Below are 115,343 nucleotides of genomic sequence, written 5' to 3'. Positions count from 1 at the left end.
GTGGCAGGATGTGCACTGACTTTGCTTGGTCCCATCGGACCATCGATTGGAACCTATTACATCGTAGATGCATTCATGGTTGTTGTTCTAGGCGGGGTAGGGAAACTGATTGGTACCGTGACGGGGGCACTTGGAATAGGAGTCTTCAATACCTTATTTGAGACGTACACAAGCGCATCCATCGGTAAAGTGCTCGTATTTGCATGCATCGTTGCTTTCCTTCAATGGAAACCGAGAGGACTCGTGGCACTGCGTTCACGGAGTTTAGACTAGGGGGGGCTAAGGATGCCGTTTATAAATAGATTGGGAACCCGGGGGCAGCGAATTGCCTGGGGGGTAGTGCTGATTTTGATGAGTCTGGCACCGCTCGTATCTACGGAATTTCGGTTAAGTTTACTTGCAAAATTTCTTGCTTTAGCGATTCTTGCCATTGGCCTGGATCTGATCTGGGGTTATGGGGGAGTGCTGAGTCTAGGACATGGAGTGTTTTTTGGGCTTGGCGCTTACGCCATGGCGATGTATCTAAAATTACAAGCTAGCGGGTCGGCACTGCCTGATTTCATGGTATGGAATAGTGTGACGGAACTTCCGTGGTTTTGGGCAATCTTTCGATCTTTCCCTGCTGCGTTTTTACTTGGAATCTTATTGCCGGGGTTGCTTGCTTTTTTGCTTGGACTGTTCACCTTTCGAAACCGGATTACCGGTGTATATTTCACTATATTAACGCAGGCGCTAGTCATGATCATGGTAACGCTGTTTGTAGGGAAACAGGAATGGACAGGAGGAACCAATGGGTTAACCGGATACCATCACATTTTTGGGATGGAGCTTCATCGGCCATCAACGACCATTATCCTTTATTATGTAACGCTTCTGATTCTAGTCTTGTCTTATGTGCTCTGCAAAAGAGTTGTGCGCAGCAGGTTTGGTCAAGTGCTCGAAGCTGCCAGAGATGGCGAGAACAGAGTTCGATTTCTCGGATATGATCCTGCGTGGTACAAAACAATGGCGTTTACCTTGTCTGGTGCGCTTGCCGGACTTGCGGGGATGCTGTTTGTCCTTCAGGTTGGTATTATCTCTCCTTCGATGATGGGGATTGTCCCCTCCATTGAAATGGTGTTATGGGTTGCGCTTGGGGGCCGGGGAACCCTGGTTGGAGCTATGATCGGGGCTGTAGTGCTGAACGCTGCAAAAACAGGAATTAGCGAAGCGTATCCAGAGGGATGGCTTTTTGTTATGGGGGGTCTATTTGTAGCTATCGTATTGTTCATGCCTAAAGGTCTTGTTGGTGTATATCACAGTATAACTGGTATGTGGGTCCGAAAAGGAGGTGTGCCAGATGGTAAGTCCGTTCGTAAACGTAAGCATAAGCAAGCAACATCCTAATGAGAAAATCGTGCTCGCGGTTCAAGATATTACGGTTTCTTTCTCTGGATTTGTAGCGGTGCGTAATATGAATTTATCCTTAAAACAGCGAGAACTTCATTTCTTAATCGGTCCAAATGGAGCAGGGAAAACAACGATGCTTGATGTGATCTGCGGAAAAACCAAACCTGTATCAGGTCAGGTTCTGCTTCCAGATGGAACAGATCTTATTTCTAAGAAAGAACATCAGGTTGCAAGACTTGGTATTGGCCGTAAGTTTCAAGCGCCTTCTGTATTTGGCGGGCTGACTGTACGTGAGAATTTAGAGATTGCACAGAATCCTAACAAAAATGTGTTTTCCGCACTGCGTAAACGGCGAGGGGATTGTCTGACGAATGAAATGAAAGAAGTGGTAGAACAGATTAGCCTAGGACATCGTTTGAATCTTATGGCGGGTTCTTTGTCCCATGGAGAAAAGCAGTGGCTTGAGATTGGAATGCTTTTACTTCAAAACCCTGAAGTGTTGTTGCTGGATGAGCCTGTTGCAGGAATGACAGATGAAGAGACAAACAAGACGGGGGTGCTGTTAACTGAGATTGCGAAAGAGCGATCGGTAGTTGTGGTAGAGCATGATATGGAATTTGTTAGACAGTATGCGCAGAAAGTCACTGTGATGCATGAAGGAACACTGCTTACCGAAGGGACGATGCAGGAGGTTCAGCAGAATCCAGTAGTTGCTGAAGTGTATTTGGGCAAAAGGAGGAAGGAAGATGTTGCTGCTGAAGGGGGTTGAGTCAGGGTACGGGGAGAGTATGGTGCTTCGTCAGGTGCATCTTGATATTAGACCTGGCCAGGTTGTTTGTTTAATGGGCCGAAATGGGGTAGGGAAATCAACATTGCTGCGAACACTAATGGGTATATTAAAGGTTCGTAGTGGTAGTATTCATTGGGATGGAAAAGAAGTGACAAAGTGGGATTCGGCCAAACGTGCTCGGGTTGGAATTGGCTATGTCCCTCAGGGAAGAGATGTCTTTCCGCAGATGAGTGTCAGAGAAAATCTGCTGCTTGGACTTGAAACGGCTCCTAAGGGAGCAAAAGTGATTCCAATAGATGTGCTCGAAATGTTCCCTGTGCTGAAGACGATGATGAATAGACAGGGCGGCGATCTGAGTGGGGGTCAACAGCAGCAACTTGCCTTCGCCAGAGCGCTTGCTGCAAAGCCGCGATTATTATTGCTTGATGAACCGACAGAAGGGATTCAGCCATCCATTGTAGATGACATTCGCGATGTTATTATTCAGATTAAGAATCAGGGGGACACAGCCATTTTGCTTGTGGAACAAAGCGAAGAATTCGTTCGCGGTGTGGCAGATTATATCTATGTAATGGATAAAGGCGCTATTGCCATGCAGGGGAAACCGGAAGAACTTGAACTTGCGAGCTTCGAACATTATCTGACGGTTTAACGAAGAGTCGCCTAAGTAAGTGCTGAATCCATGCTTCTCTAAGCAGCTCTCCTATGTTCGGATGAACAAAGGAGAGCTGTTTATTCAGGCTTCGTCTAGAAAATGAGAATACTGAGGGTACACTCTTCTTATGCAATCAGGACAAATATCGTGTGTAAACTCGGCGTGTGTATTTCTTTCTACAAAACTCTCAACAGGATTCCATTCATCCTCTTCGTCTCGAATTCGTTTACATACAGCGCATATGGGCAACATGCCCCGAAGAGTTTTGATCTGGGAAGAAGCGTGGTTAAGATGGGTTTTCAGTGTTTTAAAGGGCGTGATGTCAACATAAGAAATGGCGAGACCGACAAAATCGGGCTGAAGAGAAGTTTTGTAGGGGGAAGCTTCTAACTGAAACCATGTATACCCTTGATCTGTAAGCGTGCTTATTTCGCAGGCGTAACTAGGTGTATGTCGTTCTAATACTTTCTGCAGATGAAGAATAATGAGCTGTATATTGTGTAAGCAGGTTCCTGGAATTTCATTAAGGATCCTGTAATAATTCATCTTTAAATAGCTCTCTGCAGGATAGGGGAGCAGCCCAGAAATTTTGGTGAGCCATGTTTGATTGTATGAAGAAATGAGTCCTTCTTCATTAATTATTACAGTCGCAGAACGAAATTGATTGTAGGAATCTTCGAGTGTAAGCGGGTTTGCTTCAGACAATGGCCGTCTCTCCCTATTAAATATTTCGTTCTTGAAAAAAGAATAAAGAAGGAGCTGTCCTCTTTGTATTAGTATAAAAGTATAGCTATATTATATACGTTGTTACGTCATCTAACAATGATGAATAACTTACATACGTCTTTCTTTTCCGACAATGTCGTCGATTAATGATGAAAAACACGCCGGAATAGATTATCGGCGTGTTTTAGGGAAGGGAGGGGCTGTTTAATACGAGGAGAGTCTTGATGGGGCTCTGGATGCCTTAGTTCCTTCTTCAGGAAAAGGAAAGTTAGGAAGAAAAGGTTGTATGGTGAAACGAGAGGGGTGAAATACAGAGGTGTCAGACAAATCTAATTTGTTCCATTCTTGATCTAAATGTTCTCCTAATGTTTTGTGTAATTGTTCAAGTTCATTTGGTTTTATAAAAAGGAGTTGTCTTGCGTGAAGGAAGCACACATTCTTGGCAGCGTGAAGATAGCTGGATACGGCGTTTATGAGGGGAACGCCAATTTCGTAATTAATCCAAGCATGTACGACAGGTAAAGAGATGACAGCGCCGTATTGTTCAGCGGCTTTTTCAAGTGGAGAAAAGTCCATCCATGGATGTAATGCTTTGGATAACTTGATAAGTCGTTTTCCCGTTGTTCTTGATGCATTCGGTTGTTCTGCAGGGGAGTGCTGACCATGTAGCGTCTTATCGATAAGAGCAATTCTTTGGTAGTCTTGATTAGCAGCAGCGGTGTATGTTCCTTTGATGGCCATACCTTCGATTCTGATGAGATTAGGGTAAAGTTCATGGCGCATGAATGTCTCTAGATCCTGCGAAGTACGGATCATTCCTGTCTCAATCTTTGATTTGAGTCCAAAGGAGTGTGAAAACCCTCCTACCTGAAGTGAGGAATCAAGCAATTTTACGTAATCGAGCAGCTTATTTCCTCGGTTCATTCCGTTCGCCTCCCTGTGGATTATGGTGATGATGGAATTTGATAAAAAGGAGAGATTGATTATTATGTTATATATGCGTTATGTTTTTGAGAATTCCGTTGTATTTGATACCTATTTTGACATATAAAAACCAATAAAGTCAATAAAAACATCTTTTTTATTATTATATGTTATGTAAATTAACGTAAATTTAACGTAAAGGGAGTGTTTAATTCCTTGTTTTATGTTTTTGTTATGTAAAAAAAGAAAATTAAAAATTTTTTTGGTTTTTGTCTTTACATGATATAGGTTTATGTGTATAATATATTTTGTTGGCACGAAAACGTTGCTGAACAAGATGCGCGGTCGTGGTGGAATGGCAGACACGCTATCTTGAGGGGGTAGTGGGTGTATACCCGTGGAGGTTCGAGTCCTCTCGACCGCATCAGACAAAAGAGACCTTGAAGTTATAACTTCAAGGTCTCTTTTTTTTGCTTATATCCCTTGGCGTGATAAGAGCTTTGCGATATCAGCTTCAATTTTGTCCGGGGTCGTCTGTGGACTGTATCTTTTTACAATGTGGCCTTCTTGATCCACAAGAAATTTAGTGAAGTTCCATTTGATTGCTTTCGATCCTAGAATGCCAGGTGCCTTGGTCGTTAGATATTTGAAGAGGGGATGAGCATCTTCTCCGTTTACATTTACTTTCTCAAACATAGGGAAACTGACGCCGTAATTCATCTGGCAAAATTCAGCGATATCATCACTTGTCCCTGGTTCTTGATTCGCGAATTGATTACTTGGAAAACCGAGTATTTCGAAAGACTGTTGATTAAATTTATCATAAAGTTCTTGCAGCCCTTTGAACTGCGGTGATAATCCGCATTTGCTGGCGGTATTCACAATGAGCATCACTTTATCTTTATAAGCTGACATATGAAGTTCTTGTCCTTTTAGGGTATTAACATGGTAATCATAAATGGACATTGATTAACCCACCGCCTCATCTTTTTCTTCTTATTATAAGAGATTAGATAAGCTGTTTACAATATTTTCTACAATTAAATTTTAAACAATTAATAAAGGGAGTTAACGAATGTAAGACAAAGCATTGCCTTGTCTTCTTAAGATTTAAACAAAATGTGTGTAATGCTGAGCTACATAGAGATTAGAGGATATGAGAGCCTTATTGTTTTGTTTTTTGATCGAATTCAGAGGGATATGATTTAATATTGACTGAATTGAGCTCTAGAATACCTTTACACCGCTCTGCTTCGGGTGTATGATTCATATCGTAAATCTTGAGTACAAAGAAAGACGAGTTACATTTTATAAAACAATAGAAATTCTCATTACTATGCTTGCTGAATTTTCGTCTTGATCTATTCAAACGAAAAACGGGGGAACCAATGATAGCAGGGCTGCTTGGATCGGTGCAAAAGCTGGTTCTAGGAACTTTGCTGGGGTGAATCTTTATTCGTCGAATGACAGTTTCATTCGGGTGTATAAGGAAGGGCGACTCTCATCGTCCGAATCCGACAGCTAACCTCGTAAGCTAATAACTTGAGAGAGGAATGATGAATCTTGTGATCGTTTATCGACCGCAGGGGCGCTAACCCTCTGTGGTTTTTTATTGTTTTCTACGCTGAATTTTTAGATTCATCTATTTATTTTTGGGTGGATCTTTGACAAAAACGGGGGAACCAAACGGGAATGAACATTCGGAAGATTGTTTATTCCAAGGGGTGAATTTCCGGGTCGTCAGGCCGGGAATAGGGCAACTCTCTCTTGTCCGAATCCGGCAGCTAACCTCGTAAGCGTATATTGGGAGAGGCAGCAGAACCGTGAGCACCTGAGAGGATAATCGGGAATTTTCGTGATTCCTTATCTTCCTATTTGGGTGGGAGAGCGCCGGCATGCCTTCATGATGTAAATGGTGTTCTTTTTTTGTTGTCTTTTCAATCATAGGGAGGCTTACACAATGAATAATGAAATCATTCTGGTTACTGCACCTAATGAAGCAGCTCGAAATTTTATTCGATTACTTATGTACAAAAAGTTGTCCTTTGCGGTTCTCACGAATAGCGAACAGGAAGAAAAAAAGGTTAGAAAGCTTGGAGTGCAGCATGTTATCCGTATGGATACTGCGTTTGCTCATAAATGGGCATTGCCCGATGCCACAGTAGGACGGGTATTCTTGTTTGAGAACAGCATGAATTTAACCTGTCGCTTTCTGCAAATATGCAGACCATGGACACAAAAACCAATAACGATCATCACTCAACAGAATCATCCTCGCGGTGTATACCGGGGGATGGGGGCGAATCATATCGTTTTCACCATCAAGGGTGAAGTCGGGTTCTTGTTGAACGAAGAACGAGCTGCTGTTAATTAGAATGTTTTTCGCCCTGAAATGATAAATAATAGAATTTGTTTTACATCTATTGATGTAGCAGGGCAGGTATCCTTGCTATGATTGCGGAACAAATCTTGCATTGCTATAATGGTCAAATAAGATACACGTAGTGTGAGACTCATGATCATCATGGGTCTTTTTTATATGGAAGATCATTGTAACTTGAAAGGTTGAGACAAGAGATGGGAATGTGGTCTGACGTAAAGTGGCTTTTTTTTGATGTAGGGGACACACTTGTCGATGAATGGATACCGGTGGAGCATATTATGAATCAGTTTGTTGAGCGTGCTGCAGATCGAGGTTATTCCATTACGATTCAGGATGTGAGGGAGAAGTTTATTGAAAGCTACTCTAATTTTATTGACTCTCCCATGCAGTATGCGATCTCCCAGTTGATTGAGAAGGAAGAGGACCGGGCATATATTCGGCCTAGGCTGAAATTCCGTAAAGAACTGGAGACTCCTTACCCAGAAGCTAAAAAAATACTTGCTCAGCTTGGAGAACATTACCGGATTGGGATTATTGCGAACCAGAGTCCCGGTACGGCTGAACGGCTTCATCAATATGGTTTTAGTTCTTATGTTGATGTTATCGCTTGTTCTGCAGAGCAAGGACTAGCTAAACCGGACGTTAGACTGTATGAATATGCTTTGCAAAAAGCAGGATGTGCTCCTTCGGAAGCAATTATGATTGGGGATCGGATTGACAATGATATTGTTCCTGCTAAATTACTCGGGATGAAAACCATCCGTATTTTACAAGGGTATGGAAGATATCAACCCTCTAAAGGCGCAGATGATGTGCCGGATTGTACGATATCCGGTTTAGATGAATTAATAGGACTGCTCCTATAACGCTGAATTGGGAAAAAGGATCAGAAAAATAATTTACCTAGCAGAACGGACCCCGAATAGTAGACATTGTAAAAAGGCGAATCCTATCTCGGGGTTTCACCTATCAAAAAATTTCATTTACGAGGTTTTCATCTTACTACCGCTTATTCATAAATATTGTCTTTTGCTAAATTACGAAGTTTATTAATGTTTTTGATATGTATGGTACCATCAATTCTTTCAATAATTTGTTGATCACATAATTTCTGAATCACTCGGTTTAAATGTCTGTAACTTGTACCAATAGTATCCGCTATTTCAATTAGGCTTGAATTCTTCATTTCCTCTCGAAATAAATTCCCTTTGCTATCCGTAGAAATAGATAATAAATAGCTGGCAAACCTCACTTCTACAGGATAAAGAACAAGGAATGTAGTGAAATTGGTCTTTGTCCTAAACTTTTGTGCAATAGACTTGAGTAATAGTAGCAGAAAGCTTGGATTATCTCCGATTATATCTTTCAGATTTTTGTACGAAATACGTAAAGCGATACATTCTGTGCTGGCCTCCACTGAATTCATGGCTGCCTCTTCATTCGCAAATTCGATATCCCCCAGCATTGCAGGATTTTTTTGAAATCGTATGATTAATCTTTTGTCTTCGGCAGTTATTGTGTATACTTTCACTTTCCCCTCTACTAGAAAAAACATCTCCTTCAGAGGCTCGCCTGCGGAGATCATATTTTCTCCTTTTGCAAAACTGCATAATTGTATCTTGTTTAGATCTTCTATAGAAAAGAATTCATGCAGGTTAATTTTTTGCAGATATGAATAAATTAATGGTTGATTATCAGTTATACGCATCTTTCTTCTTCCTCTAATTTTATTTTGTGTTGTTTATTATTCTGCCCTGAACTTCAAAGTTAAAAACTGCGAGACAATAATATAATAGAAATTTTTATGTGTAGGACATATGTCCTTGAGTTCAATAGGGAAAGTAAGTAGTATACATACGGCGAGAAGAAATGGCAGGTTTTTTCTTAGACTTCTCCCATGAAATTTAACAGAAAGAGGGATAGTTTTGTTTGGGGTTTTACTTGGTATCGTTGCAATTGTTCTATTATTAGGTGTTTCTTACTTGCTTTCTAACGACAAAAGAAACATCAACTTTAGAGCTATTATTATTATGCTGGGGATTCAATTTATTCTCACTTGGCTACTTCTCAAAACAACGATGGGTCTGAAGGTAGTCGATACCATTTCAACGGGTTTCAATAAATTATTAGAGTATGGGATGGAAGGTGTTGACTTCGTTGTGGGTGGCTGGATCCCAGAGGGACAATCGCCTTTCTTTGTTAGTGTCTTGCTTATCCTCGTCTTCACTTCAGCGTTCCTATCATTATTAACGCATTTAAAAATCCTTCCGTATATTATTAAATTTGTTGGCGGATTATTATCAAAGGTGACAGGATTGCCTCAAATCGAGAGTTTTAATGCGATTAACTCTATATTTTTTGGACAAGCAGATGCAATTCTTGCGATTAAAGCTCATATAAAAAGTTTAAATAAAAATCGCTTGTTTATCATTTCTACTTCTGCAATGGCGAGTGTTTCAGCCGCTCTTATTGCTTCTTATATGACCATGCTTCCATCAAAGTTTGTTTTGATTGCAGTCGTATTAAATGTATTCAGTGCGTTGATTGTAGCTTCTATAGTAGCACCTGTGAAGGTTTCAAAAGAGGAAGAAGAAATTGATATAAATGAAATGATTCATACAAAAAATGTCTTCGAAGCTATTGGAAGCGGAGCTATGGACGGTGGAAAGGTAGCTCTAATTGTAAGTGTCATGTTGATCGCTTACTTAGGGATACTTGCACTTGTCAATGGAATCTTTGATAGTATATTTGGAATGGATTTAACGACTATGGTTGGATATGTTTTTGCACCAATCGCTTACCTAATGGGTATTCCGGGTAATGAGATGATTACGGCTGGTTCCGTAATGGGGACAAAGTTAATTGCTAATGAATTCGCTGCGATTATGCAGTTCCAACCATTGATGGCAGATCTTTCAGAAAAAACAGTATCTATTCTTTCAACGTTCCTCATTTCCTTTGCTTCGATTGGTTCTATTGGTATTGTAGGCGGTGCTGTACAAGCTATTGATGGTGCAAAGGGGAAAGAAGTGGGTGCCTTTGGATTGAAAATGTTACTTGTGGCAACAATGGCTTCCATTCTATCCGCTACAGTCGTTGGATTGTTTTTATAATTCGCTGGATTGTTCTTTCTTCTGAAAAAAGAAAGTCGTGGAATTTTGTTGAACTGAGCCCCGAAGGGTAGACTTAGAAAGAGTCGACTCATTCGGGGTCTTTTTTATGGGGGTTAGTTCGTAACTTCGTAACTAAGTTGCAGACTTCATTTATATTAGAAAAGGGTTAATGCGAGCAGACATATATTTAAGATGACAATGATTCCTGCAATGGTCCAAGATAAGATGCTCAGCCATTTTTTGTTGACGAATTCGCCCATCATTTTTTTACTGCTTGTAAACATGACAAGCGGAATGACAGCAAAGGGAAGTTGCAACGATAAAATGACTTGACTCAGAATCAGCAGATCGGTGGTACCTTTCTCACCTGCAATCGCCGTAACAATGACAGCAGGGATAATGGCAATCAGCCGGGTCGCAAGTCGTCTTAGCCATGCAGGCAATCTGATATTTAGGAAACCTTCCATTACAATCTGACCGGACAGTGTACCGGTAAGTGTTGAGTTTTGTCCTGAAGCGAGCAGTGCAATTCCGAATAAAATACTGGCCGCCGTCGTTCCAAGAAGCGGGGTAAGCAGATGGTACGCATCTGTTATATCTGCTACATCAAACATGCCTGCTTGGTGAAACGCTGCTGCAGAGACCACGAGGATTGCGCCATTGATAAACATGGCAATTGTTAGGGCGATCGTTGAGTCAATCGTCGTATATTGGATCGCTTCTTTTTTGGCTTTGACCGTATTTTCAATCTTGCGTGACTTCACGATAGAAGAATGGAGATATAGATTGTGCGGCATAACGGTTGCGCCAAGAATACCAATGGCTATATAGAGCATTTCAGGATTACGCAGTACTTCGGTATCGGGAACGAGACCTTGCATGATACCGAAACGGCTGGGATGCGCCATAAACAAATCAATTCCAAAACAAATCGCAATGGTACCCATTAAGACGATGACGATACTTTCTAAAGTCCGAACTCCTCTATTTTGAAGGAGCAGAATTAGAAGAACATCGACTGCTGTAATCATAACCCCATACAGAATGGGGATACCAAACAACAAATTTAGTGCAATGGCTGAACCTATGACTTCTGCGAGATCTGTAGCGGCAATGGCTAGTTCTGCGAGAACCCAGAGTACAGCAACAACGGCGGGGTTGAAACGTTCACGGCATGCCTCGGCAAGGTCTTTACCTGTAACAAGTCCTAGCTTGCCTGAGAGCGTCTGAAGTACAACGGCCATGAGATTAGACAGGACGATGACAAACAGCAGGCGATACCCGAACTGAGATCCACCGGCGATATCTGTTGCCCAGTTCCCTGGGTCCATATAACCAACCGCAACAAGGAAGCCGGGACCGGTAAAAGCGAGCAGCTTACGAAACCAGGATGCGTCTGCCGGCACCGTAAGAGAACCTGTATAACCTCCACCTTGAGATTCTCCTCCCGATAAAGAATACATTGAATTTTGTTTTTGTTTTTTAGAAAAACTCATAAGATGTCACCTGTTTCTATGGAAAATGAAAATTGTGAATGAAAGTCTGTTTTTTCAGAAAATATGTCTTGTGTTTACAAAATATATTGTACTACCACAAATTTATTTGTCTAGTGCAACATTTGTGCGTGAGTGAAATAAATAAAAAACGCGGGATGTGTTCATTTATACATATAAACTAAAATCAATTTCATAACTCATTAAAACGATAAATTTGTAACGGTACATAGATAAATAGAAGAGTTTTGACCTATATTCGTCATGATTAAAGCGAAGAATGGTATTCAGGTAAATTTCATCCTAATTGTGGATACAATTCAGACCACATGACATCCATAATACCTTGAATATTATTTTCCTCGCTATTGATTGCAATCACGGCTTCTTTATCAGGTATGATGACAAGCAGCTGACCGAATGCCCCATCTGCACGGTATGCCCCGTGAGTACACATCCAGAACTGACAGCCGTATCCGACTCCCCAGTCTCCTTCAGCAGGAGTATTTATATGTTTCCTTGTAGCATAGTTGATCCAAGACTCAGGGATTAATTGTTCACCATTCCATATTCCCTTGTTCAATAACAGCTGACCGAACCGTGCCAATTCTTCATTGCTGATTCTAAGTCCAGTACAACCAAGTGTAACGCCAAGCGGTGAACTGTCCCACTTCGCGTCATATATCCCGAGTGGAGTAAATAGCCGGGGAACCAAATAATCCCGAACCGTTTCACCCACTGCGGCTTGCACAAGAGCAGATATCATAAAAGTATCTCCGCTGCTGTATGTAAATTGTTCTCCCGGTGCACGGTCCAAAGGTAAAGAGAGATAGTGCTTTGCCCAGTCTTTTTCTAGGAGGGTATTGCGCTCATTAGCCCATAATGGAGGGTTATCATGTCCTGTTGACATCGTCAGCAGTTCATATAATGTAATTTCTCCAGGGGAAGGGATATTGGGGTACATAGAGTTATGAGTCGTAGAGTAAGAGAAGAATTCACTGAGTTTTGTTTGGAGTGACAGTTTTCCTTCTTCTAGTGCAAGACCCGCCGCCATACAGGTAAAAGATTTACTGACCGAATGCTGCAAACGGCGTTCATCTTTTGTTAAATCCCAGACCCCAGCAGGCTTTCCGCCTTGTAGAATTCGTACAGAGCAGACATGCAACTTGTTTTTTTTCGCTGGTTGGACAAATCCCGTTAGATCAATCGTCATGACAACCTTCCTTTCCTGACTATTTAGGTCAAGGGAGTATCAGTAACTTATTTCATGAGACGGAACATTTCAGGTTACAGGGTTCCTGCTGTGAAAATATGGTATTACAGCTGTATTCATAAGTCAATATTAGGATATTAAACCAAAAATAATAATAAAAAGTACTTAATTTTATTCAAGTTGTTTTATTTTCTGTGAGAAGTTTAAAAAATAAATATGCACGAACATCACATCCTAACATAACAAGGTAGGAAATAAGATGTTTATAACACTAAATACTAAATTTACTAGGATAAGGAGCGATTAAGATGGAAGCATTGTATACAGCAAGCGCAACCGTACGCGGAGGAAGAGACGGATCTTTTGAAACATCAGATGGTGTACTTCGCCACGACTTATCAACTCCAAAAGAATTGGGCGGTGCAGGTGGTAACGCTACAAACCCAGAACAACTTTTTGCAGCAGGTTATGGTGCATGTTACGAAAGCGCACTGAGCAATATTGCTCGTAAAGAAGGCGTAAAAATAAGTGATGTAGAAATCACAAGTAATGTCATGATCGGGAAGGATCCGAAAGATGACGGGTTCCAACTTGCCGTTCGTCTCGATGTGAAGATCCCAGGTGTAGACCGTGCGCAGGCAGAAGATTTGGCTAAGAAAGCACACGATTTCTGTCCTTATTCCAAAGCTACACGTGGTAACATCCCGGTTGAACTTAACGTCCTTTAAGTGAATTAATAAAAATCATGTTTTAATAGACAATCTCTCGCGAGATATAAAAGAGACCTTGGTGGGCACACCAAGGTCTTCTCTTTTGTAACTGACTTTACGATTCATTCGAATATTGTTTCCATACAGGGGTATATTGATTTGACATCAGGGTTAAAATTCTTTAATATGACTAAGTACTAATATGTACGTGGCATGAATAAATTTGAAATCACAGGTGATTACATGTCTTATAGACCCCAGATTGTTGATTTAACAACTGCTAGCCGCAATGAAGAAGCGGGACTTTACGAATTTACAATGAAGCTTAAAGATGGAACGCTTTGTCGTGCATTTTATTCCAACAAGCCGGAATGGCACATGACTAGCATCAGCCGTCTTCAAAAGACTCCATGCCCGATTTGTCGTAAGGATTTCATCTGTAAATGCATGGAAAAATTTGCGGGTGATATTCATGAGCAAATCATGAATGACCAATTGATCGAACAAGCTATCAAGTAGGGATAGTTTGTTATGATGAGCGTCCGTGAGATCACGGCGCTTTTTTTCTATATTCATATAGTCTAAGCAGTGGTTGAACTAAGCTAAGGGGTGAAATCATGAAGAATGAATCTCACTTTGATATGAAACCATATATGAATCTTAATATCGTGCTTATTGACGGGGTTTGTCACTTATGTCAAGGACTCACGAAATGGATTATTAAGCGGGATGGCAAGGGAAATTTTCATTTTGCTTCACTTCAATCGGAGATCGGCCAGAAGTTGCTTAAACATGGTGGAATACCTCTTCATTCTATGGATACGTTTGTATTTATTGAACAAGGAGAGTATTACACTCGCTCTACCGGCGCACTGCATATTGCGAAAAAGCTGGGGTTCCCTTATCATCTTGCTTCTGTCTTCTTGATAATTCCGGCTGCAGTTCGGGACCGGGTATATAATGTGGTTGCCCGTAATCGTTACCGCTGGTTTGGCAAAGATGAAGATGATGCTTGTATGTTACCAACTCCCGAGATCCGCAAACGATTTTTATAAATAGGGTTTTATAAATAGGATAATAAATAAAATAAGGCAGCCAGTAGCAGGATATTACCTCCATCTGTTAGTGAGATCTAACAAGTGAAGGCAGTTCACTGCGTGGCTGCCTTATTTTAATTTTTAGGAGCTCTATAACCAGCAGCTACCGCTTCTGCTTCTGTACAAAACCAAGCCTCTGGTTGGGTTGATTTGTAATTAGGAGATGCAGTGGTGTGGTAAATTTTCTCTCCCTTAGCATTGATATTCCCTTTAATGGTACAAGTATTGTTAGGCGGAGTAGAAGAAGTACTAATTCCATTAGAAGATGCAGTTCCGCTAGTAGTGCTGTGTGAAGTAGTACTGCCGTCTTCCTGATATTCAGCAGGATGAAAACCATCCTCTTGTGCATAGTTTTCATATTTCCATATACCTAGTGCTTGCTTTTTGCTTTTGTTCTGAATGGCTTCAAACTCATCCACATAACGAACGTTCGGCGGATAGATATAAGCAACTCTTGCATAACCTTTCTTAAGCAGCGATTCCTGAAGCATTACTCCATCCACATAGACGTAAGCGAGCAGACGAGAGTATTTATCACGATTGGGACCGATATCAAATTCAAGTTCGATTTTCTTGGCCTTTTCTAGCATATGCTTTGTATATTGCTTTGCTTCCTGACCAAGTGGTTGTACACCGAGCTTTGGGTGGGATGTTTCTGGTGTGTCTACGAGCAGCAGGCGCACAGATTGGCTCTTGCCTTCGTACATCACTTTCAAGGTATCTCCGTCCACAGCACGATCGAGGGTAACAGGAACTCTTGGATATTTATATTCCGTGGAAGATTGATCTGATGTATTATCTGTACTTGATGTACCCGTAGAAATACCTGTATTCGATGTACTGCCTGTATTCGTATCAGTGATATAATCTCTTAACTGAATCTCACCGCAGCCCGCTGTAAGAACAGCAATACTCAGGACTAGTGGAATCATCCACCGTCTCAAAAAATACATGAAAAACACTCCATTCTAAGATGTATAGTATGTATGCGTGGATCTCCCTAAGTGTACTATATTCATAAAATAAAGGGAACGGACGTTTGCTAAACTTACATTAAATGCAATGCGTTTATAAAAGAGACCATGGAAATAAAAATTTGTTCTTGATAATTATGGAAAATCATGCTAATCTATCGTTAACTTAATCAGCACGTGACGGAAGCACCGTCCATATTGCAGGAAATCTTGCGATAATGGGCGGTGCTTTTTTTGCTGTGGAAGGGGAAAGGTATGATGATTAATGAATAGAGTGCTGCTTGCAAGCAGCAGTTTGGAATATGTTGAGGCGCTGCTAGATTTTATTCAAGGAAGTTCGTATTCAGCCGTATTTCAGGTGACTGCTTTTTCACAGCCGGAGGCCATGTCAAGGTACATAGAGGAATTAACTCCAACCTCTACTCCAGACTTAATAGTAGCGGAAGAGCCGTTTATTGAAAAATGGAAGTCCAGTCCTTTTGCAGATAAAGTACCTGTTCTTCTATTTACAGAGCAGCTTGTGTCTGAAGAAGATCAAACGAGAATTAGGAAGTATCAGCCTTTGCCCGCCATCTTAGCAAAATGGGAAGAAGTGCTGCTCAGTTCGAGCAGGCGAGAAAGAGGTAGATTCACTGGTGCACAAACATGGGTGATTGGGGTCACTTCGGCATCTGGGGGCTGCGGAAAGACAACGGTTGCTCTCAATCTAGCTAAACAGCTCGGACGGTTGGGTTATTCGGTATTTTATCTGAATCTAGAAACCATGGATAGTACAGGGCCATTTTTACATACATCAACATCATCAATAGAGAGGCAAACCGAATCAGGCGGCGATTTGTTTAGTCAATTATTGTACCAGCTGAGAGCGAATAAAGTACCAAATAACAGTTTTCATGGAGAGAAGTATGACAGGATTGATCTTAATCCTTATACGATACGGAATGAACGTATTCAAGCAGATTGTTTTATTCCGGCAAACAATCGCAAAGAACTGCTTCAGATGAATAAATCGGATACGAGTGAATTGATCCGTCTCATTACGGAGTCAGGTCAATATCATTTTGTTATTGCAGACCATGATTCAGTGTGGGACTTGCGCTCGGAAGCAGTGATGGAGGAATCTCAGCTCCTAGTATGGCTGTTGTCTGATGATATTCATACGATGAATAAATGCAAGGAATGGATGAAGTTTCATAGGCAGCTTGATCCAGAACAGCATGAGAATAGGATGAGAAAAGCTTGGTACGTAATTAATCGTTATATGGGAAATATGGTAAACGAGCTTCCGGACGAAGGGATGATTGCAGAACATTATCTGCCTTATATCCCTTCCTGGAAACAGATGCGGGAACCTGATTTACTGCTGAGCTCACCGATATATCAGAAAGAAATGAATAAGCTGTGTGAAACGATTGGCGATCTGTACAGGGAGAATACAGCATGAATGAAGCGTGGTTCAAGGAATTAAGAAAGACGGTGCGTTCAGGTCTTGATGTGACTTCATCTGCAGGGGATTCGGAACTCATGGAGCATATCGAGCGCAGGGTACTTTATCATAGAGATCTGGTACATCTGACTTCTGGAGAAAAGCAGACCCTAATTAGACGATTATATGATTCCTTTCGAGGACTTGATGTTCTTCAGCCGCTTGTAGATAACCCGAATATTACGGAGATTATGATTAATAGTCATCACGAGATTTTTATTGAAGAACATGGTGAAGTGAAGCAGCTGCCCATCGCATTTGAATCTGCAGACCGGCTCGAAGATATTATTCAGTCGATTGTCTCCGGGGTAAACCGCATTGTTAATGAGTCTTCTCCGATCGTGGATGCGAGGCTGAAAGATGGGTCACGGGTGAATATTGTTTTACCGCCGATTGCTCTAAAGGGTCCAACAATGACCATCCGTAAGTTCCCGGAGAAACCAATGAGCATGGAAGATCTAGTTCGTATCGGTGCTCTGACCAAAGAGGCTGCACAGCTGTTGCAAAAGCTCGTAAAGAGTAAATACAACATCTTTATCAGCGGTGGAACTGGATCAGGGAAAACCACGTTCCTCAATGCCTTGTCTCAGAATGTGCCTAGCAGTGAGCGGATCATTACAATCGAGGATTCAGCAGAGCTGCAGATTGTTACGGTACCGAATCTTGTATCACTCGAGACGCGCAATGCCAATACGGAAGGCAGAGGGGAAATATCAATCCGTGATCTCATTCGATCTTCTCTTCGGATGCGGCCTAATCGAATTATTGTAGGCGAGGTACGGGGGAGTGAGGCGCTGGACATGCTGCAGGCGATGAACACAGGGCATGATGGAAGTCTCTCAACGGGACACGCGAACAGCATTGTGGATATGGTCAGTCGTTTAGAAACGATGGTACTGAGCGGGGCAGATTTGCCTATCGTTGTCGTTAGACAGCAAATCAGTTCAGCTATCGATATTTTTGTTCATCTATCAAGACTCAGAGATCGTTCACGGCGGGTTACTGAGATCAGTGAAGTGGTCGGAATGGAAAATGGGGAGGTGAGGCTGAATCGTCTATATCAGTTTCAGGAACGCGGGGAAGCAGAAGGGCGCATTGTAGGTGAACTTGTTTCGAACTCCTCTTCGCTTGTACATGTGGACAAGTTGCGGGCTGCCGGCATCCATTATCCATTTAATGAAGATAGATAAGAGGAGGATGAAAGTGGATTTGAGCAGGAGGTTTGTTCAGAACAAGAACCACATACCGGCAGAGTCTAGCGGTAAACTATCTGACTATTCAGTACATTATTTAAGTCCTCGGCAAAAAATAGTATGCATGATTGTCAGCGCCATTCTGTTTTTTATGATCGGCTACTTATTTTATCATCACATAATTATGAGCAGCATATTAGCCTTAGCAGCATTTTTTATCCCTAAATACTATAATCAATACCTGCTTGAGAAGAGACGATCGGCTCTCAGTCTTCACTTTAAGCAAGCACTATATTCTCTATCTTCCTCTCTTGCTGCTGGAAAGTCCGTAGAAAATGCATTTAGGGAAGCTGTTCTTGATCTTCGAATGCTTGATCCGCAGGCAGATCACGATCTGATCCGAGAGTTTACAATTATCTGTACAAGAATGGAATATGGTCAGCCGATTGAGGAAGCTTTATTAGATTTTGCAAATCGTGCTCATATGGAGGACATTACGAACTTCGCCGATGTGTTTGTTACTTGTAAACGTACAGGCGGTGATCTGGTTGAAGTCGTAAGAAGAACTTCTTCGGTTATAGGAGAAAAACTAGATATTCAGCAAGAAATTGCAGTAACTATCTCACAGAAAAAGTTTGAGTCTAAGGCAATGTTTGCTTCTCCTTTTGTATTTTTGTTCGTGCTTAGTGTCACGTCTCCTGATTTCCTGACACCTTTATACAGCCCAGCCGGATATCTCATTTCAAGTGTATCTATTATCGTATTGTTTGCTTGTTTCTTATGGGTGAATCGTATTATGAATATTCGGGTGTAAGGGGCGAGGAGTAATGATGATCATTAGTAATATGATGGCTGCTTTGCTTGCCTTGTGGTGGATTCTTGCCAATCGAACAGCTAAAACAAGGTATCAAAAGCTGAATCAGGTAGAGATGACCGGACTGCGATTTCGTAAACTGCATGCTCCATTTATTGGCCTGATTGAACGAATGGACTTCGTAAGAAAGTTTCCAATGTTTGTTTATCGTGTGCAGCATTCGATTCAGAGAGCTTATGGTCCTAAATATGGTCATGAGAAAATGATGTTGTTTCTTGCAGAGATGTTTGTATGTAGCTGGCTTGCGCTAATGGGTGGGGCTGTGATGACGCTTTGGTTACATGGGCTGATGGGAATTGCAATCGGATGCATGCTCGCTATTATCATTCCCTTTGCACAGCTGAAGGATCTTCATGAGAAGGTGAAGCTGCGTGAACAGGATATTTTAATGGAACTGCCAGAGTTTCTTAACAAAGTTGTTTTGCTTGTTGGTGCAGGGGAGACCGTCCAGAAGGCAATTATACATTGTACGGAGCGTAAACAGAGTTCTGACCATCCTTTGTACATAGAACTCAGACAAATGATTGCAGAATGGAACAGTGGATTTTCATTTCAACAAGCCTTTGAGCAGTTTAGTAAACGATGCGGCGTTCAGGAAGTATCTATATTTACAACGACCGTGCTGCTTAACTTTCGGCGGGGAGGCAATGATTTTGTACTTTCTCTGAGGGAGCTGTCACGAGTATTGTGGGAGAAGAGAAAATCACTGAGTCGCACCAAAGGGGAGCAGGCTTCATCTAAGCTGGTGTTTCCAATGGTAGTTATTTTTTTAGTTATTGTAATTATGGTAGGTGCACCTTCGTTTATGACGATGAATTTATAGGGGGAAATAGTAATGCTGACAACAGTTAAAAATAAGATGGTTGGTTTTTGGAAGGAAGAGGATGGTCTCGGTACGCTGGAGATGATTTTGATTATTGGGGTCATTATTGTAATTGGTCTTATTTTCAAAAATCAGATCACTTCAATCGTCAATAAATTGCTGAAACAGGTTGGTTCAAAAAGTGAAGAATTTTTCGAATAAACTCTTCAGGTTCAGAAACCATTTGAGAGACGACAATGGGAGCTTCACGCTTGAAGCTTCTCTCGTGTTTCCTGTCATTTTGTTTACGCTATGTTTATTAATGTTCTTTTGCGTGTTGCTGTACCAGAAATCGATGTTAACACAGTACGCATCTGCATCTTCGGAGCGCTCAGCTTATAACTGGGAGAACAGCCATAAGGAACCGAAGACAGGTGCATTTCCAGAGGACGAATACGACAGGTTGTACTGGAGATTAGCTGATGATTATATGCTTGGTTCGCTTTTTGGTACGTTTGGAGCAGAATCTGCTTCCTCTATATCTGTTCCAAGTGAGAGATTAGAGGGTAATCTTACATCACAGAAAATGAGTCAGACAGCTGCATCGCTCCCATCAATGTACAGCGGGACGATGGAGTATGAGAATAAATTCATGAATCGGCAGATAACAACGAAAATAGATCAATTAGTATCTTTACCCATGGTGGGTTTTTTACTTCATCGAGATCGTAAAATTCACCATTCAGGGAAAGCAACGGTGGTTGAGCCCGATGAGTTCATCCGCAATATAGAGTTGATTCGATATTATGGAGCGCGATTCTCGGGGATGGGAACACCCGGTGATCCATCAGAAATCGCACAAATTCTCGGAAAGCTAACGGGGAAATAACTGTAGGATGCGGGGGAGAAACGGATTGTTTAAGAAAGGGGAATCAGAGTCTGGGACAGTAACTATTTTTCTGGCCATGGTGCTTGCGGTCATCTTTATGTTTGTTGCTGTATTTATAGATTATGCAAGAATTGGAGCTATGAAAGTTCAGACAGAGAGGTTATCTCATGCTGCTGTTCGTTCTGTAATGTCCTCCTACATGCCTGAGCTCCAGCAGAGATATGGACTATTTGCTCACAGCGGTGAACAAGGAGATTTCATTATGTCTAAAGTGCTAAATGATAGTACAAAGCCCATTCCTCATCGGGATGGACTCGCCATTATTCCGATGCAACTAGATAGTTCAGGTCTTGTATTTGAACGTGAACTAGGCAGGTATGATCACTTTAATCAACAAATTCAGGAAGAGATGAAGTATAAAGCGCCGATTGATTTTTTATATGATGCGGTAACTAGATTTAAACCTCTCTCAGAGGATCTAAAGCAAGCAGCTCACAGTGTAGACGTTCTGCGGAAGTTACAAAAACTATATGACAAGCGTGAAAAATCACTTGAGCAGGCTATCAAAAAGAGAAGGGAAGCTGCGAAAACGGCGGAGATGGTTGCGAAGCTGGTTATGGACCCTCCAAGCAGCTACTTCAGTGATAGCCCGCTGGGTGGAAACATTCGCTCATTAGCAGATGGAGCCTCTCGTTACTCTGATTATTACACTAAATATACGGAAGATGAAGCAAGGGAGCCTCGCCTTAGAATTCATGGTACGGAGCTAAGCGAGTATCGTATGGACCTAACAGGAGTATTGTTTCGCCTCGGACAAGCAAGAACAGGAGCAGCAAGCACACACCAGCAGAAGATTGAAGAGGCGAATGATCTGATTGAAGAAGCAAAACAACTGAATGAGCAAATGAAACAGGTCATTAAAGATGGTGAGGCGAGAGCTGCTAATCAGGCATATGACAAAGTGGGTCAAGCAAACACACCAAGTAAGGGAGTATCCTCATCTGGAAATGTAAATGGGGCCGAATTACGTAAGAAGACAGAAGAACTAGTACGAAAAGATACGGAGTTTGCCGCTTTTATAAACAGCCAGAATCAACAATTAACAGATTATACATATGCACAGCAAAAAGTAATGGCTGCTGAAAGTTCGCTTCGTAACCTATCAGACGGTGATTCCTATCATAAAAGAAATGAAGTTCTTTCCGCGAATAAGGATATTCAGGTATATATGGACCGCTACGTAAAATCTAGCAGCAGTAACATGATAGATCAGTCCGCACAGCAGATTGATGATTATAGGGCAGCTGATAAAGAAAGAGCAAAAGTGGACAAGCAGTCACAGCAAAAACTAAATGAAGCACAAAATAAAATCAAGTTATTAGTGGCTGCGGCGGGTCTCGAAGAAAGTACAAAACAGTTTAATGAACTAAAAACTTATTTTAATGAGAGTATTTCCTTTAATAAGACGAGTAGTGAAGAATCAGTTAGCACACAAATGTCTGATGACCCTTATGATGCGGGGGGAGATGCGATGGAAAATATGGATCAGATGTTTGGCGGTATGTCTGGGTTTATTGATGTTCTGAGTGATGAACTGTTTCAAAATGAATACGCAATGCAATATTTTTCGTCTGTTGATCTTTCAATGTTATCAGGCAGCAAGACAAACACGAGTACGCTTGAACCGGAATCATTTTTTCTACCGGAAAGTCAGGAACTCGAGTATATCATTTATGGGTTTCATAATCCTTATGGGAATATTACTGCAGCCTATGGCGAAGTGTTTACCATAAGGCTTGCGATTAGGACGATGGAGGGACTTGTGGAGAGCAGTAAGCTTGGTAATCCGCTGCTTATCCTTTCAAAAGCGATCTTGTATGGACTTGAACATGCACTTGCTGATATGAGCTCTCTTGCGGATGACGGAAAAGTAGAATTATCTAAATATGCCAAGCAGATATCGGTAACCTACCGCGATCATTTACGCTTTTTCTTGCTTGCACATAGTAATAACGAGAAAAAGATGTCACGAATGATGGCATTGATCCGTTTGAACACGGATATAGATCTGTTGAAGTCGTATACCTATGCCTCAGGACAGACAGGCATGAGGATGAAATTATGGTTTTTACCTGGAATAACCAAAATGTTAGGGACGATATCAGGAAGTGCTAATCGTGTAGAGAATGGTAGTGTTTATATCACGGTTCAGTCGGATTACTCCTACTAGATTATCCAGTTCATATTAATAGGGGCTAATAAAACTATGAAAATTCACAAGAAACGAAATAGAAGAAGTAGAAAGATAGGTGGCAGTCTGAGGTCAGACAAGGGGAGTATAGTACTCGACGCTTCTCTAGTCATGCCGATCTTTCTCTTTTTTATCGTCTTTCTTATTTACTTTGTCCAAATGACGTTATTTGTAACGGCCCTGCAAACCGCTGCCTCAGAAACAGTGAAAAAAATCTCTGCACATATGTATCCTGTAGTGCTTGCAGTTGATGCGGCAGGCTCAGTAGATTCAGGATTAGATGGCTTGGACATCCCAGGGACGGGGGAGGGCGGAATTTTTCCGATCCCTGAATTGTCATTGACTGATTTAGTTGCCAAATATGCTTCTGCTCTGCCCGAACCGATTGGTGAGTGGGCTTCTATGGCAGCAGCAAGCGGAGAAGCACCGCTGCAGCATTTGCAAAGTTCAGTTTCGGAAGCTGTACTCGACCCGGTAATTAAGCCGCTCCTCTCTCCGGTAATCGAGAATACGGTACTTGAATATGACCGAATTCACGTTAACGGCATCGATTTACCGAACCTGAAAGAAAAAACGAACCCTTACTTTGGGATCGAGCTAACTTATGAGATGCCGCTCAAAGTTCCTTTTACAAATAAGAGCATTCGAATTCAGGCCAGCAGTAAAGAGCGGATCTGGATTGGAGCTACAAACGAGGGGAATTCAGAAGGAGACGGTACCAACGCTGCGAAGGGAAATGTAGCCCTGTTATCCAAACCAGAACCTGCCTATATTGCGAGACAGGCTACCATTAGGGCAAAGATTACTCCGGGTGCTTCGGCAAATTTGTCGGTATTTTATAAAACAGGAGAAAGCACAGCTAAACATGTAGGATGGGCTACGGCTGATGAGATTGGTGAGGTGGAGTGGACGTGGTTTGTCGGCACAAGAACGACAGAGGGAACGTGGCCTTTTGTTATCGAAACAAGTGATGGAGCTAGGTTAGAAGTGATGTTTGAGGTTGCTTCAAAGACGTGAAGGAAGTGAATGTGATGGAACTTGTTTATTATGGATGTGGAATTTTTGTGGTAGCTGCATTTATTACAGATGTCAGATCTATGCGAATTCCTAACCTGTTATCTTTGTCTGCTATCATTAGCGGGCTGATCGTTCATTTATGTATAGGTGGTTTTCAAGATTTGCTTTCAAGTATGAGCGGATTGGGTACTGGATTTGGGATCATGTTTGTGCTTTATCTTGCCGGAGCGGTAGGAGCGGGCGATGTGAAAATCTTTGGCGGAATCGGGGCATGGACTGGGGTTTTATTTACCGTTCAAGCAATGGTATACTCCATTCTCATTGCAGGCATAATTGGCCTTATTATTCTAATTTTGAAAAAACAGCTGGTTCAACGATTGGGCAAGCTCGTTCTATATATTTTTAGCTGGGTAATCCCAGGTATCGGATTCATGAGTCCAGTGCAAAGTTACAGCCCGCTGAAGGAAGGCCTTCGGTTTCCGTTTATGATTGCTGTGTTGCCGGGGTTTATAAGCGCATGCGGGATATATTTATTATAAAAACAGTGTGCTAATTATATACAAAGAATAGAACAGTGAAGTGTCTAAAGGAGAGACGTTATGATTAGCTTGAAACGAGATTTTATACATAACGGTAAAGCAATGATGACGATTGATAAAACTGGCGGATTTGTCCGCAGTGAACTGAGTGAGATACAGCTGCAAATGGTGATGTCCAATGTCATTTCAGGTCATCTGTCAATGTCTATGAAAGAAATCGATCAAGAAATTACGTTTCACTATGATATATCAGGTAAAAAAATGCTTTCCCAAACAGCAAGACATGAGAAATTATCTCTAACAGGCCTATTTCAATTACTGCTGCAGATCACTCAGACATTACTTACTTGTCCGCAGTATATGCTTGACGAACAAAGGTATGTATTACATGAGGATTATATATTTACAACCGATCCTCTTGAGGAAGCAAAAGTGTATTTATGTTATATACCGGTTTCACTAGAAATGGAAGTAGAATCCATCCCTTTTCAAATAAGTCAGATGGTGAATAGAATGATGCCTTATGTCAAAGCGCTCGAAGGAACGGGTATACAAAGAATTTTGCAGTTATGTAATGATGGAGATTTTCAGCTTGATGATTTGCAGAAATTGTTGAATGAGCTACTTATGTCTGAGACAGGTGTAGGAAGTAAGTCTTCAGCAAGAATAAACAGCGTTCATGGTGTATCATCTTCGTACCCTATGGACGATCATTTTCAAGGGAAATCATCACGGTCCCTCATAAAAGAACCGAGTAATCCTAACTTACAGAGATCTTCTAGACCTACACCTACACCTGCACCCGTACCCAATCAGATACCGGTATTGTCCAATCACTCAAACGATAGCTTCATTTCGTCTGTTCCGCTTAACCCGCTCCGCCGTTCTTCACCTGAAGCTGCGAGTGAGAATAGACCAGGCCTAGCTTTGGGTTCTATTTCGCACCCTATTTTTTCTATGAAAGATACCTATGAATCAAGTGGACATCACTCTGAAGAGGGAGAAGAGAAAGAGACTAAAAAACCTGAAAAACCTATTTATTACTGGCTCGGCGGGATGCTTCTCGCTTCTGTGTTGTGGAGATTTCTTTATATGGATGAACCAACGGCCACTCGGCTTGTACTGTGTTTGGTTATTACCGTAACACTGGCTGCAGCTGCCTATATGTTATCTACAGGAAAACTCGCTGGGATAGGTAACATGTCTTTAAACAGCACAAGAAAACAAGAAGATGATTACATCAGCAACGAACTCTCAAATAATGCGCAATCTTCTTCCTTCTCTTTATTTCAGCAGGAAGATGAGACTGATTTTCCTAGGGAAAAGGGGATTTTCGGTAGTGGAAATAAAAACAAAGAAGGTGCGGAACCATGGCGCTGGAACTCGCCATCTAAGCTGGAAGAATCTGATGGTGAATTCCTCAGCAATCCTTTTAAACAAGTAGCGCCAGACTCTATCTTCTCTTTTACCGCACCTAAATCACTAGACAATGAGGAGCATGAGACAACGGATCATTACTATGATTCTTTGCGTCAAAGCACGCAGATGCTAAATACATCTCATGCCCAGGCGACGGTGCTTCTTTCTGATGTAGAGTCAGTTTCAAGTTCTGCTAGTCAATCCGCTGTGGTGACTATAAAAAAAGGAATATTAGAAAGGCAAGCTCCCCAAGCTGCACCTGAACAAATGGAGTTAGGTACAGCAAGTTTTATTATTGGCCGCTCACAGGAAGTGTCCCAATATGTAGAGGAAGGGAAGGGGACATCCCGGGCACATGTAGAAATCAGTAAATCGAAAGATCGATATTATATTAAAGATTTAAATTCGATGAACGGTACACTATTGCTTGATCAGCCGATGATTCCTTATAAAGAATATCCCCTCGAAGAAGGCGATTCTTTTATCATTTCAGAATCGAAATATACTTTCCATTACGTCTAGCTGTTTTTTAACTGATAAATTGCGTCATTTAGGCGAGGGTAATCAAATTGGAAGCCGCATTCCTCAGCTTTGTCAGGTACTGCTTTCTGACCTTCCAAAATGAGAATGGACATTTCGCCAAGCAGTGCTTTGAGCATAAATGAAGGCGCCGGAAACCAGTGAGGACGATGCAGAACGTTTCCAATGGTCTTTCCGAAATCTGTATTCGTAACAGGGTATGGAGAAGTGGCATTCACAGGACCGCTCATCTCAGGATTTCGCACAGCATAATCGATCAGCTTCACCATGTCATTCATATGTATCCATGAAACCCACTGTTCTCCATCCCCAATAGGCCCGCCTACCCCTATTTTATAAGGTAACTGCATGAGAGGGTAGGCTCCTTTATCGCCCAGAACTACGCCTGTTCTGACAAGGACTAACCTTGTATTATTAAATCTTTGCCGGGCTGCATTTTCCCACTGCACGCAGACGTCAGATAGAAAATCGATGCTCTCTACCTCAGAATATTCGTTGAAGGTATCTTTTCGAGAGGTACCGTAGATTCCCACGGCTGAGGATTGAATAACGGCTTGCGGTTTATTTGTGAGTTGATCGAGAATATCTCCTAATCGGTGAACCGAATCCAGGCGAGACTGCTTTATTTTTGACTTCGTATCCTTTGTCCACCGCTGATTGAGTGATTCCCCAGCTAGATTAACGACAGCGTCCAGTGATTCAAGCAGATGGGGATTGCTGCTTAGTTCATCCCAAGTCACAAGTTTCATGCCATCTGGTTGGTTGGCTCTTGCTTTTCTTGTAATAACGATAATCTCATATCCCTGCTTTATCCAATACTCAGAAAGATGTCTCCCAATAAATCCGGTGCCCCCACAAATCGCAAGCTTCATGTATGACCTCGCTCCTCTCTTTTGACCAACGTATAAAGTGACAGCCATTTTCACAGTCCTATTGTTTATTACACGATTGTATCCGTTCACACTCTTCATTGCACTAAATTTCGTATAAATTCTACTTTAATACCATTAGAATAAATCGACTCCTATTTTTATGCACTGGCTTAGATACTTTGATTTCTTTAGATGTTCGTTTTCTTTCGATATTCTGAAGGATTGATTCCGGTCCATCGTTTAAATTGCCTGCTAAAGTGAGATAAGTTGTTATAACCTAAACGATGAGCAATCTCCTTCAATGGTAACTCGGGTTGTTGTAATAAGATTTTTGCTTCTTGTAATTTCAGATCAGATAAATATTTTCTTGGAGACATACGATAAACTTTCTGAAATACTTCTAACCCATAATTTGGGCTGATCCCCAAAGAAGCTATAATGGGCTGAATGTGGATACTGAAATCGGTATGTTCGCTTTTCTCCCCGGCTTTTTTCTTGAAATTCCACTTTATTGCTTCTGCAATTTCTTTGGCATATTTTGCAGTAGTCATGGTCTGGTTTGTTTTGTTGTCGTTTAAAGGCTGAATATCTACTAACACTTCCAATAATTCAAAAAGAATAACTTGTGCTCTTAATTTTGCTTTAGCAAATGAAATATGAGGATCATCTAAAATATCAATCCATTTGAGAAGACATTTTTTTAATCTGCTGTGATAGGGATGGGAAGGATTATAAACCCATTCACAGTTTTTCATTAATCGTATGCGTAGCGAAGGTTCGTCAATATCAAAATGAGCACAAAAATAGGTCATAGACTCGGAAGCATGACACTTATTAATATGTTCAAATCCAGGCGGAATAAGGAGGATATCCTCTTTTTCTATTAGATATTGTTCATTTTCAAAGAGCGTTTCTTGCGTGCCGTCTAAAACAATTAAGATTTCAAAAGCATGGTGGTATTCCTTGGTCATTGACCAGTTTGAATAAACCGTCTGTTTATGAGCGCCAAAAAAACGAATATTCCAATCTATACGGGGAAGGATTTGTGTTTTGCTGCCTAATAAACAATTATTGCAGTTTGTCATTGTATTAAACCTGCCTTTGATATGGGTAAATTCTTCTTTAATTGTGCAATCGTATTTATATATTCATTGTTATTATAATGTAGACAAGCAGTAGGAAACGCTTTCGTTGTTGACGTGGTACACAGGTAAATTATCGATAATTAGCAAATGCAAGTTTATTATAGTCAAAAAAGAAAGCGGTATCAATGTGCTGTTTCATAATATGTTTGCTTTCTAGAAAAAGGGTAAATAAATTAGCCACAAAAGGTAAGCGCTTTATAAGGAAGACAATCGATCATAACCATAATTAGGTGATGAAAGGAGCAAAAGATATGACAATGATTCAAAACCCGGTCATTCCTGGAATGGCACCAGATCCCTCCATTATTCGGGTTGGGGAAGTCTATTATATAGCTACTTCAACCTTTCACTGGAATCCAGGGGTACAAATTTTCCAGTCAAAAGATTTAGCTAATTGGGAACTAACAAATTTCGTACTACGAAATGGTGAAGTCAACTTACGCGGTACGAATACACCTGCCGGCATCTGGGCACCGCACTTATCCTATGATTCCTCTACAAAAAAATTCTGGTTAGCATACTCTCACATGGTAAACATGGCTGGCCGTGAATTTAATGCGGATTCATACGCGATGTGGGCAGAAGATATCAACGGACCGTGGTCAGAACCGATCTACATAACATCCATAGGTTTTGATCCAGCTCTTTTTCATGATGAGGATGGAAAACATTATGTATCCATTCTGGAGTGGGAAACACGACAAGGTTACCAAGCACCCGGGCATATCGTGATTGCAGAGTTTGACCTAGATCAAGGTAAGATCAAAGGCGATTGGCATCGAGTTACACAAGGGTTTACTAGCCGTGGTTGTGCTGAAGCGCCACAAATATATAAGCATAAGGAATATTACTATCTACTAATTGCTGCTGGAGGAACAGGATACGCACACGGTGTTGAGATAGGGCGCTCAAAAAATATATTTGGTCCGTATGAGCCCCACCCATCAAAAGAGCCGATTATTACATCTTCGCCGCAGCATCTATTTTCACTCGGTGATCCCGATGCCGGACATTTTGAAATGTATAATCCACACTCCATTATGCAAAAAGCAGGTCATGGTTCTTTAGTTCAAACCCATACGGGTGAGTGGTATATTGCTCATCTCATGTCCCGCCCACTTGAAGGAATGCTTTTAAATCCATTAGGACGTGAAACGTCTTTACAAAAAATGAACTGGACTGAAGATGGCTGGTTGGAAATGTGTGATGGAACAAATTTAGCCAAGATGGAAGTTAAGGGGATGAAGGGAGTTAATCCAGGAAACAGGGTATCTCATGATGTATTTGATGATTTTACTAGTGAAAAATATAACAATCATTTTATGACTCCTTATCGCAATCAGGAAGATCATTGGGTGAATACGGTCGAACGTCCAGGGTATTTGCGGATTCACGGAGAAAACTCGTTATTCTCACAAATGAATCCAGCCATTATGGCAACCCGTGCCACATCATTTCATTATGATTTTAAGACAAAACTTGAATTTAGGCCGGATCATTATTTAGAAACTGCGGGTATGGGGCTTTACTATGATTCTAACAACTGGATTTATGCTCACTTAACGTATTCAGAAACATTAAGCGGGACAGTATTAAGTCTACTTCAAGCGAAGTTAGGAAAGCGCATCGAGTTTGTTCATCATAAAACTCTAGTACCTCGAAATACGGCTGAGTTGAAGCTTATATATAAATCAGGCATAGCGAGTATCTTCTATCGCTTGAGTGAGGATAGTGAATGGCAAGTGTTTGAGGATCAAATTGATGTTTCTTATTTGTCTGATGAAGGTGTGAACGGGGAACCAGGAGAGATCGGCGGATTTACAGGGCTATTTAATTTTATTGGTTCAGTTGATTCTCACCAGCACGATTCATTTGCAGACTTTAATTATTATATGGTCAAGAATTACTAGACATCGGAGAGGAAGTTTCACATGAGAACGATACCGCTTAAACGTTTAGTACCAGGATTAATTATCGGACCAGCTACGTGGCTAGGACCTTATATTGTAACAGCCAGTTTATTTTTACCGGCAATGATTCAGCAGCTAGATCCCGTAAATAAAGTAAACATAGTAGCTTTATTCTCAGCATTGGGGATGGTTGTCGCGGCCATTTCTAACATGGTGGCTGGATACTTGTCTGACCGTACAAGGTCTCGGTTTGGAAGACGTACACCTTGGTTGATCGGGGGATCATTCGTGTTTATGCTCGCCATGATTCTCGCCTCGATGACTACTACCATTCCGTTATTATTACTAAGCTGGATGCTGGGACAAGTTGCACTCAACTTTATTGTAGCACCCATGGTTGCTTGGTTAGATTTAGCACCGGAGGAAGGTAAGGGAACAGCATCATCTGCTTATGGCGGACTTGGTATGGCATTAGGTAACAATGGATTTACCATTTTAGGTGCGTTCTTTTTAGGGCAATATCGTTTAGGTTTTGTTATTTTTGGTATTGTTACGTTCATCGGTACATTAATCGCTGCATTTATTGTGCGTGAACCGTCTAACTTGGATGAGACAGTAGAAGTCTCTAAGTCACAAGATAAGCAAAAGTTTTCAATTAAGGAATTTATGTCCGTGTTTCCAAAGTGGTCAATTGGTCGTGATTATTATCTAGCTTTAATCGGTAAAATATGTCAAGGGATTGGGAACTTTGCTATTACGGGTTACTTGCTATTTATAATGACCGACTTTCTACACAAAGGTACCTCTGATACACAACAATCAATCCAACTAATTAATGGTATCATGCTGGTATTTGGTATCGCTATGGGATTTATTGCTGGACCGATTTCAGATAAGTTAAAAATATTAAAATTACCAGTTGGCTTATCTACGATTTTCTTAGGAATTGGAGCACTCAGCATTTTCTTTTTACGAAATGATCTAGGTATTATGATTTACGGCTTTATGGCTGGTTTGGGAATGGGTATATGGAACTCTTTGGATAATCTTCTGAATTTAAGGGTAATTCCGGATAAGGATCGCGTAGGTCTGTTCTTAGGAATATACAATTTGGGAAATACCGTAACACAAGCGATAGCCCCAGTGATTGCTGCACTTATGATTTCCCAAATCGGTTTTTCATCTATTTTTATTATGTCATTCTCACTCTCGATCATCGGAGGGATCTCTATTCTCTCTATTAAATCCGTAGCAAGATAGATTCTCTAAAAAACGACAGGCAAACTAGTTTAAGCTAGTTTGCCTGCAGTTTCGAAGCCGCGTTTTGCGGCTTTTTTTTGTTTTAAGGTATCGATAAAGACGCAATACTTTGCGGCATAATCATTTTTATGTGGACGTGGGTGATCTCCCACATGTAAAGTCGTTTTGGATCTGGTCTGAGGAACAGGTATGAATTGGAGTTTGGATATTATCGACTCAAGAGAGAGTTCACCTATTTGTTCATTAGATGTTTATAAGGCTTATAGTCAATCTGCTTCTTGTCTAGGAAGGTAACGAGGAAGCGGTTGTCTCTTTTTGGTGTAGCCACAATATAGCCTTTAATACAGTGGTCTCTCGTTACTTCTTTCGCCTGGTTCTGAAGAGCGATTTTACCAATCTCGGCAGCGATAGAGTGCTTGGCAATATCTCGGAAGGGGCCAGGTACAGGCTGAACCAGCTCATCTAAAAAACTTTTTGCTTCGTCTGTCCAAAGATGGCGGCTTGCTTCGACCCAGTGATTCTGCCAATCCAGCTTGGATTTACCATCGGCTTTAGGAAGCACCTTCAAGAATTTGCGGAACATAAAGAAACCGCCGATTACCATACTTCCCAGCATGATAAATCCCCAAAAAACAAGGGAGTTCATAAACCAGTTGCTAGGCATAGCCGAACTAAGCTTACTGTTAATCAGGATTACATCCATATCGATCACCTCAGGGATAGAGTTAAATAGAATTATGTATCTACATGAAAAGAACTTATAATTCAAATGTGGACATCACGCGTTTAAAATGAAACGATGCTGTAAATGAATTGTTAGTAGAATCATTTTCATCAAATCTTTCGCTGCTTTCAGGACGATAGTAAAGAAGGTTCAATTTAGCTAAGGATCGTTACCCAATGTCTCATGTCATTCCATGGTTATGTACTTATCTTGGGAGTGGATCGATTTTCTAAATTTGTCCGTTTCTTGAATTATAACGCAGATATGAATATATTTCGATAGTTAACAAATAAGATTCTCACTCACAATCTGATGTTTCCTATGGAATGCATAGACAAAAGATGAAGGTAAGATGAGAGATGTATGTTACATACGAGGAACGTATTGCTTGGCTTTCATAATCAAGTTACAATAGGCTTTACATTCTTAAAAATAGGGGGATAAAAGATGCTTAAAATCGGTTCCCACGTATCCTTTTCGGGCAAGGGCCTGCTGACAGCAACAGAAGAAGCAGCATCATACGGTTCTTCTTCGTTTATGATATATACAGGTGCTCCGCAAAATACGCGCCGTAAACCAATGGAATCTATGTACCTTGAAGAAGGTAAAAAAGCTATGCAAGAAGGCGGATTTGAAGAGATTGTGGTGCACGCACCGTATATCATCAATCTAGGTTCTTATAAAGACCACACCTATGAACTGGCAGTAAGTTTTCTTCAGGAAGAAATTCGCCGTACGCACGCGATCGGCGTGAAGAATATTGTGCTTCATCCTGGTGCTTTTACGGATAAAGATGCCGACTATGGTATTCAGCGTATTGCAGAGGGACTTAATGAAGTATTAAATGGAGTGCAAGAAACAGATGTAAATATTGCACTGGAAACAATGGCAGGAAAAGGAACAGAGATAGGTCGTTCTTTTGAAGAACTGGCTCGGATTATTGATAAGGTAGAACGTAATGAACGTCTGACCATTTGTATGGACACTTGCCATATTCATGATGCTGGCTATGATATCGTAGGCGATCTGGACGGTGTTCTTGAACAGTTCGATCGCACGGTAGGTCTTGACCGAATCGGAGTCGTGCATATTAATGATAGCAAAAATCCATCAGGAGCAAAGAAAGATAGACATACACCGATTGGGGCGGGGTGGATTGGTTTTGATACCATTAACCGCGTTGTCCATCATGAACTGCTCAAAGGTCGCCCATTTATACTTGAGACCCCTTGGATCGGAAAAGATGCCAAAACACAGCGTCCGATGTACGAAGCAGAGATCGCTTTGCTGCGCGGAGATGTGGCAGGTCGTTTTGGAGAAGGCTTCCTTGAAGATGTGGAAAGACTCCATCATTTCTTTACAGGGGAAGATATTGAATCCCGCCGTTTTGTGCTTGACACATGGACACTCCTTAAAAATGATGCAAAAGCGAAAAAAGCGGATCCCCGTGAACCGCTCGAGCGCTTGTATGATATGGTTGTAAATGCAGCGTTGTTCCCTGAGCTTACAGAGGAGCAATTAAATCATCGTTTGATTGGATGGCTTGCTGGCAAAGAAGCATTGGTGAAAGCTTAGGTTATTGATCTAAATCAAGGGGGAGAAAATTGACCAATGGATATTCACACAAAACACACACAAGGTAGACCTGCACATATCGATCGTGCCCGCATGCTGATTTCTTGTCCAGACGCTCCGGGTATTGTTGCTGCGGTTTCAAAATTCTTGTTCGATCACGGAGCAAATATCATTCAGTCCGATCAGTACTCGATGAATCCAGACGGGGGCATGTTCTTTATGCGGGTGGAGTTTGATCTTCCGCAGTTGTCTAGTCGCTTACCTGAGATGGAAGCGGACTTTAGTGCTGTAGCTGAACAGTTTCAGATGGAGTGGTATATTTCCGATGTCTCAAGACGTAAGAAGCTTGCTATTTTTGTCTCCAAAGAAGATCACTGTCTTGTTGAGCTTCTGTGGCAGTGGCAAGCGGGAGACCTCGATGCAGAGATCGGTCTTGTCGTGAGTAACCATCCAGATATGAGAGAATATGTAGAATCCTTTGGTATTCCGTATCATTATATTCCAGTTACCCCTGATACGAAGAAAGAGGCTGAGAAGCGTCAACTTGAAGTGATTGGTGAAGACATTGATGTCATTATCCTGGCTCGTTATATGCAGATTATATCGCCAACGTTTATCGAGCATTACCGGAATCGTATAATTAATATCCACCACTCCTTCTTGCCGGCCTTTGTGGGCGGTAAGCCTTATGCTCAAGCTTATGACCGCGGTGTAAAACTCATTGGAGCAACCGCACACTATGTGACGGAAGAACTCGATGGAGGTCCCATTATTGAGCAGGACGTGGGACGTGTAAGTCATCGGGATGATGTTCCTGAGCTAAAAAGAATTGGACGTACAATTGAACGTGTTGTACTTGCTCGTGCTGTAAAGTGGCATGTGGAAGACCGAATTCTTGTTCATGAGAACAAGACGGTAGTCTTTAACTAATTAAAAATAACAAACGATATTTTCTTATATTATGATATGCAAAAAACTGTCCCCTAACTTAGTTAGGGGACAGTTTTTTTATTTGAATTGGCTCAATAAACCAGACAAAATCAATTTAACTTGGAAAATTATTGATGTTTTAAAGAGTCCCTATAAGTCTAAGAATATATAATAGGGATGGCATTTTGTGTGGAATCATCGCTTTTTTTGTACAAGTATCCCGCTTTTTAATTAGGTATGCTTTTCCTTGCCTAGGAGATACTTGGGTGGGTGCCTTAATATGATTTTTTATGTATTGAACAAGAAGGCTATGGAAAAATGAAGTATGAGGTGTTACAATACTATTGAATAAGTCAAATTGAAACATTCAAGCGGATTAACTTGCATACAAAAGTTTTTTTCTTTTAGCGGGTACCAATCCCTGAGCGTAAGTCCGTTTGCTTATCCTGACATCTTTTTTTAGAGATTATGAGGAGGATGAAACATGACTGATCAACAAACGAAAGACCAAAGCATTAACAAAGATGAGAATCAAACAATCGATAATTTGTCTATTACTACTGTTCGTACCTTGGCAATCGACGCAATTGAGAAAGCAAAATCGGGACACCCAGGTATGCCGATGGGCTCTGCACCAATGGGCTATCAATTGTTTGCCAAAACGATGAATCATAATCCGGAAAATCCAACTTGGATCAACCGTGACCGTTTTGTATTGTCCGCAGGACATGGATCTATGCTTCTTTACAGCTTACTACACCTGAGCGGTTATGATCTTCCAATGGAAGAGATTAAACAATTCCGTCAATGGGGAAGCCTGACTCCAGGACACCCTGAGTTCGGACACACTGCTGGTGTGGATGCAACAACAGGTCCGCTTGGACAAGGGATTGCAATGGCTGTAGGTATGGCAATGGCTGAAGCTCAGCTTGGAGCTACTTACAATAAAGATAATTTCGATGTAGTAGACCACTATACTTACGCAATTTGTGGTGACGGTGACCTTATGGAAGGTGTTTCTCACGAAGCAGCATCCTTGGCATCTCACTTGAAACTGGGTAAACTCGTGGTTCTTTATGATTCCAACGATATTTCCCTTGATGGTAAGCTGAACCTTTCTTTCTCTGAAAGTGTTCAAAAACGTTTTGAAGGTTACGGATGGCATGTACTTCGCGTAGAAGATGGCAACGATCTTCCTGCAATCGAAAAAGCGATCAAAGAAGCACAGGCAGTATCAGATCGACCAACCCTGATCGAAGTGAAAACAGTGATCGGTTACGGTAGCCCGAACAAACAAGGTAAAGGCGGCCATGGCGGTACTCACGGATCTCCACTAGGTGCTGACGAAACAAAACTTACGAAAGAATATTATAAATGGGTATATGAAGAAGATTTCTTCGTTCCAGACGAAGTACGTGCTCATTTTGCAAAAGTGAAAGAACGCGGAGTAGAAGCAAACAAAGCTTGGGAAGCTAAATTTGCAGAATACAAAAAAGCGTACCCTGAACTTGCTGCTCAGTTCGAAACAGCAATCAGCGGCGGACTTCCTGAAGGTTGGGATCGTGACTTGCCGAAATACAGCGTGGAAGACAAAGCAGTATCTACTCGCGTAGCTTCCGGTAACGCACTGAACGGTCTTGCTCACAATGTACCTAACCTCACTGGTGGATCTGCTGACCTTGAAAGTTCAACAATGACTCACTTGAACGATCTTGCTCAGTTCACTCCTGCGGATTATTCCGGCCGTAACATCTACTTTGGTGTTCGTGAATTCGGTATGGCTGCTGCAATGAACGGTATGGCGCTGCATAGCGGTGTGAAAGTATTCGGCGGTACATTCTTCGTATTTACCGATTACCTTCGTCCAGCAGTTCGTCTGTCTTCTATCATGAAACTGCCAGTAACTTATGTACTGACTCATGACAGTATTGCAGTAGGTGAAGATGGTCCTACGCATGAACCGATTGAACAACTGGCTTCCCTGCGCATCATTCCAGGTCTTACTGTGATTCGTCCAGCGGATGCTAACGAAACTTCTGCAGCATGGGCTTATGCAGTGGAAAACACTTCGAATCCGGTAGCGCTTGTTCTTACTCGTCAAAACTTGCCAATTCTTGCGGGTACCGTAGAAGGCGCTCGTGAAGGAATTAAACGTGGTGCTTATGTCGTATCTGATGCGAAGAATGGTAAAGCAACTGCACAAATTATCGCAACAGGTTCTGAAGTTCAACTTGCAGTAAAAGCACAAGAGGCTCTTGCTGAAGAAGGTATTCACGTACGTGTAATCAGTATGCCAAGCTGGGATCTGTTCGAAAAACAAGATAAAGCATATAAAGATTCCGTTCTGCTTCCAGATGTTAAAGCACGTCTTGCAGTAGAAATGGCTCATCCAATGGGCTGGGAAAAATATGTGGGTGATGCTGGTGATATTCTCGGCATTTCTACGTTCGGTGCATCTGCGCCTGGCGACACTGTAATTAAAGAATATGGCTTCACAGTAGAAAACGTAGTAAGCCGCGTTAAAGCGCTTCTGTAATTCTATTGTACCCATATAAAAACAAAAAAGGGTGAAGCAGCCGAATTGGCGCTTTACCCTTTTTCATCCTATCTTTATCTATGCAAGCGGCTTACCATTAATTTGCTGTTCTATATAGGCCTCGTAGATTTTTACGACAGCCGATAAGTCTTCATCACCGTATCCTTTAGCGGCACCGGACTGGAACATGCTTTTTGCCAAATTCAGCATAGGGGCAGGCACGCCAGTGTTGTCTGTCAGAGAGGACGCGAGTTTTAAATCTTTGAGCATAAGAGCGAGGGAGAATTGATTCGTAAAATCATGTTCAATGATTTTGCGGCCTTTCAATTCAGCTGCTTTACTGCCGGCAGAACCTAACTTTACAAGATCCAGGAATGCATCAGCAGGGATGCCCGATTTTGAGGCTATCGCAAATCCTTCTGCTAGTGCTACATTGTTAATTCCAACGATCGTATTATGGGCAAGTTTTGCTACGGCACCATTTCCGTTTTCGCCCATAGGAATTACTTTTTTACCAAGCGTTTCGAATACATCCATCTGACTTTCAATGGTTACGGCATCACCGCCAACCATAAATACTAAAGAACCATCAATGGCTGCTGGTTTGCTGCCTGTTACAGGTGCATCCAGAAAAGAACAATCAAGAGCCGTAGCATCCGCTGCGAGTTTCTTGGCAAGGTCAGGGGAGATGGTACTGCAGTCTATAATCGTAGTCCCATCAATGACACCTGCAAATATACCGTTCTCGCCATAATAAATATCATTGATGGATGCGTCATTACTAACCATAGTTATAACGAGTGACTGACCGTGTGCTGCTTCTTTTGGCGTTTTGGCTGCTACAGCACCTTCGGCTACGAGTGGGTTGCATTTTTCTGTAGTTCGGTTATATACAGTGACTTCATAGCCTTTTTTAAGAAGATTGGAAGCCATGGGTCCGCCCATCGTACCGAGTCCAAGTACAGCAATCTTTTTCATGAATTATTCTCACCTTTCATTGTTTAATCAAACCTCATTAGGTCTTCATCATATCATGGAGACAGAGGTAAGCCAAAAGGCATAAACTTGAAGAGAATAAGGCGTAAAATGACTTAGTCAATCATTCACCAAGCTTGTCACGTTATCTAAATTAAAGTATTCTATTTCATAAGTGAAGGCGCGGTAGTTAACAATAACGTATAAACCGGACAGCCATAAGACAAGCTTTGAAGTGAGAATTCGCTAATTATTAAAATAATGGAGGTTTTATCATCATGGCTAAAAAAGTAACTTTTGATTACAGTAAAGCTCTTGAATTTGTAGGTCAACATGAAGTGGACTATCTGGCAGAGCCAATTCGTCTTGCTCATGAACAGCTTCATAATGGCACAGGTGCAGGTTCTGACTACCTTGGCTGGATTGACCTTCCTACAAACTATGACAAAGAAGAGTTCTCCCGCATTCAAAAAGCAGCAGCGAAAATCCAAAGCGACTCCGAAGTACTAATCGTAATCGGTATCGGTGGTTCTTACCTTGGTGCGCGTGCAGCGATTGAAATGTTGACTCATTCTTTCTACAATGAGCTGCCAAAAGAAAAACGTAAAACTCCAGAAATCTATTTCGCAGGTAATAACATTAGCTCTACATATGTAAATCATCTGCTTGAGCTGGTTGAAGGAAAAGACTTCTCTGTCAATGTAATCTCTAAATCGGGTACTACAACGGAACCAGCGATTGCATTCCGTATTTTCCGTGCTGCACTCGAGAAAAAATACGGTAAAGAAGAAGCTCGCAAACGTATTTACGCAACAACAGACAAAGCACGAGGCGCATTGAAAAAACTCGCAACGGAAGAAGGTTATGAGTCTTTCATTATTCCTGATGATGTAGGTGGTCGTTATTCCGTACTGACAGCAGTAGGACTTCTGCCTATCGCTACAGCAGGTATTAACATTGAAGAAATGATGCAAGGTGCAGCAGATGCTTCCAAAGAATTTGCTAACCCGAATGTTGCAGAAAACCAAAGTTATCAGTACGCTGCAGTGCGTAATGCTCTGTATCGTAAAGGTAAAGGAACAGAAATTCTTGTAAACTACGAGCCTTCCTTGCACTTTGTATCCGAATGGTGGAAACAGTTGTTTGGCGAAAGTGAAGGCAAAGACTTCAAAGGAATCTATCCTGCTTCCGTTGATTTCTCAACAGACCTTCACTCCATGGGACAATTCATCCAAGAAGGTAGCCGTAACATTTTTGAAACGGTTATCCAAGTGGAAGAAGTGCCAAGCCACATCTCCATTGAAGCAGATCCAGACGATCTAGATGGACTGAACTTCCTTGAAGGTAAGACAATGGACTTCGTTAATAAAAAAGCATTCCAAGGTACGCTTCTAGCGCACACAGACGGTCAAGTGCCAAATCTTATTGTAAATGTTCCAGATATGTCTCCATATTCTTTCGGATATCTGGTATACTTCTTTGAAAAAGCATGCGGAATCAGTGGATACCTGATGGGTGTTAATCCATTTGACCAACCGGGTGTAGAAGCTTACAAAAAGAATATGTTTGCTCTTCTTGGTAAACCAGGTTACGAAGAAGAAAAAGCAAAACTTGAAGCAAGACTTACTGAATAATAATGGAATGATCTATTAAAGATCAGAAGTTATTTGTTTCATGAATAGAGGAATACAATCAAGCTGCCGCAGGTTGTTTGATCATAAGAAGCAGTTCACCCGCATTTGGATGGACTGCTTTCTTACAAATATAAACCCTATTACATCTAAGAATAGAACACCTATAGGTGTTTTCTTCACATATAGAAAGGTAAGAGAGCAATGATAGAGCAGTACAGAACCGTTCGAGCAGCGGGGAATAAGGAAATTGTAATTAAGAAATCTCGATTTATTGGTTACGTTATGCCTGTACAAAATGAGGAAGAAGCGATCCAATTTATTGAGGATATTAAGAAGAAACATTGGAACGCCACTCATAATTGTTCAGCATATATGATTGGTGAACGGGATGAGATTCAGAAGCAATCTGATGATGGAGAGCCAAGCGGAACCGCAGGGAAACCTATTTTGGAGGTGATCAAAAATCAGGGACTAAAAAATGTCGCTATCGTCGTAACGAGATATTTTGGCGGTATTATGCTGGGTGCCGGGGGACTGATTCGTGCTTATACGGATGGAGCAGTCGCTGCGATTGAGGCCGGGGAAGCGATTACAAAAGTGCTTCACCGCGAAGTTTTCGTAGAACTGGATTATACTTGGCTGGGAAAAGTGGAAAATGAGCTGAGAAACAGGCAGGTTCGCATGGGAGAGACTACATTTACTGACAAAGTCAAGCTGACATGTCTGCCGGTAGATCGAGAAGCAGAGCGATTCATCGAGTTTATGACAGATCTAACACAAGGTCAATCTGTGATCACGGAGGGACAGCAGCTTTATTTTATTGAAGGAGAATAAGATATGGCTAGAAGAGCAGTGGAGCAGGAATTGTCGAGAGAACGAATTTTAGAAGCAGCCAGGCATTTGTTCGTTACAAAAGGATATCGATCTATTTCAATGCGTAGTATTGGACAGCATCTAGGATACAGTCACGGCTCTTTATATTATCATTTCAAGGAAAAAGCAGAATTGTTTTATGCCATCGTAGTCGAAGATTTTAATCATTTGGGGCAGCTGCTCCTGCAGGCCATGGCTAGAAGTTCTAAAGATGGACTCACGAAACCAGAACATGTCATGATGGAATTTATACGCTTTGGTCTGCAAAATCCCTATCAATATGAAATTATGTTTATGATAAGGGACGAAGAGCTGCTTGCTTATTGCCGGGCAGAACAGAATCGTTGTTATGAATTATTCGCCACTATTATCCGTCATCATATGAACCACAAAAACTACACAAACGAAGAACGGATCCAATTACCCCACAGTTTATTTTTATCCATTCACGGATTCATCTCTTATTACATCCAAGACCGCTTGCCATTTGAAGAAGTCAGGGCTGAAGCAGCTTCACATGTAAGCATCATGTGCAGTCGTCTGTAACCCTTCATTTGGTATACGTCAACACCACGTCATGCTTACATACTTCAAAGCGGTAAACTATCATAACGTTACAATATCATAACGGTAATCTACGAAAGTATTCTCCGATCATCTAAGAGAAACGATTGACGAAATCCCCCTATATTTGGTAAAGTATCAAATAAAGTAATTCCTATCTAAATAATAGGAAATATGTGATGGGGGATGGCGTCATGCATGTAGAAGTCCGTGGTTTAAACAAACATTTTGGCAGTTTTCATGCAGTTAAAGATGTTTCTTTTGATATAAAAAAAGGTCACCTCATTGGTTTACTCGGTCCAAGTGGAGGAGGCAAAACTTCCATACTACGTATCTTGGCAGGTCTTGAAAATCCCGATGCGGGTGAGATTCGCTTGCATGGACAGCTGGTTAACCATCTTCCGCCCCAAGAACGGGGAATCGGATTTGTCTTTCAAAACTATGCGTTATTTAAACATATGACCGTATTTGATAATATCGCGTTTGGACTTAAGGTGAAGAAGCAATCCAAATCGCAGATACAAGATCGGGTCATGGAACTTGTTGAACTGACAGGGCTTAGCGGCTTTGAGAAAAGATACCCTCACCAGTTATCCGGAGGACAAAGACAGCGGGTTGCGTTTGCAAGAGCACTTGCTCCTGAGCCGCAGCTTCTGCTATTGGATGAACCCTTCGCTGCAATTGATGCCAAGATTCGGCACGAGCTGAGATCATGGCTGCGGGAACTCATAGAGCGGGTAGGTATTACCTCGATCTTCGTCACGCACGATCAGGACGAAGCGATTGAAGTTGCTGATGAAATTATGATTATAAATGCAGGAGCACTCGAGCAAAAAGGGACTCCTTGGGATATATATAAACAGCCGGAAACCCCTTTTGTAGCCTCTTTTATTGGTGAATCGACGATTGTTGAGCATGCATGGGAACTGAAAGGATTTGACAAGTTAACCGGTTCTGCTGTTGAAGCGAAGGCTCTGATCCGTCCTGAATATATTGAGGTAGGCTCAGAACATGAATTCACCTTGCTTTCGGCTACCGAAAAGGGAAAGGTTCGTGCCTTACACTTCCGCGGCAGCGAATGGCTTGTTGAAGTCATGGTGGGGAATAACAAGTTAATTACGTATCGTTCGTTAGAAAAAGAAACGCTATCGGTAGGTCAAGAGGTGCGTGTCCTTGTTCACAGGGCATATCTTTTTAATGATCATGAGAACTGGATGGTTGAGAATCACCTGAAGAGTGATCCGATGCCAGTATCTATATAGGGAAATTCACTTATACCCTGAACGTTAACTGACGTGCGGGGTTTTTATTATGTGCTTTATTAGTTTTGCTTTTTAGAAGAACCTTGTTTATACTACATTCATATTATTAGCGAGGATACCTAAATGCTATTTATGCATCAGGAGGATAACAACGAGAATGAAATATTCAAATTGGTTTCGAAATATGTTGCCGCTTTTTCTCATCTTAGGGTTACTGCTGACCGCATGTGACAACCAAGAAGATCAGACTAAAGTGGGGGATGCTGGCAATGAAATAACAGATAAGGTAAGCTCACCTGTACGGGGCGGAAGTATCAATATCGCCGTACAAGATGATCCGAAGGTAATGAATCCCTTATATGCAACAGATCGGATCACGCTTACCGTGAATCAGTCGCTCTATGCGCCGCTATTTTATATGGACAATGGGAAGAAAATTTATGCCTTGGCGGAGCGTGCATATGCTTCAAAAGACTATAAAACGTATTTTATCAAGCTGAGAGAAGGACTCACATGGCATGATGGAAAAGCCATTACGGCCGATGATATTGTGTTTACAGTCAATCAAATCATAGATGAGTCTCAGAATAGTCCTTTCCGAAGTCAGTATGTTTTTGATGGACAACTTGTGAGGATAGTAAAGATTGATGAGCTGACTGTCAAATTTGTACTGCCCGCAGCCACTCCTTCATTCGAAGGTGCACTACTGTATCTGTATCCAATTCCGAAGCATATCTATCAAGGCGAGAAAGATATCGTCCATAGTTCTAAAAACGATCACCCTATTGGGTCGGGTCCTTTTAAGTATAAGGAGTACGCACCAGGTGAGCATCTAACATTGGAGCGTTTTGAAGACTATTATGACGGAGCAGCCTATTTGGATACGATCTCGTATCAAATCATGGACCCGGATACAGCCGATCAAGCACTCCACGAGGGTGTTGTGCAGATGTCGCTGATTAGTAACGATGAATATGAGACGCTGAGTGAATCAGGAGAATATAACCTCGTAACTTATGCAGATGGACGTCTGCAGTACATGGTATTTAATATGAACACAGCAGCGATGAAAAAGAAAGAAGTCCGTGAAGCGATCGCCTATGCTTTGGACAAAGAAGAAATGATTCGAATCTCGTATCTGTCAAGCAGGTTCGCAGACCCTGCGTCTTCTATATTTACACCGGATACGTTGTATCATACTTCGGAAGTAAGGACCTATGATTATATTCCTGAGAAATCTAAAGAATTACTGAAACAAGCAGATATTTCGGATTTAAAAATCCGCCTTGCTTATGTGAAATCTAGCAAAACGCAAATGAATCAGGCTCTTTACATCCAGCAGAAACTAAAAAAGGTTGGAATCAAGGTCGAGCTAAAACCGATGGAAGCAGCCGTGTATGAAAAACGAAAACTAGATCAAAACAATACTGATTTTGAGCTTTCGCTTGCTGGATATATTCTCGGTCCAGATCCTGTTAGCTATGAGTCTCTCTATAAGAGTAGCGGGGTATATAATGAATCACACGCGGAGAACAAAGACCTGGATACACTTTGGGAACGCGCCTCTGTAGAAGTGGATTCGACTGTTCGTCAGAAGTTATATGTACAGATTCAGCAGAAGATTGCTAAAGAACTTCAGGTTTTGCCGATTGCTTATACGAAAAGTGTTATCGCAGTAAGTAAAGGTTATGGTGGTCTAGAGGAAGCAACCGCTCAGCCGATTGTACTCTTCCGTGATTTATCCAAAATTTATTTTATTAAATAAAAGAAGAGGAAACGACCGATGGAGAAACGACCGATGGAGGTCGTTTTTTTCTTTTACAGACATGGGTTGATCTTGAACAAGGGTTGAAAAAAGGGCTACAATAGTATCAATTTCATTTACCATACGAAGAGGAGTGTTACCTCATGAACCAGGAAGTCAAATTGTCGCAGTATACCGCTATATTACTAGAGAATGCAAGAAGAAGCGGACTTACGAATGAGGAGATTGTAGAAGCAGTACAAACGGAAAATACGGAGCTGTTAAAAGCTGCCGAGCGCCCGCATTATACATACGAGTCTTTTTTCTCTTATGCGAAAGAACATGGCGAAGATTTAGAGGAAGCAATAAAGGAAGGGTACCGGATTACATTTAATACGAATAATGGACTCAAAAACTGGATCGCGACGACATTCCAGCTTGATCCAGACAAAGATTTCATCCTAGGAGAGGGACGGATCGAAGGTCTGGTTTTGTCCGAACTGCAAGTAGAAAAACTAGAGCAGACTCTTTCATTTAACTGGGAGATAAAAGAAATAAGGCAAACAGCAGACGGGCGCAAACAACTTACGCTGGGCATTCGCGGACAATAAGGAACACGAGACACAAGAAAGGAGAATGATTCATGACAAAATATAATAAGCTGACCTTTCTTGGTACAGGTGACGCCATGGGCGTACCGAGGGTATATTGTGAGTGTATAGTGTGTGAGGAAGCAAGAACAACCGGGAAGAATCGCCGGTATCGATCTTCGGTTTTTGTAGAGAGTGCCGAGGGGGAGTTTCTCATCGATGGAGGGCCCGATTTTAGGCACCAGATGGAAATGATGGAGAAACGTAAACTACACACGATGCTGGTGACACATCCTCATTTTGATCATATTGGCGGACTTCCTGAATGGGCTGATGCTTGCCGGTGGCTTGGAGAGAAGGGTGAACTGTACGCACCGCAAGAAGTGCTGAATGCGATTCAGGCGCAGTTTCCTTGGCTAGGGAACCATATTGAGATGAAACCGGTTGATCTGGAGAATGGTCTTGTGCTTGCGGGATTCCACATTCGGGCCTGGAAAGTAAATCATGGGAAGAACGGTTACTCCTATGCATATCGCCTTGAGAAAGATGGATTCATATGGGTGTACTGCTCTGATTCTATTAATCTAAGCGAAGAAGAACAAAAACTGCTGTATGGTCTTGATCTGCTTGTGCTGGGTACAAGTTTTTATCATGAGGAAGCTGCCTTTGAAACTCGGTCGGTATACGACATGGTGGAGGCACAAGAACTCATTGACAAGGTGCGGCCAAAACAAACGATTTTTACTCATATGTCTCATGACGTTGATCTTCGCAAAGATTACACGTTAAGCCCAAGTATCACATTTGCTCATACCGGGCTAACGTATTCGTTACAATAAGGCTTTTCTCTTTGTGGGCTTGTAGATAATATTGTGGAAAAATAAGTCAAGAAAGGCAGAGGAATCTCCTCTGTCTTTTTTCATATACACAACAAATCTTCCCGTAAGAAAGGAGAAAGGTTTCTAATGACCCAAATTATGTAGTTAAATTACGTAGTATCACATTAGGTATACATTATGCATTTTAGTAAGTGCGCCTTTTTGGCCGGAAGAGAGTATAAGCTCCAGCAACGATGAGCAGAAGAGCAAGGATCGGCTGGATGATGGTGAACTGACTAAGCATCGAACCAATAGAGAATGCGATGAAGAAAATAAAGGATAGTACAACCAAAATATTAATGGGAATCAGCAAATATTTGTTTTTGGTACCGAACCAGTAAAGTTCGAACAATCCTACGGCTACCGACAGGATAAATCCAGGCCACATGGTAATCCAACTGTCTGTAACAATGGCAATCTGACAAGTCAGCCCTGCGGTGAGCAGAATACCTCCTGGAACGAGAAGCCCGATTTCACGGCCGATCAGTGAGAAGTACATCCAGTGGAAAAATACACCTAGCGGGATAAGGAAGAAGGTCGGCCAAAAGTAGCCAAAAATAGAGCCGGTTCCGATATCCTTACCGGAGTTCATAAGCAGAAAAATACCGATTAAAATGAGCAGTGGGGCGACCAGATTTTGTTTTCTTAATCTCAAATGGATCACTCCTTCCTATAAATTTCAACTACAACTCCAGGTATCATAGCAAAAAGGAGAGCGGTTGTAATCGGTCTAGAGAAAGGAAGTACCCTAGACTTAAGTCCAGCAGCGAACAATCAAAATGGAACTTCATGATTATCAACCTTGCTTGTTGTTATAAAGGTGAGAACTTCTCATTCGTTTAAAATCCTTACTCATAGAGGAATGCTTCAATTTTCTGATTCTAATCAAACTTTTAATGTCAGAGATATTATCATAGGAGAGCTGAATGTAGAAGTAGTTTATAAACTCTAAAATAGCAAAAATATAAATGAAGAAGGCGATTGTAAATCCCTGTAGAGGTAAAGATGGGTACCATTTAATAAAATCAAATAAAAATACAACAATTGAGGTCATAATCATAACTATATTCAGCATTTTTAAAGAATGTAACAGTCGAACAACTTTACTCGGAGTTATAGCCTTATTTTCATTTCTTAGTCTTTTACATTTTACATACCAATAAATCGTTCCTTGTAATAATAGAAATTCTAAGAGTATAAAAGATATCCAAAATGAATATAGGGAATACAATTGTAAGTTGGGGAATAAGTAATTTACCAGATAACTAACAGGTATAAAAGTGACTATAGAAAACAATTCCCCGGTATATAAATAAGCCAACCTTTTTTCTAATGTTTTTCTCAAAAGTACAACACCTCTTGCTGTACATTATATGGATTAAATTGGTATTAGAAAAGAGACACTCATGCTTTCTTGAAGCGACCCGCAAAGAGTTATTAAATAATAAATCTTACAGAGCCTTTAGTTTATTAAATCTTGCTTCATTTCTTCTCATCGCTGTTGGAATTTACTCTTACCTAATCCACGTCTGCAAATTCTTGTCTCTAGTCACTTTTTATAATCCTATGCTTCAATTTTAATCCCCGCCATATTCAACTACCTCAATCTTATTTAGCATAGCTTCAGGCATTTTTAACATAGCTTCTTCAAGTGTTGAATATTTCTTATTATTCGATAGTAGATAGATTGTTTCTCCATCATGGCCAATGTGAAAAACGCTGGCATCTTGTATATCACCAAGAATAATAATATCAAACTCTCCATGATCCCCAACTTGTCCAACCCGGCAAGGATTTATTTTTGTGCTGAGAATGCTTAAATCATTCGATGACATAGAAAATACCTCAATCAATTCTGCAATTGTACATAATTCTTCTTTATTATCTGCCTTTACTACGCTGTACAAATGTTTACGTTTAGAATTTTCGATTTTTGTAACTTCATAAGATAGTGTGCATAATTCTAAAAACATAGGATGAAATACCTTATCATAGATTACGCAATAATAGACAGGAAACTCATTTAAGTTATCTATCCATTCTGCAAACTGTTTGATTCTAAATTTTCCTGCTCCAGGACTGGATAGAGTGATTACATATTTAATTTCCTCATCTATTCCAAATTCGAAATCATCCACTATATGATTTATTCTAATCTGCTCATTGGCGGCATAACCGATATCCATATAAATCTCTCCTACTATCGAAATTGCTTTTACAAGAATAGTATAGAAAAGATTAACAATAAGCTACTAAATAGGGAAAGCTGAGGACTCAATTCATAGATAAAAAGACAGCTGATCGAATCCGTTGTTTTTTTGCATCACGAATAAAATTAGAGGATTTGAGTTAATTTAAAGTAAATGAAGAAATACATAGAAGAGAGGGTTAATACAAGTGGAAGAAAATAATATTGTCGTTGCCGTGTTCAATGATGACAGCAAGGCTTACCAAGTTCTATCTGAATCCAAATCAAAAAGTCATGAGCAATATCAAATTTTAGATGCAGCTGTCATTCAGAAGGAAAATGGGAAAATCGTTTTTAAAGATGGGTTTAGCTCACCAAGTGAAGCAGACACTTCGGCGTTAAAAAGCAGTCTAATTGGTTCTTTGATTGGAATTTTGGGCGGACCCATTGGTATTCTGCTTGGCGGAAGCATTGGTTCGATGATTGGGGCGAGCAAAGTCATTAACCGTCACAAGGAAGGATTTAGCCTGATTGAGCGAACAGTGGCTGAACTATATAACGGGGAAACTGCTTTTGTTGCCAATATAAAAGAAAACAATGAAGTCGCTTTTAATTACTTTCTTCAGCAGTATGATCCTACCTTTGTGTACCGAAAAGAAGTATCAATGATGGAACATGAGATGAAAAAAGCAAAAGAGATGGAAGAAGAATTAGCTCGTGAGGAGGAAGAACGGAAAAGAAAAGAGCGAGTAGAAGACATACAAGAAAAGGCAGAGGAAATGAAAGAACGGATCAAGTCTGAGTTTCTTCGAATTAAAGAAAAATTAACGGAAAAATAAAAGAAAGGGCATAAGATGGGAGAATGAAATTTCAATCCTTATTTTATGCCCTTTTTTAGATTAGGAGTCTTCTTCATCCCACTTTTTTGAATAACCTTTCTTGATTGTATAGAAGAAGGAGTACATCAAAAGCGCAGACACGACGACAACAAGTCCAATAAGCAGTCCTGATTCCAAATAGATAGCCCCCTGATTTTGTGTATTAACGGGTACATAACGTATTCCTTTACTATACTTGAAAGGTATATTTTTACAAGTGAAACAGTGCTCTATATCTGTCCATACCACAAATAACCCCGAAACCAAATCGGTTCCGGGGCTACTTTAGGTTAGAGGAGCTTAGGCATTCAGAACAAATTTCTCAATGACGTGCTTGATTCCGTCTTCGTTGTTACTCAGCGTAACATAGTCAGCAATTTCTTTCAGTGCAGGAATGGCATTACCCATAGCTACACCTAGACCAGCAGCTTCGAGCATTTCATGGTCATTCCAGGAATCACCTACGGCAATGGTATCTTTAAGATCCACACCAAAATGGTTTGAAAGGAAAGTCAGCGCATGGCCTTTGGTACCTTCATGATGCATGATTTCAAGGAAATGCGGTTTGGATTTGGTAATATGAACCTCGCTGCCGAGCAGCTCACGAAGCTGTGGTGCGATTTCATCCAGCAGTTCCGGTGTATCGATAATGAGCAGTTTCGGTGCAGGCTGCTCAATCATTTTCATGAAATCAGGTTCAATATAATAAGGAGTCTTGTTCAGCTTGCAGTAGTCAATCAGCTTCTGATTCTCTTCACGAGAATACAGCTTGTCGTCAATATAAGTTTGAAGGTGCAGATTCCGTTCAAGACAGAACTCGTAAAGCTTGCGAGCTGCATCTTGGGGAACATAACGTTCGTAAAGAACTTCTTCATCCATCAGGTTCTTGATGAGCGCACCTTGATACGTAATGATGGGAACGTTGAGTCCCGTTTGTCTAGCAATGGCTTGAGCAGAAGCATAAGCACGACCGGTTGCAAGGGTAACAACTACGTCTTTGGCTACAGCTGCTTCGAGTGCACTTTGTGTTGCAGGGGTTACTTCTTTGTCGTCATTAATCAGGGTGTCATCAATATCGATTGCGATTAGTTTGTAAGTCATGGTTTCTCTCCTCTATATCTTATTCTATGATTAGTGCTTTATTAGTGCATAATAACTCTAAAGGGCAATGCTACTCCTCAAGAAAGACAAGACCGATAAAGTCTTCCATCTCGAGATTGCCAAAATAATGCTTTACATCAACGTCTTTCAGCGCTTCTCTAACTTCTGCATCCTCATAACGTTTGCCGCGAAGCAAGTTTTCAATATCAGCGACATCTCCTACACCAAAGAAATCACCATAGATTTTAATATCATCGATTCGGCCTTCTTTGATATTCATACGAAGATCAATAATACCGACAGGGAATTTCTTCGAGTGTTTTACATTACTTTCCGGTGACTGTCCATAGTTCCAATCCCAGTTCTGGTAACGTTCTTTAGAAATTTCGTGGATCTTCTTCCAATCTTCTTCTGTCAGATGATACTGAGGAACTTCACTTGCTTCCATGCCAAAGATATGACGAAGAAGTTCTTCGCGGAATTCCACAATAGTCATGTCTTTATCCATTAAAGAGCGGATATTCGTTACACGGCTGCGTACAGATTTGGTGCTCTTCGATTTGAACTTCTCAGGATTCACTTTTAATGAAGCTTGTACATCCTCGAGGTTTAGATCGAACATGAGCGTACCATGGCTGAACATCCGGCCGCGAGTTGCAAACTGGGCATTACCTGAAATTTTTTGTTCGCCGACTTGAAGATCATTACGTCCCGTAAGTTCTGCATTTACTCCAAGATGATGGAGTGCTTCAACCACAGGCTGGGTAAACTTACGGAAGTTGTGGAACGAATTACCGTCATCTTTTGTAATAAAGCTGAAGTTCAGATTGCCTAAATCATGATAAACGGCACCGCCGCCAGAAAGTCTGCGCACGACAGTGATTGCATTCTGCTGTACATACTCTTGGTTAATTTCTTCAATGGTGTTCTGATGTTTCCCAATGATAATAGAGGGAGCGTTGATATAGAACAGCAAGTAACTCTCGTCCAAAGACAAGTGCTTAAGGGCATATTCCTCGATAGCGAGGTTAATCCGGGGATCTGTAATGCCTTGATTGTCAATAAACAACATGGTGATTTCCTCCGATACCTTATAAAATATGTATTCAAGAATCATAAGCGGGACACGCCCCGAACAATTCTGATGAAAACAAGAAGACTCACCTCTTATTGTAAACCAAGAACGCAAACGATACAAAAGGGAAATCCCATTGACGCTATCTAAATTCTGCCATCATAATGGGTACGTGATGCTGTAATGCAGCAAAGAGAGGAAGGACATGACTTTGATTGAAATCTATGGACATGGCGGGGATGTAGAAACGGCTGCACTTAAGTACGGAAAGAGTGCTGCTGACTTTCTTGATTATAGCGCAAATATTAATCCCCTTGGACCACCTGAGGAAGTAATGGAGGCACTGAAAAAAGGTTGGAAAGAAATTATTCGTTACCCCGATCCAGGACACCGGGCGCTAAAACGGAGATTATCTGAACAAGTAAAGCTGGAAGAAGACCATATTCTTATCGGGAATGGTGCGGCGGAATGTATGGCCCTTATGCTTATGGCATTGTCACCGCAGACAGTTGGAACAATTGAGCCGGGTTTCTCTGAATACCGCTCACTTGCTCTTCAGTTTGGTGCCAAAGTCGATTCTGTGTATGGCCGGCAGGACAATGGATACCGAGCAGACGTAAACGATATTGCAGCACTGATGGAAAGGGTACAGGTTCTATTTATTGGTCAGCCGAATAATCCAAACGGGGTTCAGTATTCACTGATGGATCTTGAGACGCTGGCGAAGAAGGCGCATCTAACAAAGACGAAGCTGGTTATTGATGAAGCTTTTATTGATTTTATCCCGGAGGAAGACCGCAATTCACTTGCACCATCATTAGAAAAATATCCAGAAGTCATCATCATTCGTTCGATGACCAAATTTTATGCCATTCCTGGTCTCAGACTTGGTTATGCGCTGGCATGTCCTGACCTCATTCGTTCCATGGGGCAGAAGCAGGTGACCTGGAGTGTGAATGGTCTTGCCCTGCTTGCAGGGGAAGCTTGTCTTCAGGCACATTCTTCCTATGAGAAGGATACGATATCGCTGATTACAGCGGAGAGAAAAAGACTTACCGAGGGTCTTAGAAAATATGGGTTTACTGTATATCCAGGAGAAGCGAATTATCTGCTCGCGGAGGGAAGCTCTCTTTGGACCGCTGCTGCACTGCAGGATGCGATGGGACGAAAAGGAATACTGATTCGCAGCTGCGCGATGTATCCCGGGCTTACTGAGCATGCTTTTCGTATTGCGGTGAAGGGTACAGAACAAAATATACAGTTTTTAGAGACATTTGGGCAGATCATGGAGGGAGCAAAGTAATGGCGACGCCATTCTTACATACGAATTCGGAATCGGAAGATTTACCATTCTTGTATTCATCAAGACATTGGCCAGGGATGACCATATCCAGATATGAACGGCATCTATTGCTAACATCCCCTCAGATGCTGGATACAATCTCCAGCAGTATTTATGGGGGCGGTATGAACCGTCTTAGCCGTGCTGTAAATATATACGTGGATCGTCATTATGATTCGAGTGACCCTGTGAGAGATATTCAAGAATTGCTTGAAAAATGGGGATATCCAGCTCAGCAGACGGCAGGTTTGTTAACTGCAGTGAAATTAGAACATGCTTCTATTATGGAAGACGAGACCGATGGAGCAGTCTTATTATGCTGTACCACCGCAGGGGTATCGAATGGAGCAAGAGCAGGGTCCAAGCGGACGGTATTTAATGCCGGTTATACACCGGGTACGATTAATATCATGCTGTTCATTGCCGGTAAATTAACCCCATATGCACTTGTGAATGCAGTGCAAACGGCAGTTGAAGCCAAAGTTGCCGCTCTCCAGGATTTAGGTGTAAGAGATGCAGAAAATGGACAATCTGCGACGGGAACAACAACAGATGCCATCGTTATTGGAACGAGCGGACTTACTGCGGACGGAACAGAGGCGAGTCTAACGCATGCCTATGCGGGTACGGCAACTAGACTCGGCGATTGTATTGGGCGGCTTGTCTATCAGTCCGTTATCGAAAGTTTATGTGCTTCAGGTTATACAGCAGAGAGGAGGCAGTTCTCGTGATTGGAGCGTGGATTATTCTAGCAGCTTACACCCTGGACCTTATCATCGGTGACCCCAAGTGGATTCCTCATCCGGTTATTGCTATGGGAAAGGCGATTACGGGCCTTGAAAACATCATTCGCAGGAAAGTGACAACAGACCGAGGACTGCGCTATGCAGGGTTTCTTTTTCCCATATTAATTGTGACTGGTGCGTATGTTCTGACTTGGGCGTTCCTAAAATTACTGTTCTATATTCATCCTGCGCTTGCGATAGCGGGAGAAATTCTGCTGATTGCGACAACGATCGCGACCAAGGGACTGCGAGATGCAGGTATAGAAGTATATAAACATCTTAGAGCCGGCAAATTGCCAGAAGCAAGAGCTGCACTTGGTATGATTGTAGGCAGGGATACCAAACAGCTGGAATCCTCTGAAGTAGTGCGAGGTACCGTTGAAACGGTAGCCGAGAATATTGTAGATGCAATTATCTCTCCGCTGTTTTTCGCTTTTCTTGGGGGAGCACCTCTTGCGATGGCTTACCGCGCGGTAAACACACTTGACTCCATGGTCGGTTATAAAAATGAAAAGTATAAATCGCTGGGTATGGCCTCTGCTAGACTGGATGATATTGCAAACTTTATCCCAGCACGGATTACAGCACTTCTGCTATTTGCTTCCGCTGGGGTATTAGGTCTTCATGTGAAAAATAGTGTGCGCACAGTAAAGCGAGATGCACGCAAGCATCCAAGTCCTAACGGCGGGTATCCGGAATCCGCGGTTGCCGGTGCGCTTGGAATTCGGCTTGGAGGATATAACGTCTATCACGGGGTTCGTTCTTTCCGTGCTTATATGGGGGAACCTTATCATGAGATGGAAGCGGGGCATATACGGACAACGATTGCGATGATGTATACATCATCAAGTCTATTCGTAGTCTTTCTGGTGCTTTTATTATGGCTGACGTCGATTACTGGAGTCGGTTGGCTGTGGTGAATACGTCTTATGGAAATAGGTTTTCTGTCGATGTTTATTTAGTCCGGCATGGCCTTACAATCTGGAATCAGCAAAGAAGATATTTGGGGCACACCGATCTTCCGCTGCTTCCTGAAGCAAAGAAGGAGCTAGCAGGACTTCGCACATCCCTTAGGCTTATCCAGTTTGATCAAATCTATGTAAGTGATCTTGCCCGCTGTACAGAGACACTGGATATTATCGTCCCCGAACAGGCTCATAGAGCCGTCCTCGACGTAAGGCTTAGGGAATATCATTTTGGAGAATATGAAGGACAGACGTATGAGATGCTCCAACATGATCCGAAGTATCGTCAGTGGATTGATGATCCTCTTGGTGTGACCCCGCCAGGAGCAGAGACGTTTTCTCACTTTTCCGAAAGAATAGAGGAGTTTGCGGAACAGCGGATCATACCTTATTTATGTAAGACCAGACGGAGTAAAGATCAGGATATGGATGATCATAACGAAGTACCCAAGATGCTTGTGGTAACTCATGGCGGAGTGATCAGGCAATGGGCAGCTAAATGGCTTGATGGAGCAGTGTTTAATACGTTTATGCCCCGTCCGGGGGAATGTCTTGTACTTCGTTTTATTTTGTCAGGCGGAGAGCTTTCGGCACAAAAAATAGATGATTGAAGCTACGAAAGGTATTATGAAATTGATTCTCTTATATTTAAACCATCTTTTTGGAATATAAAGGAAAAGTATAGTTGTCGAAAATTCCGCTTTCCCCTATAATGGCAAAAGATGTGAAGGCCTGATACGAATTGAAATGAACATCTAAAATACATAAAGACTTCATATGAGTACATATGAAAAGTCGATCATACTGAGCAAGGTCCAGAAGAATATAAGCATTTCATTCTTTTGGTTAAAAGGGAAGCCGGTGCAAATCCGGCACGGTCCCGCCACTGTATACCAGGGACAGCTGCTATGAATCCACTGTTTTCGTCTATAGGAAATGGGAAGGGGGCAAGCTGTTACTTCAAACTTGGATAGTCAGGAGACCTGCCTTGCCCTTTGATAAACGTGTAATCCTTCGAGGAAAGGATACGTTTTGCTTATTTGTTGTGCCTTTCTATTAGAGGGAGCAGCAGCGAGACGTAACCTTGTTCTTATGATAGGAGCAGGGTTGTTTGGTGTTCATACCTAATAAGGTCGTTGGCTTCACTTATAAAGAGAGGGAGAGAAGAATGAAAAAAATGAATAGTCGATTTTTATCCATTTTGATGTCACTCATGCTCGCAATCATGCTTGCAGCGTGCGGTAATGAGACCCCATCAGAAGGACAAGGTACAGGTCAGACAGCAGAGCAAGGTACTGGAGCAGAAAACCAAGAAGAGGCTAGTCTCGAGACGGTATATCCTCTGACAATCACGGATGCCACAGGAGAGTCGTTTACTTTTGAAAAGGCGCCTGAAAAAATCGTGTCTGTATCGCCAGCTGAGACCGAATCGCTATACGCAATCGGACTTGCCGAGCAAATTGTGGGAGTATCCGACTATGACGATTACCCAGAAGAAGTAAAGGACAAGCCGAAGATGGGCAGCCTGTATACACCTAATGCAGAGGCAATCATTGCGGCTGAGCCGGATATTGTCTTTACAGGTATTTCGATGGATGAGGCAGCAGTGCAGAAACTGCGCGATCTTGGCATCGTTATTTTCAAAACAGATCCAAAAACAATCGAAGATGTAATGAAAAATATTGAAGTATACGGTCAAATTACAAATCATCAAGAACAAGCGCAAGAAGTTATTGCAAAAATGAAAGCAGTTGTGAAAGAAGTACAAGACAAAGTAGCATCCCTTTCCGATGATCAGAAAAAACAAGTATACGTAGAGTTTTCTCCAGGCTGGACTGTAGGTAAAGGTGAATTTATGGATGAAGTCATTACCCTTGCAGGCGGAGTGAATGTGGCTGGAGATGCAGAAGGCTGGTTTGAAATCAGTGAGGAAAATATCATTGCTGCAAACCCTGATGTCATTTTGTATGGAAGTGATGTGGTAGAGAATAACAAAACACTTGATGAGATCATTAAAGCTCGGGATGGCTGGAATGAGATTACGGCAATTAAGAACGAACAAGTGATTTCGATTAATGATAATCTGCTTAGTCGCCCAGGTCCACGTGTAACGGAAGGACTCAAAGAAGTAGCGAAAGCAGTCTATCCGGATCTGTTCCAATGAAAAAGAGACTGGCAGGATATGGATTAATAGGAATCATCCTGCTTGTACTGACCCTGCTGCTATGTCTTGCGATCGGGTCAGTACATCTTCCGATTCGTCATATCGCAGGGATTCTTATAAGTCATATTCCGGGGATGGACGGGTTCATTGATCCCGTATGGAATACATCGTCAGAACAGATCATAATGAAGGTGCGTTTACCGCGAGTGCTGCTTGGTATCCTGGTTGGTGCAGCGCTGGCTGTTGCCGGCGCAGGATTTCAGGGTGTACTTCGTAACCCGCTGGCAGATCCTTATACGCTTGGGGTATCGGCGGGTGCTTCTGTTGGAGCAGCACTCCTCATTTATTTGGGTCTAGAGTATGCTTGGCTTGGCGAATGGATGCTGCCGCTCGTCGCTTTTATAGCAGGTGTCATTACACTATGGGGTGTTTTGATGCTGGCTAGAGAAGGCGGGAAAATACCGACGAACAATTTGATTTTGTCCGGTGTTGTGATGAATGCTTTTCTAGGAGCGGTTGTTTCTTTTCTGACCGCCATGTCAAAGGATACGGTGAATCAAATTTTGTTCTGGACGATGGGAAGCCTAAGTTTACGGGGATGGTCTTACACGGCCATCCTTTTCCCTTATGTAGGGGTTGGGTTGATCTATCTATGGTGCAGAGGCAGGTCGCTTAATTTGTTGGCACTAGGAGAAAGACAAGCAGCACACCTAGGGGTCAGGGTAGACTTACTGAAGGTATCTGTACTCTTGGTTTCTACGCTATTAACGGCTGCAGCCGTATCTGTCGCGGGTGTGATTGGTTTTGTGGGGCTTGTTGTCCCTCATATCATCAGACTCCTTGTCGGACCGGATTACCGTCTGATTATTCCTCTATCTGCGTTAGGCGGAGGTATCTTTCTGGCCTGGGCGGATATGGGCGCACGGACCATACTCGCTCCTACGGAGATTCCGCTTGGTGTACTGACCGCTTTTGTAGGGGCTCCGTTCTTTGCTTACTTATTGCATGGGAATAAAAAACGGCGAGGAGGCATCAGCGGATGACAGCAAATTTCGATCATCAGTCTGATCACTCGACTACAGTTCCTGTGGTGGAAGCTAGGGCACTCCGAAAAGAGTACAATCAGTTCATCGCACTGGATCACATTCAATTCACCGCTGAGGAAGGTGACTGGTGGGGAATTGTTGGGCCGAATGGGAGCGGAAAGTCTACTTTGCTTCATTTACTATCCGGTATCCTGTCACCAAGCCAGGGTACGATCCATATAAAAGGCAAACCAGTCCAAGATTACAGCCGTAAAGAACTCTCGCGAATCATTGCTGTTCTTCAGCAAGATGGATTACCTGAGATTGGTTATTCCGTCAGGGACGTTGTGGCCATGGGGAGATATCCCTATCAAGACTGGCTGGGGAGAGATCAGGGCTTTGGAGAAGAAAAAATAGAGCAGGTTCTGAAGAAGCTGGATCTTACTTCCCTTGCGGAACGCAGACTTGATGAACTTAGCGGAGGACAAAGACAGCGGGTAGCTCTTGCCAAAGTAATGGTGCAAGAACCTGAAATCCTGCTGCTGGACGAACCGACTACTTTTCTTGATGTTCGTTATCAGCTGCAGTTCATGGATCTTCTGGCACAGTGGCAGCAAAATACAGGGATTACGATTATTGCTGTATTGCATGATTTAAATCTAGCTTCTCTATACTGTAATTACTTATGTGCACTAAAAGAGGGCCAGCTTTTTCTTCAGGGTACTCCTGCTGAGGTGCTTACGGAGGAGAATATTAGAGGACTGTTCGAGATCCAGCCTGTGATGGTTCAACATCCGGATCATCATATCCCTCAGTTTTTACTACGTAAACAGTAAGAGTGAGATGATTTTAATATCAGAACAACATAGAAGAGGACCTGATATCCGTAAATCAGGTCTTCTTTTTTTCAGCCAAAGAGAACGACTTGTCTTATTTGTAAATTCAATATGAAAATTGCATGATTTCTTTTGAAGTATTTACTCACTTTTCGTTATAATCGTTATATACAAGCTGTACAACAGCAGCGGATAAGGATGGAGATATCATGGAGAGAGAACAGCAATTAAAAGCATGGGTTCAGCAGATTACTGCATTAGATGAGGCAGCGCAGAAGGCGGCTTCAGATCATTTGGATGACTTAACGAAACCCCCAGGAAGTCTGGGTAAGTTAGAAGAGCTCACGATCCGCTTAGCAGGGATTACAGGAAAGAAACAGCCAAGCTTTTCTAAAAAAGCCGTTATTGTGATGGCATCAGATCATGGAGTTGTGGAAGAAGGAGTCAGCAGTTTCCCAGCTGAGGTAACGCAGCAAATGGTTCATAATTTTCTTGCTGGTGGGGCAGCCGTAAATGTACTCGCTCGTCATGCAGGTGCTGAAGTGATATGTGTGGATATTGGTGTGAATGGTGAGCCTGCTCACCCCGAACTTGTATCTCGTTCTGTTCGCAAAGGAACGGCAAATATGGCGAAGGGTCCTGCTATGAGCAGAGAAGAGGCACTTCAAGCGATTCTTACCGGGATCGACGTTGTGCAAGAATCTGTAAGAGATGGAGTTCAGTTATTCGTTACCGGAGAGATGGGAATAGGCAATACAACGCCAAGTGCTGCGGTTACTAGTGTCCTTACGGGAGTCAGCGTGCAGGAGGCGACAGGCAAAGGGACGGGTCTTGATCAAGCAGGTGTCCAGCATAAAGCAAATGTGATTGCCCGGGCAATACAGCTTAACCAGCCGGATCCGAATGATCCAATCGACGTACTTGCTAAAGTCGGTGGACTAGATATTGCGGGTCTTGCAGGTGTCATTATCGGCTCTGCTGCTTTGAAATGTCCGGTTGTCATTGATGGGTATATTTCTACCGCTGCTGCTTTGGTAGCGAGCCGTATTGCACCGGCATGCCGAAATTATATGATTGCTTCTCATACATCAGAAGAAAGAGGACATGCAGCACTTCTGCAAACGTTAGAACTCTCTCCGATGCTTCAGGTGGGAATGAGACTCGGTGAGGGAACGGGCGGCGTTCTATGTCTTCATCTGATTGAAGCGGCAGGAAGAATTATGGATGAGATGGCTACATTTAGCAGTGCAGGTGTTTCTGGAAGTAATGAGAAGGCAGAGGCCAAATTATGATTATTCTCGTAACGGGCGGTGCACGGAGCGGTAAAAGTACATTCGCTGAGAAATTGTGCATGAGCCGGTCTTCAGAAGCCATCTATATGGCGACCGCGCAACCTTATGACCAAGAGATGACCGACCGAATTGCTGCACATCGCAGTCAGCGGGAGGACGGTGCATATCTATGGCATACGATTGAAGAACCGCTGGAAGTAGCTGAAACATTGAACGGGTTAATGGAAGCAACGCTGCCTGTACCCACGATACTGCTTGACTGTCTTACCTTATGGCTTTCTAACGTCTTGATGGCCAAAGAAAACGAGGGACCTGAGGCAATAATGGAAGAGATCGACCGTCTTGTCCGCAGTGTTGCTGCTTATCCAGGTCTTATGATTCTGGTAACCAATGAAGTGGGAGACGGGATTGTTCCTGAATATCGATTGGGCCGGATTTACCGGGATTATGCCGGAATTCTGAATCAGCGTATGGCAGCCATCAGCAAGGAGGTATTCCTTGTAACGGCTGGTATTGCCATTGAACTAAAGAGCAAGGAGTATAAAGTATGAGAGAAAATACAAAAGCGGCTGCGGCCGCTTTTCAGTTTTTATCGCGATTTCCGGTGAAAACTCAGCTTGAATTCACTCCAGAACTAATGACAAGAAGCACTCTGTTCTATCCGGTTGTTGGCTTATGTATTGGGACTTGTGTCTGGATCGCAGCTTGGCTTAGTGGATTCTTATTGCCTCCGGCTCCATCGGCAGTGCTAGTTCTCACAATCTGGGTTTGGCTCACAGGCGGGCTTCACTTAGACGGCTGGATGGACTCTGCTGATGCCCTTCTCAGTTACCGAAGCAGAGAACGGATGCTTGAGATTATGAAGGACAGCAGGGTGGGAGCTATGGGCGTGATTGCTTGTGTTCTGCTGCTGATGCTGAAAGCAGCGCTTCTATACAGCTTAATGGGACAATCTTTTCTCATGGGTGCAGCGGTCTTGCCTTTTCTATGGAGCCGTTTCTTTATGGTGTATGCCATGGGGAAATATCCGCGGGCTAGGGCTGGAGAGGGTCTCGCAGGCATGTTTGCAGGAGTTCAGAATGCACTGCTTTATAAAGTGGGAGCGGTAACGTTGCTTCTCTCTGCGATCTCATGCGGTATATTCTTACTTGCTGCGTATGCTGTAGATGGGCCGCCGTTTGCATGGAGTCTTCATATGGGTGTTATACTGTCCGCCTTTTTTGTCATTCCTCTATGCATAGGGGCTTGCGGGAAATGGGCTGCAGATCGTATCAGCAAACGCCTTGGGGGACTAACGGGAGATATTTATGGGGCCCTTAATGAGGGACTTGAAGCAGCAGGACTCCTCCTACTAGTTATTCTCACTACCATCATACACTAAGATGAGGAATGGCACCCTAAGCCGTAATACTAGTAATTCGTGATAAGAGAAAGGGGCAAGCCCGTGGAAAATAAAGGTACATATTACGTGAACACTGATATGGGACAGGATAAAAAGAAAATACAGCATAGAGCCGCTGTTCTCATGCTTCAAGGTACTGCATCGGATGTCGGAAAGAGTATTGTGACAACGGCGCTGTGCCGCCTTTTTTTACAAGATGGATACCAGCCAGCTCCTTATAAATCGCAAAATATGGCGCTTAATTCGTATGTCACCCTGGATGGGAAGGAAATTGGAAGAGCGCAGGGAGTACAAGCAGAAGCTTGCGGTTTGCCAGCGACAACCGATATGAATCCAATCTTGATTAAGCCGATTAAAGATATGTATTCTCAGATTGTTGTCCATGGGGTGCCGAAGATGCAGATGAGCGCGATGGACTATAGAAATCATTTTTTACCGCAAGCCAAAACCATTGTCCTTGATGCCCTGGACCGTCTGCGGGAACAATATGACATTGTCCTGATGGAGGGAGCAGGAAGTCCTGCGGAGATAAACCTGAAAGACAGAGATATTGTGAATATGAATTTGGCGGGCTGGGCAGATGCACCTGTTCTGTTGATATCGGATATTGACCGCGGCGGTGTATTTGCTTCGCTAGTAGGGACCCTTGAGCTGCTTGAACCGCACGAGCGGGCAAGGGTAAAAGGCTTTATTATTAACAAGTTCCGCGGAGATCTTGCGCTGTTGCAGCCAGGGCTGGATTGGCTTACGGAGCGGACTGGAATTCCTGTACTTGGGGTGCTTCCGTATATTCCAGAACTGCGTATTGAAGCGGAGGATTCGGTTGTGCTGGATGAACTCCAGTATCGCAGACAAAAAGAGAAAGAAATTGATATCGTCGTCATTCGGTATCCCCGGATTTCTAATTTTACTGATTTTGATGCACTGGGCTGGGAGCCTGATGTGGTTGTGCGCTATGTCAGTACTGCAGATGAACTTGGTGAGCCTGATGTGATTATACTGCCGGGCACAAAGGATACCATTAGTGATCTGACTTTTCTTAGAGAAAGAGGATTAGACCGTGCGATGAAAGAGCAACGGCACGAACGAGAGGTTCAGCTTGTGGGGATTTGCGGCGGATACCAGATGCTGGGTGAGAAATTGCTTGATCCTTATGCTGTTGAAAGTGAGATAAAACAAGCGGAAGGCCTTGGCCTGTTGCCGCTTGTCACTACCTTCGCCAAAGAAAAAAGAACCGTTCGAGTGAAAGGTACGGCTGCCAAGGAGTGTCCACTCCGAATGGGTGAGAACAAGGAAACAGGACTTACGATAGAAGCATATGAAATTCATATGGGAATCACAGAAAGAGATGCGTCAGCTGGGTTACGAAGTGAAGGCTACAGACCGTTATTTGTTCTAAATACAGACTTAACAGAAACAAAAGAAATAGAAGATATAAAAGAAGCAGTTTCTTCAGCAGAAGAAGTAAAGACTCGGCACTTAGAAGGATGCGGAGCTGCAGATGGGAAAGTGTGGGGAACCTATCTGCACGGTCTCTTTGATAATGATGAGTTCAGGCGTGCTTGGCTTGATGGACTTCGTTTACAGAAAGGTCTTTCACCCATTGGTGAAACTTTCCAAGCGGCTGTCTACAAGACACAGGAGTTTGATCGTGTAGCGGAGATCGTCCGTAACCATCTAGATCTAGAACAAATATATGAAATAATAGGATCGCGTAATAAACAGATGATATGAAATGAGTTTCTGAAGCGAAGTTTGAAGTTTGGAGAAAACGATGAGAAAAGCCCGCGATGATCCAGAATTTTATCTGGTAAACGCGGCTTTTTTTATGACTGACCATCCATAAGCCCTAGATGCTGGTTGAAACGGTTAAGGAATAGATGGTTTTACGAAATTAATATAATGGTATATTGTGGATATTTTGTCACCTATTCAACCTATAATAAATGGGGCTGAATTCAGAAGAAAATGTGGGATTATGTTGTTGTAGAGCCGTTTATCCTCTATTTTAATAAAAGTCTACCTGTTTAATTGGTTTTATGATATAGTATAAATTATTATATAAAATTAACCTAGACGCAAAGACCTAGATTATGCAGATGCCATTCTTTTATTTGTTTTCCCTATTGGATTAATTGGGTATATATAGGATACATGACAGAAGCAATAACCAAGTCTGAACGTTAGAGTTCATTAGATGATGTGGAGGGAAATAGTTATCATGGAAACGTTGCAGATTATTATCAACGTGGCAGTGATGTTGGTTCTTGTCGGCATCCTGTATCGCATGCAGAAGAAGCATATTTCTTTTACGAAGCGAGTATTCACCGGTCTCGGACTAGGTCTGGTATTCGGAATTCTGCTTCAAGTTATATATGGGGCTACAACAGGTGTAGTGAAAACGAGTGTTGACTGGTTTAGTATTATTGGGTCTGGTTATGTAGGGCTCTTGCAGATGATTGTTACTCCGCTAATTATGGTATCCATTATTTCGGCGATCATGAATCTGAAAGGCAATCAGAACATTGGGAAAATGAGCGGTTCGATCATCGGAACACTCTTGATTACGACTGCTATCGCAGCAACCATTGGTATTGGAGTTACTCAAATGTTTGGTCTTGAGGCTATTAATATCGAAAGTGGTGAAGCGGAACAAGCGAGAGCAGACCGTCTGGAACAACAGCTTGGCGATGTTCAGGATTTGTCTATTCCACAGCAGGTACTGGCATTTATTCCGACCAATCCTTTTGCTGATATGACAGGTGAACGCCGTACGTCCACCATTGCGGTCGTTATTTTCTCCGCATTTGTAGGTGCAGCTGTACTTGGACTGGATCGTAAAAAGCCAGAACAAGCAGATACTTTCCGCAAGCTAGTTACTTCGTTATACGCGGTTGTTATGCGTATTGTAACTTTAGTATTAAGACTGACACCTTACGGAATCCTTGCTTTGATTACCAAGGTCACGGCAACAACGGATGCACAGGAGATTCTAAAGCTGGGAGAATTCGTAATCGCCTCCTATGTAGCGCTGGCTCTAATGTTTATTGTTCATTTGATTCTCGTTACTGTATTCGGATTTAATCCAATTGCTTATGCTAAAAAAGTGATTTCAACTTTGATATTTGCCTTTACTTCTCGTTCAAGTGCAGCATCCATTCCACTCAATATTGAAACACAAACGAAAAAGCTTGGCGTGTCTCAAGGGATCGCTAACTTGTCAGCTTCGTTTGGTGCAACGATCGGTCAGAACGGATGCGCAGGGATTTATCCTGCCATGCTGGCGGTAATGATTGCTCCTACTGTTGGAGTAACAATGGATTGGCAGTTCTACGTTACCCTAGTACTTGTCGTTATGATTAGTTCCTTCGGTGTTGCCGGTGTCGGCGGCGGAGCAACCTTTGCTTCTCTTATCGTGCTTTCCACCATGAACCTTCCTGTTGGTCTTGCCGGTCTTCTAATTTCGGTAGAGCCACTGATTGATATGGGACGTACAGCACTTAATGTCAACGGTTCGATGACAGCGGGTCTGATATCCAGTAAGATGCTGAAAGAAAACGATCAAGAAATTTTCGACAAATCGAACTTTGATTTGGATTCAGCACACGAAGGATAAGTTGTTTCTAGTAAAATAAACCTGAAAAGGTGCCTCTTTTTATGAGTATGATACTCGTAAGAAGGGGCACCTTTTTCATTTTCTATATAGGACAACTGAGTATAACTGAGTATATATTTACAGATTAGCCGAGAATCTGCAGTTCTTTCGGGAAGCTTGTTAACAGTTCTACACCATCTGCAGTTACAATAACCTCATCTTCAATCCGGACACCGCCGAGACCTGGAATATAAATACCGGGTTCAATTGTGAAGGCCATTCCTTCGGTCAACAATTCCTGATTCGCACCATGGACAGAAGGATATTCATGTACATCTATACCAAGACCATGTCCAAGACGGTGGAGGAAACGATCCCCATAACCAGCATCAATCGTTACTTGTCTAGCAGCCAAATCAACAGAAGCTAAAGTAGCACCTGGTTTCACGCTTTCAATTCCTTTTAGATTGGCCTCGAGCACGGTGTTATACACCTTTGTCTGTTCAGGAGACAGTTCTCCAAAAGCAAAGGTACGGGTAATATCAGAAGCATAACCGTTGACATATACGCCCATATCAAACATCAGCAGGTCACCGTAAGCAAGTTTACGAGTGCCAGGTACGCCGTGAGGGAGTGCCGTATTTGGTCCGCTGAGAACCATGGTATCAAAAGAAGGACCAGAAGCGCCGAGCTTTTTCATCTGATATTCCATTTCAGCAACAAGCTCAACCTCGGTTACGCCTTCTTTCACGTGAGTGAGTCCTCTGCGGAGCACTTCTTCAATCATATTCGCTGCAACTTTCATTCGTTCTACTTCATGAGGTGCTTTACGAACACGCAGTTCACGAAGAAGTGGGCCGATATCCACAAATTTTTTGGCATCCGCATACTGAACAAGTTCTTCATATCTGGACAAAGATAGATGATCTTTCTCAATTCCAAAATTGTTCATCGCATGAGGAAGGTGTTTTTTTAAGATATGATAAGGGTTATCTGTATCTTGATGAGTGACGATATTCTTTACAGTAGAGGCCGCTGAAGCTGCTTCTTCATCAAGGCTCGGTACAATTAAAGTAGGCTCTTCGCCTTGTACCAGAACAAGACCAAGGAAACGTTCATGAGGGTCGCTTGCAAATCCAGTCAGGTAGTATACATGTTTGGGATCGGTAATGAGAACGCCGTCTAGTGCATGAGTAGTGATTGCTTGATTCAGTAATGAGATAGGTTGTTTTGTCATCATTCGTTACCGCCTTTTCTTTCAGTATCAATACCTATTATAAAGCTTCACCACAAAAATCCCAAAAGAGAGAAAAATAAATAAATCAATTCCCTGTGATTTTATCATAAACCTCTTGTTATATGACTTTCTTTTGCTTGATCACTTGTTTTCTTTTGTGGTTCGTTTCTTGTATGATAATAGTAAGGCATGTCTGTTTCCACCCGAAAGGATGAATGGAATGAATACAAAAATAGCAATAGTCACCGGTGCGAATTCAGGAATGGGACTAGCCACTTCCATGGAACTTGCGTTACAGGGATACCATGTTGTGATGGCCTGCAGAAACGAGGAAAGAGGACGTATTGCTCTGAAAGAAGCGATTACGGCCACTGGGTCAAAACAGATCGAATTCATGAAGCTGGATCTAGGATCTTTACATAGTATAAGGAGTTTTGTGTCGGAGTTTACAGCCACCCACCCGAAGCTCGATGTTCTGATTAATAATGCGGGTGTGATCTGCTTAAGAAGAGAAGAGACTTCCGATGGATTTGAAATGACACTCGGCGTGAATCATCTAGGACATTATTTATTAACTAGGCTATTGATTCCTTCTCTTAAGGCAGCGGCAGAAGCCCGGATCATTAACGTTTCTTCAGGCGCTTATAAAGCAGGGAAGATTCACCGGGAAGACCCAAATTTGAAGAAACGTTATCATGTGATTAAAAGTTATTCGCAATCAAAGCTCGCCAACATATTGTTTACGAGAGAACTTGCGGAGCGTCTTCAAGAGACGAATATAACCGTCAATGCACTTCATCCGGGGGCGGTTGGAACGAACATCGGAATTAATCGTACAACTGGTTTTGGAACAGCCATTATGGCGATGGTGCGAAAAATCCCTTCATTCCTTACGCCAGAGGAAGGGGCAAGAACAGCAATTTATCTGGCGGTTCATCCTGAAGTAAAAGGAATCACAGGGGAATATTTTTATGAACAAAAAGTTCAGGAACTAAAGCCTAACGCACTGGATAAGGATACGGCTGCTTTTTTATGGAACTGGAGCGCACGGCAGACGGGACTGCCTATTGAGATAGAGTGAAGCGATTAACTAGGAATAATTCCTAAAGGGATCAAGCCGATTTTCGCTTAAAATATAAGATGAGAAGGTAGTAAGATGCTAGACATGGGAGAGACAGCACTTGGAACCAATGATTGAATTTAGTTACGCACAGCGGGATGATCTCCCTGATATTGTTGCGATTTATAACTCTACGATTGCAGGGCGTATGGTGACAGCAGATTTGGAACCGGTTACGGTAGAGAGCCGCATTCCGTGGTTTGAAGAGCATACTCCTGATAAGCGCCCCCTATGGGTCATGAGGATTGGCGGGCAGATTGCAGGCTGGGCGAGTCTGAGTTCCTTCTATGGAAGACCGGCCTATGATGCTACAGCGGAAGTCAGTGTTTATGTGAGTGAAGCTTATCGGGGAACCGGTGCAGGGAGCAGGCTCATGGAAAAAATCATTCAAGATTGTCCACGTATTCAGGTGACGACCTTGCTCGGATTTGTATTCGGACATAACGAGCCCAGTCTGCGGTTATTGAAAAAGTTTGGGTTTGAGCAGTGGGGCTACTATCCCGAAATCGCTGTGCTTGATGGAAAAAAACGCGATCTTGCCGTTCTTGGCAAGAAACTGGATGCTTAAATAAGAAAACTCGCTCTTTCTATTTAGAAAGGCGAGTTTTTTGTTATGAGTTTACTTTTCTACGGAAGGCTTGATTAAGCACTTCGGAGAGAACGAGTCCAACAGCAATGGTACCTGCAAGAATCAGGGCTTTTGCTGCGTGCTCTACTGCGGTTGAATAATCATTCTGTACAAAATAACGCATGGCATTATAAGAAAGACCGCCGGGGACGAGAGGAATAATGCCCGCTACGCTAAAGATAATGACAGGTTGTTTGTATTTTCGGGCAAATAACTGGCTCATCACGCCAATGACTACCGTTGCGGCAAGTGTAGCGGATACGGCTTGGTAACCCGGTTCAATTACAAAATAAATGAGCCAGCTCAGCATGCCAACTGTTCCGCATGGAATGAGCATATTTTTGGGCGCGTTAAAAATCAGGCCGAATAGGAGAGAGGCAATAAAACTGGTAAGCCCCTGTTCAATGATCGGAATAAGCATAACACCGGAAAACCTCATCTTTCTTTTTCATCACAGATTTATAAAATAATACGAACGATAATCGATCATGTCTTGATTTACATTAAGGTGAATACCACAGCAACCCCTGCCCCAATAGCAAAGGCGGTTAAGAAAGCATCTGCCCCTTTGGACAATCCAGATACGAGATGGCCTGCCATCAGATCCCGAATTGCATTGGTAATGGCTAGACCCGGAACAAGCGGCATGACAGAGCCGATAATAATCTTGTCGAGCTCTTTACCTGCTCCGATATAGACAAGAAACAGGGATAACATTCCAATGATAAAGGAGGCAATGAACTCTGAGAAAAAGCGAACTTGTACAAGCCGCTGAAATAAACTTACGGCAGCATATCCTGCTCCTCCGCACAAAATGGCGGGTAAAAAATCAACCCATTGTCCTTGAAACATAATCGTGAAGCAGCCACTTGCTAGTGCAGCCGCAGCCGTTCGCATCGGAACGCTAAATTGCACAGAAGAACATTCGATATCTTTTAATTTGTGATAAGCTTCGGAAGGATTTAGCTCTTGATTTCCAATCATTCTGGAAACGTTGTTGACAGCTGACACCTTATGAAGATCGGTCGTGCGTTCTGAAATTCGAATGATTTTGGCAGGACTGAGTGAATCCGTAGAGAAAAGAATCCCTGTCGGAGTTACATAGCTATTTGAATTTGGCATTCCGTACGCGGAAGCAATTCGCATCATCGTATCCTCAACTCGGTAGGTTTCAGCCCCACTCTGAAGCATAATTTTTCCGGAAAGCAAACACACCTCGATAATTTTAGTCGTTATGTCGTTCATGTCTGTCGTTATCGATGGTTCCACTTTGTCCAAAATCGTTCTCTCACTTTCTTTATGTAGGTTTAATTACACATTGTATCATAATTTTTTCATTTTCCATAAGAAACCGAAAACTGCCAAAACGCCTGAGTTCTTTGCAATACCGATGGCTGGGTATCGTCAAGAAAGCAGGCGCTATATACGTGCATTCATGGAATTTATGAATGTAAATAATCATTCATTTATGAGTTATGAATGATCAATATTATACAGTACACGAGCGAGAATATCCTGACTATAGTTACCGAAATTTTTACCATAGAGAGTGAGACCTCGTTTGTTCGTGTTTCCTTCTGTTACAGCAATTCGAAGAAGAATATCGCTTTTGTAATGAAGACCAATATGGCTGAGTGTAACATCAGATATGCGGCAGCCATCAATAAAACTTCCTTCTTCATTAATTCGAATCAGCTTTAGCATCCCATATTGATTCAGATGCGGCGGCCACCAATCTGGGTTAAACGTACCTCTTGTATCCCCGAAATCACCAGGACTTGTCCAGCAGCCGATCTCGATACCATTCACATAGAAGTAAATATCAGAAGGGTAGTTATTATTAAAGCCCGGTGCCTCGGAGCTCAGCTCCATGGAGAATTGAATCTCGCTGAAGGTTTCATTTGATTTCAAGTAGTTCGGAATCCGGTATTCCAAAAATCCTTCTGACAGCCAGATCAGTTCAGCATCAATTCGCATCGGATCTGCGAAATAACGAGGTTCATCGAAATCACCCACAATGCTGTCTTTTGTAGCTAGGCCGCAAGTAGGAACCGCATAGTAATTACTGAAATGACCTACTTTAACCTCTACCTCATAGCGATTATGTACTTCTTGACTACGCAGATCCACCATCAGCTTATCTTCATTCAGATAACAGATCTTTTGAATTCCGTGTTTACCTACGGCCGTGTTGATATTAATGAGGCCGCTCTCCTCTAGCTTTTTGATATGCATCGTCACTGCTCCATTCGTAAGCTGAAGCCGATTTGCGATATCGTTAAGGTTAAGGGTTTGATGATGAGATAACATCTCTATGATTTGAACTCGAACTTCCGAACTAAGCGCTTTGAAGATGGGAACGCCAGACATTAAATCTTTTATATAGATCATGATAGATTCCTTTCCCGGCAATGAAAAAGACGGCATCTGCAGTCACACATTTCACTGCGAGTTTAGTTGAAATAAGTTTAAAAAGGGGTAAAACAGTATCGTATCAATATAGTAGTAATCATACAATAGATTGCTGCATAAAAGAAATAACGGAAAGAATGTTATCCTACAAGGGATCGATCGTTACAAAGCAACTTACTTCACCATATTCTAATCGATGAAAATGCTAGGAACAACCATTATTTCAGAAAATAAAACCAGGAAAATTTACCCTTGCCAAGAAATGAAAACTCTTTTATAATCTGGTAAGCCTAAACTATTTTATATAAACGCAAAGTAAAATAGTCTAGTCCAATCCTATGAGGGTGGTGTAATTATGACAAAAGGCAAGAAATGGTTAATTGCAGGTTTACTCGCAGGTTCGTTAGTTGGTCTCAGCTCACCGAGCTTTGCTGCATTCTGGAATGTAACAGGAGATACGGGTGTTCATGATCCTAGCATTATCAAGGAAGGAAACAGTTGGTATACCTTTTCTACAGGTCAAGGAATTCAGGTGCTCAAATCGGATAATGGTACACAGTGGTACCGGGTCCCGCAGATTTTCTTAACTCCGCCTGCGTGGTGGAAAACTTATGTTCCAAAACAAACTACGAATGACGTATGGGCTCCAGACATTCAGGAATACAACGGCAGAGTATGGCTCTACTATTCCATTTCTTCGTTTGGTTCTAATCAGTCAGCAATCGGACTAGCTTCTGCAACAAGCATAGGTGCAGGGCAGTGGAGAGATGATGGACTTGTGCTTAGAACAACAACCTCTGATAATTATAACGCAATTGATCCGAATTTGGTTATCGATACTTCTGGTGAACCTTGGCTCGTGTTCGGTTCTTACTGGAGTGGAATTAAGCTGACGAAGATTGACAAGAATACGATGAAACCAACAGGCAGCATCACATCCATTGCAGCAAGACCTTCGAACTCGGGAGCGATTGAGGGACCGAGTATGGTATACCGAAACGGATATTATTATCTTTTTGCTTCCATCGATAGTTGTTGCCAGGGTGTGAATAGTACGTACAAGATTGTATACGGACGTTCCAAGAATATTACCGGTCCTTTTGTTGATAAGAATGGTGTCGATATGCTGAATGGCGGTGGAACGATCCTTGATACGGGGAACGATAAATGGAAGGGTCCAGGCGGACAAGACATTTACGGCACGAACATCATTGCAAGACACGCTTACGATGCAGAAGATAATGGAAATCCTAAACTGCTGATTAGTGATCTGAATTGGGACTCAAATGGATGGCCGAAATACTAAAATACACCGTTTTTTAACTTTGTGTTTAAATTTATTTAAAATGATTTAAAAAAACGTTGAACAGTCTCTCGATATTTGTTACATTATAAAAACAAACAAAGTGATTTACCCATTGTTATTTTTATAAAGGAACTAGAAGTGCTAAACCTACCAGAGACCTTGTAAGTTGCCTTCTCCACGAGACCGATGTATACGTTTACAGCAGTTTGGGGAGAAGGCTTTTTTAAGATATGGGGAAGGGTACTCTATGATTCGTGTCCGCTTCCTTATATCTCAAGAAATACACTTATAAGATGGTATACACAATATTTACGAGGAGAGATATAATCTATGAGTTTACAGCAGAATCCTATGCAGTGGAATAATCCAGTCGTGGCCCAACGTGCAGATCCTTGGGTATACTTGCATGAGGATGGTTATTACTATTTTACAGGTTCCGTTCCTTCCTATGACCGAATTGAAGTGCGACGTGCTAGAACACTAGCTGAGCTGGCAGGAGCAGAACCCGTTGTCGCATGGAGAAAATATGAATCAGGACCGATGAGTAAAAATATTTGGGCACCCGAAATCCATTATATTGATGAAAAATGGTATATCTATTTTGCAGCAGGTCAAGCGAGAGAAGGAGAAGTGGATCACTCTTTCCGTCACCGTATGTACGTTCTTGAGAACGAATCTCCAAATCCACTTGAAGGAACATGGGTAGAGAAGGGGCAGGTTATGACCGAGTGGGATAGCTTCGCACTGGATGCTACGACTTTCAAACATCGAGGTAAACTATACTACGTATGGGCACAACAAGATCCGAATATTAAAGGGAATTCTAACCTCTACATATCTGAAATGGAGAATCCGTGGACACTTAAAGGCAAGCAAACCATGATTACTACACCGGAATACGACTGGGAGGTCATTGGATTCCTAGTGAATGAAGGGGCAGCTGTACTGAAGAAGAATGGTAAAATATTTATCAGCTATTCAGCCAGCGCTACAGATCATAACTACAAAATGGGGCTTCTCACTGCTTCTGAAGATGCAGACCTGCTCGACCCAGCTTCCTGGATTAAGAGCAAGGAACCTGTATTTGAAACGAATGAGGCGAATGGACAATATGGCCCTGGCCACAATAGCTTTACTACCTCTCCAGATGGAGAGACGGATATTGTAATCTACCATTCAAGAACATATAAAGAGACAATTGGTGACCCGCTGTATGATGGGAATCGTCATGCAAGAGCACAAATTATCACTTGGAACGAAGACGGAACGCCTAATTTTGGTACACCGGTTGCAGATGGTCCTATTTCTCTACAACAAAAAGAGCTTGTTAAAGGGTAATACAGAAGCTACACCTCAGAATATACCTATCATTAGAATATACCCATTATAACGAATAGGACTCTTATCCGAGCACATCGGACGAGAGTCCTCTTTATTATAGTCAGAAAAGACTTTTATAGCTTAGGTACCACAAGATCTGTACCATATACTGCCACCCACTGATTCATCACATTCCAGCGGCCTTCTTGACAAGTAAGAACATTCTGAACATATCCGAACCGATCTGCATTATATTGCCCCATAATTCCTTGGAAGATAAGAAGTTCGTAAACACCATTCTGATCAAAATCTACAGGATATACCCCGCTTACGGGCAAAACGTCGCCTTGCAGTGGCTGCTTCAGCTTGCCATTCTCGTTATAGATATCAGATAAGTAGTCGCTTCCGCGAGCGGAGATATCAATGAGATAAGATTGCCGGTTATTTAAGCTCGTGACTCGCACCCGGTAATAATCAAGATACTCTACGGTGTACTTCTGTTCTTCGTTATATTGATTGGTATCAAAAAGAGTACGGAGTACCGCCTCTTTATAGGTATAGAGGAAGTTATACGTCATTGCTCCCGAACCACCGGATTGAATGGAGATGAATAGATCCGGTATGCCATCCCTTGTAAAATCTCCGGCAAAGAGAGTGGGGCTGTAACCGGACTTTTCTGGGAGAGGAAAGGAAGTCTCTGCTCCCGTACTGCCACTACGAATCACAAGAGTAATATCTGTTACATATTCGCTGTCAGGTGCGCTTTTATTCCAGGCAAGTCTTGCAGTATCAACAGTACCATCTCCGGTAAAGTCACCTGTAACGATCGGAGATTCGTGTTCAAATGGAGCACGTTTGTTACGATCGTTTGGAAGAACGTAAGTATAGGTAGCATACGGAGAAAATATAATCTGACCGAAGGGCTGTAGACCTGCGCGATAGCAATGTGTGGGTGCGTAGAAGTATGGATTAGGATGTATCATCATATAGAGAATCCTCCATCTTTTTTTACAACAGCCTATGTTTGAACTTCAAGATGGGTGAGTGTCCTGGTGATTCAACTGTTTTTATCTGTGCTTTTTGGTTATTAATATAATAATATAGTCAGTTCCTTGAGGTTAGGATGTTTATTGATGAATATTCTTCTATCTTTTATTTTTCGTATGAATCCAAATTACAGGAGCTGGGCTCATGAAGAAATTTTTGCTTTTATGCATATGCATATTAATTATCTTAGTCACAGGATGTACGAAAGTGAATCCAGTAGCATGTAAAATAAAAAGAGAGATCTCGGAATTGGAAATTTCCCCGGGTCTCTCTTTTGTTATATGGTAGTTTAAAAAGAATAATTACACACCTGAATACGCGTTAAAACCACCGTCTACCGGAATCACGGTTCCTGTCACAAAACCAGCTGCATTCGGATCGGCAAGCCAGAGCAACGTACCGAGTAAATCTTCAGGTTTACCAAATCTTCGCATCGGCGTATGGGAGATAATTTTATTGGAGCGCTCGGTAAGGCTTCCGTCTTCGTTAAGTAACAGTTTCTCGTTCTGTTCGGTGAGATAGAATCCGGGTGCGATAGCATTCACACGAATGCCTGCTTCGGCAAGATGAACGGCGAGCCATTCTGTGAAGTTGCTGATTGCCGCTTTGGCAGCGCTGTAGGCAGGAACTTTTGTCATAGGGGAGTAGGCACTCATGGAAGAGATATTAATAATACTCGTTCCTTCTTTGCCTAGCATTTGTTTGGTGAAAATTTGGCTAGGGATCAGCGTACCCACGATATTGAGGTCAAATACTCCTCGAAATCCTTCTACTTTCATATCAAAAAAAGAAACGATATCTTGCTGGTTCACATCTTCCTGCTTGAAAATCTCATTCGTAGTAATGGCTGTAGGGCGATTCCCACCGGCACCATTAATGAGAATATCACAAAGACCGAGCTGTGAAGCGACTTGTTCTGCGGCTTCCACTACACTCGCTTCATTCGTTACATCACAAGCGATGGAGATCGCTGTCCCGCCGGCTTCCGTAATCGACTGAACAACTTCTGCTCCTTTTTCGGCGGTACGATTCAGAATGGCTATTTTTGCTCCTTGTCTTGCTAATTCCTCAGCCATGACACGGCATAATACACCTGAGCCTCCGGTAATGACAACAACTTTATCTTGGAGGGCAGTGTGATGGGGTTGCGGATGTAGCGTACTCATACCTTGCTCACCTCTTTTTTGGAAGATTGGTTCTCTTGTACTCGGTTGTAGGCGTCCCATAGACCCCATAAGTACATAATACCGAGCGCACGATCGTAAAGTCCATATCCGGGTCGGCATTGTTCCTTCCAGATTTGTCTACCATGGTCTGGGCGAGCGTATCCGGTAAAACCGATGTCATGATAGGCCTGGACAATACCCGTTATATCTACTGTACCGTCTATTGTACGGTGAGAAGTTTCGATAAAGTCACCATTATCAAAGACTTTGATGTTCCGAATATGAGCAAAAGCGATGCGCTCTTTAAACTCGTAAATCATAGACACAATGTCATTCGCGGGATTCGCTCCAAGTGAACCGCTGCACAGCGTAATACTGTTGGCGGGGCTGTCATAGAGGGAGAGAAAGCGTCTTATATTAGAATGGCTCGTAATGAGGCGCGGCAAACCAAAGACAGGCCAAGGCGGATCATCCGGATGAATGGCCATTCGAATTCCATTGGCTTCTGCTACCGGTATAATCTCCTTGAGAAAATAGGAAAGATGATTCCATAGATCTTCTTCTGTTACGTTCCGGTAAGCTTCGAACAGGTTTGTTAATTGGGCAAGCCGTTCGGGTTCCCATCCAGGCATGGTGAGTGTCGTATCTTGCGTAATCTGCTGAACGAGATCAAAGGGATCGAGTCCTTCAATCCTTGCTCTTTCATAGAATAGAGCGGTGGAACCGTCAGGTCCTGATTTGAACAAATCCGTTCGCAGCCAGTCAAAAACAGGCATGAAGTTATAACATATCACTTTCACCCCAACATGAGCGAGCTTTACGATTGTTTTTTTGTAATTCTCAATATAAAGGTCGCGAGAAGGAAGTCCGAGTTTAATATCATCATGGATGTTTACGCTTTCAACAACCTCTAAATGAAGTTCGAACTCATCAGCCTGGGCTTTGATTTCCTCGATCCGTTCCATAGGCCATTCTTCACCAACAGGGATGTCATGCAGGGCCCATACAATACCTTCTACACCAGGAATTTGTCTGATTTGCTCAAGCGATACCGTATCATTGCCGAGACCAAAATAACGGAATACCATTTTCATTCCGAAGCAGCCACCTTTCTTCTAGTGCATGATAGGATGTATATGTATCACGTAAAAAATGTTCATTTCTTCATCATACTACCATACTTGTATGGTAGTATGAAAGAAGGAATTCCAAATTCTATCCATTTATCTAATTGCAGTCAGAAAAACAGACAGAGGAGCGATGAAGTATGCAATTATCTCGAATAAGTAAGGAAATAGATACAAACCGAAGCGTAGAGCAGGAAATAGGAACAGTTATGAAAGCTGCAGTGATGAATACGCCCGGAAACATAGAGATTAGGGAACTTCCTGTTCCTGAACTTGGCCCAGATGAAGTATTGGTTAAAATTATGGCGGTTGGCGTATGCGGCTCAGATCTCCATTACTATGAGCATGGGAGAATTGGGCGTTATGTTGTAGAAAAGCCGATCATTCTTGGTCATGAATGCGCGGGAATCATCGTGAGAACAGGGGAGGACGTGACCCGTGTACAAGCTGGGGACCGTGTAGCCATTGAACCTGGTGTGACTTGTGGCCGCTGCCGTTACTGCAAAGAAGGCAGATACAACTTGTGTCCTGAGGTTCAGTTTCTAGCGACGCCTCCGGTAGATGGCGCTTTTGTACAATATCTCGCTATTCGTGAAGACTTTGTGTTCCCCATCCCAGATGAGCTGTCGTATGAAGAAGCTTCACTAGTGGAGCCGTTCTCGGTCGGTATCCATGCTGCCTCGCGCTGTAAACTCAGCCCCGGTTCCACCGTTGCCATTATGGGGATGGGCCCGGTTGGGCTAATGGCAGTGGCTGCTGCCAAATCATATGGAGCAAGCCGAATTATCGTCTCTGATCTAGAACAGATTCGTCTGGATGCTGCGATAAGAATGGGAGCAACGGATGTGATCCATGCAGGAAAGGAAGATACGGATGCTAGAATTCGTGAGATTACAGAGGGGATAGGCGTAGATGCAGCTTGGGAGACGGCGGGGAGCCCCCGGGCATTGCAATCAGCACTTCTTTCTCTACGGCGCGGGGGAAAGCTCGTCATTGTAGGACTGCCTGCACAAGATGAAATCCCGCTGAACGTACCGTTTATGGCAGATAACGAGATTGATATTTACGGGGTATTCCGTTATGCCAACACGTACCCGGACGGCATTCGTTTTCTTGCCAAAGGAGATATCCCTGCAAGTACGCTCATAACCGACCGATATCCACTTGAACAGACCCAAGAAGCTTTGGAAAGGGCCATTCATAACAAGAGCGGCAGTTTGAAAGTAGTTGTCTATCCTAATGGAATGTAGAATATAGACTCGTAAATGGATGGGTACGATTTTCAAGATGCCGACGCCTCTTATGAAGGAGATAATAGCTGTTAACTATTAATTTCATAGGAAACAGGTATTTAATTTCATGTAATCTGCTGTGCCATAATGGCTGTAGGTTCTTCTATATGAAGGAGATGAGGTCAGGATGGTACAGCGAATAGGAAAGGGACAGTCATGGGTATCTGAACATTACGATGAGAAACTTTCTTTTGTATCCGAGATGGGCAGAGGTGTGATCGATTTACTGGAACCCGGAGTGGGCGAACGTATTCTTGATCTTGGCTGTGGAACAGGGGATCTAACACAAGAGATTGCTGCAAGCAAAGCGCTCGTAACGGGGATGGATTTCTCCCCCTCGATGCTGGAGAAAGCGCGGGTGAAATATCCGAATCTGAATTTTGTAGAAGGAAATGCGGAGCAATTCACGGTACAAGAGCCTATGGATGCGGTATTCTCTAACGCTGCCCTGCACTGGATGGAAAATGCAGAAGATGTGGTCCAGTGTGTTCATGCTGCACTGCGCCCTGGAGGCAGGTTTGTGGCTGAGTTCGGCGGAAAGAATAATGTAGGGACCGTGGTTCAGGCTATCAGCGAAGTGCTAATGGAGCAGGGAATCGATGCGGGGAAACTGAATCCTTGGTATTTTCCGAGTATCGGAGAGTACAGCACTCTTCTTGAAAAACACGGCTTTCGGGTCACGTATGCACTGCATTTCGATAGACCTACCCCGATGCTAGACGGAGAGGGGGGACTCAGGCACTGGCTGGATGGATTTGCAAGCCCCTTCTTCACAGATGTATCACCTGAGTTCTTGAACAAAGCTTATGATGAGGTCGCTGAGCAAACAAAAACGGCTCTATATCATGTGGGGACTTGGAACATCGATTACAAACGTCTTCGTATAAGAGCAATCAAAATATAAATAATCCAGGAAGAATAATGACAAGCTACCTCTACACTGAGTTCCGTGACGAATCTTTGAATCATGCTTCAATAAGCCGCGGAACGTGTATAAAAGAGTAACGGGATCTTGTCCCATAGAGAGGAGCTTAGACAATGTATGATATTTTACCTGGAGAAAACGAATTCTATGTGGATCAAAATGGAGAAAAGGCAGCAAGCATCGGCTTTATCCCTCGCGGTAAGGATTCAGAAGGTTATGAAGTGATCGACGTCGATCATACCTCTGTATCTGAAGAGCTGCAAGGAAAAGGTGTTGGCGCAGCCTTGGTGAAGAGAATCGTAGAACATGCAAGAGAAAATAATCTGCGTATCGTAGCTACTTGTCCTTTTGCAGAGAGTACAATCAGCAAACATCCTGAGTATCAAGATGTTCTAGCGAAGCAGTAATCGTCGCTAATTATAGATGGATATGAAAAAGACCTGGTTAGATTTCCACTGTAGGTAGCCGTGTAAGGTTACCTGCAGCGGAAAGATTCCAGGTCTTTTTGTGTGGTTGTTAAGCTTAAGCTTGTATCTTAGATTCCCATTCATCACGCAGTATACTCATCAGAATAAGGTCATAGGCTTTACCTCCGCGAAGCACGGCAGCACGCTTTCTGCCTTCCTCTATAAAACCTGCCTTTTTATATGCATGATAAGCTACTTCGTTATAAGAGATCACATCAAGACCAACGCGGTTTAAGTTCAGTTCGTGGAAAGCATAGCGCAAAATAATCTGCAGTGCATCGCTGCCGTAACCTTTTCCCCGATCTTTCGCTTTACCGATGCCGATGGCAAGTCTTGCAGCTTGGTTATTCCATTCAATGCTGTGAAGGGCCACGAATCCGATCAGACGATCTTCATCGATGGTACGCAGCATAAATTCTACGCCGTTCTCCATCTTTGCACTTTTTGGACCCGATTCGGCTACGGTTTGCGGAACAGCATAATCGGTATCTAGGTTACGCATATAATCGTAATCTTCTGTATAAGCGGCTAAGGTCTGAGCGTCTTGCTGGATTGCGGCTGCGAGGCGAACCTTGCTGCCATGAAACCAGTTGGGATTAGTCGTTGTTTCCAAGGGGGATGGTACACTCCTTTAATATCAAATTCGTCTATGTACATTATAGCGGGTATTCATATAAATATCTTCCATATAAAGCTTGTCAGTTTAAGTCTAAGCCGTTATCGTTATACTAGATTCATTAAAGTACCGATGATTAAGAAATGAATGGAGAACTAAAATGACAAGCATGAACACAAATCAAGCAGCAAGTTTACTTGAGAAATGGATTGTTTTTCTCGATATGGATAATCCGAAGGCATGGGACAAGGACGAATACAGCTACATCAAAGACAGTTGTAAAATGATCCGATCTTCCGTAAGCTGCCTGCGAGGTAAAAGTCAGGGGAAAGGACCTTCCCGCAGGGAACTGTCTGATCTGCTGGAAGAGTTTATTGAAGAGATTGCGCTGGATGATCCGAATGAATGGGAAAAGGAAAACAAGGATTTTGTGAGTGAAGTGCTGGAAGCAGCACGATTTACGGTGAGGTTTCTACGCCAGAAATAGAGGAATACGTAAAGAAAGGGATCGCGTTTATATAAACGTAATCCCTTTTTTGATGATTAATGATAGTCGATAAGTTAGTTTGATTCTGGAGCCCGCTTATATACAAAATCCTCTTCTGCATCTTCGTCAATCGATCCTGCATCCATATTCATTCCGTAATAAATCTCATCCATCTCAAGTTTGAGCTGCTCTGAAATGTCCTTCTGTTCTTCCTCGCTGAGAGTATCCTTTGTATATCCGAACAGGTAGTTGTTCAGGTCAAATTCTTTCAGTTTACATTTCGTATGGAAAATATGATGCTGATATACATTGATATCAATCATATCAAATTGTTGCTGTACACTCTCAGGAATATAGTTCTGAATGGAACTAATATTATGGTCAATAAATAATTTTTTGCCGTTAATATCCCGCGTAAATCCGCGGACCCGATAATCAATCGTCATAATATCCGTATCAAAAGAATGAATTAAATAGTTCAGTGCCTTCAGCGGTGAAATCTCCCCGCAAGTAGATACATCAATATCGGCCCGGAACGTACTGATCCCCTCATGAGGATGGAATTCCGGATACGTATGCACAGTGATATGGCTTTTATCCAGATGCATGACCACATAATCAGGAAGCGGCCCTGGTGATTCCTCAAAAGATTCCTCACCGGCACCGTCCACAGGTCCTTCCGATACTAGCAGTGTTACGCTGGCTCCTTGGGGAATATAGTCCTGCTTGGCCACATTCAGCACATGGGCTCCAATAATATGAGCAACATTCGTTAAAATTTGAGTTAAACGATCCGCATTATATTGTTCATCAATATATTCAAGATAGGCTTCGCGTTCCTCTCTCGTCTTGGTATAACACACATCATACATATTAAAGCTGAGTGATTTCGTCAAATTGTTGAAACCGTGCAGCTCGATTCTTTGTTCTGGAGTGAGTGTCATATGAGTACCTCCTGCCCCTAGGGTGACTTGGTATCTGTATGTACCTTTATGTATTTACCCACATCGGCTTGACCTTAAAGCATTTTGCCGCGATTAAACGAGATTTAACACAATTTAATATGAAGTTATCCAATATGGGTTTATATGGTAAAGTGGATTGAGAGAATGGAATTGTTTATAAAGTAAAGTGAATTTTTCATAGGACTTACAAAAAAATCATCCGAATCGAGGTAAGACATGCGGTATAAGAAGTCTATGATAAAAAGGACTCCACAGAGTCACAGAATGATCTTGTTTCTTCTGATGCTCCTGCTCTCTTCGAGTCTGTTTCTAAGTGGTTGTGAGGAAACCATTCCTGGGCTGACGAAGTCAAAAATACATAGAGACAAAATCAACCATAGTACGAGATTCCATCACTATGAGCTGGGTGATACAGAACATGCGATATTCTATAAACCGGTCAGTCCAGATTTCCTGCTAGAGAAGTATATGATACTGCGCCCAGGACGCCAAATTCAGTTCAGCAGCAAGGACATGCCTTTTGAGGTGGAGAAAGAAGAAGCGTTTCTTGTACAGTACGGCAGTAAGGAATCCCCTAGTTATCAGGTTCAACTGAACTATTATGGAAAAGCAGATGACTATGACCGTTACGGAGATTTGTTTTATAAGATTAACATGATGGAAGTGAAGGAAGATCCTTTTCAATCGCTCACTCCTTATAAGGATGGAGATCAGGATTATTTGCTGAACCGAGTAGATTTGAGTACAGACGAAGAAGGGACAACGTTTTATCACTTTATTCAGACGACAGACAGCTCGTATGCATACAGTTCTTATGTAGAGAATGAGATGGGGGACGTCGGTGTAATGACAACGGCGGCGGATGAAATTATGTTTTACAAAAATGGAGTTATGGTCGAGATTGGCTATCTCACTCCTTCAAGGTATAACGGTACGGAACGAGTTCCAAATGAAACGGTAATTGCGGAGAGGCTTGCAACCGCTCAGAAGCTTGCGAAGCAGCTTTGATAAGAATAGAAAGATACCGAAGCAGATATTAGAAATATGATATAACAATATGATATAACAACGTTGATAGGCGGCTTCATATACAGATGAAATTCCTTGTCCTTAGAAAAAATAAAAACTCGGATTTCGCATGGAGCGAAGCCCGAGTTTTTAACTTTATTTTGGCTGATTCTTCTGGAAAGGTCTTAGGAACCCTTTTGGTACAGGACTCTCAAAACGCATCAGTTCGCCTGTTCCTGGATGAGTGAAGGCTAGCACTTTCGCATGAAGTCCAAGTCTGCCGATGCCGCGGCTGCGCGCACCATATTTCTTATCTCCGGCCACTGGATGTCCCAATTCTTCCATATGAACACGAATCTGATTCTTGCGTCCGGTTTCGAGCTGCACTTCCAGTAAGGAGTATTCACTTTCTGCTTCCAGCGTTTTGAAATGGGTAATGGCTTTTTGGCCGTTATTAGGGTAAGGCGAAGAGTACATTTTGAGCGTTTTACTCTCTTTTAAGTAGGATGTGATGGTACCTTGGCTTTGTTTTACTTTTCCTTCAACAAGGGCAATGTACGTACGTTCCTCTACGGTATCACGCCAAGTATCTTGGAGTGCCTTCTGAATCTCTTCACGCTTCGCAAACAGCATTACGCCTGATGTATCCCGGTCCAGACGATGAACGATAAAAATACGATTGCTTGGATGTTCTACACGTACGTGCGTCATTAACTGACGATAAGCCGTTACTTCTTGCTCCTTATCGGAGGCAACGGACAGTAGTCCGGAGTCTTTATGAACGACAATAATGTCGTCATCTTCGTATAGAATGGCAAGTCCCAGAAGGGGAGGAGCTTCTTCTTTTTTCTCGCTGATTATGGAAATGGTCATTCCAGGTTTAAGTGCGTAATTGTATGCTGTTACTGCTTTCCCGTTTACGAGAATCTGTCCTCTCGCCAGCATGGATTTGATCGCATTACGACTCTTAGAGAGATGAGTAAGCAAGTAAGCAAGCAGCTCACCGCTTTCTTCTACAACATAAGCTTTAGGTGAATCTACGGAAGATCCTGCTTTTTTGCTATTTGGACGAGGAGCAGAGTAGGTGCTCCCTTTCGATTTATTATGTGATTTCGCATGACTTGGCGCCTGGGGACGAGTACTGTAACCATCCTCTGTGCTAAGATGCGGAGCTTGTTTTTTTCGCATGCCTTATGGCCTCCTGATTGGGTAAAGAGATTATCCGGTTTAATTCCGATTGTCTTGGTTAATATACCACGTAGAAGGCAGAAATGCACGAACACAGCCCGTTAGTAATTCGCATTCGTTAGATCGAACGTGGTAAGCTATTCGTATATAGAATAGAAACACATCTATATAGGGAGAATACATAACATGAAGACAAATAGAGGGAGAATACACAACATGAAGAAGAAAAAAATGTGGTTTAAATGGATGGCAGGGATGACGTTAGTCAGCGTATTACTCGCAGGATGCAGTACAACAACGGTAGATAATAACGGAGAAGGATTAAAAAACCAAGATGAACCTCAAGTAATAAAAGTCGGAGTACCTGCCGGTTCCGCTAAGGAAATGGTAGAGAAGACGATGAAAGATCTCGTTGAAAAACAAGGCTCCAAATTGGAAGTAGTCGAGATCAGTAATCCGGATGAATCTTTAACCGAACTAACCAAAGGTTCGATTGATGCTTTTCTAAATACATTTACCAATAACAGTGAGAATGCTGTGACATCCATTATTGCCGTGCCGACAGAGCCGCTTGCGCTTTATTCGAAAACGGTTGCTGACGAGGATGCTATTGCGAAGAACAGCACGATCTTTCTTCCAGAAGAACCGATTCTGCTGACTCGCGCATTATTAATGCTTGAAGATGAAGGTGTGATTGGGATTCGTACCGGCGCTTCTTACACGGACATGTCGATCGATACGGCGGTAGCGGAGAATCCGAAGAACATTACGCTAAAAACCATGCCAGTAAATGAATTGGGACAAGCAGTAACAGATGAGAGTACAGAACTTGTGTTGATGCCTGTTACGATGGCAGCAGAAGCTGGATTTACGGTTAAAGATGAGCTCGATACGGAGGATATTCCTGAGAACCTGATCAATCGACTCGTTGTACGTGCAGCAGATCAGAATGCTACCTTTGCCCGTACACTTAAAGAAGTCGTTCAATCTGCAGAATACAAGAAGCTGCTTGATCAGAACTTCCCAGAATATGAAGAGCCAGCATGGATGGATTAAACAACAGTTCGAAATTCGAATGAATCCATAATCAACTAGATAAATCTCTTATTACAATTCAAATAAAAAGGTACTCCCTCATCGTTCGTACGTGAACGAAAAGAAGTACCCAGACTGCAGGCAAACTAGCTTACACTAGTCGATCTGCAGTCTTTTTAATGCTGATACATTTTATTTTGATACTTCTAAATTTTTACCATCCTATTACTTGTGCTTATTCAAGATATCAAAAATAATGCGCGCGTTGTCTATGTTATCAATCAGTCCCGCAAACCGATCTTTGCCTGGTCCATATGCGTATACAGGAACATCATCACCTGTATGACCGCCCGTTGTCCAGCCGGTAAAAGAACGGTTATCAAAGATGGCTTCAATCGCGTTATCAATATCGGTTGCCTTTTTCTCTCTCGCTGCGTCTTGTACAGATTTGATCTCTTCTGCAGTCAGTTCAAGATCAATGTATTTCTTAAGTGTATCTTCCACAGACTTTCCTGCTGCGATCTCTGCTGCCATAAAATCAGGCGTGCGTTTCGCTGCTTTGATTGGTGCTGCGAGGAAATTGTATTCGCCTTCTTTTCCAAGCGTAAGTCCGCCGGTAGAGTGATCTGCTGTAGCAACGACCAGTGTTTCACCATCTTTTTTTGCAAAATCAATAGCGGCCCTGAAAGCCTTCGCGAAGTCTTCCATCTCACTCATCGAACCCACGATATCATTATCATGACCTGCCCAGTCAATCTGGCTGCCTTCGATCATGAGGAAAAATCCATTCTCGCTTGTATTCAGGCGACTAATCGCCGCATTTGTCATTTCTGCGAGAGAAGGAGTCTCACTCGTACGGTCGATCATTTTATCGAGACCGCCATCTGCGAACAAACCAAGAACTTGGTTGTTGTTATCTTTCAGTAAAGCACTGCGATCCGTAACGTAGCTAAATCCCGCACGTTGGAATTCCTTCGTCAAATCACGATCTTTTCTTATGAAATTGGATTTCCCGCCGCCCAGTAAGACATCTACTTTATGTTTTCCATTCACAAGCTCATCGAAGTAATCATCTGCGATTGCGTCCATGTTTTTACGGCTGATATCATGTGCACCAAAGGCAGCAGGAGTGGCATGTGTAATTTCGGAAGTAGCGACAAGGCCGGTTGCTTTTCCGGTTTCTTTGGCCCTCTCGAGCACGGTTTTTACTTCGGTATGATCGTTATCTACCGCAATGGCTGCGTTATACGTTTTAACTCCAGCTGACATCGCCGTTGCCGCGGATGCAGAGTCCGTTACATTCTGGTGTTCATCTTCGGGATACGTCATTTGTGCGCCAATGAGGTATGGATCGAACTCCGTTTTCTCCATAAGGGGAGTAGAAGGGTTATCTTTCATATAGCGGTAAGCTGTCGTGTAAGGAGTCCCCATTCCATCACCAATGAGAAAAATAATGTTCTTAATCTTCTTCGTCTCTAAACGGTTCGCATTCACCTTGTCTACAGCATGTGCTTGGCCTGCAGAAAGAAGCGTTGAAGCCGCAAGCGTGATCCCAAGAATGGCGGGCATCATTTTTTTCGTTTTCTTATGTAGCATTGTTATATTTCCTCCTCTTCATCCATTAGGAAAATATTGTAATTACGTATTGATTAATTGAAGAATAACACTGGAATGTAAAAACAAAACCTCATCTTAATCAGCGGAATATTAATATTATTTATTTTTGTAAAACGGGGACGAAATCTTAGAAACTTCCAAGATTTATGCTTGTACAGTGCTTTATCTTGTTAAATCTGCTGTTTATTCTCTATTCAACACCTTGATGTAAGCGTGTGTTATTCGGTACACTTAATAGAATGAACGGATGAAAGTACGAATGGTCATACGAATGGATAAGATGAAGTTTTCTTTTCCTGAAAATACAGGAGAAGGTGAGGAGTTTTTGAAAGATGAGTATTCAGACAAAAACAATGACAGAAGCGCAGGAGATGCTGCAAACTTATTTTGGATATCCTGATTTTCGGGAGGGTCAGAAAAAGATTGTAGAAAGCCTGCTTCAACATAACGACACACTCGGCATTATGCCGACAGGCGGCGGGAAATCGATCTGTTACCAGATTCCGGCTTTGCTGTATCCGGGTCTGACTTTGGTCGTGTCACCGCTGATTTCACTAATGAAGGATCAGGTTGATGCACTGCTTGCCATGGGCATTCCTGCTGCATATATCAATAGTACGCTGAGCGGACGTGAAGTGAATGACCGGATCAGAGCTGCTCGCAGCGGGGAACTGAAGATGCTGTATGTTGCACCGGAGCGGCTTGAACTGGACTGGTTCCGTGATGAGATGGCAGAGCTTCCGATTTCTTGTGTAGCGGTAGATGAAGCTCATTGTGTATCACAGTGGGGTCATGATTTTCGGACGAGTTATCTATCGGTAGCTCCTTTTGTGGAATACTTGCCGGAGCGCCCGATTGTAGCGGCTTTTACCGCAACTGCAACTCCGGCAGTAATGGAAGATATCCTAAGACTGCTGCGTTTACGTAATCCGGAGACGTTTGTCACAGGACTTGGGCGAGATAATCTTGCGATGCAGGTCCTGCGCGGGGAGAACAAAAAAGAATATGTAATGGATTATGCTCGTGAACATGCGGACGAAGCGGGGATTATCTATGCTGCAACACGTAAGGATGTAGATGATCTGTACAGCCGTTTGCAAGAGGCCGGAGTGGCTGCCGGACGTTATCACGCAGGGATGACAGATGAAGAGCGTGCCGCAAGCCAGGAAGCGTTCTTGTTCGATGATCTTAGAGTGATTGTGGCAACGAATGCATTTGGGATGGGTATCGATAAAAGTAACGTGAGATATGTTATCCATTATAATATGCCGAAAAATATGGAAGCCTACGTTCAGGAAGCAGGACGTGCAGGTCGGGACGGCGAACCGAGTCAGTGTATCCTGCTGTTCAGCGCGCAAGATATCATGACTCAGAAGTTCCTGCTGGAGCAGGGGGACGCAGATCCTGAGCGCAAGCGCAACGATTATCGTAAGCTTCAGCAGATGATTGATTATTGTTATACGACAAAGTGTCTGCGCAGTGCGCAGCTGGACTATTTTGGAGAGGCTCATGACGATACAGGCTGCGGAATTTGCAGTTCTTGTACAGATGACCGGGAACTTATCGACATGACCGTTGATGCCCAGAAAATCTTCTCCTGTATTCACCGGATGAGAGAGCGTTTTGGCGTGTCGCTTGTGTCGATGGTACTTAAAGGTTCGAGAAACAAAAAAGTGCTGGAATATGGTTTTGACAGTCTGCCTACGTATGGAGTGATGTCGAATCGTTCGGAAAAAGAAATCTCCGAAATTATTAACGTTCTCGCCTCCGAAGGGTATCTAGCTTTGTCGGAAGGACAGTACCCCGTGCTGAGACTTCAGCCGCTTGCGGTTGAAGTACTGAAAGGACAGCGTGAAGTGATGCAGCGAGTGGCGAGAGTAAGCGCGGCTTCTTCACGTAGCAGCCGATCTTCTAGAACAAGTAAACGGGATATGTCTCCATCTGCGGTGAATGAGACGATATTCGAACAGCTGAGACTGATTCGCCGTGAAATGGCAGAACGCGAGCATGTACCTTCTTATATTATTTTTAATGATGCAACGCTTCGAGAGATGAGTGTGGTATGTCCGCAGAGCGAACGTGACATGCTGAAGATTAAAGGGGTCGGAGAAGTGAAGTACCGGAAATATGGACAACCTTTTCTCGATTTCTTCTTGAACCAAGGAAGTAGTGAAGTAGAAGCAGCTTATGACCCTTTTGAATTCTAATAGCAGCAGATTAGGTGTTAAATGCAGAATTAAATACAGGGCACTGCAATAGGCAGTTCCACTACGGTAAAGGTTGTGGGCATATGAAAGTGATTTTGTCGACGCTAAATGCGAAGTATATTCATACCTCTCTTGCGATACGCTGCCTGAAGGCTTATAGCGAAAAAGATTTTGATATTGAGCTTGCGGAATATACGATCAAAGACCCGGTGATGAACATCGTGTCAGATCTGTATCAGCGCGGAGCCGATGTGATTGGATTCTCTTGTTATATCTGGAACATTGAAGAAACGATTAAAGTGATTAATATTCTAAAAAGGGTCATGCCTGAGGTGAAAATCATCCTTGGCGGACCTGAGGTATCCTATGATGTGGAGCACTGGATGAATCGTCTTCCAAACGTTGATTTCATCGTGGTTGGTGAAGGAGAAGAGACATTCCATCAGCTTTTGCAGGAGATTGAAGGGAAGCAGAAATACCACTTTGTATATGGACTCGCCTACCGTAAAGGGGAAGAGGTGATTGTGATGCCAGGCCGGCCGAAAGCCGACCTGAACGAACTGCCTTCTCCGTATCGTTTTCCTGAAGATATTCCGGATCTCGGGAAACGAGTGGTTTATTTTGAGACAAGCCGTGGATGTCCGTTTAACTGTCAGTTCTGTCTATCGAGTATTGAAGTTGGAGTAAGGTACTTCGATATTGAACGAACGAAAGCAGATATTCTATATCTGATCGAAAATGGTGCGAAACTCATCAAATTCGTGGATCGGACGTTTAATATTAAGCGGGATTATGCACTAGAGATGTTCGAGTTCCTAATTCAAAATCACGGGGGCTGCGTGTTCCAGTTCGAAATTACAGCAGATATCATGCGTCCAGAAGTGCTGGATTATCTGGCGGAGCATGCACCTCCTGGGGTGTTTCGTTTTGAGATTGGGGTTCAGTCCACGAATGACCCGACGAATGAACTTGTAAAGCGCCGTCAGAACTTTACGAAGCTTAGCCGGACGGTAAGCAAGATTAAAGCTAGCGGCAAAATTGATCAGCATTTGGATCTCATTGCCGGTCTGCCGCTCGAAGATTATGATACATTCCGTAAAACGTTTAACGATGTATTTGCACTGGGACCAGAAGAACTTCAGCTTGGTTTCCTCAAAATGCTGCGCGGAACGGGTCTTCGTCTTGACGCAGACAAGTACAATTACACGTACATGGATCAAGCACCCTATGAAATTTTGGGCAGTGATGTGCTTCCTTTTAGCGATATTGTGAGACTGAAACGTCTTGAGGATGTACTTGAGAAGTACTGGAATGCACACCGTATGGACCATACGCTGAAATATCTGATGGAGCAGGAATTCCCGTCTCCGTTCGATTTCTTCCAAGCCTTCGGCGACTACTGGGAAGGACAAGGATGGCAGAAAATCGGTCATCAGCTTGAGGATCTATTTACCCGTCTTCGTTCATTCCTGGAGCAGCGGGGGACGAAACAAATGGACCTGATCCTCGGCCTGATGAAGCTGGATTATTTCCTTGGTCACAAGTACAAGCCTCGTAAAATCTGGTGGGATTTCACGATGGAGAAAAGCGACTGGGCGTCATATATCAAACGTCTCGCGGAGCATCCGGAAGACGTATCGCCTGAATTCGCTAAGCTGTCACTAAGTGAACGAGATCTTCAGAAACATGCGGTTCTGGAAGTGCTGCCGTTCCATTTGGAGCGTGTACTTGAGGGCGTAACGCCAGAAGATGCAAAAGGGCAGACGCTTCTCGTGACGATCTATCAGCAGAATGAAGATCAGAAACCTGTGTATTTTACCTTGCCGCTGGGAGCGGAAGCGAAGTTAATTTGAAGATGAACGATGTAGGAAATAGATATTAATATCGATATTGAATTTTGATACCATTAAGGAAAAATTGATTAAATGTGAAAAATCCCTAACCATAGAATGTTGTTGTCGTTTGTATGGTTAGGGATTTTTTAGTAAAACATTTAATTGTTTATTTGCTGCCAATTCAGTCAGAGAGGTGTATTTTTGAAAGGGTTTCTAGTTTTTATTGGACTTATAATTATTAATGGTGTTTTATTTCTGTTTGTAAATTTTGGCGGTCTATTACTGATCGACTTAGCTTTCATCATGACCCTTCTTGTACTTATGTACGATAATCAAAAGATAATCCTGCGGAAATTAAATCGTAAGAAAGATACCCGAGAACAAAAGAACTTGCTCGCCCAAAGGGAAACAGCTGAGCAGAATTTTTATCAAAATGATCTTCCGAGTATCGATGAAGTAAAAGAGTTGAATGAGCGATAATATACTTACTAAGATGTACAGACCCTAGACCACTGCCTTTATTATTAGGATAGTGGTTTTTTGTTGTTACGCATGTGCTAATGACCTTGTTTTCTTGTTTGAAGCTGGTGCCGTATTACCTCGTATTGGGCTGGATCTAACCCACCTGAGGAGGTACAGGTTGTCCGTTCTCCAAGCATAACGTTAAAAAGTAAAAGCAAAGAAAGAGCAAACAAACAAGAGCAACAAAGAAGAGCAAACAAACAAGAGCAAACAAAGAAGAGGCCGCCTGTATTTCTAAACAGGGACCTCTTCTTTGATGTTTAAAATCGTTAGGGTGACTCTACTAGGTGCGGGTGTACCTTGGTATACACTGAAAGCTACTTGAAGCTGCTTTATAAGGGCTGAACAAGGGCTGAAGTTAACCGGTGATATCACGCCGTAACGTGAACAGATCTTTAAGCGCCTCGGTCGACAGCTCGGTAATCCAGCTCTCCGTACTGGATATGACATTGTCGCTTAGCTGCTGTTTGCTCTCCAGCATCTCATCAATGTGCTCTTCAAGTGTACCTAGCGCGATAAACTTGTGTACCTGTACATCCTTAGTCTGACCCATACGATAAGCACGGTCGGTTGCTTGATTCTCTACGGCTGGATTCCACCAGCGGTCAAAGTGGAAAACATGATTGGCTGCTGTCAGGTTAAGTCCTACGCCTCCCGCTTTAATAGAGAGAATAAATACGTTTGGTTGTTCCGCAGGCGGCAGGGACTGGGATTGAAACTGTTCAATCATCCGGTCACGAGCCATTTTGGAAGTACTCCCATTTAGGTAAAGTACAGGCTCTTGCAGTTCCTGCTGAAGCGTCTGCTTCAGAATCTCTCCCATACCGATATACTGTGTGAAAATAAGGCAACGTTCGCCTTCTTCACGAAGCTCTCTGACCATCTCAAGTAAGCGTTCAAGTTTGGACGAACGGCTGATTAACATGTCCGTGTTAAACGGACTGTCCGGATCGTCCTGAATATCAGGGATAGACTCTTTTGTTAACAATACTGGATGATCGCAGAGCCGCTTCAAATGGGTAAGGGTTGAAAGTATGGCCCCTTTTCTTTCGATCCCCTCCAGCTCTTTCATTTTGTTCATTAAGTCGTTAACGGCCTGGTCATAGAGGGCGCTCTGCTCGGCAGTCAGTTTAATATAAGTTTTCATCTCATTCTTATCCGGTAGATCAAGCTGAATTGCAGGATCCTTCTTCTTCCGGCGGAGCATAAACGGCTTGACGAGCTTTTGCAGTTGGATTGTTTTTTGCTCATCTTGGTCTTTCTCAATCGGCTGAATGAACCGAGCACTAAATGCTCGAGCAGTTCCCAAATAACCTGGGTTTATAAAATCATAGAGAGACCATAGCTCTGAGAGCCGATTTTCTATCGGCGTTCCCGTAAGCGCGATCCGATGTTTCGCTTGGAAGCTGCGGACAGCAGTGGACTGTTTTGTTTGTGCATTTTTGATATTCTGAGCTTCGTCTAAACAGAGCGATTCCCACGTAACTGTACTCAGTAATTCTTGATCAAGCGTTGCTGTGGCAAAGGAGGTGATAATGACGTCCGCTTGCCCGATAAGCGCTTGAAAATCATCCCCGCTTGCACGATTACTTCCATAATGGAGCTTGACCCGAAGGGACGGAGCGAAACGGCTTGTTTCCTTCTGCCAGTTGCCGAGTACCGATGTTGGACATATCAAAAGGGAAGGATTCACGGGATATGCAGCTGCGTTGGTTTCTTTTAAATGTAATAAATAGGTGATAAACTGCAGCGTTTTACCAAGACCCATGTCATCTGCCAGGCAAGCTCCTAGACCATAATTACGCAAGAAGACAAGCCACGAAAAACCATCATATTGATACGTTCGAAGTTCTGCTTGAAGATTATTTGGAACGCTGAGCTTCGGCCACTCGGATTGTCGCCCTAATTGATTAATAAGCCTTGTCAGATGTTCATTCAGCTCGACACCAATCTGAATGTGCTCATTGTCCTCATCATCCTCTTGATCTGTTTTTTCCTTGGCACGGCCCCTATAGGAAACTTGGCTGTTCTCAAGTAGATGCAGATGTAATATATCTTGAAAAGATAACCCCTGCGAGCTGTCTACCCCTGCCATTGCTTGGGAAATCTGTGCTAAGAGAGCGGGATCAAGCGGAATCCATTGTCCTCGGAACTGCACTAATCGCTCATTGCGAGCCACGAGTTCGGCAAACTCCGCTTCGGTGAACTGAGCGTCTCCAATGGCAATACGCCAATCAAATTGAATGATGGAATTTAGTCCGAAAAATGACTTCCCTTTGCCTGCTTGTCTTTCGCTATCCCCTTCATCTGCTCGAACCTTGGCCCGAAGCTTAGGACGTCTGCGACTAGCTGCTTCCCACCAAGCAGGAAGAAGTACCTGCCAGCCTGCTTCGAGTAAACGACGGCTGTCTACCGTTAGGAATTTCCAAGCGGCCTCATCGGACAGCGGTTTACTAAGGACATCTCCGCTATGTTCGGCCCATTGCTCCTTAGGCAGACTTGCACGTAAATGTTCCAGCCATCCAGATGAGCGTTCAATAATGTGACTTGACCAAGAATCCGGCCACCCGCCAGATACATGTCCATCTTCAGCAAGGCGCACAGGAATAAGAATCACGGGATCGATTTTATCTTGTAACACAAGCTTAAGTCGCCATGACGGATCATCATCGTCTGGTTCGAGTAACTGTAATAAGAGACGGAAGGGAGCAGCATCTGCTCTCCAGCCAATCGAAACGAGCCAGGCTTGTTCATTTATACCAGCCACTGCACGATCTTTGGTGAAGAGTAATGGATACTCCGTGCGTAGATCGGAAGCAGTAACTTCGGTTCCATAATAGCGATAAAACACGGCAGACGAGAAAGCTGCGTTTAATCCGGCATAATCGCTTGGATGATTGTCTTTTAATTGCTTCAATGCAGCGGTGGCTGCTGTAGTTAATGTTTTTGTGTCCCAGGTCCAGGCGAGTTTTCCTTGCCGGAAGGCAGTAAAGCTAGGAATATATCGTCTTTCTTCAATACATACATTCAAAATGGAGGCAAACTCAATCCACTGCGCAGCTTCTTCATCCCACAGCCATTCGATATGCTGCAGCAGCTTGCGCTCTGCTAAGAAGGGGAGAACATACTCTGCGGGGAGAATAATAAGTTCTACCTCTTCAATTTGTTTGATTTCGAGCTCCGTACCATACATAGATGCCTCGTGCCAGGCAAATAGGCGATGTTTTAATTCCATTCCGGATACGTATCTGTTTGCTGCGGTCAAACCGTAAATCAGAGCATCTCCATAGGTGCTGAGACTGATATGGACGGTGATCGTTTCTGTGTATTGACTCATGGTATCAGTTTCCCCTTTCGAAGCTCCTCTTGCAGTGCACGCAGACGACTATGACGGTTAGCAAAAGTAGTGATGAACTCTTCCCAGCGTGTTTCTTGTTTCATTTTTAGATACAGCTTGGACAATCGTTTTAATAGTTTCACGGCTGCTTTATAGCTATCTCTATTTTTAAGCAGAATATATCTTTCAACCGCCTGATGATAGAAGGGCAATAGCAGTTCGGGTACATTTTTCTCTATCGGTTTTAGGACGGTGACACGGAAATCTAGAGGCTCTGTACCGCTGCTTAACTGAAAATCCATCCACTGCTGCCATTTGCTATGAGCGAGCAAGGTTTCTTCATATATCCTCCTTGAATAAGGAAGCATGCTGATCAGGCTGTTCCACAAATGCTGCTCAGAATCGGAACTAGAGGAATGCTGAATAACCTGCTCCCACAGGTTCACATACGCCTTAATATGCTGTTCCCGAGGTCTGCTCAGCATCATCGGACCGACAGCGAGGAGCCAATCTTGCAGCCGTGACCACTGCTCTTTTTCAGATAGAATCTGCACAAAGAGAAAGAAACGCTCAGGAGGAATAACTCCTTTGTCATTAGCTTGCCGAAGCATGTCCAAAGCAGGTTCATCCTGATCTAAAAAGAAGTGGATTTGGCTTTGAGCTAACAACCAGGGCAGCTTGGCAAGCGAGGTTTTAAGCTCATTTTCCGCCAATCTTAACTGTTCTAGTTCCTCTTCGTACATTGACTGGTCCTTCAGGTTAGGATGAATCCAGTGCAACCAGAGCAGATCATAAGTCGCGGAAAAATAACGGAGGTTATTTGATTCCACCAGCATACGGCTCCGTAAGTAGTCAGAAGTTTCTGACACACGAGACCAATGCTCCGGTTCGTCCCCGATCCTAAACGGCTCAGTCAATATCCGTGTTATTTCTTTTTGTACATCATCCGCGGCAACCTGTGTGTGAAAGCCCATGAATACATTTCGATGCATTTTTGAATTCTGCAGGGGTCTTACCAGTTTATCAAGCACAAACACTTGCGCATGGAGCTTATACAGCTGGTCCAAGACAGGCGAAAGCTCAGGTTGCTGGTTATGGATGGAAGCTAGAGCTTCCTGTGCATATTGAACGTTCGGGCTGTCAGATCCTACGGAGGAGGTGCACAGCTTGAAAAAAGCATGCCAATCTTGGATGGGCATGGAAGATAACTTACCTGCTAGTTCCTGCAATTGTAACTGTTTAGCGGTGTTTCTTTTGCTGTCCCTATTCTGTGGTTCTACACTTAGTTCTACATCTAGTTCTTTTATATCTAGTACTGCATTTTGTTCTGTAGTTGGTCCTGCATTTGCAGGTTGTTGGTTAGATGTTTTAGCAGGACTCGTAAGATGAGTAGATCTATTTTGCTGGGTAAGTGTCTCTGCTGAATGGCTGTTTACAATCGCATGAACAGATCGTCCATATTGATTCACGTAAGCAAGAAGTACGGCAACCATATGTTTACAATAGGATGGAACGGAACAGGTACAGTGACTCTCGGATAAAGTATCTAGATTGAGCGTAACTTGGTACCGCTCCTCGTCCTTGCCTTCGACAAAGCCTTCTATATGTTCGGGATTGGATATTTTCATAAGATGGGCAAGCTCTTGTTTATACTGTTCAAATCCACGTTTTATCGTAATATCATTGAAACTTTCCCGAATCCTTTGAATGAGCGTTTGCCACTCTGTTTCATCAAGCATATATTTTAAGTTCATTATTCTTCTCCTATGGGAGTGTAGTGTTTATCTATTATAATCAAATTCGTATATTTGAGAAATTTCCCCTAATGAAAAATGGGGCTGATATTTAGGATAACGGTATGTGTACGTAAGGGCAACTTTGACAGCAGAAGGTGGAGTTAGATAATGACATATAATATAGAGGCAAGATCATAGGACTTAGGGGGCTATAAAGGATGCACACACATAATCAATCACAGTACCAAGATCAGTTACAGCAGCTTGCCACACTATCAGGCTTAATATGTTGGGGAACCATTACGGCGAGATTTTGTCTGGATGGAGTTCAAAATGAACACCTAATCAGTAACATCAGCATCATTCCCGTTGTGGGAGATCAGTATGTAGTCATGCAGCTGGAAGATGGCAGGTGGGAGCTGATTGGCGGAACACTCGAGCCGAAAGAGGCGGACATGGACGGACTGCGAAGAGAACTAATGGAGGAGATTGGAGCAGAACTCATCAGCTACCATCCATTTGGTCATTTTCAGTGTACATCAACGTTGGAGTCCCCTTATCGCGCACATATTCCGCATCCGCATTTTGTAAGACTGCTCGGTTATGGAGAGGTGAATTTAGTAAGCAAACCTCTGAATCCAGAAGATGGGGAACAGGTCTCTGTAGTAGAACTCGTAGATATTGACGAGGCCGTACGTAGGTTTGAGGAGATAGGTAGGTAGATATGATATCGCAGAAATGTACCAACTGGCACATCGGATTAGAATGAGCTGTGAGAGTATGGGAGAATACGAGAATAGAACGGATACATAGAGAGAGATAGATAGATAGAGAGAGATAGGGAGAGTAAGACATCTGCCTGGCTTTTTAGAGGGAATGTGGGAGTTCACTGATTAGGCAGGGAGAGATTCGATCACCGATTAGAAGGAATCAATTTGAAAGCGACTAAAAGCGACTAAAAGCGACTAAAAGCGACTAGAAGCAGGTATCTGTCGTTAATGCATACGCCAGTAGTAGATCCCCACGATCACGGCGAGAACAATGGCAGCAACCATGAATGACATTAGCAGATTGCTTCCTACCGAGTAATGCTTGGAAATTTCCTGTTCTTTTTCTTCTGCTTTTCTCTTGGCTACCTCTTCGTCATTCGGAGTTAAATAGTGATTAGGAAAAGGCATACGACTCACTCCTTACTCGTATATAGTATCGTTTCATCAAACTTCTTATCCTTGTAATGAACCAGAGATATCATACATCAGATGGATTATTAACCATTTAATCTCATTTATAAACAAAGGATTTGTCGCCTTTTCATATTAATCATATTTATTCGGGTTGTGAGGACATGTCTTACAAGAGGGGAATGCATAACAAGAGATGGTGTATTCATAACAAAAGAGAAAGTACTCACAACTAAAGAGGAAGTACTCATAACAAAAGAGCCTTATTTCTCGGGCTGCTTTCTGTCTCAAAAATAGGAAGCAGTTCCCTCCGAATGGAGTGTGAAAAAGGCTCTTCTGCATTATATATTTACTAATGTACTCTAACCATTTCTTAATATGAGAATTTTACTAAGAATCTTAATTCTCCCAATGCTCTGAGATATATTCGTCCCGACCTGATTTCTCGCGGTCTTCCTTATAGTGCTTCTGATTCTTCTTATGATAGTCCTGATGATAATCCTCGGCAGGATAGAACGTCTCCGCAGGCAAAATCTCCGTTACAATCGGCTTATCAAATCGGCCGCTGTCTGCTACTTCCTTTTTTGATTGGATGGCAAGTTCCTGTTGCCGCTCGTTATGATAGAAAATGGCGGTTCTGTACTGACTGCCCCGGTCGTGAAATTGACCGTCTGGATCAGTTGGATCGATCTGCGGCCAGTAGAGTTCGAGTAGTTTTTCATAAGGAAAAACATCTGGGTCAAACGTGATCTGTACAACCTCGTAGTGTCCGGTGGTTCCTTTTTTCACTTCTACATAGGTCGGATTCGTTACCGATCCTCCCATATATCCTGATACAATGCCATGAATGCCGGGCAGCTCCTCGAAGGGAGTGACCATACACCAGAAGCATCCTCCTGCAAAAGTAGCTTTTTCCATAGGTTCTACCTCTTTCGATATGTCGTAGTTGGTTTAGTTTAAAGATAATAGAGTTCAGTATACCAAAAACGAGAGTTGGTACAAAGTGTAAACAGTCGGTAGTTAAGTCCTGAGTAGTTCTTATTTCTGCTTTACGCTTGGAATACAAAGATAATCGATGACTAGGAGAAGATATTTTAGAATAAAACGAACCGATGTAGAAGCATATACAGTCTTCTTACTAGAGCAGGGACATTCACATGCTTATGTAAACCAAGCAATTAGCTCTATACGATTTTTGATGAAATTTGTCTTACATCAGTCACCCGAGAGTGCACGTTATCTAAGACCAAAATCGGAGAAGAAGCTTCCTTATGTATTATCTGAGCAAGAAGTTCTTCGGATTCTTAAAGCTTTACCTAACTTGAAGCATCGGACGATGTTATATTTAGCGTACGCTTCAGGACTACGGGTAAGCGAGGTGGTGAGGTTAAGACTGGCTGATTTTGATATAGACAGAGGAACGATTCTAATTAGGCAAGGCAAAGGAAAGAAAGACAGATATACACTTCTCTCATCTGCTGCATGGGAACTTGTACAGAACTATGTAAAGAATGAGAGTCCAGGAAACTGGTTGTTTCCCGGACAGATCGAAGGGAGGCACCTTACAGAGAGATCCCTGCAGAAAGTGTTTGCACAGGCTTTAGTAGAATCTGGGATACGTAAGGAAGTTGGCATTCATGTTCTAAGACACTCCTTCGCTACACATTTACTAGAGGGAGGTACGGATCTTAGGTACATTCAAGAATTACTTGGACATACCCATTCCTCCACAACAGAAAGATATAGGCATGTAAGCAGGAAGAATCTAAAGAAGATCCAAAGTCCGCTGGATCGAATGAAGGAGGATTTTAGAGAATAATCAATTACAATATATTGAATATGAGTTATAATTTAATAGATATTGAGGTTCGTGAATACATGATGAATGTGATGATACACGCAGTTCAGAGATATAGGTTAAACGAAGATGTTTACGACGTACAGAGATAAGGAAGTTATAAGACATACCCTAAGTGCTTTAAATGCGAAGAATTTCAAAATATTTAAATTTATTGTCTGATATCAATAATAAGCTAAAAGTATATAATTTAATTCAAACTCTTGGAGTAACCAGTTAGATATTTTGAGAAGGTGGCTGAATTTATGGTCGATAAGAAACTTAACCAATTTACTTTGGAAGATGTTGTTCGGAGAAAAATACATTTTACAAACACAAATACAATATTCAATAGAGCCGACTTTGAGAATGATTATGAAGGTGAATTACTAGCCTACAATGAGATGTTGGAAGATATAAAAGAAATGAATGAAATCGAATTTGTAGACAAGTACATAAAGAAAATAAGAAAGCTTGGAGTACAATTTGAAAACAGAGCATTTACAGAAGAAAGAGATATCGAAAGAATGTCTGGGTATAACAATGCAATCGTATCAATATTGAAATGCATTGACCCAATTCATGAGTTTGATTTGGATGATTATATATAAAATTCCATTCCTTTTTTATATTGAAACGTTGAAATCGGTTTAAGGTCCCGCTAGTAATTCAAGATGAGGGGTTCGTCATATAACATAGTATCTACGCTGCGTCGCATTCGCTCCTTGGTCTGCCGGAGAATTTTCGGGGAAGTGGATTCAGCATACAACTCTGCATTACCTAATCGCATCGCGGCCAGTCGCTGTTGCTCTTTTAAGGTAGTAAGAGTTCGTAGATACAAAAACGTTTTAAGAAATCCCACAACATCAAGCGATTAAACCAAGTAGGAAGGAAGAGCAAAATAGAGACTTTAATAAATCTTAGAAAAATCGAAATTGATGATTATGAGAGGGTTTTATCATGGAGTACAGATGAACTGTTCTGCTCATCAAATGGGTGGGAACAGAACAGGGATAAAAACGAAGTATATCGATGGTGGGTGGCTTGTGTGAATAAGCCCTTGGACGGTTTCGTACGAAAAGGAATTGAATATAAGGATGAACTCATTGGCTATACGGACCTAGCTTACATAAAAGATCAGACAGCAGAATTAGGAATTGCAATAGGTGCAAGCCACTATTGGGGGAAAGGTATAGGTTTTGAAGCAAGTAGAAGAATGATGGAATATGGATTAAAGGAGTTTGGAATAAACTTATATTTCGCAGAAACAAATGAGTATAATGTAGCCTCTAGAAGAATGCTGGAAAAGCTAGGTTATAAAGAAATAGGAATAGAAGGAAAAGAAGAGTACAGAGGTAGAGAAGGTCAACTGGTACAGTATGAATATAAAGTAGTAAACAACGAGAATGTATAGCCACTCAAAGAAGGTGGGACATCTTATAACATAATATTCACGCGGCGGACATACCTTGGCCCGGCAGTCGCCGGACACTCAGCATTCGCTGAGTCGTGAATACAGGAACGTTATAGGAAAGGAACGTAAACAAAAATGTCTGAAACAATACTGGGAGAACTCTCTTTAGGTGATTTAAAAAAGCAATTACTTCAAATCATAAGATCAACAGGAACAGAAATTAATGAGAGCCAGATCGTGATATTGGATCGAGGACTTCCTCATAAATCTTCAGCGTTGCCTGTCGGCAGGATGGGTGTGTACTCATTCATTTATCAAGATAGATTTTTAAAGATAGGCAAAGCAGGACCTAATAGTAATGCAAGATATAATAGTCAACACTACGATCCTAAAAATTCTCAAAGTAATTTAGCCAAGTCATTATTAAATGATCCAAAACTTGTAGAATTAAATTTTAATGAAATGACTATTAAAGAGTGGATTAAAACCAATACAAGAAGAATAGATTTCTTGGTGGATGCTACGTTAGGGATATTCGTTTTGAACTTAATTGAAGCATTCTTACATTTGAAGTATAGACCAGAATATGAAGGCTACGAAAAACAAAGATCGACCCTTAAGGCTGATTTGTAAGTAATTCAAAGAAGATGTTCCCATCCTATAATAAAATACTCACGCATCGGGCATACGCCCTCGGTCTGGCATTTGTTCGACACGGTCGTGAATACAGAAGTGTTAGACGAAATACAATCAACAGGAGGTAGTGTAAATGCTTAAATTGAAGGAAAAGTCGATTGAGTGGGCTTTAAATCACATAAATAAATACAATGACACTTATGTGTTTCCAATGCCATTTGAGTTTGATGCAATAAATGAAAATAAGGATGAGGTTATAAAACATATAAAAAATATAGACGTATCTAGTTTTGGTTTGCAAACATATAGATCTGAAATCACGCCTAAAAGTCAAGTTGGATTTAGAATTTCAACTCAGTTAGATCCAATTGATTCAATAATATATAATGCGGTTTTGTATGAAATTTATGAGGTAATAGAAAACGCACGCATTCCTATCTCAGAAGAGATTGTTTTTTCGTACAGAATGAAAGCTGAGGAAGATGGAACACTTTACGATGCAAATTATGATTGGAAAAGTTTTAATGATAAAGTATATGCTATATGTCAAACTGGTGAGTATTCACATGTGGTAGTTAGTGATATAGCTGATTTTTTCCCAAGTATATATCTTCATAACATAGAAACATGTCTAAGAGAAGCAACAGCGGTTTCTGGACAAATGGAACATGCGAACGCTTTAATTAGATTAATTAAAGGCATGCATATTAGCCAAACACATAAAGGCTTACCTATAGGACCACAATTTACCGTCCCATAGCAGAACTCATCATGCATGAAGTAGATAAAATATTAATTGCAAACAATATCATGTTTGTTCGTTATGTTGATGATATAAGAATATTTTGTGAATCTGAAACAGAGGCATATAGAAATCTTTCGTTTTTAGCTCAAAAATACTATGACCTCCGAAATTTGAAACTAAATGAATCAAAGACAAAAATACTTAGAATAGATGATTTCAAAACAAATTATCTTCGAGTGTTTGAAGAACAGGAAAATGATAGAGTCTTAGATGAATTCTACAATCTGTGCGAAAAAATTGGTATTAGTCTTAATACATATGAAGATATTGATATTTACGATTTAGATGATGACGATAGAGAAGAACTAGAGCAGTTAAATATTATTGAATTACTAAGTGAAGAAATTGAGAAGGATGTTGTTGATTTAGGTTTAATTAAATTTCTCATAGACAATTTAGCTAGATTCGATAATACAGAAGTGGCAGATATTTTCCTTGAAGAAAGTAGTATCGTTAAAATATTTCCAGTGATACATTCATTTATAAACTACCTTTCAAGAGTACGTTCATTCAGTGAAGCGCAAAAGCATCATATTGGAGCAAAGGTATTAGAATTATTTAATGACAGTTTCATTACTGAACTTCAATATAACAGAGCATGGCTATTACATTTGTTTACTAAAAATCAGGAGTGGAATAATATTGGAAAATTTAATGAGCTGAAGAAAAAGTATTCGGATGAAATGACATCGAGAGAATTGCTATTATGTTTTGGAAGGTCTGGAATTATTGATTATTTCAGAGAAAATAAGTTAAAAAATACTATGACAATGCCACCTTGGGAGAGACGAGCTTTTATTGCAGCGATAAGCTGTTTACCTAAAGATGAAAGAAATGCATGGTATGTTTCTCAAAGCTATAAACATCGAGAATTTTTAGACCAAATAGTTGAAAAGTGGGCTAAAAAGAATTATTTTGCATAGTTTCCTGTGCATCGTCTAACACATCATTTTTCTTCACTCCTTTTAATGGCACAGTCCTTGTGAAGCAAGCTCTGTGCCACTTTATCCGCTAAGTAGTTAAAAGAAAGGAACATCGGAAACTGTGGGAACGTTAAACGTAACTTCTGAAGGGCAGATTTAAGAGTAATTTAAAAGCTGAGATGGTTGAATATCTGATCAACGGAGCAGATCCGGAATCGAAGCGCGCCCGGCGGTGAGAAAACCTTCGAGAGTAATGCAGGAAGACAGAAGCAACACATAACATAATATTCATGCTATGGACATTCGTCCTCGGTCCGGCATACGCTAGGTCGTGAATACAGGAACGTTATATGAAATTCATGTAAAGATAGGAGTGAAATTAATGGCTGAATACGGAGAATCTATTGTAAAGCAATTTCTAGAAAGTAGAGGATTTTTGGTGAGTAAAATTCAAGAAACAACCACTACTAAAACTCCCGACTTTAAAGTTTATAGGGATAACAAATTAGTTTTCTATTGTGAAGAAAAGACAATTGATAATGATGATTTTGAGGGATGTAAGAATGATTCTACTTACAATGCAATCACAAGACAGTTCCATAATGCTGCAAAACAATTTGAAAGTATTAATTCTAACAATGAAGTGCCCAATGTTTTAGCTATTGTAAACCTTGATTCACTGAAGGAGTATCATGACTTATTTATTAGTCTTACTGGACACGCTATGTTAGATAACGGGAATTATTTAAAAATTCGAACTGTTAATGACTATACAAAAAAAGATATGAATTACATAAATCTGTGTTTATGGTTTGATAAAGACACTTTCAAAAATTTTTTATGGAGAGATGATAAAGAGAATAGTGAAAGAAAAAAATTAGAGAAATTATTTGAATGATAATACAGAGAAGACATGAACTTCACATAACATAGTATCTACGCTGCGGGCCGTTCGGCCCTTGGTTCATTAGATGCGTTAGGCGAGAAGTGAATTCAACTCACAATCCTTTGAGGCTAAGTCCGTCGGACCCGGTCGCTAGCGCTTCCTTAAGCCTCTCGGGCTCGTAGATACAGGAACGTTATGTGAAATTCAAAAATAAATAATTTTAAGAGGTGGAAAATGAAAATATTTGGAATTGATTCAGCTACAGAAGATAAACGAATTGGATATTCTATTTATGACTTTGACAAAAATACCTTCATGGAAGTAAGTGAAATTCCTGATAAAACAAAAGCTATCGTAAAAGATATGAAAAAATATAGTGAAGAACAGATTTTATTGTGTTTTGATGCACCTTTAGGTTGGCCTGAAAAGTTTGCTTTAAATTTGTATGATCATATGGCGGGAGATTATATAAACAAGCCTCGTGAAGACTTTTTTAAGAGAAAGACAGACATATTTTGTTCAAAGAAAATTGACCACCAATTATTTGATGTGAGTGCAGATAAAATAGCTAAAACCTCTTTCAAAACACTTGATATGATAAATGAGATAAAAAAAGAAAACTTACTTATTCAGTTATTATGGGATAATGAAAGTTTTGAATCCGGTTTTATTGAGGTATACCCCAAATCTTGGCTAATATCGAATTTTCCAAATAAGAAAGACTACGAAAACTATAAAAAGAATAAAGAAGTCCGTGAGAAATTATTAAAAGAAATGAAGAAAAGAAACATATTCTTTAACAAAGAAATATGTAAAGAAGCTATTAAAAGTGATCACGTTTTCGATTCAATGTTATGCTGTCTCATCGGAGAAAAATTCATGAAAAAGCAGTGTTATTCTCCAAAAGATTATTTGAAGGAAAACGAAAATATACAGGAAGATTCGTTGAAAAAAGAAGGATGGATATGGTTTGAGAAAAAGTGTTGAACTTCACAAAACATAATATTCACGCTGAGGGCTACGCCCTGGGTCCGGCATTCGTCGGACACTCAGTATACGCTGAGTCGTGAATACAGAAACGTTATATGAAATTACGATGCTAATTCTTAACAAAATCAAAAAATGAGGTGCATAATGCCAAGACTAATTACATTGGCTGATGGAAGATCAGTAGAAGTTGAATGTGTAAGCTGCGCATTGACAAGTGGTTTGATTTCTTCAACAGGTGGAGTAATTTTTGAATCAAGCAACTTTCATGTCCATCAGGATATTGCTTACCCCATTAAAGGGTTAGTTATATTGGCTTCAAAGAGGCATTTTTACTGCATGGATGAATTAACAGATGAAGAGCGATTAGAATTTATTTCGTTAATCCATAAGCTCAGAAGTGAACAAAGAAAACGATTGGGAATTGATAAGGTCTATTATTTTTATAATGAAGATACAACACATCACTTTCATTTATGTATGGTTCCTAGATATGAATGGATGTACCAATTTGGAAATTCAGTAGAATCATTAAGACCGGCATTATTACATGCAAGGAATAATATGAATGACGAAGAGAATATGAAGCGTGTAGAAGAAGGGGTTAGCATGCTAAGAGAGGGCATGAGAGATTTTGTAAGTAGCTCAAGGTAACTCCATATAACAATGTATTCAAGCTTCGGGGCATTCACTCCTCGGGACAAAACCCCACTGGCTAAGTCCGTCGGACCCAGGCTAGCGCCCTTAAGCCAGTGAGGGTTCGTGAATGCGAGAGACGTTGGCTGAAACCACCTAAAGATGAAGATGTTTCAAAATCCAGCAAGTTTTTTAATAGAGACAAATACCTTTATATAAAGAAGGATTGATGAATTTATTTCAAAGAAGAAGTGGCATCAGCTAACATTGTATCTAAGCCACGTTGCGTTTGCTCCTTTGTCTGTTGAAGAATTTTTAAAAGAAGCTGAATCAGAAACAACCTTGCAAGGCTAAGCAGCGAAGCCACCCAGTCGCTGCGCTCCTTTAATCCTCTCGGGTTCGAAGATACACAAAACTTATATGAAATCTGTGTATGTGCTTAAAGACAATCTTATAGGGGGCATTATCGTGGAGGTCTTGTACAAAGAATATTTGATAACGGATGACAAAGAGAGAATAAATAGACAAGTAGTTCTGGACTACTTAGCCCAAAGTTATTGGGCTAATAGGAGACCACCAGACCGTATAATAAGATCTATTGAAAATTCTCATTGCTATGGAGTTTACCATAATGATAAGCAAATAGGATACGCACGGGTGATCACAGATGAAGCAACAGTTTATTACTTGTGTGATGTATTTGTAATGAAAGAATACCAGGGGCAAGGCATAGGAAAGAAATTAATTGAAATCATTACTAACTCAGAAGAATATGAATGGATGACAGGAATACTAGGGACACATGATGCTCATGGATTGTATGAACAATACGGTTTTGAAACAGATTCAAAACGTTTTATGAGAAGGATGCCTCAAGGAAGAAAGGCATAGGAAAAGCATTTGTGAACGATAAAAAAACTGAGTAAATGAAAATCTGAGGAGTACTATGATGGATACTTTTCTTGCCATATTTCCGATTGTTTGGTCTGCTTTTATATATTCAATTATATTTTATCGTGTCTTTATTAAGGATAATAAGCATATTAAAGAGAACATCGGCTTAATTGTAATTGCTAGTATATTACTTTTGACGAATGATCAAAACCAATTTATTGAATTATCATGCGTAATAATCAGTGTAGTGCTATTGGGCTCTATTATTTATAAGGCTACAAAATCAAGAAATAAATAATAACAAAAGGTAGGATTAAAGAAGTAATATGGGGAATGCAGCTCCCTATATTTATTGTTGTTCATTCAATCCATATTTCTTTAATACCGAGTTACGGAATGTATTGTATTCTGACAGTTCCGATGTTGTTAAAGCTTGCAAAGGGGCTTCCGGTACCTCATCAGTCAACATGATTTTACCTAAGTTATCATTGACTAAAGAGTAATCACCGAAACTATTCTTCATCAAAAAAATCACACTTGGCTCATCTTTCCTGAGCTCTATATAATTTCCCACTGTAAACTTCTCTCCTTCATGAAGACTAACAGGTTCAATGATAGTCAACTCTTTCTGGTCTTCTGGAAAGTCGGTTGGTTTTTTTATTATTTTATCGATTTTGATATTTGTTCTAGTGGAGGAATCCTGCAGGTAATTGTCTGCATAAACCTCTAGGTTATGTTCTCTATTCGAAAAGTCTTCCGTCGCATAACCCACTACGATCAGTTCGGCATACTCGTCTAACTTATCAATCTCTTGCAAATGAAGAGAATTAGCAGATAAGTGCGTAATCTGTTTGTAAGGATCAGCAGCACTTTCTTGATTATTAGAATAGACAATAGCCGTCGTTGCAATAAGCGTCACTGATAATAAAGCTATTACAATATATTTAAATCTTTTCTTCAAAAATAACCCCGCCTTTAGTTAGGAGATCATCCCTTTGTTCAGCAAAAAGGAATTAGTTTAAAAATATACTAATTTTGGTAAATAGACAAATGTTTCTCCTATTTATTTTGCTTTAGAAGCCGCACTGAGCGTTATGAATAACAAAAACATCTTACTTTTTATTAAGTTTTTATTAAGAACTATTTAATGTTTATCTACTAAACTAATTTATGTTACTTACGGCGGACCTTTATTCCCGCCAAAAAGTATACATAATAGGTGGCCCAGTTTTTACTGGCTGCGGAGAAAAGGAGATTTTGCTATGAGGAATCGTTTTCACCTGCGACGAATGTTGTCGCTAACACTAGCAATGGTTATGCTGGCAGTCCTATGGGTGAGTCCGGCGATGGCTGCAGAAACTACTGTAGATGAAACGGATGTAGTAGATATTGTCCTCAGCGACGATCGTATCACTGTAGACGGTGAGGCTGCATCGAAAGATTCGAAATCACCCGTTTACGTCGGTGGAGAGATTATTTATTACCATGACCAAGATACGTATGAAAGTGGAAATCCCTACGGGGAAGGAACGGAAGATGAAAAGCATTCCGAAGAGGAAGCTGCACTACACACAGCTGTAACGATTACAAAAGAGGGCACTTACCGAATTTCCGGTAAATTGTCATACGGACAGATAGTGGTTGACCTCGGTGAAGATCGCCGCACAGACCCTAGCGCGGTTGTAAACTTGATTCTCGATGGTGCAGATATCAACTGTACCATTGCTCCGGCTGTAATTTTCTACAATGTATATGAGAGTGATCAGGCTTGGATCGCTTATGATAACGGAGAAACCGAAGAATACACAGCATCTGCAACTCAGGATACAACGGATGCGGGTGCGAATGTAATTCTGGCTGACGGTTCTGTTAACAATATTAGCGGTTCTCATGTAGCTCGTATTTACAAAGACAATGATCAGAAGAAGAAAAAGTATAAGTATGACGGTGCATTCTACTCCGTCCAGTCTATGAATGTGAATGGTGAGAAGCTGGGCACAGGCGTGTTGAACTTAACTGCTGACAACGAAGGTATGGATACAGAGATGCATCTAACCATCAATGGCGGTAAGATCAACATTCAGTCTCAGGACGATGGTATCAATACAAACGAAGATGGTGTCTCTGTTACTACGATCAACGGCGGAAGTCTGCATGTTGTGGCAGGCTTGGGATCGGAAGGTGACGGAATCGATTCTAACGGATATCTAGTCATTAACGGCGGAACAGTGATTTCTCTAGCTAAACCTCAATCCGATTCTGGCCTAGATTCCGACAATGGCAGCTATATTAATGGCGGTTATGTAGTAGCGACTGGTTCGACTATGGACTGGGCTGAAAGTGACTCTAAGCAAGTGACAATGAACCTTCAGTTTGCTTCTTCTCAAAATGCCGAGGAAGCGATTATTGTTACTGATTTAGAAGGGAAAGTCGTATTTGCTTATGATCCGGAAAAGGACGAGTCCTCAGGTGAAAACTACCGAGGATATCAGGGTGCTGTTATTAGTAGTCCTGAGTTTCAGGTAGGTCAGTCGTATAACATTTATGTTGGCGGCGATGTTAACGGTAAAGAAGTAGACGGTCTGTACGATGTTTCTACGGTAACGGGCTTTTCTAAAGAGGCGACAAAGCAGCAGTATACAGGTACCGATGTGGGTATGGGAGGTCCAGGTGGTGAGAGACCTGAAATTCCGGACGATAGTCAAAGACCTGCACTTCCTGAGGATGGTCAAAGACCTGAACTACCTGATGGTGAAGCGCCTGGTAATGGCGAAATGCCAGATGGTGAAAGACCTGAACTACCTGATGATAGTCAAAGACCTGCACTTCCGCCAGATGGCGAAATGCCAGGAGCAAATGGCGAGAGTTCCACAGGTCAGGCATCGACTGTATTTTACATGACGGATAAAGTGAATGCTTTCTCTGGTGTTTCTGATTTTAAAGCTAGTTCTATGTTTACTGATGTGGCTGCGGATGCATGGTATGCTGACGATATCACTAATGTAGTAAAAAACGGATGGATGAACGGTATGTCGAGTACTACTTTTGGTCCTAATATGAATCTGACTCGCGGGATGATGGCTACGATCTTGTATCGTATGGCAGATTCTCCGGATGTTACAGGAGATGCTGCATTTTCCGACGTATCTAGTGATAAGTACTATGCTAAAGCTGTTGCTTGGGCTGCTAAACAGGGAATTGTGGAGGGATACAATGACGGTACATTCAGACCTAATGACAATATGACCCGCGGAATGATGGTTACTGTTCTTTACCGCATGGCCGGTTCACCGGATATTACGGCGGATTCTGGATTCCCAGATGTGACAAGTACAAAATACTATGCTTCTGCTACAGCTTGGGCGGTTAAGCAAGGGATTGTCAATGGTTATCCGGACGGTACCTTCAAGCCAGACACGAATATCACACGGGCACAAACAGCGGCTATTTTAAGCCGTAACACAGCAAACTGATAGATAGTTAAAATAAAATTATATCAAGGGCGAGGGAGCGATTTGCTTTCCTCGCTTTTTCTTTTTTGAGAATGCATGATGGCGAGATTTTTTCGGAGAGGCGTCACATTCCGATTTTTAGGTTTGTCAACCCGGCAACTTTGTTGCCTTAAGCCTCTTGGGCTCGTAAATACAAGAACGTTATGAGACATCATCGTGATATAATCAAAGCAATACGGATTAAGGCAGGAGAGACAGAATACATGGATGATTTTACGAAGAAACGAATTCAGAAGATCATGGACAAGTACACTGAAAATGCAGTACCAGAACACGTGAAAGACCAGATTAAAATCAGTTATAAGATCAGAGGAAAACATGTGACATTAATAGAAGAAAGACAGGGCTACAAAAGTGATCAATGGGTGCAGATGCCAATAGCTCAGTTTAGATTAGATGAAAAGGAATGGAAAGTATACTGGCAAGACAGTAAAGGGAAATGGCATTTTATAGATGATATAGAACCAAATGAAGATTTTGAAACACAGTTAAAGATCGTGGATGAAGGGCATAATGGATTGTTTTGGGGTTAACTTGAAAAGGTCAATGAGTTCTCATTACATATCTCATCACATACAAGTTTCATACTATTCAAACAGGATGATAAGAAGAGGATTTTGGCATGTAGTAGATTCAGTGACAACTTCCTGGGGAATTCGTGAATACCTGAACGTTATCGAAAATCCTCGCATAGCAAAACAAAGAGAGAGGTCACTTATGTTTCAATATAAGATAACTGCGGATAAAAAAATGATAATTAGCAATGGTACTGTTTTGCAGACATTTGATATAAGTAAATTTAGTCAGATTGATGGACTTGCTTTAGATGAAGATGAAATAAAAGTCGCAATTTCAGGAATATTGCTTAATGGGGAAAGTGTCCTAGAGATCATAGGGCTTGATAACTCCGAGGATGGTAATACGATAATTGAAGGAATAAATGGAACAGATCTTGTCTGGTTGAGCCATGACCTTTTATTAATAAATACGGGGAATCATATCTCTCGGATTACGATTTCAACAAGTCAGATTGAGCCTATCCATAAATTTAGTAGAGTTTCATACGCACCAATTCATTTATCCATAAGTCCCTCGAAAGAAAAATTAGCATATTTGCGGTGGAAGTCTGATTCACAACGAATTTGTCTTTATAATAGGTCAACAAATGAATCTGAACATTTTAAAGTATCCTGCAGATCCTACTGTTGGCTTGATGATCGAACTATTTTGTACAGCAACTTGAATGGAATAAAGATGCTTGATGTTGAAAACGGTAAAATTTCTATCTTTTTGAAAGATGCTAAATCTCTTTTGAAATTCCCTGAGTTTAGATATCGGTGTAGTGAATTATCAACATTAATAGAGGGAAGTAAGGAATCCTACAGTGTAAAGGATGTAGAAAAGCCGTTATATTTAAATCAAAGGATTTTCTTTCAAGTGATTACTAGTAATGAACAATGTGAGTGTTATAGTGCAATCCTATCTACTGATCTCGAGAAGAAAGATATACAGCAGCATCATTTTCAAAAAGGTACATGTCATGAAAATTATTATGCTGATTCTTCGAATTCTCTATTCTTATATTCGAGGGAAGCAAACGAACGTGGTTTTCGACTTTTTCCATTTCCTGCTGTACCAACTTCAAATCTTGTATTCTATAATCAAGATTGGGATTGGGATGAATAAAGATTTACATAAATTTTTAATGAAACCTCCAACCATCTATTTTGATAGTTGATGCGTGGAGAATATTGATCATAACCAAGTCGACCAAGTCCATAAAGGTCCCTGTATTCTTGGTATGTGAACCTCATTAAAGACATACAGTTATTGTAGTTGATCTAGAAATTGCAATCCCATTATTGGAGGGAGGAATTACACGCGTGGAAACGCTGGGTAGAGGGTGTCTCTGGCTTATTATAGGTGTCATCGGATTGATGCTTCTCGCGTTAATCACACAAAGCACGATCAATATTCCATGGTTTATCTTTATCCCCATTGTGATACTCGTCTTCTGGATTGCATCAAAGAAGAGCAAAAAATAAAGGTGCCGAGCAAACTTAACTCGTATTTACATGAGATCGTACAGCAATATTTTTCGAACAAGTGGATAGATACAGATACGTAAAATCATGATAAGTAAATAAGCAATTCACAAAAAGGAGTTCTAGAAATTCTCTAGAACTCCTTTTATATGCTGCTTGTTACTTTTGAGGGTTACCATTTGACTGGTTGATCACTAAAGCCACAATAGAAAATACAATAAAAGTTGAATAAATGAAAGTTGCTAAATAAATACTCTCACCTTTGGAAACCCAAGCGATGACAGCAATGATTAAACCTAAGATATTAAATATGAACAAACGTAAAATGAAGTTGCCAACCATTATCGCAATTACATAGTTAACGATACTCATCGCAAGATTAAAGGCATATAAGATAAGGAAAAGAACAAAAAAGGGTACAGCCCAATCGTCTCTATTGCTTAATACTGAATGGTTTACAACTATTTTTGCTCCAATCCAGCTTGAAATCAAAGCCAGAACCATCGATATGATAAAAGTATTAAGGATAAATTCTTTCTTAAATTTTTCCATAATCCACTCCTAACCCTTTTCCAAATAGTGTTAAATTATCTATTCGGTGTTAAGTTTAAACAATAGTGCTTAGATAAGCAATCATGTTTAAAATCTCCACTGTTTTCGTTGTTTAATGCTGTGATGTACGCACTCTTTAGTAAATCAAATTTTATTTATAGAATGGAGCAGGTAGTTCGAAAATGGATGTATTACAAATAAAGAGATTAACAAACTATCTTGAGTTCTTTCAGAATGACCGTAGTGTCTTTTTTACTGAGAGCAAGGGTTGGAGGATAGAAAGCCCAGAAGTAAGTCAATTTAGAAAAGAACTATATGATACCAAATTTCTACTCGTTTTTGATTGGGTTCAGTGGATCACTGAAAATGATGAATTTAAAAGTGTGAATAATAATGTACAAGATAAAATTAGGAATGCAGATTTAGAAACCCTTAGGAAATTAATGACTAGTTATATTCGAGGGGATCGGTTTAATGAGGGTCTTTTTATTGATGTGATACTAAAAGGACATGTTACTGATATCTTATTAAGACTTCAAGAACTGATTAATGAGTAATGCAGAGAAAAAATGCTCAATCTAAGTTTATGGAGGCTAAATCCGTGAGATTAATTGGTCAGGTTCAAGAAGATTTAGTAATTGCGGAGTTTCTGTTTGCTGAGAGGCTCGAGGTTGTTGATTATTGAATTATGACAACCTTTTTCAAGGATGAACCGTTTAGAATTATGAAAGTGAGGAGATGGAATTGAAAAATGTGAAGGTAATTGTTGGTTCGATCGTAACGGTTGTATTTCTTGCAGGATGTTCTTCCGCTCCTCGAGAAAAAAATGTTTCGGCAACTGAACAAATATCCATAACAAGAAGCGATCCTAATTCTCAGGCTGTTTTTGGAGGTTCTTCAGGCAGCTTGGCATATTCATATGAAAGCTTAGAAGAACTCGAAGCAGCCTCAGATGTAATTGCTGAAGTTAAGATAATAGATATCCATAGCGAAGATGCGGAAAAAGATTCTACGTTGTATAATGCTGCGATTATAGACCTGTTAAAAGGCAATGGTGAAGAGAAGGAAATTATTCTAAAACAAGTTGGTGTGGAAGAGGCAAGGGAAAAAACGGGTGATCTTACTATTCAGCGAGATAACCCACTTATGAAGCCAGATGAAAGATACATATTATTTTTAAAGGCAGGACAGAAGGCTGAGGTCGGACCACTCTATTATGTGGCTGGCGAGTATCAGGGGAAATATGAAATTCAAGGCGATCAAGTATTCTCTGTAAATCAACAAGAGAAAACCAAAGCGATGGTAGCTGGACAAGATTTAATTTCATTTAAAGAAGAAATCAAACGTATCGTTAGCGAAAATGAATAGTCAGTTTTAGAGCACATTAGTTGAAGACAGTAGCCGAAATCCGGCTCCTGTCTTTTGTTATCGCACCCCATACCGTTTAATTAAGCTGTAGAAAACGAATGATCTCACCGTCAATTATGTCTTCGCTAGCCCTTTGGAAACCTAAAGATTCATAAAGGTTCCCAGCAATAAAGTTATCGGGTCTGTGTCCGATCATTAATTTCTTACAGCCATTTTGCTTCATAAGATGAATCAACTTTTTCATTGCTGCTTTGGCATAACCATTGCCTTGATGATTCTGATCAATCATAAGCGCAGGTATCCAGTGGTTACCATCCTCATCAGGGCTTTTACAAAAAACAATAAATCCGACTAGTAATGCCCCGGAATATACCCTTCGCAGCTCAAAATCATCAACATATTTAGATTCTGCAATCCAGTAAACAATAGGGGCAGGAAAAACGCTAATTTGTTCTTGCTTTACATGTAACTTGGTACAGTCGTACCAGTTGTCAATTGATACTGGTTTTAGCTCAATACTCACATAAATTCCTCCGTAGTTTTGATATCACAGAGGAATTCCTCTGTGACTATAAATGTGTTTTCTCCTTAACAACCACCACAGTAAGGATCTTCTTCATATCACATCACTCCTTTCGATAATGGAAAATATATTCATTATTATACTTGTAACTTATTATCTCTCGTTGGTACAAAACGGTTATACAATAAATAGTTTTTGAATCAGTGAAAAAAAGCCCTGATAAGATCAAAAGATTGATCTATCAGAGCTTTTTGTATTATCTAGTTACCTAGACAGCAATTTATTTAAAAATGCCGAATGGCGCGCCAATCGGAAGGAAACGGCGTCCGAAATGTGCGTTAAGAACAGATGCGCCACAACCATATAGGGACACGATAGCAATACTCATTTCCGCATAGGCTGCCATGGTATGGAACACATGAGGTGCAACTCCAAATGCGTCGAGTGTTAATCCTAAGAAAAGAAAATCAATTAACACAAATATAATGAACAGTACTTTATTGGTTTCCATAGCACCGATCGTCATGAATAGTGTGAATATCAAATAACCTAGAAAAGCGAAGCCAAGCTGTTTCCCATCTATATCAGCGGCCAAAATCGGACCAAATGCGCCCATTTTCATTAACCAGCTGCTCGCTACTCCGAGCCAGAAGAAGCCATAGGCACCGAATGCCGTCATCCCAAACGTATTATTATGTTTTGCGTCTTGAACAGCAGCGAAGATCTGGGCGATTGCACCAAGGAAAATAGCCCAAGGAATTACGTAACTTAGTCCTGTTGTGAGACCAAGCTTCTGTGAAGATGCGACAAGCGTTACGATTGCTAAGCCAAATAGGCCAATTCCGCTTGGATCTGCTGTAACGATTTGTACTGATTGTTTTTCTTGTGATGTCATAGTTGCCTCCAGTAAATATACATGTGAAATAGGCCAATCAGTGGGGTCACCATTCTGATTAGCCTTGGAAATCATATCACAGTCATTGAAAAAGTGTAAGTAGAAATTTTTGATTTACATATTATTAGTAAATAGTAGTGTATGAGATTACTATAATCTAACGTATTGCTTGCTTAAATGGCTATCGTCACAAGGATATAATATGTATAATTATGGAATAATATATAGTACCAAAACATCATAGACTATATAACACTTACATAGATTGAGGGTAGAATTTAATAATCAGAAAGAAGGTGATGAATATGAAAACAAGACATTTTCTCTTTATGGCGATGTTATTTAGCATCATAGCTCTTTTGACGGGGTGTGTGCCTGGGGATGGAGCAAAGAATGCTCAGGATCTTGCGGGATTTTTTAGTGGAGTATGGCATGGATGGATCGCTCCGATCTCATTAATACTCGGTTTATTCAGCGATAACATCAGATTATATGAAATCTATAACACAGGATGGTGGTATGATTTTGGCTTTTACATCGCTGTTATCAGTGGTTTCGGAGGAATTTCGCTTTTCCGTCGTAAAAAAAGAAAGTAAGTTAGGTTAACTTTGAATAAGAAGGATTTGTAGGAGACGAATCAGGCAATCATCCTACACTGGCTGAGTTTCATGACTTTTTCGATGTCCTTTACTTTAGCCAGTGAGGGTTGGGTTGATTTTGTTCCTTTAATAAGGAGTTCACCAGTGCCACCCTCGCCAACAAGATAATCTCCATCGGGCTTAAGTTCTTGATCAATAGATATAGTGCAGTTAGCGCTACTTAAATCATCAAAATCATTAAAACCGAAATTTCAGCTGTTTTTAGATTGTTTGAACCATCAAAAAGCGAATTAGTTTGATTTTCGAAAGAGATCGTATATCAGATCTAAAAAATAATTTTTCAATAGATGGTTGATCGCCTTCATAGGCTCTAGATTCCCTGGGAAACTGGGGCTTTTTTTGTTCCCATGAAACATTCCTTAGTTGAAAACGTCTGTATTAATGTAGCTAGAA

The 115,343-nt window shown here is 41.7% G+C and carries 111 protein-coding genes, 1 tRNA gene and 3 riboswitches (1 of these 115 running past the window's edge); of the genes, 77 read left to right on the top strand and 35 right to left on the bottom strand.

Annotated elements, in window-relative coordinates; all coding sequences use genetic code 11:
• The 4 genes in view from urtB to urtE are tightly spaced (at most 12 nt apart) and all read left to right on the top strand, a layout consistent with a single transcriptional unit that may run on beyond the window.
• Positions 1 to 273 carry the 3' portion of an urea ABC transporter permease subunit UrtB gene (gene urtB, locus GQY27_RS04225; RefSeq protein WP_160032276.1) on the top strand. 633 nt of this gene lie to the left of the window's left edge, so 273 of the gene's 906 nt are visible here — the last part of the coding sequence; its start codon lies beyond the left edge, outside the window; the stop codon is at positions 271 to 273.
• 12 nt (positions 274 to 285) lie between these two features.
• Positions 286 to 1,386, top strand: a complete 1,101-nt coding sequence (gene urtC, locus GQY27_RS04220) for an urea ABC transporter permease subunit UrtC (protein WP_160032275.1) — start codon at positions 286 to 288, stop codon at positions 1,384 to 1,386.
• Positions 1,340 to 2,158 carry an urea ABC transporter ATP-binding protein UrtD gene (gene urtD, locus GQY27_RS04215; protein WP_160032274.1) on the top strand — a complete coding sequence of 273 codons (819 nt, stop codon included), beginning with the start codon at positions 1,340 to 1,342 and terminating at the stop codon, positions 2,156 to 2,158. The genes urtC and urtD overlap by 47 nt, the downstream gene beginning before the upstream one ends.
• Positions 2,136 to 2,831: an urea ABC transporter ATP-binding subunit UrtE gene (gene urtE / locus GQY27_RS04210; RefSeq protein WP_160032273.1), complete on the top strand. Its 696-nt coding sequence runs from the start codon at positions 2,136 to 2,138 to the stop codon at positions 2,829 to 2,831. The genes urtD and urtE overlap by 23 nt, the downstream gene beginning before the upstream one ends.
• An 84-nt stretch (positions 2,832 to 2,915) precedes the next feature.
• On the opposite strand, the gene GQY27_RS04205 is transcribed toward urtE, so the two are convergent.
• Both GQY27_RS04205 and GQY27_RS04200 read right to left on the bottom strand, forming a co-directional pair.
• Complete coding sequence (locus GQY27_RS04205; protein ID WP_160032272.1) at positions 2,916 to 3,539, bottom strand: hypothetical protein; 624 nt, start codon at positions 3,537 to 3,539, stop codon at positions 2,916 to 2,918.
• A 225-nt stretch (positions 3,540 to 3,764) separates the two neighbouring features.
• The gene (locus GQY27_RS04200) at positions 3,765 to 4,484 is read right to left on the bottom strand and encodes an urease accessory protein UreF (RefSeq protein ID WP_160032271.1); all 720 of its coding nucleotides are present in this window, start codon (positions 4,482 to 4,484) and stop codon (positions 3,765 to 3,767) included.
• 341 nt (positions 4,485 to 4,825) lie between these two features.
• Between GQY27_RS04200 and GQY27_RS04195 the strand changes: the two genes are divergently transcribed.
• A tRNA-Leu gene (locus tag GQY27_RS04195) sits at positions 4,826 to 4,908 on the top strand.
• 50 nt (positions 4,909 to 4,958) lie between these two features.
• Here GQY27_RS04195 and GQY27_RS04190 read toward each other — a convergent pair.
• Entirely contained in the window at positions 4,959 to 5,450 is a 492-nt protein-coding gene (locus tag GQY27_RS04190; protein ID WP_160032270.1) for a glutathione peroxidase, read from the bottom strand.
• Positions 5,451 to 5,815: 365 nt separating this feature from the next.
• A riboswitch (cyclic di-AMP (ydaO/yuaA leader) is annotated at positions 5,816 to 6,036 on the top strand.
• Between the two features lie 92 nt (positions 6,037 to 6,128).
• Positions 6,129 to 6,299: riboswitch (cyclic di-AMP (ydaO/yuaA leader) on the top strand.
• A 145-nt stretch (positions 6,300 to 6,444) separates the two neighbouring features.
• On the opposite strand from GQY27_RS04190, the gene GQY27_RS04185 reads away from it, so the two are divergent.
• Both GQY27_RS04185 and GQY27_RS04180 read left to right on the top strand, forming a co-directional pair.
• Positions 6,445 to 6,858, top strand: a complete 414-nt coding sequence (locus GQY27_RS04185; RefSeq protein WP_160032269.1) for a hypothetical protein — start codon at positions 6,445 to 6,447, stop codon at positions 6,856 to 6,858.
• A gap of 203 nt (positions 6,859 to 7,061) precedes the next feature.
• Positions 7,062 to 7,733, top strand: coding sequence for an HAD family hydrolase (locus tag GQY27_RS04180; protein ID WP_160032268.1), 672 nt, complete (start codon positions 7,062 to 7,064; stop codon positions 7,731 to 7,733).
• A gap of 143 nt (positions 7,734 to 7,876) precedes the next feature.
• Here the strand turns inward: GQY27_RS04180 and GQY27_RS04175 are convergent, their stop codons facing one another.
• Positions 7,877 to 8,575 (bottom strand): Crp/Fnr family transcriptional regulator, encoded by a 699-nt coding sequence (locus tag GQY27_RS04175; RefSeq protein ID WP_160032267.1) that lies wholly within the window; start codon positions 8,573 to 8,575, stop codon positions 7,877 to 7,879.
• A gap of 217 nt (positions 8,576 to 8,792) precedes the next feature.
• On the opposite strand from GQY27_RS04175, the gene GQY27_RS04170 reads away from it, so the two are divergent.
• Complete coding sequence (locus GQY27_RS04170; protein ID WP_160032266.1) at positions 8,793 to 9,980, top strand: NupC/NupG family nucleoside CNT transporter; 1,188 nt, start codon at positions 8,793 to 8,795, stop codon at positions 9,978 to 9,980.
• A 155-nt stretch (positions 9,981 to 10,135) separates the two neighbouring features.
• Here GQY27_RS04170 and GQY27_RS04165 read toward each other — a convergent pair whose 3' ends face one another.
• Both GQY27_RS04165 and GQY27_RS04160 read right to left on the bottom strand, forming a co-directional pair.
• Positions 10,136 to 11,443 carry an Nramp family divalent metal transporter gene (locus tag GQY27_RS04165; protein ID WP_160032504.1) on the bottom strand — a complete coding sequence of 436 codons (1,308 nt, stop codon included), beginning with the start codon at positions 11,441 to 11,443 and terminating at the stop codon, positions 10,136 to 10,138.
• A gap of 328 nt (positions 11,444 to 11,771) precedes the next feature.
• On the bottom strand, positions 11,772 to 12,686 hold the full coding sequence (locus GQY27_RS04160) for a serine hydrolase domain-containing protein (protein WP_160032265.1): 915 nt from the start codon (positions 12,684 to 12,686) through the stop codon (positions 11,772 to 11,774).
• A 308-nt stretch (positions 12,687 to 12,994) separates the two neighbouring features.
• Here GQY27_RS04160 and GQY27_RS04155 point away from each other — a divergent pair, with 308 nt between their 5' ends.
• The 3 genes from GQY27_RS04155 to GQY27_RS04145 all read left to right on the top strand — a co-directional run bounded on the left by GQY27_RS04155 (position 12,995) and on the right by GQY27_RS04145 (position 14,451).
• On the top strand, positions 12,995 to 13,414 hold the full coding sequence (locus GQY27_RS04155) for an organic hydroperoxide resistance protein (protein ID WP_160032264.1): 420 nt from the start codon (positions 12,995 to 12,997) through the stop codon (positions 13,412 to 13,414).
• Positions 13,415 to 13,609: 195 nt separating this feature from the next.
• Positions 13,610 to 13,915: a hypothetical protein gene (locus GQY27_RS04150; protein ID WP_160032263.1), complete on the top strand. Its 306-nt coding sequence runs from the start codon at positions 13,610 to 13,612 to the stop codon at positions 13,913 to 13,915.
• A gap of 98 nt (positions 13,916 to 14,013) precedes the next feature.
• Positions 14,014 to 14,451 carry a thiol-disulfide oxidoreductase DCC family protein gene (locus GQY27_RS04145; RefSeq protein WP_160032262.1) on the top strand — a complete coding sequence of 146 codons (438 nt, stop codon included), beginning with the start codon at positions 14,014 to 14,016 and terminating at the stop codon, positions 14,449 to 14,451.
• A gap of 116 nt (positions 14,452 to 14,567) precedes the next feature.
• Here the strand turns inward: GQY27_RS04145 and GQY27_RS04140 are convergent, their stop codons facing one another.
• A complete protein-coding gene (locus GQY27_RS04140; RefSeq protein WP_442950880.1) occupies positions 14,568 to 15,437 on the bottom strand; it encodes a thermonuclease family protein in 870 nt (289 codons plus the stop codon).
• A gap of 295 nt (positions 15,438 to 15,732) precedes the next feature.
• Between GQY27_RS04140 and GQY27_RS04135 the strand changes: the two genes are divergently transcribed.
• Genes GQY27_RS04135 through GQY27_RS04090 form a run of 10 tightly spaced genes read left to right on the top strand, consistent with a single transcriptional unit; the run spans position 15,733 to position 26,459 of the window.
• Entirely contained in the window at positions 15,733 to 16,911 is a 1,179-nt protein-coding gene (locus tag GQY27_RS04135; protein ID WP_160032261.1) for a nucleotide-binding protein, read from the top strand.
• On the top strand, positions 16,908 to 18,143 hold the full coding sequence (locus GQY27_RS04130) for a TadA family conjugal transfer-associated ATPase (RefSeq protein WP_160032260.1): 1,236 nt from the start codon (positions 16,908 to 16,910) through the stop codon (positions 18,141 to 18,143). Before GQY27_RS04135 ends, GQY27_RS04130 begins: the two co-directional genes overlap by 4 nt.
• A gap of 7 nt (positions 18,144 to 18,150) precedes the next feature.
• The gene (locus GQY27_RS04125; protein ID WP_201450674.1) at positions 18,151 to 18,960 is read left to right on the top strand and encodes a type II secretion system F family protein; all 810 of its coding nucleotides are present in this window, start codon (positions 18,151 to 18,153) and stop codon (positions 18,958 to 18,960) included.
• A 13-nt stretch (positions 18,961 to 18,973) separates the two neighbouring features.
• The gene (locus GQY27_RS04120; RefSeq protein WP_236570479.1) at positions 18,974 to 19,843 is read left to right on the top strand and encodes a type II secretion system F family protein; all 870 of its coding nucleotides are present in this window, start codon (positions 18,974 to 18,976) and stop codon (positions 19,841 to 19,843) included.
• 12 nt (positions 19,844 to 19,855) lie between these two features.
• Positions 19,856 to 20,044 carry a Flp1 family type IVb pilin gene (locus GQY27_RS04115; protein ID WP_160032259.1) on the top strand — a complete coding sequence of 63 codons (189 nt, stop codon included), beginning with the start codon at positions 19,856 to 19,858 and terminating at the stop codon, positions 20,042 to 20,044.
• Positions 20,045 to 20,066: 22 nt separating this feature from the next.
• Positions 20,067 to 20,711, top strand: coding sequence for a TadE family protein (locus tag GQY27_RS04110; protein ID WP_160032258.1), 645 nt, complete (start codon positions 20,067 to 20,069; stop codon positions 20,709 to 20,711).
• Between the two features lie 25 nt (positions 20,712 to 20,736).
• A complete protein-coding gene (locus GQY27_RS04105) occupies positions 20,737 to 22,941 on the top strand; it encodes a hypothetical protein (protein ID WP_160032257.1) in 2,205 nt (734 codons plus the stop codon).
• A gap of 36 nt (positions 22,942 to 22,977) precedes the next feature.
• On the top strand, positions 22,978 to 23,979 hold the full coding sequence (locus GQY27_RS04100) for a TadE/TadG family type IV pilus assembly protein (RefSeq protein WP_160032256.1): 1,002 nt from the start codon (positions 22,978 to 22,980) through the stop codon (positions 23,977 to 23,979).
• Entirely contained in the window at positions 23,976 to 24,518 is a 543-nt protein-coding gene (locus tag GQY27_RS04095) for an A24 family peptidase (RefSeq protein WP_236570478.1), read from the top strand. The genes GQY27_RS04100 and GQY27_RS04095 overlap by 4 nt, the downstream gene beginning before the upstream one ends.
• 60 nt (positions 24,519 to 24,578) lie before the next feature.
• Complete coding sequence (locus tag GQY27_RS04090; RefSeq protein WP_160032255.1) at positions 24,579 to 26,459, top strand: DUF6382 and FHA domain-containing protein; 1,881 nt, start codon at positions 24,579 to 24,581, stop codon at positions 26,457 to 26,459.
• Here the strand turns inward: GQY27_RS04090 and GQY27_RS04085 are convergent.
• Together GQY27_RS04085 and GQY27_RS04080 are read right to left on the bottom strand one after the other, a co-directional pair.
• Complete coding sequence (locus tag GQY27_RS04085) at positions 26,456 to 27,349, bottom strand: TIGR01777 family oxidoreductase (RefSeq protein ID WP_160032254.1); 894 nt, start codon at positions 27,347 to 27,349, stop codon at positions 26,456 to 26,458. The genes GQY27_RS04090 and GQY27_RS04085 overlap by 4 nt on opposite strands.
• Positions 27,350 to 27,537: 188 nt before the next feature.
• Positions 27,538 to 28,434, bottom strand: a complete 897-nt coding sequence (locus GQY27_RS04080) for an AraC family transcriptional regulator (protein ID WP_160032253.1) — start codon at positions 28,432 to 28,434, stop codon at positions 27,538 to 27,540.
• Between the two features lie 311 nt (positions 28,435 to 28,745).
• Here GQY27_RS04080 and GQY27_RS04075 point away from each other — a divergent pair, with 311 nt between their 5' ends.
• Complete coding sequence (locus GQY27_RS04075; RefSeq protein ID WP_160032252.1) at positions 28,746 to 30,404, top strand: glycoside hydrolase family 43 protein; 1,659 nt, start codon at positions 28,746 to 28,748, stop codon at positions 30,402 to 30,404.
• 21 nt (positions 30,405 to 30,425) lie between these two features.
• Positions 30,426 to 31,664 (top strand): MFS transporter, encoded by a 1,239-nt coding sequence (locus GQY27_RS04070; RefSeq protein ID WP_160032251.1) that lies wholly within the window; start codon positions 30,426 to 30,428, stop codon positions 31,662 to 31,664.
• 232 nt (positions 31,665 to 31,896) lie between these two features.
• Here the strand turns inward: GQY27_RS04070 and GQY27_RS04065 are convergent, their stop codons facing one another.
• Positions 31,897 to 32,367 (bottom strand): DUF2621 domain-containing protein, encoded by a 471-nt coding sequence (locus GQY27_RS04065; RefSeq protein WP_160032250.1) that lies wholly within the window; start codon positions 32,365 to 32,367, stop codon positions 31,897 to 31,899.
• 468 nt (positions 32,368 to 32,835) lie between these two features.
• Here GQY27_RS04065 and GQY27_RS04060 point away from each other — a divergent pair, with 468 nt between their 5' ends.
• The 3 genes from GQY27_RS04060 (at position 32,836) to tkt (ending at position 37,429) form a co-directional block, all read left to right on the top strand.
• Positions 32,836 to 33,963 (top strand): deoxyribonuclease IV, encoded by a 1,128-nt coding sequence (locus GQY27_RS04060; RefSeq protein ID WP_160032249.1) that lies wholly within the window; start codon positions 32,836 to 32,838, stop codon positions 33,961 to 33,963.
• A 36-nt stretch (positions 33,964 to 33,999) separates the two neighbouring features.
• Positions 34,000 to 34,893 (top strand): formyltetrahydrofolate deformylase, encoded by an 894-nt coding sequence (gene purU, locus GQY27_RS04055; RefSeq protein WP_160032248.1) that lies wholly within the window; start codon positions 34,000 to 34,002, stop codon positions 34,891 to 34,893.
• A gap of 484 nt (positions 34,894 to 35,377) precedes the next feature.
• Positions 35,378 to 37,429 (top strand): transketolase, encoded by a 2,052-nt coding sequence (tkt, locus tag GQY27_RS04050; protein ID WP_160032247.1) that lies wholly within the window; start codon positions 35,378 to 35,380, stop codon positions 37,427 to 37,429.
• A gap of 78 nt (positions 37,430 to 37,507) precedes the next feature.
• Here the strand turns inward: tkt and GQY27_RS04045 are convergent, their stop codons facing one another.
• Positions 37,508 to 38,407 carry an NAD(P)-dependent oxidoreductase gene (locus GQY27_RS04045; RefSeq protein WP_160032246.1) on the bottom strand — a complete coding sequence of 300 codons (900 nt, stop codon included), beginning with the start codon at positions 38,405 to 38,407 and terminating at the stop codon, positions 37,508 to 37,510.
• 275 nt (positions 38,408 to 38,682) lie between these two features.
• Here GQY27_RS04045 and GQY27_RS04040 point away from each other — a divergent pair, with 275 nt between their 5' ends.
• The 7 genes from GQY27_RS04040 to GQY27_RS04010 all read left to right on the top strand — a co-directional run bounded on the left by GQY27_RS04040 (position 38,683) and on the right by GQY27_RS04010 (position 45,910).
• A complete protein-coding gene (locus GQY27_RS04040; RefSeq protein WP_160032245.1) occupies positions 38,683 to 40,038 on the top strand; it encodes a glucose-6-phosphate isomerase in 1,356 nt (451 codons plus the stop codon).
• A gap of 201 nt (positions 40,039 to 40,239) precedes the next feature.
• The gene (locus GQY27_RS04035) at positions 40,240 to 40,872 is read left to right on the top strand and encodes a YigZ family protein (protein ID WP_160032244.1); all 633 of its coding nucleotides are present in this window, start codon (positions 40,240 to 40,242) and stop codon (positions 40,870 to 40,872) included.
• A gap of 3 nt (positions 40,873 to 40,875) precedes the next feature.
• Entirely contained in the window at positions 40,876 to 41,457 is a 582-nt protein-coding gene (locus GQY27_RS04030) for a TetR/AcrR family transcriptional regulator (protein ID WP_160032243.1), read from the top strand.
• Between the two features lie 212 nt (positions 41,458 to 41,669).
• The gene (locus GQY27_RS04025) at positions 41,670 to 42,737 is read left to right on the top strand and encodes a sulfate/molybdate ABC transporter ATP-binding protein (protein WP_160032242.1); all 1,068 of its coding nucleotides are present in this window, start codon (positions 41,670 to 41,672) and stop codon (positions 42,735 to 42,737) included.
• A 157-nt stretch (positions 42,738 to 42,894) separates the two neighbouring features.
• The gene (locus GQY27_RS04020) at positions 42,895 to 44,502 is read left to right on the top strand and encodes an ABC transporter substrate-binding protein (RefSeq protein WP_160032241.1); all 1,608 of its coding nucleotides are present in this window, start codon (positions 42,895 to 42,897) and stop codon (positions 44,500 to 44,502) included.
• 143 nt (positions 44,503 to 44,645) lie between these two features.
• Entirely contained in the window at positions 44,646 to 45,092 is a 447-nt protein-coding gene (locus tag GQY27_RS04015) for a hypothetical protein (RefSeq protein WP_160032240.1), read from the top strand.
• A gap of 32 nt (positions 45,093 to 45,124) precedes the next feature.
• Positions 45,125 to 45,910 carry an MBL fold metallo-hydrolase gene (locus tag GQY27_RS04010; protein ID WP_160032239.1) on the top strand — a complete coding sequence of 262 codons (786 nt, stop codon included), beginning with the start codon at positions 45,125 to 45,127 and terminating at the stop codon, positions 45,908 to 45,910.
• 184 nt (positions 45,911 to 46,094) lie between these two features.
• Here the strand turns inward: GQY27_RS04010 and GQY27_RS04005 are convergent, their stop codons facing one another.
• From GQY27_RS04005 to GQY27_RS04000, 3 genes are all read right to left on the bottom strand, one after another.
• Complete coding sequence (locus GQY27_RS04005; protein ID WP_236570477.1) at positions 46,095 to 46,604, bottom strand: hypothetical protein; 510 nt, start codon at positions 46,602 to 46,604, stop codon at positions 46,095 to 46,097.
• Between the two features lie 141 nt (positions 46,605 to 46,745).
• On the bottom strand, positions 46,746 to 47,294 hold the full coding sequence (locus tag GQY27_RS21675; protein WP_236570476.1) for a general stress protein: 549 nt from the start codon (positions 47,292 to 47,294) through the stop codon (positions 46,746 to 46,748).
• A 232-nt stretch (positions 47,295 to 47,526) separates the two neighbouring features.
• Positions 47,527 to 48,135 carry a hypothetical protein gene (locus GQY27_RS04000; RefSeq protein ID WP_160032238.1) on the bottom strand — a complete coding sequence of 203 codons (609 nt, stop codon included), beginning with the start codon at positions 48,133 to 48,135 and terminating at the stop codon, positions 47,527 to 47,529.
• Positions 48,136 to 48,346: 211 nt separating this feature from the next.
• Between GQY27_RS04000 and GQY27_RS03995 the strand changes: the two genes are divergently transcribed.
• The gene (locus GQY27_RS03995) at positions 48,347 to 48,976 is read left to right on the top strand and encodes a hypothetical protein (RefSeq protein WP_160032237.1); all 630 of its coding nucleotides are present in this window, start codon (positions 48,347 to 48,349) and stop codon (positions 48,974 to 48,976) included.
• 339 nt (positions 48,977 to 49,315) lie between these two features.
• On the opposite strand, the gene GQY27_RS03990 is transcribed toward GQY27_RS03995, so the two are convergent.
• Together GQY27_RS03990 and lplA are read right to left on the bottom strand one after the other, a co-directional pair.
• On the bottom strand, positions 49,316 to 50,116 hold the full coding sequence (locus GQY27_RS03990; RefSeq protein WP_160032236.1) for a Cof-type HAD-IIB family hydrolase: 801 nt from the start codon (positions 50,114 to 50,116) through the stop codon (positions 49,316 to 49,318).
• A gap of 70 nt (positions 50,117 to 50,186) precedes the next feature.
• On the bottom strand, positions 50,187 to 51,188 hold the full coding sequence (gene lplA, locus GQY27_RS03985; RefSeq protein WP_160032235.1) for a lipoate--protein ligase: 1,002 nt from the start codon (positions 51,186 to 51,188) through the stop codon (positions 50,187 to 50,189).
• 214 nt (positions 51,189 to 51,402) lie between these two features.
• Here lplA and cobD point away from each other — a divergent pair, with 214 nt between their 5' ends.
• The 12 genes from cobD to GQY27_RS03925 all read left to right on the top strand — a co-directional run bounded on the left by cobD (position 51,403) and on the right by GQY27_RS03925 (position 64,618).
• Complete coding sequence (cobD, locus tag GQY27_RS03980; protein WP_527250284.1) at positions 51,403 to 52,494, top strand: threonine-phosphate decarboxylase CobD; 1,092 nt, start codon at positions 51,403 to 51,405, stop codon at positions 52,492 to 52,494.
• Positions 52,494 to 53,264, top strand: coding sequence for an adenosylcobinamide amidohydrolase (locus tag GQY27_RS03975; protein WP_160032233.1), 771 nt, complete (start codon positions 52,494 to 52,496; stop codon positions 53,262 to 53,264). The genes cobD and GQY27_RS03975 overlap by 1 nt, the downstream gene beginning before the upstream one ends.
• A complete protein-coding gene (gene cbiB, locus GQY27_RS03970; RefSeq protein ID WP_160032232.1) occupies positions 53,261 to 54,238 on the top strand; it encodes an adenosylcobinamide-phosphate synthase CbiB in 978 nt (325 codons plus the stop codon). Before GQY27_RS03975 ends, cbiB begins: the two co-directional genes overlap by 4 nt.
• On the top strand, positions 54,199 to 54,894 hold the full coding sequence (locus GQY27_RS03965) for a histidine phosphatase family protein (protein ID WP_160032231.1): 696 nt from the start codon (positions 54,199 to 54,201) through the stop codon (positions 54,892 to 54,894). Before cbiB ends, GQY27_RS03965 begins: the two co-directional genes overlap by 40 nt.
• A gap of 183 nt (positions 54,895 to 55,077) precedes the next feature.
• Positions 55,078 to 55,288: riboswitch (cobalamin riboswitch) on the top strand.
• A gap of 163 nt (positions 55,289 to 55,451) precedes the next feature.
• Positions 55,452 to 56,447, top strand: coding sequence for an ABC transporter substrate-binding protein (locus GQY27_RS03960; RefSeq protein WP_442950874.1), 996 nt, complete (start codon positions 55,452 to 55,454; stop codon positions 56,445 to 56,447).
• Positions 56,444 to 57,490: a FecCD family ABC transporter permease gene (locus GQY27_RS03955; protein ID WP_160032230.1), complete on the top strand. Its 1,047-nt coding sequence runs from the start codon at positions 56,444 to 56,446 to the stop codon at positions 57,488 to 57,490. Before GQY27_RS03960 ends, GQY27_RS03955 begins: the two co-directional genes overlap by 4 nt.
• Positions 57,487 to 58,308 (top strand): ABC transporter ATP-binding protein, encoded by an 822-nt coding sequence (locus tag GQY27_RS03950; protein WP_160032229.1) that lies wholly within the window; start codon positions 57,487 to 57,489, stop codon positions 58,306 to 58,308. The genes GQY27_RS03955 and GQY27_RS03950 overlap by 4 nt, the downstream gene beginning before the upstream one ends.
• A 209-nt stretch (positions 58,309 to 58,517) precedes the next feature.
• Positions 58,518 to 59,600 carry a nicotinate-nucleotide--dimethylbenzimidazole phosphoribosyltransferase gene (gene cobT, locus GQY27_RS03945; RefSeq protein ID WP_160032228.1) on the top strand — a complete coding sequence of 361 codons (1,083 nt, stop codon included), beginning with the start codon at positions 58,518 to 58,520 and terminating at the stop codon, positions 59,598 to 59,600.
• Entirely contained in the window at positions 59,597 to 60,151 is a 555-nt protein-coding gene (cobU, locus tag GQY27_RS03940) for a bifunctional adenosylcobinamide kinase/adenosylcobinamide-phosphate guanylyltransferase (protein ID WP_160032227.1), read from the top strand. Before cobT ends, cobU begins: the two co-directional genes overlap by 4 nt.
• Entirely contained in the window at positions 60,148 to 60,981 is an 834-nt protein-coding gene (gene cobS, locus GQY27_RS03935) for an adenosylcobinamide-GDP ribazoletransferase (protein ID WP_160032226.1), read from the top strand. The genes cobU and cobS overlap by 4 nt, the downstream gene beginning before the upstream one ends.
• A gap of 99 nt (positions 60,982 to 61,080) precedes the next feature.
• Entirely contained in the window at positions 61,081 to 62,736 is a 1,656-nt protein-coding gene (locus GQY27_RS03930; protein WP_442950879.1) for a cobyric acid synthase, read from the top strand.
• A 487-nt stretch (positions 62,737 to 63,223) separates the two neighbouring features.
• Positions 63,224 to 64,618 (top strand): L-cystine transporter, encoded by a 1,395-nt coding sequence (locus GQY27_RS03925; RefSeq protein WP_160032225.1) that lies wholly within the window; start codon positions 63,224 to 63,226, stop codon positions 64,616 to 64,618.
• Positions 64,619 to 64,742: 124 nt separating this feature from the next.
• Here the strand turns inward: GQY27_RS03925 and GQY27_RS03920 are convergent, their stop codons facing one another.
• Positions 64,743 to 65,834: a M24 family metallopeptidase gene (locus GQY27_RS03920; protein ID WP_160032496.1), complete on the bottom strand. Its 1,092-nt coding sequence runs from the start codon at positions 65,832 to 65,834 to the stop codon at positions 64,743 to 64,745.
• 220 nt (positions 65,835 to 66,054) lie between these two features.
• Here GQY27_RS03920 and GQY27_RS03915 point away from each other — a divergent pair, with 220 nt between their 5' ends.
• On the top strand, positions 66,055 to 66,915 hold the full coding sequence (locus GQY27_RS03915; RefSeq protein WP_160032224.1) for an SDR family oxidoreductase: 861 nt from the start codon (positions 66,055 to 66,057) through the stop codon (positions 66,913 to 66,915).
• A 109-nt stretch (positions 66,916 to 67,024) separates the two neighbouring features.
• Positions 67,025 to 67,522, top strand: coding sequence for a GNAT family N-acetyltransferase (locus tag GQY27_RS03910; protein WP_160032495.1), 498 nt, complete (start codon positions 67,025 to 67,027; stop codon positions 67,520 to 67,522).
• A 43-nt stretch (positions 67,523 to 67,565) separates the two neighbouring features.
• On the opposite strand, the gene GQY27_RS03905 is transcribed toward GQY27_RS03910, so the two are convergent.
• The 3 genes from GQY27_RS03905 to GQY27_RS03895 form a co-directional block, all read right to left on the bottom strand.
• Positions 67,566 to 68,003 (bottom strand): threonine/serine exporter family protein, encoded by a 438-nt coding sequence (locus GQY27_RS03905; protein ID WP_160032223.1) that lies wholly within the window; start codon positions 68,001 to 68,003, stop codon positions 67,566 to 67,568.
• A gap of 77 nt (positions 68,004 to 68,080) precedes the next feature.
• Positions 68,081 to 68,827 carry a threonine/serine exporter family protein gene (locus tag GQY27_RS03900; protein WP_160032494.1) on the bottom strand — a complete coding sequence of 249 codons (747 nt, stop codon included), beginning with the start codon at positions 68,825 to 68,827 and terminating at the stop codon, positions 68,081 to 68,083.
• Positions 68,828 to 69,055: 228 nt separating this feature from the next.
• A complete protein-coding gene (locus tag GQY27_RS03895) occupies positions 69,056 to 69,973 on the bottom strand; it encodes an ArsR/SmtB family transcription factor (RefSeq protein ID WP_160032222.1) in 918 nt (305 codons plus the stop codon).
• Between the two features lie 376 nt (positions 69,974 to 70,349).
• Between GQY27_RS03895 and abnA the strand changes: the two genes are divergently transcribed.
• Positions 70,350 to 71,300, top strand: a complete 951-nt coding sequence (gene abnA / locus GQY27_RS03890) for an arabinan endo-1,5-alpha-L-arabinosidase AbnA (protein ID WP_160032221.1) — start codon at positions 70,350 to 70,352, stop codon at positions 71,298 to 71,300.
• A gap of 330 nt (positions 71,301 to 71,630) precedes the next feature.
• Positions 71,631 to 72,638, top strand: coding sequence for a glycoside hydrolase family 43 protein (locus GQY27_RS03885; RefSeq protein WP_160032220.1), 1,008 nt, complete (start codon positions 71,631 to 71,633; stop codon positions 72,636 to 72,638).
• Positions 72,639 to 72,754: 116 nt separating this feature from the next.
• Here the strand turns inward: GQY27_RS03885 and GQY27_RS03880 are convergent, their stop codons facing one another.
• From GQY27_RS03880 to uxuA, 3 genes are all read right to left on the bottom strand, one after another.
• Positions 72,755 to 73,606 carry a YybI family spore inner coat protein gene (locus tag GQY27_RS03880; protein WP_160032219.1) on the bottom strand — a complete coding sequence of 284 codons (852 nt, stop codon included), beginning with the start codon at positions 73,604 to 73,606 and terminating at the stop codon, positions 72,755 to 72,757.
• A gap of 363 nt (positions 73,607 to 73,969) precedes the next feature.
• Entirely contained in the window at positions 73,970 to 74,833 is an 864-nt protein-coding gene (locus GQY27_RS03875) for an SDR family oxidoreductase (RefSeq protein ID WP_160032218.1), read from the bottom strand.
• Positions 74,830 to 75,927 (bottom strand): mannonate dehydratase, encoded by a 1,098-nt coding sequence (gene uxuA, locus GQY27_RS03870; RefSeq protein WP_160032217.1) that lies wholly within the window; start codon positions 75,925 to 75,927, stop codon positions 74,830 to 74,832. The genes GQY27_RS03875 and uxuA overlap by 4 nt, the downstream gene beginning before the upstream one ends.
• A gap of 173 nt (positions 75,928 to 76,100) precedes the next feature.
• On the opposite strand from uxuA, the gene gutB reads away from it, so the two are divergent.
• The 3 genes from gutB to GQY27_RS03855 all read left to right on the top strand — a co-directional run bounded on the left by gutB (position 76,101) and on the right by GQY27_RS03855 (position 78,584).
• Positions 76,101 to 77,210 (top strand): sorbitol/xylitol/iditol dehydrogenase GutB, encoded by a 1,110-nt coding sequence (gene gutB / locus GQY27_RS03865; RefSeq protein ID WP_527250283.1) that lies wholly within the window; start codon positions 76,101 to 76,103, stop codon positions 77,208 to 77,210.
• 169 nt (positions 77,211 to 77,379) lie between these two features.
• Positions 77,380 to 78,156 (top strand): class I SAM-dependent methyltransferase, encoded by a 777-nt coding sequence (locus tag GQY27_RS03860; RefSeq protein WP_160032216.1) that lies wholly within the window; start codon positions 77,380 to 77,382, stop codon positions 78,154 to 78,156.
• A 134-nt stretch (positions 78,157 to 78,290) separates the two neighbouring features.
• Positions 78,291 to 78,584, top strand: a complete 294-nt coding sequence (locus GQY27_RS03855) for a GNAT family N-acetyltransferase (RefSeq protein ID WP_160032215.1) — start codon at positions 78,291 to 78,293, stop codon at positions 78,582 to 78,584.
• A gap of 115 nt (positions 78,585 to 78,699) precedes the next feature.
• Here GQY27_RS03855 and GQY27_RS03850 read toward each other — a convergent pair whose 3' ends face one another.
• Positions 78,700 to 79,257 carry a GNAT family N-acetyltransferase gene (locus tag GQY27_RS03850; protein WP_160032214.1) on the bottom strand — a complete coding sequence of 186 codons (558 nt, stop codon included), beginning with the start codon at positions 79,255 to 79,257 and terminating at the stop codon, positions 78,700 to 78,702.
• 163 nt (positions 79,258 to 79,420) lie between these two features.
• Here GQY27_RS03850 and GQY27_RS03845 point away from each other — a divergent pair, with 163 nt between their 5' ends.
• Entirely contained in the window at positions 79,421 to 79,747 is a 327-nt protein-coding gene (locus GQY27_RS03845; RefSeq protein ID WP_160032213.1) for a hypothetical protein, read from the top strand.
• A gap of 74 nt (positions 79,748 to 79,821) precedes the next feature.
• Here the strand turns inward: GQY27_RS03845 and speD are convergent, their stop codons facing one another.
• Positions 79,822 to 80,691: an adenosylmethionine decarboxylase gene (gene speD / locus GQY27_RS03840; protein WP_160032212.1), complete on the bottom strand. Its 870-nt coding sequence runs from the start codon at positions 80,689 to 80,691 to the stop codon at positions 79,822 to 79,824.
• 285 nt (positions 80,692 to 80,976) lie between these two features.
• Here speD and GQY27_RS03835 point away from each other — a divergent pair, with 285 nt between their 5' ends.
• Positions 80,977 to 81,720 (top strand): hypothetical protein, encoded by a 744-nt coding sequence (locus GQY27_RS03835; RefSeq protein WP_160032211.1) that lies wholly within the window; start codon positions 80,977 to 80,979, stop codon positions 81,718 to 81,720.
• Positions 81,721 to 81,876: 156 nt separating this feature from the next.
• Here the strand turns inward: GQY27_RS03835 and GQY27_RS03830 are convergent, their stop codons facing one another.
• Positions 81,877 to 82,908 carry an RluA family pseudouridine synthase gene (locus GQY27_RS03830; RefSeq protein WP_160032210.1) on the bottom strand — a complete coding sequence of 344 codons (1,032 nt, stop codon included), beginning with the start codon at positions 82,906 to 82,908 and terminating at the stop codon, positions 81,877 to 81,879.
• Between the two features lie 216 nt (positions 82,909 to 83,124).
• On the opposite strand from GQY27_RS03830, the gene GQY27_RS03825 reads away from it, so the two are divergent.
• Positions 83,125 to 83,964, top strand: coding sequence for a MetQ/NlpA family ABC transporter substrate-binding protein (locus GQY27_RS03825; protein ID WP_160032209.1), 840 nt, complete (start codon positions 83,125 to 83,127; stop codon positions 83,962 to 83,964).
• 204 nt (positions 83,965 to 84,168) lie between these two features.
• Here GQY27_RS03825 and GQY27_RS03820 read toward each other — a convergent pair whose 3' ends face one another.
• Complete coding sequence (locus tag GQY27_RS03820; RefSeq protein WP_160032208.1) at positions 84,169 to 85,539, bottom strand: alkaline phosphatase; 1,371 nt, start codon at positions 85,537 to 85,539, stop codon at positions 84,169 to 84,171.
• A gap of 353 nt (positions 85,540 to 85,892) precedes the next feature.
• Here GQY27_RS03820 and recQ point away from each other — a divergent pair, with 353 nt between their 5' ends.
• From recQ to GQY27_RS03805, 3 genes are all read left to right on the top strand, one after another.
• Positions 85,893 to 87,767, top strand: a complete 1,875-nt coding sequence (gene recQ, locus GQY27_RS03815; protein ID WP_160032207.1) for a DNA helicase RecQ — start codon at positions 85,893 to 85,895, stop codon at positions 87,765 to 87,767.
• Positions 87,768 to 87,850: 83 nt separating this feature from the next.
• Positions 87,851 to 89,620: a B12-binding domain-containing radical SAM protein gene (locus GQY27_RS03810; protein WP_160032206.1), complete on the top strand. Its 1,770-nt coding sequence runs from the start codon at positions 87,851 to 87,853 to the stop codon at positions 89,618 to 89,620.
• Positions 89,621 to 89,803: 183 nt separating this feature from the next.
• On the top strand, positions 89,804 to 90,082 hold the full coding sequence (locus GQY27_RS03805) for a hypothetical protein (protein ID WP_160032205.1): 279 nt from the start codon (positions 89,804 to 89,806) through the stop codon (positions 90,080 to 90,082).
• 400 nt (positions 90,083 to 90,482) lie between these two features.
• Here GQY27_RS03805 and GQY27_RS03800 read toward each other — a convergent pair whose 3' ends face one another.
• Positions 90,483 to 93,461 (bottom strand): DEAD/DEAH box helicase, encoded by a 2,979-nt coding sequence (locus GQY27_RS03800; RefSeq protein WP_160032204.1) that lies wholly within the window; start codon positions 93,459 to 93,461, stop codon positions 90,483 to 90,485.
• Positions 93,458 to 95,215, bottom strand: coding sequence for an SWIM zinc finger family protein (locus tag GQY27_RS03795; RefSeq protein ID WP_160032203.1), 1,758 nt, complete (start codon positions 95,213 to 95,215; stop codon positions 93,458 to 93,460). Before GQY27_RS03795 ends, GQY27_RS03800 begins: the two co-directional genes overlap by 4 nt.
• A gap of 200 nt (positions 95,216 to 95,415) precedes the next feature.
• On the opposite strand from GQY27_RS03795, the gene GQY27_RS03790 reads away from it, so the two are divergent.
• Complete coding sequence (locus tag GQY27_RS03790; protein WP_236570475.1) at positions 95,416 to 95,919, top strand: NUDIX hydrolase; 504 nt, start codon at positions 95,416 to 95,418, stop codon at positions 95,917 to 95,919.
• A 273-nt stretch (positions 95,920 to 96,192) separates the two neighbouring features.
• Here the strand turns inward: GQY27_RS03790 and GQY27_RS03785 are convergent, their stop codons facing one another.
• Both GQY27_RS03785 and msrA read right to left on the bottom strand, forming a co-directional pair.
• Positions 96,193 to 96,375, bottom strand: coding sequence for a hypothetical protein (locus tag GQY27_RS03785; protein ID WP_160032202.1), 183 nt, complete (start codon positions 96,373 to 96,375; stop codon positions 96,193 to 96,195).
• 402 nt (positions 96,376 to 96,777) lie between these two features.
• The gene (msrA, locus tag GQY27_RS03780; protein ID WP_160032201.1) at positions 96,778 to 97,296 is read right to left on the bottom strand and encodes a peptide-methionine (S)-S-oxide reductase MsrA; all 519 of its coding nucleotides are present in this window, start codon (positions 97,294 to 97,296) and stop codon (positions 96,778 to 96,780) included.
• Positions 97,297 to 97,453: 157 nt separating this feature from the next.
• Here msrA and GQY27_RS03775 point away from each other — a divergent pair, with 157 nt between their 5' ends.
• From GQY27_RS03775 to GQY27_RS03730, 10 genes are all read left to right on the top strand, one after another.
• Positions 97,454 to 98,197, top strand: a complete 744-nt coding sequence (locus GQY27_RS03775; protein WP_160032200.1) for a tyrosine-type recombinase/integrase — start codon at positions 97,454 to 97,456, stop codon at positions 98,195 to 98,197.
• A 284-nt stretch (positions 98,198 to 98,481) separates the two neighbouring features.
• On the top strand, positions 98,482 to 98,826 hold the full coding sequence (locus GQY27_RS03770) for a hypothetical protein (protein WP_160032199.1): 345 nt from the start codon (positions 98,482 to 98,484) through the stop codon (positions 98,824 to 98,826).
• Positions 98,827 to 99,050: 224 nt separating this feature from the next.
• A complete protein-coding gene (locus tag GQY27_RS03765) occupies positions 99,051 to 99,629 on the top strand; it encodes a GNAT family N-acetyltransferase (protein ID WP_328802954.1) in 579 nt (192 codons plus the stop codon).
• 135 nt (positions 99,630 to 99,764) lie between these two features.
• A complete protein-coding gene (locus GQY27_RS03760; protein WP_160032198.1) occupies positions 99,765 to 100,262 on the top strand; it encodes a hypothetical protein in 498 nt (165 codons plus the stop codon).
• A gap of 136 nt (positions 100,263 to 100,398) precedes the next feature.
• Positions 100,399 to 101,025, top strand: a complete 627-nt coding sequence (locus GQY27_RS03755) for an RNA-dependent RNA polymerase family protein (protein WP_160032197.1) — start codon at positions 100,399 to 100,401, stop codon at positions 101,023 to 101,025.
• An 11-nt stretch (positions 101,026 to 101,036) separates the two neighbouring features.
• Positions 101,037 to 101,993 (top strand): hypothetical protein, encoded by a 957-nt coding sequence (locus GQY27_RS03750; RefSeq protein WP_160032196.1) that lies wholly within the window; start codon positions 101,037 to 101,039, stop codon positions 101,991 to 101,993.
• Positions 101,994 to 102,375: 382 nt separating this feature from the next.
• A complete protein-coding gene (locus tag GQY27_RS03745) occupies positions 102,376 to 102,891 on the top strand; it encodes a hypothetical protein (protein ID WP_160032195.1) in 516 nt (171 codons plus the stop codon).
• Between the two features lie 222 nt (positions 102,892 to 103,113).
• Positions 103,114 to 103,866, top strand: a complete 753-nt coding sequence (locus GQY27_RS03740) for a DUF429 domain-containing protein (protein ID WP_160032194.1) — start codon at positions 103,114 to 103,116, stop codon at positions 103,864 to 103,866.
• Between the two features lie 147 nt (positions 103,867 to 104,013).
• The gene (locus GQY27_RS03735; protein ID WP_160032193.1) at positions 104,014 to 104,520 is read left to right on the top strand and encodes an HIT family protein; all 507 of its coding nucleotides are present in this window, start codon (positions 104,014 to 104,016) and stop codon (positions 104,518 to 104,520) included.
• A gap of 450 nt (positions 104,521 to 104,970) precedes the next feature.
• On the top strand, positions 104,971 to 105,393 hold the full coding sequence (locus GQY27_RS03730; protein WP_160032192.1) for a GNAT family N-acetyltransferase: 423 nt from the start codon (positions 104,971 to 104,973) through the stop codon (positions 105,391 to 105,393).
• Between the two features lie 352 nt (positions 105,394 to 105,745).
• Here GQY27_RS03730 and GQY27_RS03725 read toward each other — a convergent pair whose 3' ends face one another.
• On the bottom strand, positions 105,746 to 106,357 hold the full coding sequence (locus GQY27_RS03725) for a hypothetical protein (RefSeq protein ID WP_160032191.1): 612 nt from the start codon (positions 106,355 to 106,357) through the stop codon (positions 105,746 to 105,748).
• 301 nt (positions 106,358 to 106,658) lie between these two features.
• Between GQY27_RS03725 and GQY27_RS03720 the strand changes: the two genes are divergently transcribed.
• The 4 genes from GQY27_RS03720 to GQY27_RS21460 all read left to right on the top strand — a co-directional run bounded on the left by GQY27_RS03720 (position 106,659) and on the right by GQY27_RS21460 (position 110,953).
• Positions 106,659 to 108,869: an S-layer homology domain-containing protein gene (locus GQY27_RS03720; RefSeq protein ID WP_160032190.1), complete on the top strand. Its 2,211-nt coding sequence runs from the start codon at positions 106,659 to 106,661 to the stop codon at positions 108,867 to 108,869.
• A gap of 242 nt (positions 108,870 to 109,111) precedes the next feature.
• Positions 109,112 to 109,441 carry a DUF3024 domain-containing protein gene (locus tag GQY27_RS21670; protein WP_236570474.1) on the top strand — a complete coding sequence of 110 codons (330 nt, stop codon included), beginning with the start codon at positions 109,112 to 109,114 and terminating at the stop codon, positions 109,439 to 109,441.
• Positions 109,442 to 109,625: 184 nt separating this feature from the next.
• The gene (locus GQY27_RS03710; protein ID WP_160032189.1) at positions 109,626 to 110,594 is read left to right on the top strand and encodes a TolB-like translocation protein; all 969 of its coding nucleotides are present in this window, start codon (positions 109,626 to 109,628) and stop codon (positions 110,592 to 110,594) included.
• Positions 110,595 to 110,791: 197 nt separating this feature from the next.
• On the top strand, positions 110,792 to 110,953 hold the full coding sequence (locus tag GQY27_RS21460) for a hypothetical protein (RefSeq protein ID WP_201450673.1): 162 nt from the start codon (positions 110,792 to 110,794) through the stop codon (positions 110,951 to 110,953).
• 159 nt (positions 110,954 to 111,112) lie between these two features.
• On the opposite strand, the gene GQY27_RS03705 is transcribed toward GQY27_RS21460, so the two are convergent.
• A complete protein-coding gene (locus GQY27_RS03705; protein ID WP_160032188.1) occupies positions 111,113 to 111,505 on the bottom strand; it encodes a hypothetical protein in 393 nt (130 codons plus the stop codon).
• A 182-nt stretch (positions 111,506 to 111,687) separates the two neighbouring features.
• On the opposite strand from GQY27_RS03705, the gene GQY27_RS03700 reads away from it, so the two are divergent.
• Together GQY27_RS03700 and GQY27_RS21665 are read left to right on the top strand one after the other, a co-directional pair.
• Positions 111,688 to 112,062, top strand: coding sequence for a DUF6508 domain-containing protein (locus GQY27_RS03700; RefSeq protein ID WP_160032187.1), 375 nt, complete (start codon positions 111,688 to 111,690; stop codon positions 112,060 to 112,062).
• A gap of 187 nt (positions 112,063 to 112,249) precedes the next feature.
• Positions 112,250 to 112,873: a hypothetical protein gene (locus GQY27_RS21665; RefSeq protein ID WP_236570473.1), complete on the top strand. Its 624-nt coding sequence runs from the start codon at positions 112,250 to 112,252 to the stop codon at positions 112,871 to 112,873.
• Between the two features lie 76 nt (positions 112,874 to 112,949).
• Here GQY27_RS21665 and GQY27_RS03690 read toward each other — a convergent pair whose 3' ends face one another.
• Both GQY27_RS03690 and GQY27_RS03685 read right to left on the bottom strand, forming a co-directional pair.
• On the bottom strand, positions 112,950 to 113,396 hold the full coding sequence (locus GQY27_RS03690; protein WP_160032186.1) for a GNAT family N-acetyltransferase: 447 nt from the start codon (positions 113,394 to 113,396) through the stop codon (positions 112,950 to 112,952).
• Positions 113,397 to 113,676: 280 nt separating this feature from the next.
• Positions 113,677 to 114,291, bottom strand: coding sequence for an acetate uptake transporter (locus GQY27_RS03685; protein ID WP_160032185.1), 615 nt, complete (start codon positions 114,289 to 114,291; stop codon positions 113,677 to 113,679).
• 305 nt (positions 114,292 to 114,596) lie between these two features.
• Between GQY27_RS03685 and GQY27_RS03680 the strand changes: the two genes are divergently transcribed.
• The gene (locus GQY27_RS03680; RefSeq protein ID WP_160032184.1) at positions 114,597 to 114,887 is read left to right on the top strand and encodes a hypothetical protein; all 291 of its coding nucleotides are present in this window, start codon (positions 114,597 to 114,599) and stop codon (positions 114,885 to 114,887) included.
• Positions 114,888 to 115,343 lie beyond the last annotated feature (456 nt).

This window comes from Paenibacillus sp. An7 (genome assembly GCF_009870785.1).
Taxonomy (GTDB): domain Bacteria; phylum Bacillota; class Bacilli; order Paenibacillales; family Paenibacillaceae; genus Paenibacillus.
Note: the sequence above shows the minus strand (reverse complement) of the source record. Positions and strands in the feature narration are given on the sequence as shown.

Coding starts and splice junctions, on each gene's coding strand:
- GQY27_RS04020 (WP_160032241.1), top strand. CDS start 42,895: ATGAAATATTCAAATTGGTTTCGAAATATGTTGCCGCTTTTTCTCATC.
- GQY27_RS04100 (WP_160032256.1), top strand. CDS start 22,978: ATGAAAATTCACAAGAAACGAAATAGAAGAAGTAGAAAGATAGGTGGC.
- urtE (WP_160032273.1), top strand. CDS start 2,136: ATGTTGCTGCTGAAGGGGGTTGAGTCAGGGTACGGGGAGAGTATGGTG.
- GQY27_RS03950 (WP_160032229.1), top strand. CDS start 57,487: ATGACAGCAAATTTCGATCATCAGTCTGATCACTCGACTACAGTTCCT.
- GQY27_RS04200 (WP_160032271.1), bottom strand. CDS start 4,484: ATGAACCGAGGAAATAAGCTGCTCGATTACGTAAAATTGCTTGATTCC.
- GQY27_RS04085 (WP_160032254.1), bottom strand. CDS start 27,349: ATGAAGCTTGCGATTTGTGGGGGCACCGGATTTATTGGGAGACATCTT.
- GQY27_RS04000 (WP_160032238.1), bottom strand. CDS start 48,135: ATGGATATCGGTTATGCCGCCAATGAGCAGATTAGAATAAATCATATA.
- urtC (WP_160032275.1), top strand. CDS start 286: ATGCCGTTTATAAATAGATTGGGAACCCGGGGGCAGCGAATTGCCTGG.
- GQY27_RS04080 (WP_160032253.1), bottom strand. CDS start 28,434: ATGACAAACTGCAATAATTGTTTATTAGGCAGCAAAACACAAATCCTT.
- GQY27_RS03920 (WP_160032496.1), bottom strand. CDS start 65,834: ATGACAAAACAACCTATCTCATTACTGAATCAAGCAATCACTACTCAT.
- GQY27_RS03775 (WP_160032200.1), top strand. CDS start 97,454: ATGACTAGGAGAAGATATTTTAGAATAAAACGAACCGATGTAGAAGCA.
- GQY27_RS04145 (WP_160032262.1), top strand. CDS start 14,014: ATGAAGAATGAATCTCACTTTGATATGAAACCATATATGAATCTTAAT.
- GQY27_RS04155 (WP_160032264.1), top strand. CDS start 12,995: ATGGAAGCATTGTATACAGCAAGCGCAACCGTACGCGGAGGAAGAGAC.
- GQY27_RS04025 (WP_160032242.1), top strand. CDS start 41,670: ATGCATGTAGAAGTCCGTGGTTTAAACAAACATTTTGGCAGTTTTCAT.
- GQY27_RS04045 (WP_160032246.1), bottom strand. CDS start 38,407: ATGAAAAAGATTGCTGTACTTGGACTCGGTACGATGGGCGGACCCATG.
- GQY27_RS21670 (WP_236570474.1), top strand. CDS start 109,112: ATGGATGATTTTACGAAGAAACGAATTCAGAAGATCATGGACAAGTAC.
- GQY27_RS03975 (WP_160032233.1), top strand. CDS start 52,494: ATGGCGACGCCATTCTTACATACGAATTCGGAATCGGAAGATTTACCA.
- GQY27_RS04010 (WP_160032239.1), top strand. CDS start 45,125: ATGACAAAATATAATAAGCTGACCTTTCTTGGTACAGGTGACGCCATG.
- GQY27_RS03900 (WP_160032494.1), bottom strand. CDS start 68,827: ATGAACGACATAACGACTAAAATTATCGAGGTGTGTTTGCTTTCCGGA.
- lplA (WP_160032235.1), bottom strand. CDS start 51,188: ATGTTGTTTATTGACAATCAAGGCATTACAGATCCCCGGATTAACCTC.
- GQY27_RS03930 (WP_442950879.1), top strand. CDS start 61,081: ATGGGACAGGATAAAAAGAAAATACAGCATAGAGCCGCTGTTCTCATG.
- GQY27_RS03755 (WP_160032197.1), top strand. CDS start 100,399: ATGCTTAAATTGAAGGAAAAGTCGATTGAGTGGGCTTTAAATCACATA.
- GQY27_RS04115 (WP_160032259.1), top strand. CDS start 19,856: ATGCTGACAACAGTTAAAAATAAGATGGTTGGTTTTTGGAAGGAAGAG.
- GQY27_RS03810 (WP_160032206.1), top strand. CDS start 87,851: ATGAAAGTGATTTTGTCGACGCTAAATGCGAAGTATATTCATACCTCT.
- GQY27_RS03905 (WP_160032223.1), bottom strand. CDS start 68,003: ATGCTTATTCCGATCATTGAACAGGGGCTTACCAGTTTTATTGCCTCT.
- GQY27_RS04135 (WP_160032261.1), top strand. CDS start 15,733: ATGAATAGAGTGCTGCTTGCAAGCAGCAGTTTGGAATATGTTGAGGCG.
- GQY27_RS04070 (WP_160032251.1), top strand. CDS start 30,426: ATGAGAACGATACCGCTTAAACGTTTAGTACCAGGATTAATTATCGGA.
- GQY27_RS03915 (WP_160032224.1), top strand. CDS start 66,055: ATGAATACAAAAATAGCAATAGTCACCGGTGCGAATTCAGGAATGGGA.
- GQY27_RS04030 (WP_160032243.1), top strand. CDS start 40,876: ATGGCTAGAAGAGCAGTGGAGCAGGAATTGTCGAGAGAACGAATTTTA.
- GQY27_RS03800 (WP_160032204.1), bottom strand. CDS start 93,461: ATGAGTCAATACACAGAAACGATCACCGTCCATATCAGTCTCAGCACC.
- GQY27_RS03720 (WP_160032190.1), top strand. CDS start 106,659: ATGAGGAATCGTTTTCACCTGCGACGAATGTTGTCGCTAACACTAGCA.
- GQY27_RS04065 (WP_160032250.1), bottom strand. CDS start 32,367: ATGGATGTAATCCTGATTAACAGTAAGCTTAGTTCGGCTATGCCTAGC.
- GQY27_RS04185 (WP_160032269.1), top strand. CDS start 6,445: ATGAATAATGAAATCATTCTGGTTACTGCACCTAATGAAGCAGCTCGA.
- GQY27_RS03700 (WP_160032187.1), top strand. CDS start 111,688: ATGGATGTATTACAAATAAAGAGATTAACAAACTATCTTGAGTTCTTT.
- uxuA (WP_160032217.1), bottom strand. CDS start 75,927: ATGAAAATGGTATTCCGTTATTTTGGTCTCGGCAATGATACGGTATCG.
- GQY27_RS03710 (WP_160032189.1), top strand. CDS start 109,626: ATGTTTCAATATAAGATAACTGCGGATAAAAAAATGATAATTAGCAAT.
- GQY27_RS03680 (WP_160032184.1), top strand. CDS start 114,597: ATGAAAACAAGACATTTTCTCTTTATGGCGATGTTATTTAGCATCATA.
- GQY27_RS03855 (WP_160032215.1), top strand. CDS start 78,291: ATGTATGATATTTTACCTGGAGAAAACGAATTCTATGTGGATCAAAAT.
- GQY27_RS04150 (WP_160032263.1), top strand. CDS start 13,610: ATGAATAAATTTGAAATCACAGGTGATTACATGTCTTATAGACCCCAG.
- tkt (WP_160032247.1), top strand. CDS start 35,378: ATGACTGATCAACAAACGAAAGACCAAAGCATTAACAAAGATGAGAAT.
- GQY27_RS03895 (WP_160032222.1), bottom strand. CDS start 69,973: ATGATCTATATAAAAGATTTAATGTCTGGCGTTCCCATCTTCAAAGCG.
- GQY27_RS03885 (WP_160032220.1), top strand. CDS start 71,631: ATGAGTTTACAGCAGAATCCTATGCAGTGGAATAATCCAGTCGTGGCC.
- GQY27_RS04125 (WP_201450674.1), top strand. CDS start 18,151: ATGAAAGTGGATTTGAGCAGGAGGTTTGTTCAGAACAAGAACCACATA.
- GQY27_RS03685 (WP_160032185.1), bottom strand. CDS start 114,291: ATGACATCACAAGAAAAACAATCAGTACAAATCGTTACAGCAGATCCA.
- GQY27_RS03835 (WP_160032211.1), top strand. CDS start 80,977: ATGATCTTGTTTCTTCTGATGCTCCTGCTCTCTTCGAGTCTGTTTCTA.
- GQY27_RS03830 (WP_160032210.1), bottom strand. CDS start 82,908: ATGCGAAAAAAACAAGCTCCGCATCTTAGCACAGAGGATGGTTACAGT.
- GQY27_RS04120 (WP_236570479.1), top strand. CDS start 18,974: ATGATGATCATTAGTAATATGATGGCTGCTTTGCTTGCCTTGTGGTGG.
- GQY27_RS04190 (WP_160032270.1), bottom strand. CDS start 5,450: ATGTCCATTTATGATTACCATGTTAATACCCTAAAAGGACAAGAACTT.
- urtD (WP_160032274.1), top strand. CDS start 1,340: ATGGTAAGTCCGTTCGTAAACGTAAGCATAAGCAAGCAACATCCTAAT.
- GQY27_RS03880 (WP_160032219.1), bottom strand. CDS start 73,606: ATGATGATACATCCTAATCCATACTTCTACGCACCCACACATTGCTAT.
- recQ (WP_160032207.1), top strand. CDS start 85,893: ATGAGTATTCAGACAAAAACAATGACAGAAGCGCAGGAGATGCTGCAA.
- GQY27_RS04075 (WP_160032252.1), top strand. CDS start 28,746: ATGACAATGATTCAAAACCCGGTCATTCCTGGAATGGCACCAGATCCC.
- GQY27_RS03705 (WP_160032188.1), bottom strand. CDS start 111,505: ATGGAAAAATTTAAGAAAGAATTTATCCTTAATACTTTTATCATATCG.
- GQY27_RS03750 (WP_160032196.1), top strand. CDS start 101,037: ATGCATGAAGTAGATAAAATATTAATTGCAAACAATATCATGTTTGTT.
- GQY27_RS03785 (WP_160032202.1), bottom strand. CDS start 96,375: ATGCCTTTTCCTAATCACTATTTAACTCCGAATGACGAAGAGGTAGCC.
- abnA (WP_160032221.1), top strand. CDS start 70,350: ATGACAAAAGGCAAGAAATGGTTAATTGCAGGTTTACTCGCAGGTTCG.
- GQY27_RS03875 (WP_160032218.1), bottom strand. CDS start 74,833: ATGAGTACGCTACATCCGCAACCCCATCACACTGCCCTCCAAGATAAA.
- GQY27_RS03990 (WP_160032236.1), bottom strand. CDS start 50,116: ATGACTTACAAACTAATCGCAATCGATATTGATGACACCCTGATTAAT.
- GQY27_RS03760 (WP_160032198.1), top strand. CDS start 99,765: ATGTCTGAAACAATACTGGGAGAACTCTCTTTAGGTGATTTAAAAAAG.
- gutB (WP_527250283.1), top strand. CDS start 76,101: ATGCAATTATCTCGAATAAGTAAGGAAATAGATACAAACCGAAGCGTA.
- GQY27_RS03735 (WP_160032193.1), top strand. CDS start 104,014: ATGCCAAGACTAATTACATTGGCTGATGGAAGATCAGTAGAAGTTGAA.
- GQY27_RS03960 (WP_442950874.1), top strand. CDS start 55,452: ATGAAAAAAATGAATAGTCGATTTTTATCCATTTTGATGTCACTCATG.
- GQY27_RS03955 (WP_160032230.1), top strand. CDS start 56,444: ATGAAAAAGAGACTGGCAGGATATGGATTAATAGGAATCATCCTGCTT.
- speD (WP_160032212.1), bottom strand. CDS start 80,691: ATGACACTCACTCCAGAACAAAGAATCGAGCTGCACGGTTTCAACAAT.
- GQY27_RS04035 (WP_160032244.1), top strand. CDS start 40,240: ATGATAGAGCAGTACAGAACCGTTCGAGCAGCGGGGAATAAGGAAATT.
- GQY27_RS04180 (WP_160032268.1), top strand. CDS start 7,062: ATGGGAATGTGGTCTGACGTAAAGTGGCTTTTTTTTGATGTAGGGGAC.
- GQY27_RS03910 (WP_160032495.1), top strand. CDS start 67,025: ATGATTGAATTTAGTTACGCACAGCGGGATGATCTCCCTGATATTGTT.
- GQY27_RS04090 (WP_160032255.1), top strand. CDS start 24,579: ATGATTAGCTTGAAACGAGATTTTATACATAACGGTAAAGCAATGATG.
- GQY27_RS04040 (WP_160032245.1), top strand. CDS start 38,683: ATGGCTAAAAAAGTAACTTTTGATTACAGTAAAGCTCTTGAATTTGTA.
- GQY27_RS03745 (WP_160032195.1), top strand. CDS start 102,376: ATGGCTGAATACGGAGAATCTATTGTAAAGCAATTTCTAGAAAGTAGA.
- msrA (WP_160032201.1), bottom strand. CDS start 97,296: ATGGAAAAAGCTACTTTTGCAGGAGGATGCTTCTGGTGTATGGTCACT.
- GQY27_RS03825 (WP_160032209.1), top strand. CDS start 83,125: ATGAAGAAGAAAAAAATGTGGTTTAAATGGATGGCAGGGATGACGTTA.
- GQY27_RS03965 (WP_160032231.1), top strand. CDS start 54,199: ATGGCTGACGTCGATTACTGGAGTCGGTTGGCTGTGGTGAATACGTCT.
- GQY27_RS03790 (WP_236570475.1), top strand. CDS start 95,416: ATGCACACACATAATCAATCACAGTACCAAGATCAGTTACAGCAGCTT.
- GQY27_RS03770 (WP_160032199.1), top strand. CDS start 98,482: ATGGTCGATAAGAAACTTAACCAATTTACTTTGGAAGATGTTGTTCGG.
- cobS (WP_160032226.1), top strand. CDS start 60,148: ATGAGAGAAAATACAAAAGCGGCTGCGGCCGCTTTTCAGTTTTTATCG.
- GQY27_RS03740 (WP_160032194.1), top strand. CDS start 103,114: ATGAAAATATTTGGAATTGATTCAGCTACAGAAGATAAACGAATTGGA.
- GQY27_RS03860 (WP_160032216.1), top strand. CDS start 77,380: ATGGTACAGCGAATAGGAAAGGGACAGTCATGGGTATCTGAACATTAC.
- GQY27_RS04060 (WP_160032249.1), top strand. CDS start 32,836: ATGCTTAAAATCGGTTCCCACGTATCCTTTTCGGGCAAGGGCCTGCTG.
- cobU (WP_160032227.1), top strand. CDS start 59,597: ATGATTATTCTCGTAACGGGCGGTGCACGGAGCGGTAAAAGTACATTC.
- GQY27_RS04175 (WP_160032267.1), bottom strand. CDS start 8,575: ATGCGTATAACTGATAATCAACCATTAATTTATTCATATCTGCAAAAA.
- GQY27_RS03795 (WP_160032203.1), bottom strand. CDS start 95,215: ATGAACTTAAAATATATGCTTGATGAAACAGAGTGGCAAACGCTCATT.
- purU (WP_160032248.1), top strand. CDS start 34,000: ATGGATATTCACACAAAACACACACAAGGTAGACCTGCACATATCGAT.
- cobT (WP_160032228.1), top strand. CDS start 58,518: ATGGAGAGAGAACAGCAATTAAAAGCATGGGTTCAGCAGATTACTGCA.
- GQY27_RS04160 (WP_160032265.1), bottom strand. CDS start 12,686: ATGACGATTGATCTAACGGGATTTGTCCAACCAGCGAAAAAAAACAAG.
- GQY27_RS03820 (WP_160032208.1), bottom strand. CDS start 85,539: ATGCTACATAAGAAAACGAAAAAAATGATGCCCGCCATTCTTGGGATC.
- GQY27_RS04165 (WP_160032504.1), bottom strand. CDS start 11,443: ATGTATTCTTTATCGGGAGGAGAATCTCAAGGTGGAGGTTATACAGGT.
- GQY27_RS04130 (WP_160032260.1), top strand. CDS start 16,908: ATGAATGAAGCGTGGTTCAAGGAATTAAGAAAGACGGTGCGTTCAGGT.
- GQY27_RS03925 (WP_160032225.1), top strand. CDS start 63,224: ATGGAAACGTTGCAGATTATTATCAACGTGGCAGTGATGTTGGTTCTT.
- GQY27_RS03845 (WP_160032213.1), top strand. CDS start 79,421: ATGACAAGCATGAACACAAATCAAGCAGCAAGTTTACTTGAGAAATGG.
- GQY27_RS04015 (WP_160032240.1), top strand. CDS start 44,646: ATGAACCAGGAAGTCAAATTGTCGCAGTATACCGCTATATTACTAGAG.